This window comes from Acidobacteriaceae bacterium (genome assembly GCA_035944135.1).
Classification (GTDB): domain Bacteria; phylum Acidobacteriota; class Terriglobia; order Terriglobales; family Acidobacteriaceae; genus Granulicella.
On the sequence record DASZBM010000002.1, the window covers coordinates 749,731 to 865,073 of the forward strand.

The window sequence follows — 115,343 nt, forward strand, 5'->3', positions numbered from 1 at the left end:
ACTTGAAATGCTTCACCGCGTTCGTGACGTAGACCTCCGCGGGCTTGATGTGCAGCTCATCCATCGCCCGCCGAAGCACGCCGCCCGCCGGTCCCACGAACGGCTCGCCCTGCTTGTCCTCTTCGTTGCCCGGCTGCTCCCCTACGAGCATCAAGTGCGCGCGGCTCGTGCCCGCGCCCGGCACCACCTGCGTCGCATGCTTGTACAGATCGCATCCCTTGCACGCAGGCATCGCCTCCGCAAGGATTGGCAGCTTGTGCACGGGTGGCACGAACGGTGCGGCGGACATCTTCTCAGCCATCGCTTTGTAAGATGAGCCGCGCTACCCTAGTTGTCGCCTGCCACAAGCGCGAAGCAAGCCAATCCGAGTGCGAACAGAGCCCCGATCACTGCGCCGGTGGCCGGCACGGAAAGGTGCGGAGAAGCTCCATATCCTGACCCATGCGGCCGACGCCGCCCCCGCCGCGTCGGATACGGACGAGGCATCGGCGGCACACCGCCGGGCTGAGGCGCCTCCGCAACCCTCACCGCATCCGACGAGGACTCCAGTGCCACTATTTGCACCGGAACATCGCGAACGCCGTAGGGAACATAAAAGTTCGGTGACCGCGCAGCCGCAATCTCCTGTGCGCTGACGGGAAGAACTACGAGAAGCATGCAGAGTGTAATCGCTAGCGTCTTCATGCCAACGAGTCTCCGCTCAAACTCGCGTGCTCACAGGACAGCTTGTGACACTTTCGCGACTGTCACACCGGGCTTAATGTCCCGCGGGCGTGTCCGGATAGATTCGGATGTCTCCCACGCCGCGATACCGCTCGGCGAAGTCCATGCCATATCCCACCACGAATTTGTTCGGAATCTTGAAGCAGACATAGTCCGCTTCAATCGGCACCAGCCTGCGATCCGGCTTGTCCAGGCACGTCGCAATCTTCAACGACGCGGGCTTGTGCTGCAGCATCAGCTGCCGCAGATAACTCAGCGTCAATCCTGTGTCGAGAATGTCCTCCACCAGGATCACGTGCTTGTCCTCAATCGGATTATCGATGTCCTTGATCAGCTTCACCTGGCCCGACGACACTCGCGCGCGTCCATAGCTCGAAACCGCGACGAAGTCGAACGTGTTGTCGACCGTGATCGATCGCGCCAGGTCCGACAGGAAAATCGCCGCGCCTTTCAGCACGCCGATCAGCACAATCTGCTTCCCAACGTAGTCGGCTGATATCTGCTCGCCCAACGCATGCACGCGTTCGGCGAGCTGCTCGCGCGAAAAAAGAACATCCATCTTCTGGGGAGGAACGTAGGCAGGTAAAGACATCTTAAGCGTAGGGTAGCGGATTGGAGCGATGAGGAAAAGCCGGGCACTTTAGCCTTTCTTGTTGTCATGCCCGCAGGGAATCTACCTTTCACCCGCGCCGATATACTTAAATCTGCATGTATCCGTACATTCACCTTGGCTCGTGGCACATCGGAACCTTTGGTCTGCTGCTCTGGCTGGCGGCAGTTTGTGCCACGGTCGTTCTCCACTTCAACTTCAAACGCAATGGCGTAGACGCAGATGCGCTGAACGTGGTCGCGCTAGCCGTCGTCGCCGGCATCCTCGGTGCCAAAGCCTGGCACGAGCTGCAGGATCCCACCCGGATTCTGCCCGAGATCCACTACGCAATCCGTGACGCCGGCGGCAACGTGTTTTTCGGTTTCCTGCACTGGTTCCAGGCAGGATTCGCGTGGTTTGGCGGCCTCCTCGCCGCAATCCTCGTGCTCATATGGCAGGGCATCGTAGCCAGGCCCAACGGCCTCCGCGGCCACTGGGCCGCCATCCGCATGCTCGACCTCGCCGCACCCGCAGCGGCGTTTGGCTACGGCGTCGGCCGCATCGGCTGCCTGCTCTCTGGCGACGGCGACTATGGCATCAACACGACGCTGCCCTGGGGCGTCCACATGGCAAAGGACGCACTCGTTCCACCGAACCCGCCGAACGCTCTCGTCCAGCCCACACCTATCTATGAATTCCTCTTCTCGGCGGCCCTCGCGTGGTGGCTGTGGAAGCGTGGATCCAAGCCTCGCCCGCTTGGCTTCCTCACCGGCGAATACCTCCTGATCAGCGGCATCGGCCGCTTCCTCGTCGAGTTTGTAAGGATCAACCCGAAGCTGTACTTCGGTCACACCATGTCCAATGCACAGGTCGCAGCGCTTGGCACTGTCGTCGTCGGCGCGCTCATTATGTTCGCGACACGCAACAATCAGGTAGTCGTCCCAGAGCCACTACCGGCGAACAGTGGCGTCCACAAACCCGCCGCCGCCTGATTTACAACCGCTTCAGATACTCCCGTGCCAGCTCCAGTTCCGGAAACAATCTCTCCTCAGCCTGGAACTCGCGCGAATGCACGCATCTTCGTCCCGCGCGCACCCGCACAGGATGCTTCAGGTGCAGCATCTCGTGATAGAGCAAATACTCCACCGCGTACCGCGGTGTATTCGGACGATCAAACACCCGGCTCACCACAATCGTGTTGTGCGCGGCGTCATAATGGCCCAGCATGCGTTTCGCATAGTGCGCGCTCCAGGTTAGCGTCGGCCGCCCCAGCAGGCCATGAAAGAACCTTGCGTTCAACGACTCGAACACCTCATCCAGGTCGTAATGATGTCCCTGCGCCGAGCTGATGCGCTTGCGTCCGCGTTCCTGACGGATCCGTTCCGCATGCCTCAACACGGTCTCTGACTGCGTGTATCGCCGGTAGCGATCCGCAAAGTGCGGATGAATCGGTTTACGGTATAGCTTCGCCAGCAGGATGTGCGCGATTGCCTGATGCACTGTCTCTGGCGCGTGCTCTAGGAGATCCGAAAGCCGCACGATCAGCCTTCCCTCGCGCAGCCGGATCGTCGTGTTCAGGCTCGTAAACCGCCGGAACTTCACCTCGAGCGGCGGCATCGGCGCGCGAGGACGCAGCGCCCGGTACTCCGTCGCAAATACGGAGACGAGATCAGCAGATGCAGTGGGCAGGGCAGAACGGGACACGCTGAGCCCAGATTAACATGCTGATTCGCGTTTGCTTTTCTCGCTCTCATCCCCGCAGGGAATCTGCTTTTGCTTTCACTTGGAGGCGAACTGCAATCCTGAACCCTTCGCGTTTCGGTAATCGCCTGTTGACAAGCCCCGATCCACAGAAAACTGCGTTTCCCACACCTGAATTTCCGGAAAAATCAATGTTCCACGTGGAACACTCCCTAACGCTACTGCGGAACCGGGGAGTGTTCAGGATCCGCGCGCTCTTTTTCGACCTTCGCCGCATCCGGATGCGCCTTGAAATACTCCGCCTGCTCGGTCTGCATCGTCGTCGCCGTATCCCGCATGTCCTTCAGCGAATCGAGCGCCATCTTTCGGACTACGTTATAGGCTTCGTCTTCAGCGGGAGCACGCAAAGTCGTTGACCATCGTTCAATCGCGCTGACGAGCTTCGGCAGGGACTTGCGAATGTCCCGGTGCTTGCTCTGATACTCGTCCAGGTTGTCGTTGAACTCATCAGCGATCGACGAAAACTGTTCGATGAGATCGTGCATGTCCTGATCAAAACCGGGCCGCCGCGGCTTTGACAGAAGCTCCTCGATCTCCTGTTCGCGCGTGTCCAGAATCTTCACGAAGGTCATCACGCGGTCGTTCGGGATGTACGCTGCGTCGCGAAGAGATTCGATCTCCTTCTGGCTCATTGTGCTGTCATCGTCCTGCGCCAGCGATCGCATCGCCGGCGCAAACACGACGAGCAGGCAGGGAAGCAGCGTAAGTCGCAAAGCTAGGGTGTGCAGAGTCATTTCGAGAAGATCATAGCGAGCACTTGCGTGTGCAGCTGATTCACCCGCTGGAGAGCCGTCTGCGTAGCGTTGCGTTGATCCATCGACGCGACGTGCGCCATGTCCGTAAGCCGGCGCGTAATGTGCTCCAGCAACATCTCTGCATTCTTCAGCCGCTTTGCGTTAGCCGCGGACGCCTTCTCCATCTTCGCCGCGACGGAATCAATCTGCGTGAGCGTCGTGTTCGCGTTGCCTTCGTCTCCCGCGGCAATCTGCCGGCCCGCAAGCTCCGTCAGCCCGTGCAGCACTTCGGCAAACATGTAGCACTGGTCACGAGGTTGGGCGGATTCAGCACGCTGCTCCATTTGCAATAGCGCAGCAGCGTCCAGCGGAGCCTCGTCAAGATGAGATGCCCGCGCAGAGGATGGAAATGTAAGCAGAAGAATGGCAGCAGTGAGGATGAGACCTGTTTCTCGACGGACCCAATTCAGTGACCCGGATTGAGTGACCATAGCGCACCCCCTTTCAGGATGCAGCGATGCTCTAGCTCTCGTGCGCTACTTCTCGCCTTCCAGGGCGATCAGTCGGTGGCGTGCCTGAAACTCCTGATCAGGATACTTCCCGCCGGCTAGTGCCAGGAATGCACGATACGCTCGTTCCGCGTCCTTGTTCTGATGCAGCGTGTCATGCGCCGTTGCCTCAAGGAAGAGGGACGCTGGCGAGTTGGGCAGAACTGTAGCACGCTCAGCGAGCGCGTGCAATGTCAGTTGTGGATCGTGGTTGCGGGAAGCCGCAAACGCCAGGTGTCCGGCCGCTTCGCCCCAGTCCGCGTCCGAGGGGAAACTTGATCGCATAGCGACCGCTTTGGCCAGTAGTGTCTGCGCTTCGGCGAACTTCTGCTGCTCAACAAGTGAACTCGCGAGATCGTCGAGCAGCATCGGGTCGTTCGGGCTTTGCTGCACAAGAGATCGCAATAGCGGCTCAGCCTTCGCATTGTCGCCGGTCAGCGTGTACAGGTGAGCCAGCAACCGCGTAATCGCGGGATTCGCAGCCGCATTTGAATCTGAAGCGCGCAGTTGCTCGATCGGCGGAATCGCCTGGTCACTCTTGCCCTCCGCGCCATACACGGCTGCCAATTGCGAGAGGAGTCGCGGGTCGGCGGGGGTGGTTTTGAGGGCGGAGGTAAGGACGGACTCGGCTTCTGCCGTCTTGCCTTGGGCGGCGAGGGAGTGGGCGAGGCCGGCGGTGGCGGCAGGGTCGTTGGGGGTGATGGCGAGCAGGCGGCGGTAGGCTGATTCGGCCTCGGGGAACGCGTTGGCGTGCTCGGCGAGCCGGGCGGCGAGCAGGATATCGGCCGGCGTCTCGGGGGTGAGCTTGAGGGCGGCAAGCAGCTCGTCGCGGGCGGCGTCAGGGTCGGCGTGCTCGTCCAGGACGGCGAGTGAGCGCAGGGCGCGGGCACGCAGGTCGGGGCTGGTGTCGGCCAGGTTGCTGGCGGCCTGGAGTTCGCGGTGGGCGGCATCGAGGCGGTCGTTGCGGGCGTCAAGCAGGCCAAGTGCCAGTTGGGGTTGGGCGAGAGATGGATCGGCGGCGATGGCCTGCTTGTAGGAGGCTGCCGCAGCGGTGTCGTCGCCGGTGTGCTCCTGGGCGAAGCCGAGATCGTAGAGGATGTGGGCGTTCCTGGGCTGGGAGGCGGCGAGCGGCTTGAGGGCGGTGATGGCTGCGGCGTAGTCGCCACTCTCCAGGGCGGATTCGGCGGAGCGAATCTGGGCGTTGGTGGCGTCCTGCGGGGAGGGGGAATCGGCTTCTCGGGTTCCGGCGGGAAGGTTCTGCGCGGATGCGGAGACAGCGAACAGGAGCGCTGCGATCAGGGTGAGAAATTGCATTTGGAGGTTAGACCCCTTCCCCCCGTCAAAAGTGTGCAAAATCTTCCAGAAAAAAGACTTAGGGGTGGACCTAAGAGTGCATTTAAGAACTGAAGCCCGGCGCTTTGAGCACCGGGCAGGAAGCTTCTCTACCTTTCAGGATAACAGTGATGTCAAGCCGCCTGCTCTTCATTGAGCTGCTCTGAGCACCGTTACCAGATCATCCAGACGCCTTGGGTCGACGTCGCTTACTGCGATCATTTCAAGCTCGGAGGTTCGGAAGCCTGAGACATTGAAGCCCGCCCGTTCCGTTTTGGGAATCGCCGCTGAGCCTGGGGCCTGCTCCACGAACACCGAAACTTTGTGCTTGCCGATGCTGAACAGGAGCTGCGCGACAGGCTTGCCTTGCAGATACGTGAGGTTCGCGCCGTCGAGCGTCGTGTCGGGCGGAAGAGACGCCGGCAGATTGAAGCTGAAGGGAAGCTTTCCCTGGAACCACGGCTTGACGGTGTGCCGGTCCGACGAGATGACTTCAGGCGGCCCGGTTCCCGCGAGGGTTGCGATGTGCTGATCGGTGACCTCGCCGACTAACGCAGCCTGGTTCGTCTTCCCGCGCGACGCACTCCAGCCGATGGCAAGGCCGACACAAACGGCGATCACCGCAGCAACAGCCGCCCAGCGCGGCCAGCCGACTTGCCCGGTGCGCGGTTCCGCGGCCACCCGGCGCATTTGCCGCTCAAAATCGCGCGGAAGATCATAGCGGCGGCCAACAGTCGCAACCTCGCGCTTCATGAGACCCATCGACAGACAGCGAGAGCTGCACTTGAGGCACGTCGCGAGGTGGTCATTGGCTCTCGCCAGTTCCTCGCCGCTTAGCTCCGCGTCGACGACTGCGCTTAGCATCCTCTCGGAAAGATGGTCGCTCATATCCTGGCCCCCGCTGCTGTACTCCGATGACCTTCGAGGCCGGCCCGCAGTGCGGCGCGCGCCCGCGCAATCCGCGACATCACGGTGCCGATTGGAATCTCCAGCACAGCCGCAATCTCGCGGTACTTCATCTCCTCCACATCGCACAACAGCAGAACTTCCAACAAGGGTGGCGCCAATTCCTGCATTGCGTCTTCAAGTGCGGCTCGATCTGCGAGCCGCATGAGGTTCAACTCGGGCGTCGCACGATCGATCGCCGCCTCGGGCAGTTGAACCGCGCTGTTGTCATCCCACTCCTCTTCGAGCGCGACCGTGCGCCTCGCCGCAAGACCCTGACGCGAACTCAAATAGGTGTTTCGCAGGATTCGAAAGATCCACGCCTTGAAGTTACTGCCTTGCTGAAACCCGGCAAAACCGCGCAGCCCTTTCAGAAACGTCTCCTGCACGAGGTCCTCCGCATCGCTGGCATTGTGTGTCAACCATCGCGCCACGTTGTAAAGCGAGGCGAGCAACGGCATCGCGAGCTCTTCGAATCTCTGATTGGCAGGGCTCTCGCCATCAGTCGCGCGCTTCCAGGGCAACAGCGTCATCGCTGCAGGCTTTCTCGCCTCCGTTTATGCAAACAGGTGTGTCACCGATTTATTCCGGATTTATTTGGCAGTTATTTGGCAGTTATTTCACGGGGCCCGGAATAAATCAGCGCCCACTCGGTTTCTCTCAGCGGAGGAACCTATGCAGGATAACCGTACACCACCCGAGCTTGATGCAGCCGAGGCGTCTGAGCCAGAACTTTCTAACAACGACAGTGGCGCGAGCCATGATGGAATCGATCGTCGCAACTTTCTGAGTTGCATGGCCTGGGCCGGGACCGGATTGCTCTGGTCGATGGCCGGCGGTGTTCCCATTTCGAAGCTGGTGAGCGCCAATGCCGCCACGCCCGCGCGCGCCGCTGCGGGCTCCGCCTTCAGCTTCGTGCAAATCAGCGACAGCCACATCGGCTTCAAGAAAGCGGCGAACCAGGATGTTGCCGGCACGCTCAAGCTTGCGATCGACAAGATCGATGCCATGCCCGTGACGCCCGACTTCATGCTGCATACCGGCGATATTACGCAGTCCGCCAAGGCATCGGAGTTTGACGACGCGCAGCAGATCATTCGCGGCTCCAGCATCCGTGACGTCCACTACGTGCCGGGCGAGCACGACACTGCAACTGACGATGGCGCGCTCTATCGCGAGCGCTTCGGTAAAGGAACTCTTGGCAGCGGATGGTACAGCTTCGATCACAAGGGGGTTCACTTCGTCGGCCTGAATAACTCGCTGCAGGTGGATGCGATGGGCGGCCTCGGCGCCGACCAGCTCGACTGGATGAAAAAAGACCTGGCGGGACACGCCGCATCCACGCCCGTCGTGGTGTTCGCGCATATTCCACTATGGATGGTTTACCCGGATTGGGGGTGGGGAACCAAGGATGGCGAGCAGGCGCTTTCGTATCTGAAGCGCTTTGGTTCCGTGACCGTGCTCAATGGCCACATTCACCAGGTGGTTCAGAAGGTCGAGGGCAATGTTTCGTTCCACACTGCTGCATCAACGGCATTTCCGCAACCCGCGCCAGGCACGGCTCCAAGCGCAGGACCGATGGTGGTGCCGGCTGGAAAGCTGCGCAGCGTGCTGGGGGTCACTGAGGTCAAGTATGTCGCCAGACGCGGCCCGCTTGCGGTGATTGATTCTTCGCTGGAGCAGGAGGGATGAACAGGCTGCCTCTCATCGGCCTGTCAACAGTCCTGGCCACGGCTCTCTCGTTACTGCTGGCCCGCGTTCACCTCTTCGGTAACGCGGGTCTTTACTCGCATGCGATTGTGGCCGATCCAATTCCTGCGGAGGCGGCGATGCCCGTTCCTGTACGGGCGCTGCTGAATCAGAAGTGTGTCGATTGTCATTCGTCGCAGGCGCGCGCTCCGTTCTACGGTCACTTTGCACCGGTCTCATGGCTGCTCGAGCGTGACATCGTTGCGGCGCGCAGGGAGATGAATCTCTCGAACTGGACTGGCTACACACCGGACCAGCAAGATGTTTTCAAGTCCAAAATTCTGCAGCAGCCGAAGTCGGGCGAGATGCCGCCGTTGCAGTACCGCGTGATCCACTGGAGTTCTCGCATTACGCCCGCAGACATTCAGGTACTGGCTGCATGGGCAGGCGGCGAACAGGCTAACGACGTCCGGGAGGAAGCCGCGCAGGCGGGAGATCCCGTCAGCGGCAAGGCTGTCTTTGAGAGGCGCTGCACGGGTTGCCACGCGCTGACCACGGACCGCGAAGGGCCGCGCCTGCAAGGCGTCGTCGGGCGGCGCAGCGCGTCGGTCCCTGGCTTTCCTTACTCGACCGCGGTGCGACAAGCAAACATCATCTGGAGCGAGGAAACGCTCGACCGGTGGTTGACTGACCCCGATTCTTTGATTCCGAACAGCAACATGGACTTCCGCGTGCCCCAGCCACAGGAGCGAAAGGATCTGATTGCGTATCTGGGCACAATGGCGGCGGGGCGATAGACGCCAAGCTGAAGCGGATCGAGAAGTGCAATTTTCATCTTCGCAGTTGAATACAAACGGCGGGATCGGACATCTAAGCGGAATTATGTACAACGCCAAGGCTTACTCAGTCGCCAGTGCAACATCGCCGTTTGCCCCCACCTCGATCGAGCGGCGCGATCCAACCGGCACGGATGTGCAGATGGACATACTGTTCTGCGGGATCTGTCACTCGGACCTTCACCAGGCGAGGAACGAGTGGAAGGATTTTATGCCGACGGTTTATCCGTGCATACCGGGTCATGAAATTGTGGGTCGCGTGACGAAGGTCGGGGCGGACGTGAAGAAGTTCAAGGAGGGAGACATTGCGTCGGTCGGCTGCATGGTGGATTCGGATGGGACGTGTCCGGAGTGCAAGGCGGGGCAGGAGCAGTTCTGTCCGAATGTGACGCTGACATATAACTTCCCGGACAAGCATACGGGCGGTGTGACCTATGGAGGGTACTCGGACAGCATTGTGGTGGACGAGCGGTTTGTGCTGAAGGTGCCGAAAAACCTGGACCTGGCGGGTGCGGCGCCGCTGCAGTGCGCGGGCATTACGACTTACTCGCCGATGCGGCACTGGGGCGTGACGAAGGGCAAGAAGGTGGGCGTGGTTGGGCTCGGCGGGCTGGGCCACATGGGAGTGAAGTTTGCGCATGCGCTGGGAGCGCACACGGTGGTGTTTACGACGTCGCCGAGCAAGAAGGATGACGCGGTGCGGCTAGGCGCCGATGAGGTGATTCTGTCGAAGGATGCGAACGACATGCAAAAGCATATCGGGAGCTTCGACTTCATTCTCGATGCGGTTGCTGCCGAACACGACATTAATAGCTATCTGCAAATGCTGCGGAGGGATGGCAGCATGGTGCTGGTCGGCGCGCCGGAGAAGCCGATGCCGATCTCGAGCTTCAATCTGATCATTGGCCGGAAGAGTTTGTCGGGGTCGATGATTGGAGGGATTGCGGAGACGCAGGAGATGCTGGACTTCTGCGGCGATCACAACATCACGGCGGACGTTGAGGTGATTCCGATCCAGAAGGTGAATGAGGCTTACGAGCGGCTGCTGAAGGCGGATGTGAAGTACAGGTTCTCGATCGATATGGCTTCGCTGAAGTACGAGTAAGGCGATTCCTAATCCTGCGACAGGATGATGCAGGTGTAGGGACCTATGCCGATGTTGCCGCTGAAGGGCATGCCGTTCAGTGCGGGGCCACTAGCCGTCGTGTCAAAACTGCTCCAGTTGGAGAACGAGGAGTCGTAGGTGTTCGCGTCGCTGTTGAAGCGGACGCGCCACATGCCGCTGCGCGGAAGGCCGATCGCGTAGCTGGCGTAGCCGACGTTCGCGAAGTTGCAGACCACGATGACATCGTCTCCGGGACCGCCCTGATTCCAGCGGTGGTAGACGAGCATGTTGTCGGCGAAGATGGGAAGGATGTGCAGGTTTGCGCCTTGCAGGCCGCGGGTGTTGTTGAACCAGTTGCGGCGGAGGTGGATCATATCGCGGTAGAGGTTGGTGATGCCGGCGAAGGTGGTTGCCATGGTCCAGTCGATCTGGGCGGGCTGGGCTTCGCCGTTGTAGAACGGTTGCCAGGCGAGGAACTCCTGGCCTTCAAAGATCATGGGGATGGCGGGCGCGGTCAGGATGACGGCAGCGGCGAGTGTGGAGCGCTTCTTCGACTCCCAACTGTTGGATTGGCCTGGATGGATGAGGTCGGGCAGACGGCCGCCGAGGTAGCTGCCGGGATCATCTCTGTCGTGGTTTTCGGTGTAGACGACGTACTTGAATGCGTTGGCTCCGCTGAGCGCGTTGAGCGCGTCGACGATGGGCTGCATGGGGCGCGCGGCGTCGTCGGAGGGAATGACGGCGTTGCGCAGCGCAAAGCAGAGTGAGTCACTCCACTGCGCGGAGAAGCCGTAGCCTCCGTTTGTGAGGGGAGCGGTGATCTGACTCCAGTTCTGCAGGTCTTCGGCGATGGTGAGCTTCCAGGGTTGCGCGGCCTGCACCTGCTGATTGATCTCCTTGAGAAGAGCGATTCCGTTGGCGTCGTCGCGCTCAAGCGTGCCCTTGTACTGGATTCCGCGGATGTTGATGGTGGAATCGAAACGGAGGCCGTCGAGGAATCGCATCTGGAGCCAACGGGTTACGTTGTCGCAGAGATAGTCCTTGACCTCTGTCCGGCCGAAGTCGAAGCGCGAGTGCGAGTAGTCGGTGTGACCGAGGGAAGCGTCCTGATAGAAGTAGTCGCCGCCGTTCACGGGGGAATAGCCGCACCACTGGCATTGGATTCCCGGTATCGACCAGCCATCGAACTGCGCCAGGTCGGTGTCTCCGAGGTGGTTGTAGACGACGTCGAGAATTACGGCGATTTGAAGGCCGTGAACCGCATTGACGAAATCACGGAAGGCGTCGGGGCCGCCGTAGGTGTCTTCCACTGCGAAGATGTAGCCGGGGTTGTAGCCGGAAGAGGTGACGGTGAGGAACTGGCCGAGGGGCATGATCTCGATGGCGTTGAAACAGACGCCGGTGGCCTGGCTGCCGATGGAGTTCAATTTGTTGAGTGCTGTTATGAGGGTGCCCTGGCCGCCGGCAGCGGGGGTGGTGAAGGTGCCGATGTGCAGCTCGTAGATGACGATCTCGTTCCAGTTCGGCATGGTGAAGCCGGTGGAGGTGTCGTAGGTCACGGTTTGGCTCGAGACCTTTGCCTTCCAGAGCAACTGGAGGTTCGTTGCGCCGGCGGCGACGTCTTTGAAGACGGAGTAAGCGTAGGGGTCGACGCGCAATCCGGGGCCGGGGATGTAGAACTTGTAGTTGTCACCGACGCTGGCTCCCGGCACGTCCACCGACCAATAGCCACTCGTGCCATCCGGAGCGAGCGGGTTGGCGGTCGTGCTCCAGCTATTGAAGTCGCCGGCGACCGAGACGGAGGATGCAAACTTCGCCCAGACGCGGAAGGTTACGCCTCCGGCATATGGGATCGATCCCATGCCGGATTTCGTAGAAGAGACAGGCGCGGGTACAGCGGTTGCAGTTCCCATAGAAGCGCTCCGTGGTCGTGCGGGATCGAAACGTTCGCTGCCGGGAAATGGGAATAAGAAAACCCCATCCAAGATAGGTCCTGGATGGGGTTTCCGCATAGGTATTCAGGGTTGAACTCTAGGGATTGCTGGGCGTGCCGGGTGTGCCGGCAGGCGCGGCGTTCTGGAGCTGGAGGAAGTTCTTGACGTCGAGCGTGCCGTTGCCCAGGACCGTGCTGTAGGGCTGGCCGGGCGTGACGGTGTAGCCGTTGTTGTTGCCTTGAATGTTGCGGTGGAAGTACTGAAGAGGTGCAGGAGCCTTTGCGCCGCCGGCAACGGTCTGCAGGAGCGACAGGCTGTAGATGAGCGGGTTGGCGTTGCCCATGCGGCCGTTCAGCTCGACATCGAGCGCGAGGACGCCGGCCATCTCGGGCGAGGACGAGCTGGTGCCGATGACGAGGTCCAAACCACCACCGACCCAGATGATGTCTGCGCTGGTCGGTTCGCTGCAGGCGCCTGCGGCGATGTCCGCGTCCGCAGGGCAGCCGCCCATCATGAGTGAGGCATCAGGAACGGCGCGGCCGGGCTGGGAGGTTGGAGTGAGAAGTTGATAGAGAGGCTTGGGGAAGATGACGCTGTAGCCGCCGCCGGAGCCCCAGGTGTTGTTGTTGACGGAGACGATATCGCCGGGAGCGAGCTCAAACTCCGCGGGAAGGAGCGGATCGAACTGGGCGTTCTCCTGCGAGTAGGTGGAGTCGTTGGGGGTGGGAGTGGGGACTGTGACGAGGTTGGTGCCGCCGATGCCGCTGACGGACGGGTCCGAGGCCGGATATTCGACGCCCTTGACGAAGGAGGTGCCGTCGGTGGGGTTGTTGATGAAGGCGGACGAGAGGCAGGGAACGGCACCGCTGTCGCCGGAGCTGGCGAGGAAGGTGATGCCTTGCGCGTTGCCCTGCAGGAAGAGCTGGTGGATTTGTTTGGGGATGCTGGTGAAGTCGGTGCCGCCGTTGTACGCGGCTGTGAAGTAAAGCTCGCACCCGCCGAAGGAGGAGCTGACGACATCGACGGAGTTGTCATCGTCGATGGCGGCATAGGCGTCTGCCTCGGAGGCGTAGGTGAGGTCAGGCATGTCGTAGATGGTCTCCTGAGCGCCGGGTGCGGTGCCGAGAGACATCTGGGTGTCGAGGGAGGCCTCGACGGCGCTGGCGGAGCCGGGATTGAAGGGGCCGCTGCCGCCGTCGACGGGGCGAATGGTGACGGAGGGCACGGGGAGGTTAGAGACGGCAGAGTAGTCCTGGATGTCGACGAAGGGACCGAGGGAGAGCGAGGTGTTGAAGCTGTTGTTGATGTCCGCTGGGTCGATGACGGAGTCGATGACGATGGCGATGTGCGAGCCTACGCCGGCGATCTGCTTCTTCTTAGGCGAGAAGAAGGATCCCGCTTCCGTTTGAAACGAGGGCAGCGAGTAGGCTTCGTTGAGGTCGTCCGGCAGGTAGAAGAGAGCGGCGGTAGAGATGCGCTGGTCCGGCGAGACGCTGTGAGTGGAGGCGAGCTGGCCAAGGGTTGAGGAGGCTGCGGCGAGCTGTGAGGAGTGGACGTGCGCCGCGAGCTCCGGGTAGAAGGCGGGGATGACTGCGCCGGCGGCTGCGAGCTCTGCGGGCAACGTGAGAGGACGCGCGTGGGCAGACAGCCTGATCTTTCCGTTCCGGGTTTTGACCTGGTTAAGGCGAGTGGAGAAGAGGGCTTCGACCGCGGCGACGGGGCCGGTGACCTCGATGCTTTGCGTGTGTTCGGCGGTGATGGTGAAGCCGGCGCCTTCGAGGCGGTTGATGACGCGCTGGACGTCGCCGGGATTGGGACCGAAGCGCGACTTGAACTCGGAGGGCGTGAGCCACTGGTGATAGCTGGGCGAGGAGGAGTTGGTCTGGTCAGCTACAAGCTGCTCGAGAGCGGCAGTGTTGCGGAGAGGAAGGAAGACGCTGAAGTGGGTGGTGGTAGCGGGATCTGCGGCTCCGAGCACCTGAGGTGTGGCGAGTTTCGCCGAATTGCTGGATTGTGAAATGGCAGGAGATGTGAGAGCACAGACAAACGTGGCCGTCGCAACGAGCGCGCGAAGTTTCATGGGTGATCCTCTGATTCCAGGGAAGAAGATGGATTGGGAAGCGGGGTTGACTATAGTGTCTATCTGCGACGTTTGCCTAGGGGAATCCTGAATGCTTTCCACAGAAGAGGCGAAGTGAAAGAGCCTGAGCGAGATAACCCCATCCAGTAGCGCCTGGATGGGGTCCCCGGCGAGCCGGCCGCTCTGGGGATCCACCCCAGCGACCAGAGAACGGTCGCCGGGGGCCCCGGGGATAGGTCGGCTCGCAGGCTTGGCGCGGGTGAGGGTTAGTACAGCAAGTTGAAAATAGAACTCAAGTCAGCAGGTTGAAGGTATTCGTTGCGTCGTCGACGAAGTAGACGCCGGCGGGTGTGGCGAGCAGACCGAAGAGCGCGCCGGAGCCTGGAGGACTGCCGGAGCTGTCGACGAGTTTGGTGGCGACCTGAGTGTGGGTTGATGGGTTGATTTCGACGAGGTTGCCGTCGTCACCATTGGCGGCGATGAGGTCGCCGTTGGGTGCGAGGGTGAGACCTAGAGGATCGTTGAGTGAACCACCCGAGGAGACGGTTGTGCCGGTGCCGGCGCTGAAGAAGCGGGAGAGCGCGTTGGGAATGGCGGCGATGCGGTTGTCGATGCTGTCGGCGACGTAAAGCGTGTCGCTGGCGGGATCAAAGGCGACGCCGGTGGGGCCGATGACGAGCGCCGCAGGATCGGTGGTCTCGGGGAAGCCGGAACCGATGACGGTGCTGTCGAGGACGAAGGGCACTGGGCCATTCGTGGAGAGAAGAAGGCGAACGACGGTTCCGCCGTTTACGGTGTTACCGTCGGCGGCGACGGTGCCGTTGAGGACGTTGGTGACGAAGAGAGTGGCGCGCGAACCGTCGTCAACGGCAGTCATGTCCCAGGGACCGTTGAGGTGGTTGCCGACGATGGTGTCGACGACCTTGCCGTGGTCGTTGAGGACGATGAGACAGCCGGGGCCACTGATGATTCCGTTGTGCATGGTGGGAAGGCTGCCGACGATGACGAAGCCGCTACGCAGAGCGACGAGAGCTGTCGTGAGGCCGACGCCGCCGGGGCAGAAGACGCTGTCCGGGTGGATTTTGGCGAATAGGCTGAAGTCGCCGGAGGGCGAGATTTGAACGATGGTTGTGCCGGTGCCCTGAACGTTGTCGGAATTGTTGAAGTTGCTGATGAGGAAGTTGCCCGCGACGAGCTTGCCCTGAGTGGCGGGAACCTGCGCGACGCCATAGGGGTTGACGTCGCCGTTGGCGGGAACGGTCGAACTGAGGGTAGTGATCGTGTTGAGCGGCCCGATGAAGGAGCTGGCACGCGCGAGGGACGTCCCGGCAAGCGCGAGTAGAGCGAGGAAAGAAAGCCCACGGGCCCGGAGTGTGAGCGAATGTTGCATGTGCATCCTCCTAAGGGGCGTGCGCGGATGGGCGCAGGATCAGGGATACGCCGCAGGAGGAGCCGAGTTGTCATCAGGGTGTCTGGAGTTTGTAAATGCGCGGGGAGTCAGGCGGTGGGGAGCGCTTCCTCCGGCTGGTCAGGGATAAAGATAGCGAAGACGGTGCCGGAGGGGCGACCGCTGCGGCTGCGGACGCGCATGGTGCCGCCGTGCTTTTGGATGATGTCCCTGGCCACCCAGAGACCAAGCCCGGTGCCGGTCGCTTCCTTGGTGGTGAAGAAGGGCTCGTAGAGACGACGCAGGGTTTCGGGCGGCATGCCGATGCCGGTGTCAGCGACAGTCAGGCGAACTCCAGCGTCACCGGTTCCGGGATCTCGCGCCTGGCGGACACGAACGATAAGCTCGCGATGAGGTTGGCCCGCCAGCGCATCGATCGCGTTGCCGATGAGGTTGGCGATGACCTGACGGAGCTCGTTGGCAAAGAGCAGGATTGGGTCATGGTGGCTGTACTGGCGATGGACGTTGATCTGGCCGGTGCGGATGCGGCCTTCGTGCAGGGTGAGAACGGAATCGACGAGGTGGCTGATGTTGGTGGCCGAGGGGCGGGCGGTGCGTCGGTTGAAGCGCAGGGTCTCCGTCGCGATGTGGCTGACGCGCGCAAGCTCAAGCTGTGCCTGGTCGAGATAGGAGCAAATCTCGGGGGAGGCGTCCCGCTGTGCGAGGTAGATGAGATTGACTATGGCCTCGAGAGGATTGTTGATCTCGTGAGCAATGGAACTGGCGAGGCGGCCGACGACAGCGAGCTTTTCGTTTTCACGCAGGCCGCTTTCGGCGCGCTTGCGGGCGGTGATATTGGTGGCGGCGCCGAACCACTCGGTGATTTCGCCGTCGGCATCGAGCAGCGGAATGGCGCGAGAGAATGTCCATCCGACAGAGCCGTCGGTTTGGATGACACGGTGCTCGAGCTCGACGATTTTTTTGCCGGCGATCGCGAGCTTTATGGTCTCAAGAACAAGGTCCTGGTCATCGGGATGGATGTACTGGTTGAGCCAGTCGCGATTCGGCGAGTCGGTATCCGAGAGAAAGCCGCTGCCACGAAGGGCGGACATCTCGGTCCAGTCGGCGTTCATGCGGAAGATGACATCCGAAGTGGCGTTGACGAGAGCGCGGAAATAGCGCTCGCTTTTATTGAGGGCAGCTTGTGCGGCGCGGCGATCGGATATGTCGATGCAGTACTCGGCTATCGTGCCGTCGCCGAGGGCGCGGCCGGCAAAGAGCATCCAGCGGCGGCTTCCGTCTTTGAGGAGGTATTCCTTTTCGTAAGGACCAATGCGTCCGGTCTGGGCGAATTGCTCCATCTGCGCTTCGCTCGCCGCGACGTGCTCGGGCGGTGTCAGCGTGCGCCAATGCAGCTGGGCAGAGGTCACGTCCGTCTGGGTGTAGCCGGTCATGCGGAGGAAGACATCATTGGCGCCGACGACGAAGCCGTCCATGTTGAAGAAGATGACTCCGACGGCGTCGGTCTCGAGGACTCGCCTGAGTCGTTGCTCGGACTGGAGGAGCGCAAGTTCGCTGCGGGATTTTTCACGCTCGGCGAGTACTCGGGAGGTGGTCTCGAGTCCGATGGCGAGGATACCGCCGACGGAGCCATCGAAGTTGTGCACGGGACCATAGGAGAGATCGAACCATGAGTCCTCGGGAGCGTCGGCGCGGGCGTACCGAAAGAGCAGGTTTTCGAGGACAACGACTTCGCCTTGCCAGACACGGTCGACGAGCGGCTGATAGGTTTCGGCGATCTCGGGAAAGGATTCGAGAAGCGGCCTACCGAGAGCGGAGGGGTGCCGGGAACCGATGAGCGAGATGTAGGGGTCGTTATAGAAGAGGATGAGGTCTCGGCCCCATTGCAGTGTTGCCGGGAAGCCGCACCCGAGAAGGATGTCGATGGCGGAACGGAGAGGTGCGGGCCAACTTTGGACAGGCCCGAGTGGCGTGCCGGACCAGTCGAGTTTGCGAATGCGGTCGGCCATTTCGCTCGCGCTTCGCGGCCACACGGCACTCCATTTGGGCTCCTCCAGCTCGGTTGGCATTGCTAGCGCTCAAATAATTGGAATGGACTGACGTACGAGAGTCGATTGTACCGAGAGACGGTCCGGTACGGCATCTCCCAGAAGGTCGTTCTCGGCCGGAAGGGGGCAGGAATACAGTCGCGGAGGGGAAGCCGCGAAGTCGAAAATCTGCGTCAAAACATATTGCGGACCGGCTGAACGGAGCGCTTATGAACGGCTTGATCGAATGTGGAACCTTTGCCCCCCTGACGATGACAGACCACGAAATGCTGCGGCGAGCGGCCATGCGCTACTCGGAGCTTGTGCGAGAGCGTGATTATCTCCTGGGATTGATGTTCCTCGCGGTGAGGACAGGCGACACGAACCTGAAGGCCACGACGAAGAAACGGCTCGCCGACGCGGAGATTGAGTGTAATAAGTGCTACGCGGCGCTGCGGGGCGGCGGGCAGGAGACGCTCAGCGAGGCGGCTTAGTGACGGCACCTATTGTTTGCGCGTTGCCGACCAGCGGCCGTCGGTAAGCCCTTCGATCTTCATACGACCGGCGCCGGAGTTCTGGTCGATCCAGCCGGCAAGGGTTGCGGTGACAGAGCCGGGCAATTCGGGCCATGTGCCACTCACGGTGAGCTCGACGTAGCCGTCGCGCCACGTGCCATTGACGGGCTGGTCAGGGCCGAGGCCGCCGGACCATAGACCGGCGATGGTCGAGCCTTCGCGCACGAGCTTCATCGTTCCGCCGAAGCTGCCGGCGTCACCGAGGCAGGTGACGGTCCAGGTGCCGGCGATCTCGCCATCGTTGGTGATGGGTTCAGGTGTGTCGCTGGTGATTTTGAGGTTCGAAAAGTAGGACTCTTCGCGCGTGTAGCCCCAGAGGCCGATCGCGCCATCGAGGCTGTCGCCCTTGAGGCCGTCGATGGTGAGGCTGGGATCGGTGGAGTTGTTGAGATAGAGACGCGCCTTGCGGCCGTGCACATCGATTTTGACGTGCGTCCACTGCTCGGGCTGGAGGTTGGCCCACGACTCGTAGATGGAGGGCCACTCGCGGCGAAGCTTTTGCCAGGGGAAGGATGGCTCGGAGACGTACTGGACGGAGTGATTGCGCATGGCCTGATCCTGGGCATGCGAGTTGCCGGGGCGCAGATAGAAGAGCTCGAAATGCGAGGCGTCCGGCGCGGCGCGGAAGGCGATGCCGGTGAAGCCGGGCGCACGCTGGCCCGGAGGTGCAGTCACCTTTGTGGCGAGGTCGACCTCGATGGTTCCGTCGTGGAACTGCGAGCCTTTGAGCAGGACCATACCGGCACCGTCTTCGCCGGGACGCGTGAGGCGAACGGCTTTGCGGCCGAGGTATTCGGCCGGCTCGGCGTGGAGACCCTGTTCGATGAGGTCTTTGGTGTCGGTCAGGCCGAAGGTCTGGGTCGGCGGTGTGTCAGGGCTGAGAGGAGCGGCGGCACGGAGCGGCGGCACGGACAGCAGGACAGCGGCGGCGCAGGGGATCAGGCATCGTTGTGTGCGGTTCATGCGCCAGAACGATACGACCGCATGAGGCCGGACGCAATATTGCCGTGACGAAGCGTAGCGAGAACGGGACGAATGCGAGCGACGAGATTGGTGCAGGTTAGCCGACGATGACGTTGGTGACTTTAACCCACCATGCAGGAGCGCCGAGGAATAAGTACACGGCAGTGGCCTGCACGATGATCAAGGCCGGGAGAGCGATGCGATAGATGGTGTGGACGCGTCGGTTGACGAGAAGATCGCGCACGACGCCGAGAAGGATTACTGCGTCGACGCCGAGGTAAAAGATAGTGTGGTTGGCGAGGTAGGGGAAGCGTCCGAAGGCCGCGGCGAGCAGGACGCTGGTTGCAATGAAGATGGAGCGGCGATGCAGCTCGGGCTTGCGGCGCCAATAGATGGCGAGCAGGAAGAAAGTGGTGAAGCTGAGCATGTCAGTCAGCTGAATACCGGGGAAGGTCACCATTTCCGTTGCGTGGAGTTGATGCACGTCAAAGCGCGTCATGACATAGGCCGTGTACAGGCCCAGTGGAATCATGAAGGTGCCGAGCGCGACTCCGAACCAGCCAAGGGTTCTGTGTATACGGACGTTGTGCGTGCGCACAAGCGCGGATTGCAGGACGAAGAAGAGCACCCACGTGGAGAATGTCGCGCCATGAACCCAGAGGATGCCGGGGCGCGGAATGGTGGGGTGAATGAGATTGGCATTGACGGTCTGGCCGAAGCCGAGGACGACGATGACAATCGTGAGCAGAGACATCGCGAAGTAGAAATATTTGTCGATGAGACCGTTGCGGCCGATGACGCGGTAAGAAGGCCGCGCGATGACGGCTTGTGAGGCTGAAGCCATGGATGAACCTCGGCGTCGCTTGCTTCTGGGGTCGAAGAGCAGACGAAGGATTATTTGAAGGCTGGCCGGAAGTGGGAGAAGTCTAGCACGCGGAGTTCATCACGCGTGCGGATAGAAGCTCGGCAGAAATCTGCGCGGGTCCGAGAGGATCGTTAGTTTGAGGTGGTGAGCTTGAGTACGGGAGCGAGCCAGTGGCCGGTGTGACTTTTTGGGTCGGCAGCGATCTCTTCGGGCGTGCCGGTGGCCACGACCTGGCCGCCGCCATTGCCGCCCTCCGGGCCCATGTCGATGACCCAGTCGGCGGATTTGATGACGTCGAGGTTGTGCTCGATGACGAGAAGAGAGCCACCGCCGTCGATGAGCTTGCGGAAGGCGGCGAGAAGCTTGGCGACGTCTTCAAAGTGGAGGCCAGTGGTCGGCTCGTCGAGGATGTAGAGAATGCGCGAGGCTGCACGGCGTGCCTGGCCGTTTGATGATGTGGGCGAGGAAGAGCGCACGGTGGCGAGATGCTGGGCGAGTTTCACGCGCTGGGCTTCGCCGCCGGAGAGCGTGGTGGCGGACTGGCCGAGGCGAACGTAGCCGAGACCAACCTCGTCGAGTACGGCGAGCTTGTCGACGATCTTTGGATGGCCGGCGAAGAAGGTGATGGCCTCGCGCACGGTCATGCAGAGGACATCGTGGATGTTCTTGCCCTTGTATTTGACCTCCAGGACGGAGGCCTTGTAGCGCGTGCCGTTGCACTCTTCGCAGGGAAGCTCGACGTCGGCGAGGAATTGCATCTCGACGGTGACGGTGCCGTCGCCTTCGCAAACATCGCAGCGGCCACCGGGCACGTTGAAGGAGAACGACCCGGCGGTGAGATTTTTGCGGCGTGCGTCGGGCTGCGCCGCGTAGAGCTCGCGGATGGCGTCGAAGGCCTTGATGTAAGTGACGGGGTTGGAGCGCGGCGTTCGCCCGATGGGCGATTGGTCGACGAGCACGACGTCGTTGAGGAAGTGCGTGCCGGAGAGCTCGCGGTAGGTGTTGGAGATGTCGCCGGAGTCGCCCTGGCCAAGAGCTTGCAGGAGAGCGCGGTAGAGGACCTGATGGACGAGCGTGGATTTGCCGGAGCCCGAGACGCCAGTGACGGCGACGAGCAGGCCGAGCGGGATTTCTACGTCTACGCCGCGCAGATTGTGGATGCGTGCGCCTTTGAGGACGAGCTTCTCGCGGCCGGGCTCGCGACGGAGTTTGGGGACGGCGATTTGTGCGCGGCCGGAGAGGTATTTACCGGTGATGGAGTTCGGGTTGTTGCGAACTTCGTCAACCGTACCGGCGGCGAGCAGCTTGCCGCCGAGTTCGCCGGCGCCGGGGCCGAGATCGAGGAGATGATCGGCAGCGCGGATGACGTCGGGGTCGTGCTCGACGACGAGGATGGTGTTGCCGAGATCGCGGAGCTCTTCCATGATGTGGATGAGGCGCGCGGTGTCGCGCGTGTGCAAGCCGATGGAAGGCTCGTCGAGCACGTAGAGCGCGCCGACGAGACGCGAGCCGAGTGAGGTGGCGAGCTGGATGCGCTGCGACTCGCCGCCGGAAAGCGTGGAGGCGAGGCGATCGAGCGTGAGGTACTCGAGGCCGACCTGCTCGAGGAAGCGGATACGCTGGCGGACTTCTTCGAGAACTTTGCCGGCGATCTCCTGCTGGGATGGCGTGAGGATGAGCGCGTCGAAGAAGTCGCGGGCCTCGGTGATCGTGAGAGCGCAGGCTTCGCAGATGTTCTTCGTGGATGGATTGCACGCGCCGGGGTCACTCGTGAGCATGACGGCACGTGCTTCCGGGCGCAGGCGCTGTCCGCGGCAGTCAGGGCAGGTGGCGTAGCCGCGATATTTTGAGAGGAAGACGCGGACGTGTAGCTTGTACTTTTTGCGTTCGAGCGCTTCAAAGAAACCACGGATGCCGGGGTAGGTGCCGCGGCCGTCGTAGATGAAACGCTGCTGCGCGTCGGTGAGGTCGTACCAGGGGACGTCGAGCGGGATGCCCTCAGCTTTCGCGGCGCGCTTCATCTCCGCATGCCAGGGCGAGCGGTACTTAGGCTTGGTCCAGGGGTCGATCGCGCCGGCGTCGAGAGATTTCGCGCGGTCAGGGATGATGAGGTTCGGATCGAAGTCGATGGTGTTGCCGAAGCCCTGGCAGCGCGGGCAAGCGCCATACGGGTTGTTGAAGCTGAAGAGGCGCGGCTCGGGTTCGCGGTAGGCGCGGTGGCAGGAGGAGCACTCGAACGCTGTGGAGAAGCGGAGCGGAGCCGTGGGAGTTTCACCGTCACGCGGTATAGTCCGGAAGACGATTTCGCCTGCTTCGCGGTAGCCGGTTTCGATGGCGTCGACGAGGCGCGAGCGGGTGTCGGGGCTGAGAGCGAGGCGGTCGGCGAGCACGTAGATCGGGCGAGCGGATTCGTCGGTGCGTGCAGCAGCGGCGAAGTCGAGCTCGAGGAGGGATTCAGGCGTGGAGAACTCGACGATCTTGCCGCTGCTGTTTGGGTCAGCAGCGTCGGCTTGCCAGAGTCTGTTGTAGCCGCGGCGGCGCAGTTCGCCAAGGCGTTCCTTGAGGGCGTCGGTGATGTCGAAGGCGGGCGCGGTTTCTTTCCTGGACTTCGTTGATTTTTTCGCTGCGCGCTTCGGTTTTGGTTCCGGCTCGGGCTCTTCAATTGCCATTGCGGGACCCTGCATGGGCTCGAGTTTTACTTCGCGGAGCTGGATGGGGAAGAGTGCGTAGACCCGCGTGCCTTCTGGTTGCGCGAGGACGCGAGTCACGATTTCGTCGACAGAGTCGCGACGGACAGTGCCGCCGCAGTGCAGGCAGGTGACGGTGCCACAGCGAGCGTAGAGCAGGCGGAGGTAGTCGTAGATTTCGGTTGCGGTGGCGACGGTGGAGCGTGGGTTGCGCGTCTGGTTTTTCTGCTTGATGGCGATGGCGGGCGCGAGGCCGTCCATGAACTCGACGTCGGGTTTCTCAATGCGTTCGAGAAACTGCCGCGCGTAGGCCGAGAGCGATTCGACGTAACGGCGTTGGCCTTCGGCGTAGACGGTGTCAAAGGCGAGCGAGGATTTGCCGGAGCCAGAGACGCCGGAGACGACGGTGAGGGCGTTGTGCGGGATGTCGACGTCGATGCCCTTGAGGTTATGGGTGCGCGCGCCGCGAATGATGATCTGGTCGAGTTGTTGCAGCGGCGGCGGCATTTCCAAACTTACCTCAGGAGCTGAAGCCCCTTCTTATCGAGCATCTTTACGGCACGGCTGAAGCCTGCCCGTTCAAAAACAGAATTATTTTTTTGCGCCGTGCTGGGGACGCAACATTTCGATGAGTAGGAGGCAGGCTCCGATGCAGATGGCGGAGTCGGCGATGTTGAAGTCCGGCCAGTGATAGTGGACGATGTGGACCTCGAGGAAGTCGACGACGTGCGAGAACCGGATGCGGTCGTAGAGGTTTCCGAGGGCGCCGCCAAGGATGAGCGCGAGCGAAAAGGTGATTAAGGAGAACTCGCGGGCAAACTTCCAGAGTAGAACGAGCACGACGATGACCGCGAAGACTGAAAAGGCGATGAGCAGATTGCGGACCAGCGCTGGGGAGGTGGAGCCCTCGAAAAGGCTGAAGGCCGCGCCAGTGTTGAGCACGTGCGTGAGGCGGAAGACGTGCGGGATGATAACGCGCGCGTGCCCCGGACGGATGTTGCGCACAATCCAGAGCTTGGACCAGCGGTCGAGCGCGATGACGATGACAGCGATGATGAGCGCGATAGCACGACCGTCGCGTAGCAGACCTCTCGTTTTCGGAGCCGGCACTATGCGGCCTCCTGCGTGTTGTCGCTGGGAGGAAAGCCGATAGCGTCGAGAGCTTCCGAGCAGCGCGCGCAGACGGAGGGCCAGCGGCCGTCTGAGCCGACATCGGGGACGACGCGCCAGCAGCGTTCGCATTTGGCGCCGGCGGCGACTTCGGCGCGAACGATGAGCGCGGCGGACTCCTTCGTCGCAGCAACGGACTGCACGGTTACTTGTGAGACGTTGAGGAACTCGGGGAGCGCGTCTTCGTAGCGGCGAAGGATGAGGCTGTCGTCGGAGCCCTGAGTCGTGATGAGTGTGACGGCGGCGTCCAGACCTTTGCCGATGGCTTTGTTTGTGCGCAGAGCTTCGAGCTCTATGTTGACGAGTTCGCGGATGCGCAGGAGGTGTGCCCAGTCTTCTTCGAGACCGGCGACGCGGCCGGGAACGATGTCGGCGACGTCAGGGAAGAGCGCGAGGTGGACGCTGGATTCGCGGCCTTCGAGTGCGGGCAGGTGCTGCCAGACCTCGTCGGCGGTGAAGCTGAGGATCGGCGCGATGAGGCGCGTGAGGGCTTCGACGATGCGCCAGAGGGCGGTCTGTGCACTGCGACGCGCGGGAGCGTCGGGCGCGAGGGTGTAGAGGCGGTCTTTGATGACGTCGAGGTAGAGAGCGCTGAGGTCAGTGTTAGTGAACTCGTTGAGGGCTTGATAGGCGCGATGAAATTCGAACTCGTCATAAGCCCGGCGAATAGCGGCGTCGAGCTCGGCGGTGCGCGCGAGGATGTATTGGTCTAAGGGTTGCAGTTGAGTGAAATGCAACGCATGCTGCGGCGGCGCGAAGTCGCTGAGATTGGAGAGCAGGAAGCGGAGTGTATTGCGCAGTTTGCGGTAGTTGTCACTGACGCGCTGCATGAGGTTCTCGCTGGCGGCGACGTCCTCGCGGAAGTCAACGCTGGCGACCCAGAGGCGGACGATCTCGGCGCCGAGACGGTTGGCGACGTCGACGGGATCGACGCCGTTGCCGAGCGATTTGGAAAAGGCGCGGCCTTGTTCGTCGAGCGTCCAGCCGGAGGTGATGGTCATGCGGTAGGGTGCGCAGTCGCGGAGGGCGACGGCGTTGAGGAGCGACGACTGGAACCAGCCGCGGTGCTGGTCGCCGCCTTCGGTGTACATGTCGGCAGGGAACTGGAGCTCCGGTTCCTGCTCGAGCACGGCGAGCCAGGAGGCGCCGGACTCGAACCAGACATCGAGGATGTCCATCTCTTTGCGGAAGTCTTTGCCGCCGCAGTTGGCGCATGTGGTTTTCTTCGGCAGCAGCGCGTTGACATCGTGCCGGTACCAGGCGTCTGCGCCTTCGCGCTCGAAGAGCTCAACGATGGAGCGGTTGATATTCGCGTCATTGAGCGGCTCGTGGCAGCTCTCGCATAGGAAGACGGCGATGGGTACGCCCCAGATGCGTTGCCGCGAGATTGTCCAGTCGGGCCGCGTTGCAACCATGTTGGAGATGCGTTCTTCGCCCCAGGTCGGATCCCAGGTGACGCGCTTGATTTCGTCGAGCGCGCGCTGGCGGAAGGTGGTCTGCTTCTTACCTTCTTTCGGCGAGAGCACCGGAGTGTCCATGCCGATGAACCACTGCTCGGTGGCGCGGAAGATGAGCGGTTTATGGCAACGCCAGCAGTGCGGATAGGAGTGCTCAAGGTTGCTGTAGCCCATCAGGGCGCCGCGCTCGCGGAGAAGGTCGACGATGACGGGGTTGGCCTTGAAGACGAAGAGGCCGTCAAAGGGAAGGCCCTCGTAGTTGCGGAGTTTGCCGTGAGGGTCGACGTTGCAGGTGAGCGGGAGCTCGTACTTCTGGCCAGTCGCGAAGTCGTCGGGACCGTGCGCGGGCGCGGTGTGGACGGCGCCGGTGCCTTGCTCGGTCGTGACGTAGTCGGCGAGCACTCCGAGGATCGAGCGGTCGAGGAAGGGATGCTGGAAAGTTGCGCGATCGAGCTTGGAGCCGGGGAAGGTGGCGAGCTCCGTGGCATTCTTCAGATCGCCGATCTCGTTGCATGCGTCGCGTGTCGCTGCGGCAAGCTCGCGAGCGACGATGTAGACGTGCTTGCCATCATCGAGCGCGACGTATTCGAATTCGGGGTTGAAGGCGACGGCCATGGAGGCGGGGAGCGTCCAGGGCGTGGTCGTCCAGATGATGGTGTAGACCTCGCGGCCGGCGAGGCGCGGATCGATGTGCTCGGGACGCGAGGTGAGCTTATAGCGCACGTAGACGGAGGGTGAGGTGTGCTGCTCGTACTCGACCTCGGCTTCGGCAAGCGCGGTGTGGTCGTGCCAACACCAGTAGACCGGCTTGAGGCCTTTGTAGACGAAGCCCTTTTCGTAGAAGCCGAAGAAGGCTTCGGCGATGCGCGCCTCGTAGGGGAAGTTCATCGTGGAGTATGGGTTGTCCCAGCGGCCGAGGACGCCGAGCCGCTTGAATTGCGTCCGCTGCAGGTCGATGTACTTCTCCGCGTACTCGCGGCAGGCCTGGCGGACCTCGATCGGGTTCAGTTCCAGCTTGCGGCCGCCGAGTTGCTCGTCGACTTTGATCTCGATGGGAAGGCCGTGGCAATCCCAGCCCGGGACGTAGGGCGAGTCGAAGCCGGCCATCGTTTTGGTTTTGACAACGAAGTCCTTGATGCACTTGTTGAGCGCGTGGCCGAGGTGAATAGCGCCGTTGGCGTAGGGCGGCCCATCGTGCAGGATGTATTTGGGCGCACCGGCGCGGGCAGTGCGAATCTGCTCATAGAGGCCGGCGGACTCCCAGGCGGCGAGGCGCTCGGGCTCGCGAGTGGGGAGGTTCGCCTTCATGGCGAAGTCGGTCCTGGGCAGATTCAGGGTGTCTTTCAGCCGCTTTTTCTTGTCTTGCTCCGTAACTACGGGCTGCTTGGATGTGGGCTGGCTAGCAGCGGCGGGCGCGTCGGGCATGAACTCTCCATGTGGGGTCCCGGCGAGCGTTCTTTGCTCGCTGGGGTGACGGTGGCAGCGATGCCTCAGGGAGTCTTCGCCGGGCATTACGGCCAAACCCTTATTGTAAAGGGCGTGCGCAGGTTAGCGGTGTCCACAGGCCAAGTAGGCGGTAAGGTGCACGCGACATCTTTGCCCCCGTCTACGTCTATATGGAAAGCAGGAAAGCCGGGACCCGTCTACAATGACAGTGCCGGGGTAGCGGCGCCCACGGACGGTTCATGGTCCAGGCCGCAGAAGGAAAGCAGCATCACCGACGCCGTAAGTTTGTCCTCCCCATGGCAGATCTAACCGTTCTCCCGCCCCAGCAAGATTCCAGCACTCCGGCCCCAGCTCTGCGCCCGGCTATGGAAGAACCTCATATCAGCGGCGAAATTAAAGAGGAAGGTGTCTTTCAGTCGCTGATCTCCAACATTCGCGACGCTTTCTTCGCGCCTAAGCTTCCGCCCCTGGTTCTTGAATCGAAGCCTGTCGCCGTGCCGGACCGCATGGCGGTGAAGCGTAGCCCGACATCGACAGCGGTCGCGGTCGGCATTCACGCAGTCATCATCGCGATCATTGCGATTCTGATTGCGGCGAAGGTGCCGATAGCGGCACCGGTGAAGAACGCGGTGACCGCACTGCTGGAGCCTCCGCCAACACCGCCGGTGGCACCCCAGGCGAAGAAGATTGGCGGCGGTGGCGGTCAGCACGACCTCGGCCCGGTGACCCAGGGTCATCTGCCCAAGCTGGCGCAGACGCAGATTGTTCCGCCCAAGGCGCCGCCGACGATTCCGCCCAAGCTGGCGGTTGAGCCAAGCGTGATCGTGCAGCCGAATTTGAAGCTGGCCGACAACACGATGCCCAACCTGGGCGTGCCCAACTCGAACCTGAAGGGGTTCTCGATGGGCAACGGGAATGGCACGGGCATTGGCTCGGGTGACGGCGCCGGAATCGGGCCGGGATCGGGTGGCAATATCGGCGGAGGCGTGTACCAGGTGGGCGGCTCGGTGCGGCCGCCGATTGCGATCTACACGCCGGATCCGGAGTTCTCGGAGGAAGCTCGCAAGGCCAAGTTCTCGGGCAACGTCGTCGTCTCGCTGATCGTGGGAGCGGACGGCAAGCCCAGGAACGTGCATGTGCTGCGCGGCGTGGGCATGGGACTGGACGAGAAGGCTGTCGAGGCCGTGCAGCAGTACAAGTTCAAGCCCGCGATGCAGAATGGCAAGCCTGTCGCGGTGTACCTGAATGTCGAGGTCAACTTCCAGATCTTCTAGGGAAGTGAGCAGTGAATAAAACAAAGGCATCGGTGCGTTTGTTTTATTCACTGCTGGCTATTCATTCTTGAGAGCTACACGGCCGCGACAGGCGACGGGATCTCATCGAAGGTCAGGTTCTCCGCGGGGCTGTGAGTGCGGCCCTTCCAGTCCAGGAACATCATGCCGTAGCTCTCGATCGTACATTGCTCGGGCTTGACGCCGAGCTGCTCGCGCATCGACTCAATCCACTCCGGCGGTCCTTCGAGCTCCGCGTAGGTGCCTATGGGCGTTTCGTCAAGGAAGACGTGTCCTGCGCCGGCGTCCCATTCCGTGCGGTATTTCTCGTAACGAAAGACGGGCTTGTAGCCGAGCTGCGCGAAAATTTCCGCCAGCGCTGCCGGGTCTTCGATGACGCTCTCGGTTTCAATGCGCACCTTGTAGCGGGCATCGGCGTCGTTGGATGCGACGCGTTTGTGCGTTACCACGGAGCGACCGGCGTAGTCGCGCAGCCGCAGCACTTGGCGGCGCAGGCGGAGATCGCGCTCGGGTGTGTCGTAAAGTGTGTTCGCTTCGAACGTCCGTGGGGTCACGAGCTTAAGGCCGAGGGACTCGACCCTGGCACGGAAGCGGGCCACGTGATCAACGGCAAACTTCAGCTCGATTTCAGGAGCATGCATGCGCACAAGTATACGAGCAGCATGGGAAACGGCGTCTAGATACGATAGAGGCAGATGCCGAACACGATCAGGTTACGCGCCGACGATCCGGCCGACGTCGAGCGCGCCGCACAGTTACTGAGAGCCGGTCGTCTCGTCGCCTTCCCGACGGAGACCGTCTATGGCCTGGGCGCCGATGCGCTTTCCGCAAAGGCGGTCGCCGCCATCTTTGTCGCGAAACAACGGCCCGCGTGGGATCCGCTCATTGTTCACGTGCCGGGTGTGGGCGACATCGACCGTATCGCCCTGATTCCTGACGAACTCCGTAGCTGCGTAGAAAACCTCGCGGCAGCGTTCTGGCCCGGACCCCTGACGATGCTGCTGCCCAGGTCCGCGACGGTGCCCGACGCTGTGACCGCGGGGCGGCCGCTGGTCGGAATCCGAGTGCCGTCGCATCCGGCGGCACAGGCGCTTCTACGCGCCGTGAGCCTGCCCATTGCAGCGCCGAGCGCGAACCGGTTCGGCCACACAAGCCCCACAACTGCGGACCATGTTCTCGCCGATCTGGGCGGCCGCATCGATGCTGTGCTCGACGCGGGACCAACGCACGTCGGCATTGAATCCACGGTCGTTGACGTCACACGCACGCCGATCGTGCAGTATCGCCCGGGAGCCATTACGCCGCGGCAGATCGAAGAGGCGTGCGGCCTGCCGGTCGAGGTTTACCTACCGACTGTTGCCGAGAAGAAACTGCGCGAGCCGGAGGCTCTGCCATCGCCTGGAGTCGGGATTCGACACTACGCTCCGCGGGCTCGTGTGCGGCTGGTCGAGGGTTCAGCGGAGTCCTTGCAGCGGAAGCTCGCGGCAGCAGTTGCGGAAGAGAAGAATGCCGGGGTACTGCTGCCGATTGGCTGGTCCGCGCCGCAGAACGCCATCGTCCAGCCGTGGGCGACGTGGGACCAACCTGAACGGTTGGCTGCGACGCTGTTCGCCGGGCTGCGCGCGCTGGACGCCCGGGGTGTCGAGATTATCCTCGTTCCGCTGCCGCCGCCCGGCGGAATGTACGACGCGATCCGCGACCGGCTGCTCAAGGCTGCTCGCGAGAAGTAGCGGCGGATCAATGACGCCAGTTATTTCATGATGGACGAGCCCGCATGCAGCTCACTGGTTTTGAGGAGGTATTTGATGACCGCCTTGTAGATGAGGACTCGCTGGCGGCCAATGCGCATCTTGATCACGCAGCGGTCATACCATTCGAGCTGGCCGTGCATCTGCTCGCCGTCTTCGAGCACCACGGTCATATCAGTCTGCTGCTGGATCTGCTTCTGAAAGTAGAACGCCTCGGCATGCGAGCTCTCCACATTCGGCAGCGTCTCCTGCATGGCGTGCGAGAGTGGATCCTCGGCATGCGGATCGTGCCGTCGCTCGCGTGCGGGAAGCCGGGGACGGACGAGCTTGCGTGTGCCGTTAAAGCTGTTGGCGTCGTCTTTACGGTTGTTTGGCGGCAGCGGAATGGTGGCGTCGTTCACGCGGGGAGTCCTGTTTGGCATGGGCCTTCGTGATTCCTGAACCCTTGGGACGTGCTGCGTCCCAACGGCCCTTTTCACTCTTAATAACGTTCAGGTGTCACGTATTTGGATGCAGAGACGCGAATGCGCGCCAGAATGTTTCAAGAATGCTGCGGAAGTCACATCCGCGCACTCTCGAGCTGCAGCGCCAACGAGTCCAAAGAGAGCGAGCGTAACAAGTTGCGTCGCATGCCGCTGTGCGCTGCGTCCACGGCACGCATAGCGCCCTCTATCCAGTCGAAGGACACGGTTTGCGCGATCCGTTCCAGGTCTTTGCGACGGTCGACATTGCGTACGCGGTCGGGTGCACCGGACTGAATCACGAGCACATCTTCAAGCAGACTCGCCAGCGCGCGCAGAAGCGCCGCCGTCTTCGCCTGGCCCTCGGCGCCGGAACGATAGGTCTCGGTTGTTTTGAAGAGTGGTGAGTGATCGTTGGTGCGCTCGAGGCCGGCAAGCAGAGAGAACGCATCGGCGCGGGCTGAGGCGTACTCGGGCAGGTTGAAGGCCAGCGCACGGCCGGCGGCGCCCTCGCTGAGCCTGCCGATGAGTTCACGATCGGTGCGCGACCAGTCTGGCCGACGCGATGCGAGCAGGTCCGCGATCTCGTCCGGCGGCAGAGCGCCGAGCCTGGCGAATGCGCAACGGGACCGGATGGTCGGAAGAAGCTCGCCGGGATTTTCGGTCAGAAGAATCAGGTGAACGTATGCGGGCGGCTCTTCGAGCAGCTTCAGGAGCGAGTTCGCCGCCTCCTTCATGAAGCTCGAGGCTGTGATGATGAAGACCTTCGCGGGCGCCTCGGTGGGGAGATACTGCGCGCGCTGAATGACGGTGCGGATCTGGCCGAGCTTGATCAGCAGTTGCGGCGGATCAGGAGGCACGACCAGCACATCGGGGTGGGTCTGGACCAGAACGCGGGTGTCCTTCTTGTCGGTTTCCCGCATGTCCTCACGCGCGGCGATGGCCTCGTCTACACGCGCTTCGAGTTCCGCGGATTCAGCGATGCGGGTGCAGTTGCGACAGCGGCCGCAGAAGGCGGCCAACTCGCGGCCGTGTGCGTCGACCTCGCGCGGTTGTGTCTCGCACTCGAGCGCCATGGTGAGAAGCAGAGCAAGCGTGTACTTTCCACTGCCGCGGGCGCCTGCGATGACGAGCGAGTGCGGCAGCCGACCGGCGGCGATCGCCGCACGCAGGTTGTCGACAACAGCCGTGTTGCCCAGAAATTCAGAGAAGCTGGAAGGGACCGCCACCAGTTAAGCCTATCGCAGAGGCTGCGACCAAGCGCGAGCGTGCAGCCGCATCATCATCGGAAATTTCGGACGGAGCGTGATCTTGGCCTGCGGAACGATGGGAAAGCGCGGGACGAACTCGAGTCGCCAGCGCTGCGCTATTGTGGCCAGCGCGAGGACGCCTTCCATCCATGCAAAGCCTTCGCCGATGCACTGCCTGCGGCCACCACCGAAAGGGAAGTAGACAAAGCGCGGGCGCGTCGCCTTGGCTTCCGGCGTGTGCCGCTCCGGCCGAAACGCCAGCGGCTCGTCCCAATAAACTGGCGAGCGGTGAATGACGTATTGGCTGAAGAAGATATGCGTTCCAGGTGGCAGGCGGTACTCGCCAAGCTGCACGGGTTTGGTGGCCTGTCTTCCCATCGCCCATGCCGGCGGATACAGTCTCATCGATTCGGCGAAGACCATCTCGGTGTAGCGCAGGTTCGGGAGGTCCTCGATGGTTGGCGTCCGTCCGCCGAGCACCTCGTCGACCTCGCACTCCATGCGCTCGCGAGAGGCAGGGTTCTGGCTGAGCAGATACCACGTCCATGCCATCGCGTTCGCGACGGTCTCGTAGCCGGCGAGGAAGATAGTGAGCGCCTCGTCACGGACCTGCTCGTCGGACATTCCCTGGCTCACGGCCGTCGTCGACGTGACGTCCTCGTCCTGCGCGGCAATCAGCATTGAGAGCAGGTCGTGCCGCTGCTCCAGTTGCTCCCGCGTGAGCGCGCGACGGTCGGCGATCATGCGGTGGACAATCGCATCGAGTCTGGCGCGCGACCTGCGAAACTGCATGACGCCGGGGATGGGCCAGTCCAGTACGTCTTCTAACCTGGGGAAGGCGACGAGGAAGTTATAGAGGCCCATGATTGTGTTCACTTCGTCGGCGACCGACAACACAGCGGGCGTCACCTCCTGGTCGAACAAGGTCCGCGCAATGATCTGCAGACTAAGCCGCATCATCGCTGCAGAGATATCCAGCTCATCGCCGTCGCGCCAGCTCTCGCGCAAAGTACCGGCGTTCGCCACCATCTGGGCGGCGTAGCCCGCGATGCGCTGGCGGTGAAATGCGGGTGCGGCGATTCTGCGTTGCCGCATGTGGATGGGATCGTCGGACGTGATGAGGCCTTCGCCCAGCAGAATCTTCATGCGGCGCAGCGTGCGCTCTTTTACGAAGCTCGACGCCTGGTTGATCAGGATCTCGTTGATCCATTCCGGATCGTTCACGAAGACGATCAGGGTGCCCATGAAGCGGTAGCACGCGATTCGTCCGAAGCGCGCGTGCAGGTGCTCAAAGAGAGGGATGGGTTTGCCGAAGTTTACCCAGCGCCTGCGAAAGTAATGATGCAGCGGTCGCTTCAGGCCAGGCGGGAGATGCCACTCACCCTCTTGCGTCGGACCAACGTAGTCGCCGTGATAGAGGCTTGTGCTCACGACGCGCTCGCAGTCTCGACCCCCACTGTGTTGCCCAGCCGCTGGCGGACTACCGCCAGAATCTTATCTGCAATCTGCTCGATGGTTCCAGGCTGATCGAGCAGGGCAACACGTTGCGGCTCGCGCTCAGCAATGACCCGGTACTGATCGTAGACGCGGCTGTAAAACGCGTCACCCTCGCGCTCGAACCTGTTTTCATCGGTCCCATGCTGACGAACATGACGGTCGTTTCGGCGGCGAGCGCGTGCGAGTGAGGCGTTGAGCGGCGGCAACAAAAGCAGCGTGAGATCAGGCTGGACGTTATCGCAGGCGGCGCTGTGCATTGCGAGTACCCGCTCGGCACCGAGCCCGCGGCCAGCCCCCTGGTATGCCTCCGAGGAATCGGTGTAGCGGTCGCAGAGAACAATCTCGCGACGATCAAGGGCCGGGAGGATGATCTCTTTGAGTGATTGTGCCCGGTCGGCAAACATCAGGGCCATCTCCGCGGCAGGGGCGATCTCACCTAGCTCCGTCTCGCTTTTTGAATCCAGCAATACGCCGCGAATGCGGTCACCGAGCCTTGTGCCGCCGGGCTGGCGCAGGGTGACCACGCGGTGTCCTTCGCTTTCAAGCGCGGCTGCCAGGCGGCGGAGCTGGGTGGTCTTGCCCGCACCGTCCAGGCCCTCGAACGTGATGAAAAATCCGCGCCTCACGTCCTTGAGTCTACTGCACTACGGGAGCGAGTCTACTGCGCCGCCCCAACCCGCATCTTACGGAATGAAAAGAGGCTTGCCGTCGGCACAGCCTCACGAAAAGGGCCCGAGCCCGCGGGAGTTCGCAATGCTTACGTTCATTCTTCTCGCCGTTTTCGCTGTCATCGGCATCGCGTGCTTTCTCGTTGCCTACAGCGCCAATCAGCGCAAGCGCGCCGGCCAAAGCGGCATTGATGCCGTAAACAATCAGCAGACCCCGCGCCCGCGCGCCACGCCACCCGAACCCTAGCCTCTGATTCAGGGCGTTAGCTGCGGGCTCCACTGCGCGCCAGCCGGGGTCAGCGTAATCGTCAGGGAACCCTGCTGCCCTTCGTGCAGATCCGGCCCGGCCCCGGTGTGTTGCTTGTGCTGGGCATCCGTCCAGGACACCTTCGTCGCACCGCTGCCCAATATCTTGAACCGGTACGGGTAACTCGCTCCCGCGATCAGCGACTCTCGCCCAAAACTGGCACTTGGGTAGTCGACCTCGACAAGCGTAACTGCTGCGCCTGTGTCGTTGCGGACCGTCGCGCTCACATAAGGCGACTTACAGCCACTGAGTGACAAAACTGCAACGAGTCCTGCAAGCGCCGAAATCCTTCGACCCACAACTATTTCTCCTGCGATCTCAGCTTTCGGATCAACTCCGGGAGCCGGTTCACTGCGGCCACGGTCCGCAGCCATGCCTTGTTGTCCATCGCCGGATAGCCGCTCACCACGGCGCCGGGAGCCACGTCCGATGGGATTCCCGTCTGGGCCGTCGCGACCGCACCGTCGCCGATGGTAAGGTGGCCGGCCACGCCCACCTGGCCAGCGAGGATTACATTCTTTCCCACCGTGGTTGAACCCGCGAGCCCCACCTGCGCGCAGAGAAGTGAGTTCTCGCCCACCGTGGACCCATGGCCAACCTGCACAAGGTTATCGATCTTCGCTCCCCTGGCAATCCGCGTCTCACCGACGCTGGCCCGGTCCACGCACGCGTTCGCCTGTACCTCCACTTGGTCCTCAAGCACAGCCGGCCCGGTCTGGAGAATCTTCGTCCAGCTCCCGTCGGCGCTCTTCGCGAATCCGAAACCGTCCGCGCCGATGACCGCGCCGTTCTGCAGCGTTACGTCGTCGCCGAGAATGCACCGCTCGCGAACCACGGCATGGGCGTGAGCGAAGAACCTCTTACCGATCCGCGCTCCAGGATAGATCACCACGTGCGGCAATAGAACCGCATCGTCACCAATCACGACGTCGTCGCCCACGACGACATAGGCGCCGACATGCGCCCGCGCTCCAATTTTCGCGGAAGGGCTGACGACAGCCGTCGCGTGAACGCCGGGAGGGAAGCGCCGCGTGGGATGAAAGATCTCGAGCGCCCTGGCAAAGGCCAGGTACGGGTTTGCCACTCGCAGGGTCGGCAGCGGAAACTCGGGCGCGTTCGGCTCGACCAACAGGGCCGCCGCTTTGGTCTTTTTGGCGAGCGCACTGTATCGCACATTCGTCAGGAAGCTGACCTCGTGCGGGCCGGCCTTTTCGAGCCCCGCGACTCCGGTGATCTCCAGGCTGCCGACGGAGTCCACACTCGTTCCGGGCGCAGGGGTCAGCGACGCGTCCAGCTTCTCGGCCAACAGTGCCAGCTTCATGGCGCTGATTGTAGCGAACCCGGATGGACGACGGCTGTTCAAAGCCCGCAGGCTTCCCGAGGTGCGAGGGAGGGCTACTCCTCGAACAGCGTGGGCTGCGGCTCTTCTTTCGCAGGCTTCGGGGCCTTCGCGGAGGCTGGCTGGATCAACCCCATAGCCTCGATCGAGTCGATTGCGGAGCGCGGCACGAAAAGCCGCTGCGTATTCCCGCGTGTGTCTGGAGGCGTCACAAAGAGTCCAAGTGAGTCGGCGAGCGTGTCCAGGAGCGTCCGGCTCACTTGCACAAGACCCTCCAGCACGTCGCCGTCTGTCAGCCGCATCCGCACCCACAGGCCCTCCGACCTTGGCCGAGCGGTGAACTTTCTGCGCTCCAGCCGCTCGGGCAGGTGCTGGTCTGCGAGGTTGAAGTCGCGCACGTAGGCGATCCACTTGATCTCGCTTAGCTGTATAGGTGTGACGTGGGCGGAAGGGTCGATCAACTCGACATAACCATGGAGAAGGCTAACCTCCTGAGGCAGATAGCCCCAGTTGAGGTGGTCGTTGAACCTGCGAACGATGACCTTTTTCTGCGCGGAAGCCATTCGAAAATCCGCTCCAACGGGATTGTCGCACGCAGAACGGAGGCCGAAGAGCAACTCCGAATTGGCGGATCCCCGTGCGCGAGCTTTGCCCGATCACTGGAACCATATCCGCAACAGAATCAGTGCAGAAAGTTCACCCGATTGCCCAATTTGTTGTACAATCAGGAGTTGCGACGGCCCGATTGCGTCGTCTAAATCGCTGAGAGATCGGGACTTACCGGTCGAGCAGCCCGCCCGGGAGTTCAATCTAACCGATGGCCGATTACATCTATCTCCTGGAGTCGAGGCTCACACCAGCCCAACGGGAGGCGCTCAAGCGGATCCGCGATGTTGCTCGCACTCATGGAGTTACAGTCTTTCTCGTCGGCGGCGCCGTCCGCGACCTGACTAGCGGTGTCGCAATTCGCGACATCGATGTGGCGGTTCAAGGAAATGCTCTTAAACTAAAGAAAGACTTGGAGAAAGCCGGCGCGCGGGTCGTTGGGTCCAACGATACCTTCCAAAGCCTGCACCTCAGCTTTCCGGGAGGTGTGCGGGCCGAGGTCAGCTCCACGCTGCTGGTTACATACCCTAAGCCCGGAAAGCCTGTTGCCCGTATGGGCGGCATCCTCGACGATCTCCGCAGCCGGGACTTCACTGCCAATGCGATGGCGGTATCCCTGAACGAGGGCTCCTACGGCCTTTTGATGGATCCGCTCAACGGCGTTGCAGACATTGAAAACCGCGAACTCCGCCTGGTGTCGAACTACGGTTTCATCGAAGACCCATCGCGGATGATACGGGCGGCTCGCTTGTCTGCGCGGCTGGGCTGGATTCTGGAGGAGCGGACTCAGCAGCGGTACGAGACCGGCAAGGCTGAAAACTACATCGACGCGCTGGGCTCGTGGGAGCGCAGCTATGAGCTCGAAGAGATCTTCCACGAGGAAGACCCGCTGCGGATCGCTCGCCGCCTGGAGTCCGAGGGCTGGATGAAGGTCCTCTTCCCACAGTGGAGCGCGGCCAAGGCGAACGAGACCGAAGTTGAACGCCTGCGCGACGAGGTAGGACGACTTAACGTGGCCGGCATCTACCCAGACCCATCTGCGGCGTTCTTTCCGCTGCTGACCGCGAAGCTCGGCAGCAAGGAAGTCTCTGCCTTGAAGCAGGCGTTTGCCCGGCCCGGCTTCGTCGAAGAGATTGAATCTCTGGAAGGCCGCACCAAAGCGCTTGCGACCCAGTTCTCCAGCAAGGAGTACGCCTCGCCCTCCGCGGCCTGGAAGCTTCTGTACTCCGCCGATCCGCAAGCCGTGCTTTCGCTGGTCTACGGCACGAAGAGCAACGCAGTAAAGCAGAGGTTCGAACAGTTCTTTAGCGAATGGCCGCAAGCACGCAATCGAATACCGTATGCACTCATGCAGGAGATGCGGATTACTCCCGATCTTCCGGTCTATAACGAGCTGGTAGATAAGCTCTTCTTCGTGATCATGGACGCGAAGCTGGAAACTCCCGAGGCTGCACGAGCGTTCCTCGAGCCGTACTCGCCGCCCGCGCCTCCTCCGCCCCCGAACCTGCGCCGCCGTCCGGCCAAGCGTGAGAGCCGGGCGAGCAAAAAGGCTCCCAAGAAGGTCGCCCCCCCAGCTCCTGAAGAAAGCGCGGAGACAGCAACAGCCGCCGCCAAGGGATCGAAGGTGGTGAGCACCGCCGCAGATATCTCTGCCGGAAAGGGCGTTGGCAAGGCGGCCCCCGCTCCCGCGAAGAAGGCCGCGCCTGTTGCTGCGAAGGCAGCAACCAAGGCTGCGAAGCCAGCCGAGAAGGTGCCGGCAAAGAAGGCTGCGCCTGCCAAGAAGGCTGCAAAACCGGCTGGCCACGCTGGCAAGAAAGCTCCGGCGAAGAAGGTTCCCGTGAAGAATTCTGCCGCGAAATCTGCCAAGCCGAAGTCCAGGCCGGCGGCGAAGAAGGCGCCTTCCAAGGCTCCGGCAAAAAAGGCAGCGCCGCCGAAGAAGGCGTCAAAGCCCGCAAAAAAGGCGCGTCGCTAGGACTTGAGTCGGCAATCTCAGGGCCTTCTACTTCGCCCGGCTACTCACGGTTGCGCTTGCGTATTTCGATATTGAGACGCTTGATCTTCTGGTTCAGCGTCGACAGCGGAATACGGAAGTACTCAGCCGCATCGGTCTGATTCCAGCTACAGCGCTCCAGGCGGTCGGAGATGATTCTGCGCTCGATGTCTTCCATGACATCGAACAGAGATGCATCGGGTCGCTGCTCCAACAGGTTTGTGGAATAGGTATTGCCTCGGAGCTGCGCGGGGAAGAGGTCCGGCCCGATCTGCGCTGCGCCGCCTTGTGCGCCGGTCGATAGCACGACGCACCGTTCGATCACGTTCTCCAGTTCGCGAACGTTTCCTGGCCACTCGTACTCCATGAGGACCCGCAGCGCGTCCGGTGTGAGGTCAGGATGGGGGAAGCCATTCTCATCTGCGTAAAACTTGAGGTAGTGCGCCGCCAGCAGAGGAATGTCTTCCTTGCGATTACGCAGCGGCGGAAGCTCGAGGCAGATGACATTCAGCCGGTAAAAGAGGTCCTCGCGGAACCGCCCTTCTTTCACGGCTTGCTGCAGATTCACATTCGTTGCCGCGACGATCCGAACATCGACTTGAATCTCCTGCGTTCCGCCGAGGCGCATAAAGCGGCGGTCCTGCAGTACGCGCAGGATCTTGGCCTGCATGTCGACGCCCATCGTTCCGATCTCGTCGAGAAAGAGCGTGCCCTGGTCCGCCACTTCAAACAGACCCTTCTTGGCGGCAATGGCTGACGTGAAGGCTCCTCGCTCATGGCCGAAGAGTGTCGATTCGAGCAGGTCGGAAGGAACGGCGCCGGTGTTCACCGGGATGAACGGTTTATCGCGACGCGGCGAATTGGCGTGAATGGCTTTGGCGATGAGCTCCTTGCCGGTTCCGCTTTCGCCCTGGATCAAAACGGTGGAACGGCTCGGCGCGACCTGCGAGATCAGGTCGAACATCTTGAGCATGATGTCGCTCTTACCAACGATGTTTTTGAACGAGTAGCGCTGTTTCAGCGTGCGCTTGAGCTGTACGACTTCGCTCTCGGCTTTTTGCTTGCCGATCGCGGAGCGGATGTCGGCGAGCAGCTTCTCGTTGTCCCACGGCTTCTGGATGAAGTTCGAGGCGCCGGCACGTATCGCGTCGACGACATTGCCCACCGTTCCGTAGGCCGTGATCATGATGACTGGCAGCTCCGGAGCGAGGCTCTTAATCCGCGGCAGGAGTTCGATTCCGCTCTCGCCGGGGAGCGAGAGGTCGAGCAGCAGCAGGTCGTAATTGTGGCCGGTCAGCAGGTCCAGACCTGCGGAGCCCTCTGGCGCGAGATCGACAGAAAATCCTTCGAGCGTGAGCAGGGTTTCGAGCGAGTCGCGGATGCCCGCCTCGTCATCAATGACCAGGATTCGCGCGAAGCTGTTGCCGGACTGGACCAAGGGAGAGTCTGCTGAAGATTGGGACGGTTGCTGTACCCCGACAGCGGAACTAGACATGAATAACCTTCCCTTCGTCGACGGAGGATCCGGTGATTGAGGTACGACCCGGAGACTCTGCGGCGGGGAAGATGACCTCGAACGTTGTGCCCTCACCAACGGTGCTGGTGACATCAATCGTGCCAGCGTGTTCCTGCACTATGCCATAGGTTACCGCAAGCCCGAGCCCGGTGCCTTTGCGCTGGCCCTGTGCTGGATTGTTCTTCGTCGTGAAGAATGGATCGTAGATGCGCCGGAGAACGGCCTCGGACATACCGATGCCGTTGTCCTCCACGCGCAGGCGGACCGCGGAGTCGGTGTGATGCGTGGTGACGCGGATACGTGCGCCTTCGCGTCCTTGCAGGGCGTCGCGGGCGTTGAGCATGAAGTTGACCAGGACCTGCTGGAGCTTGCCGCGATTTCCGGAGATCTCCGGAAGGCTCTCGTCGAGCGAGGTGGTGACCTCGACATTCGCGGAACGGAGCTGGTGCTCGAGCAGCAGAGTTGTGTCACGTACAACGGAGTTGAGTTCGACGCGGCTGAACTCGCTCGAGCCCATGCGGGAGAAGTTGAGCAGGCCGTTTACGATCTCGGAGGCACGGAAGGTCTGCTGCGTAATTTTTTCGAGGACCGGCTGCAGGCGAGCGCGCGTGGGTTCGTCCGTGCCGAGCTGTTTGCCGAGCTGCTTGCTCAGCATCTGGGCATAGCTGGAGATAACAGCGAGCGGAGTGTTGACTTCGTGGGCAACTCCGGCGGCAAGGAGACCTATGGACGAGAGCTTCTCGGACTGCGTAAGCTGCGTCTCCATGTTGATGCGATCGGTGATGTCGTCGACGATGACGATGCGGCCGACGGCCTGGAACTCGCGGTTCAGCAGGGGAGCGATGGTGATGTTCGCGGTGCGTAGCTCCGCGGATGGAGTCGGCAGGCGGAATTTGTAAAGCGTGGAGGCGCCTTGCTCCGCGCGCACCCGATCGAACTCGGCAATGAAGTCAGGCGGAAAGACATCAGAAAGCTGGTGGCCGAGTGCATCGGCGCGCGGTGTGGAGAGCATGACCTCCATCTGTGCGTTCCAGCTCTCGATGTTGTCTTCGAGATCGACGGCGAAGACGCCGACGTTGATGGACTCGACGATGTTCTCGTTGAAGTCATGCAGGCGCTCGTACTCGAGGACCTTGCGCTCGAGGCGGCGATAGAGCTGCGCGTTCTGGATGGCGATGCCAATGTAACCCGCGAGCGACTCCAGCAGCATCATGTCCTCGCTGGAGAGGAAGTCGCCTTCAGTGGTGCGTCCGAGGCCGAGAACCGCAACGGTTGCTGATCCGGTGCCCTCATGGCGCGCGGCGCGGCAGGCGATGTAGTAGTTCAGGTCGAGCGCCGAGGCCGTGTGACGCTGCGATTCGGGCAAGCGAAGATAGGCATTCGGCGACTCGAAGAAGAGGTGATTGCCGGCCTCCGGAGAGTCGAAGTCGAGGAAACCAAGGTCAAGTGAGGTCGATTGCGCATTAAGCCCGTTCGAGGCGATGAGCTGGAATCGCTGTGGTGCGTCGTCCTGCGGAAGAAATACAGCCACGCGCGTGACGAGCAGCATCTGTGGAAGCTTCACGACGATGGCGTCCACGAGCGCGCGGAGGTCGGTCTGCGCGTTCAGATCCCGCCCGAAGCGAATGAGAGTTTCGCGATAGTCGAGGCGCTTGGGGTCGAAGACGCGATCCACCCAGGACTGAATCCAGTTCTTCAGCGGGTCGAACAGAAGGCCGGTGATGATGATCGCCGCGATGAGCCCCCATGTGCCGAGGCCCGAGAATCGCGTGTGAACGACCTCTGCGGAGAGGGCGATAACGACGAAATAGAGGCCCACCAGTGCGGCGGTCACGAGTGTGTAGGTGACGCCGCGCTTGAAGATGAGGTCGACATCCATCAGGCGATAGCGCACGATCGCCCAGCTAAACGTCAGGGGCAGAAGCACGAGCGAGAGCGTCGCGAGTTTGACGAGACTGCCGGGCGTGTTGGCGTCCAGCAGGAATGGGATGACGTAAAAAAACGTGAACGGCAGAACGGTGAGCAGCGTTCCGCGCGAGAGCCATTTAAGCTGCTGACGCGGCAGCGGCTGATGCTCGCGACGATAGCGCACCCAGAAGACCGCCGCCGCGATGATGTAATAGCCCGCCATGTAGGCGAAGCCAATCTTGTCGAGGCGGTGCTGCAGTAGTTGGGTGGGCGCCCAATGTTCAACAGACAGGAAGCGAAGAACGACGAGTACCGCGCCGGGGATGTAGAGCGGAGCGTAGACCAGGCTGTTGCGGTCGCGTCGTGGGCGCTCGCCGAAGCTGAGAGCAAAGTGCAGGAAGAGCGCAGGCTGCAGCGCGGCGGCCTGGATATTCGCCCAGAAGACAGCAAGGTCAAGCCCGTCGAGTACGCCGGTGAATTTGAAGGCATAGAGGACGAAGGACATCAGGCAGAAGACATAAAAATGTGTCGACTTGGGCGCAGTCCAGCGTCGGAAGAGAACGTAGATACCGATCGCCAGATAGATAAGACCGATCAGGCGCTCGACCTGGAAGTCGGTCCGGTCGGTGGGCTCGAGGATGACGCCGATGTCGATGGCGATCGGCTTGGCCCAATCAGACGTTTGGCGGAGCACCGAATACGTGGTGTGGCCCCAGACACCGGTGCGATACATTTCACGGTTTGCCGTGGCGACCATCGGGGTAGGGATGCCGTCGATGGCGGTCAGGACATCGCCCTGGCGGATGCCCGCCTTATCCGCGGCGGAACCCGACGGCACGATATAGGCGCGAAGGCCGCCGTCCGTTTCGATCCAGCGCGCGGCATCCGTGGGCGCGGGATAGGTGCTCTCCTGAACGAGATTGGCGATGGCAAGGCCAATTGCGCCCAGCGTCACGACGGCAAGGAGAATTGCCAGCAGACGGGTTTGGGAGCCGCTTCTCACAGGGACACTCTTTGGTTACTTGCGGAACCGCTTTCTTTTGTAGAGCAACTTAACTGCCAAACAGGATGCGAGGAGTTAACAGCTTGATATGGCAGCCATCAGACCCTTTATTGCACAAATCCATAGAGCCCTATGGGTTTTGGGAACCATGGTTACTCGTGCGCAGCCTGTCCTCTATCGCTCTTCTATCTCTTTATTTTGCCGCATCCAGTCTGATTCCGCACCTTTGGCGGCTTGACCAGTGACCAGATGTCTTGTGAACTGGACGAATCATGGTTGATTTGCGGCAAAATGCCGAGATCCGTTCCGTATTGGAGCGGGACGGGGAGTGTTTACTCCTGGTTTACGGGCGGTACCCAGTCGTCATGGAACGTGGCGAGGGAGTCTATCTGTTTCACAGCTCTGGGAACCGCCGCCTGGACCTGACTCCCGCAGGGCCTTTGGGCGCCAACGTCGAGACTATGCCCGGTGCCCGCGCTTAATGAAGTGGCCGTGAGCCGGCACACGACGGGACCGAAACAGTGGACTCGCCGTGAGCTGCGTGCGCGCGGCGTTCGGCTTTCTTATATCGAGCGTGAGACTGAGGCGGCTTGCGCGGCCGCGCCAGTCTTGATGCTGCACGGACTGGTTGCGGGCGCGGATTGCTTTCGCAGGCTTGGCGATGAGCTTCCGGATGACAGGCGTGTTGTCGCGCTGGACTTGCCCGGCGGCGGCTACTCGGATCGCCCCAATGACATCGACGTGAGCTTCCGGAGCGTCGCGGAGATCGTCGCGGAGGCGATGACCACGCTTGGGATGGACCGGCCGGTGATCGTCGGCCACTCGTATGGTGGGGCGATCACGCTGGAACTGGCGGCATGGCGGCCGGAGTTCCTGGACGCAATGATCCTGATCGCGCCCGCGCACCCGTTCTCCATGCGCGAGGACCCATTGGTGCGGTTCTACCTCAGCCGCGCTGGCCGTTGGTTTGCGCGTTTGCTGCCTCGCGTGCCGCGGCGGCTGATGCTGGAGACCTTTCGGCGTATGCCGGGAGATCGCCGCAATGTGAGCTACGAGCAGATTGAGCCATACCTGCAAGCGCTGCGTCATCCGGGCACGATCGCGTATGTCCTGCGGCTGCTGAAGAGCTGGAAGAGTGACATGGAGAAGCTGGGGAACGCGCTTCGGGAACGCAGCACCGAGGTTCCGGCGTTCGTCCTGTGGGGCGAGTTGGATCCCGTGGTGCCGCCATCAACTGGCGAGGAGCTGATGGAGCACCTTGAGTCGAGCGAACAGGCGATACTCTGTGGCGTCGGACATTTGCCCAATGACGAGAGGCCGGAGGAGTGCGGCGAACTGATTCGAGACTTTCTCCGAGCATGCGATAGCAGAACCTTCTACACCCGCGCTGAGCAATCCTAGGGTCCGGAACCGCTACCGGGACGACCGTTCGATGGGCCAGGACTCCGCGTCTCGCTTCGCTGGATGACGCCCTGGCCCAGATGCGTCAGGCGGGGCTCGCTAACTGAGTGGCGTAAGGCCGAAGTTGGATTGGAGCCACGCGCGCAGGGCACCGGACATGCGATCGAGCTTGGGCTGGGGAGAGCCCGGCACTCCAGCGAAGAAATGGTCGGCGTCTTCGATGAAGAGAATTTCGCGCGGTTGTGACGCCGAAACCAGATATGCCTCCAGCGTGCCGCGCGGGCTGAACTCATCCTGGTCGCCGGAGATAAAGAGCTTCGGCACCGAACCGCAGGCCGGCAGAAAATCGTAGCGGTAGTCACGCCCAGCGGCGCGCACCGGAAGCCCGAGTCCAACCAGGCCGCGAACGCGAGCGTCTCCGCAACAGGCGCGTAGCCCCACATTGGAGCCGAACGAGAAACCAGCAAACAGGATCGGCAGATTGAACCGCTCGGTGAGCCAATCGAGGGCTGCGCGGACGTCATCGACTTCGCCGCGCCCGTCGTCGTGCGCGCCTTCACTCAAGCCGGTGCCGCGGAAGTTGAACCGCAGGGTAGGCAGGCCGAAGTACGAGAACGCCTTGGCAGCGTGGTAGACGACCTTGTTGTGCATCGTGCCGCCGCCGAGCGGATGCGGATGCGCGACAAGCGCTGCGTAGAGCGCATCCGGATGGCCCGTGTTCAGGAGAGCTTCAAGGCGGCCTGCGGGGCCGCGGAGATCTTCGATGGTCTGGACGTGAGAGCGAAAGGACGTCACAGGATGAGTTTACGAGGTCCGGAGGAATTTCTGATTCGTGAGACTCCGCGTTCGGTATAGTCGTCTCACCACGCAGTTACACACTTTTCAGGCAATCATAAATTTGCGATTCAGGAGGCGTCTCATTGGCCACCTTGGTTAAGTCTTTGTGTGCTGTGCTTCTTGGCACGGCGTTGGTAGGTTCGGGGTTTGCTCAGGATCAGCCACAGCGGCCGAGACGGAGCGACGAACCAGCGGCGAATGCCCGCGGAGCGAGCGAGCCTGAGCAGAACAAAGAGAATGCTCTGCCAATCCCCGCGGAGAACAAGACCGAGACCCAGCATGTGTGGAGCGCGGGTGGGCGCACGGTGCACTACACCGCAACCGCGGGAAATCTGCTGATTCGGGACGATGAGAACAAGCCGAACGGAAGCATCTTCTATGTCGCCTACACCGAGGATGGCGCCGACCATCACAACCGGCCAGTGACGTTCCTGTACAACGGCGGTCCCGGGTCAGCGACGATCTGGCTGCACATGGGGTCGGTCGGTCCCGTCCGCGTGGTGACTGCGAGTCCGGATGTGAGTGGGCCGCCGCCTTTCAAGTGGGTCGAGAATCAGTACAGCCTGCTGGACAAGACGGACCTGGTCTTTGTGGATGCGCCGCTCTGCGGCTTCTCTCGCGCGGTGGGCAAGGGAACCGCGAAAGACTTCGCCGGAGTCGATCAGGATGTGAAGGCCTTCGATAAGTTCATCACGCGTTACATCACGGTCAATCAACGGTGGAACTCGCCGAAGTATCTGTTTGGAGAAAGCTATGGCACGCCGCGCTCGGCTGCGTTGGTGGCTGCGCTCAATAACGATGGCATTCAGTTCAACGGCGTCATTCTCCTGTCTTCGATCTTGAACTACTACATGCGCGCGCCGGGATATGACATCGAGGCGCCGACCTATCTTCCGAGCTATGCCGCGATCGCGTGGTACTACAAGAAAGTCCCGCAGAACGGCAGCATGCAGGACTGGGTGCAGAAGGCGCGCGAGTTTGCAGGCGGAGAGTACGCGGCGGCTCTGCACAAAGGTGACATGATCTCGAAGGCGGAGTTCGATGACGTGGCGCAGAAGGTGGCAAGCTTCACCGGTTTGCCTGTCGATTATGTGAAGGACGCCAAGCTCCGCATTTCGCCGACGCGCTTCCGCAAAGAGCTGCTGCGCGGCGATGAAAAGGTCCTGGGCCGATATGACGCGCGCTTCGAGGGCGATGACATCGATGCGGCGGGCGAGAACCCGGGCTATGACCCGAGCGACACGGCCATCAGCGGCGTCTTCGTCGGCGCGTTCCATGACTATATCCAGAGCGAGCTGAAGTACATGAGCTCAGAGCCGTATTACCTGCAGGGGCCCGGGATCAACCAGAACTGGGACTGGAAGCACCGGCCATCGGGAACGCAGAACTTCGGCGGCGGTGGCCGCGGCGAGCAGTCAGAGCCCGACACCGTCATCGACCTCTCGGACGCCATGCGCAAGAACCCGCACCTGCGAGTGTTCTCGGCCAACGGCTGGTTCGATCTCGCGACGCCGTTCTTTGGGACGGAGCACGACCTGGCCCAGATGATGCTGCCGGAATCCAGCCTGAAGAACGTGCAGTTCGGGTACTATCCAGCCGGGCACATGGTCTACTTGAACGTCGATGCGCTGCACCAGATGCACGACGACTTGGAACGCTGGTACGGCGAGACCCGATAAGCGCGAGAGCAACTGAACTGCAGCAACGAGGTGCGAACATCCGATGGTCGCGTAGAGCGGCCGAGCGGAATCGCACCTCGTTCTGCGACGGATGCGCGTTTGCTTGCACAGCGTGGCGAGGTGTACCTTGTGCGCACGTTAGGGCTCTTTGCCGCACCGGCTCTGGATTAGCGCAGCAGCGGGTGCATTCACCGACACCAGGCAGACAGCGGGGCTCCACAAACAAAATACCGAAAGGAGGTCCACATCATGGACCGTATGCTGGTCGTTGTTTTTAACGATGAGGCGAAAGCGTATCAAGGGAAGACTGCGCTTATGCAGCTACAAGACCAGGGCAACGTTAATGTATATGGGTACGCTGTTGTCGCGGAGAATGCGGACCGCAGCGCAACGATAAAGCAGTCGGACAACAGCGGGCCGCTCGGCAGCTTGTTCGGTATGTCTTTTGGAGCACTTGCCGGAGCTCTCTTTGGACCCGTAGGAATGCTGCTGGGAGCAGCCGGGGGACTGGGCGGCGGTGCTGCGGTCGACTTCACGAACCTCGGCGTCGGCCAGGACTTTCTGGACGATATAGCCAAAACGCTGACGCCGGGCAAAGTGGCACTGGTTGCCGAGGTCGATGAGGAGTGGACGGCGCCCGTCGACTCGAGCATGGAGGTGCTCGGCGGCGTCGTGCTGCGGCGTGCCTTGTCGGATGTGCAGAAGCAGGTGCGCGAGGAAAACATCGCCGCCATGAAAGCCGACGTGGCCCAGTACCGGGCGGAGATGGCGCAGGCACACGCGGATCGCAAGGCGAAGCTGCAGGAGAAGATCGGCCAGCTCGAGAGCAGGATCCAGGCGCAGGTGCAGAAGCTGCAGGAACGAAGTGTCATCTCGCAGAAGAAGGCGCAGGCCAAAGCAACAGCGGCCGAAGCGAAGGCAGCAGTCGCCCGGGCCAAAGCGTCGTAGATCAATTTCGTTTGCGGGTTGGGTCAGCGGCCGCTTCGAGTTCAAACGAAGCCCGGATCGGCGGTAATTGCAGGCGTCGTTTCCATGGTCCTCGGGGCTTATCTGGTGACCAACCTGGCCGGAATCAGCGCCTTCTTTATCGGCATGGCCATCGGGATCGATCTGATTTTCGATGGAGGCGCACTGCTGCTGGGATTTGCCATGGCCATTCACAGTCTGCCGAAGGTGCAGACCCGCACGGCGTAGCTTCGCGGGTGCGATGACTTTTTGGCTATAACCGCCACCTGCCGTAAGTGTCTTGAGATCAACAAGACAGGCAGCCGCAAGCCCATTTCGGCCTGAAAACGTGCTAAACTAAAGTGTTTGCGGCGTCTTCTGGCGCTGCGTGGAAAGGAACCAGAAGCAGAAATGGCAAAGCGCCGCGGAAATCCAAATTGGGGAAAACCCGAGCCTATCGGGCCGGTCGTCCCCACGGTGACATCGTTTGAACAGATTGTTAAGGAGTACAAGCTGACTCCTGACCAGTACGTGCGCTCCACGCGTCTGCGGGAATGGGCGCGCCGGAACAAGAACTCGAAGTACATCCCGGAAGCGCTGCTCGAGGCCTGGGGTTTTGAGATCGAGTCGACGCTGTAGCGCGATTCGGGCCCGATGTTGAATCGGTCGGAGAGGCAAAACATCAATTAGCTCAGAAGAATGGCCGCCGCTGCGCGGCCACTTCTTTCGACTGAGAAGCAAGGAGCCAGGCGATGGCAGAGTTGCCGGGTGGATTTGTAGATGTGCCGGAGGCAATCGCAGAGCTGCAGGCCGGCAGGATGATCGTGGTCGTCGACGACGAAGACCGCGAAAACGAGGGCGATCTGACTCTGGCGGCGGAGTTCTGCACGCCGGAAGCCATCAACTTCATGGCTAAATACGGCCGCGGATTGATCTGCCTGACCCTAACTGAAGAGCGAGCGGACGCGCTGCGTCTCTCTCCCATGACGCAGGATAATACCTCGCGTTTTGGCACGGCGTTCACCGAGTCGATTGAGGCGCGCGAGGGCGTGACTACCGGAATCTCAGCGGCCGATCGCGCCCATACCATCCAGGTGGCGATTGCGCCGGGAACCACGCCGAATGATCTCGCAAGGCCAGGCCATGTGTTTCCGCTACGGGCACGCAAAGGTGGAGTACTTGTGCGCGCTGGCCAGACGGAGGCTTCGGTCGACCTCGCCCGGATGGCTGGCCTGATTCCGGCCGGCGTGATCTGCGAAATCATGAACGAGGACGGAACGATGGCGCGCGTTCCGGATCTGCTCGAGTTTTGCAAAGCGCATGGGCTGAAGATGCTGACCGTTGCGGAGCTCATCCGCTACCGTCTGCAGAACGAGCGCTATGTGCACAGGGTTGGCGAGGCGCAGCTGCCGACGCCCCTCGGCGAGTTTCGGATGATTGCCTACGAGAGCGAGGCTGGCCTGGGCGAGACATACGGGAGCAACGGGGAGTCTCACGTCGCGCTGGTCTATGGAGACCTCGAGAGGGCGCAGAGCGCAGGAGAGCCGGTGCTCGTGAGGGTGCACACGCATTGCCTGGCCGGAAATTTGTTCGGGTCGTCGTTGTGTAATTGCCAGGCGACACTCGACGGTTCGATGCGCGCCGTCGCCGAGGCTGGAGCCGGTGCGATTGTTTACTTGCACCACACGCAGCGAGGTCTGGGTGTTGACCGGACACTGCAGCCTCCGCGGCTTGCGTTTCATCGCAGCGAAGGGCGCGCCGGCGGAGAGCGCAGTGAGGACGGACATCAGCGGGTGCTGCGACAGGTGGGGCTCGGAGGACAGATCCTCTCGGACCTCGGAATTCGCAGGATCATGCTACTGAGCAATCATCCGACACACGTACCTGCGCTGCAGGGCTTCGGGATCGAGATCGTAGGGCAGGCGCCGATTCCTGGCGTAACAGACCAGGAGACGAGCAGCCGCTGAGCTACTTTGCGATAAGCGAGCTGGGCATCGGAAGACCAATCACGTTCGCATGCTGAAGCTCACGGAGAAAGGTGTCGTGCCTGCTGTACTGGATGGCATGCAGGCCGACTCTGCGAGCGGCCTCGACGTTCTCTATGCGGTCGTCAATGAATAGCGTGGCCTCCGCCGCGTTGCCGATGCCGGCAACCGCGTGATGGTAGATACGCTCATCCGGCTTGGCGATTCTGAGCCGATGCGAGAAGGTATGGTGCGGAAATCCAGCGAGCCAGGAGCAGCGTTCAAGAATGCCGGTTTCCATGGCGTCCCCGATGTTGGAGAGGATGCCAGTGGCGACTCCAGCGCGCTGCAGAGTGATCGCCCAGTCGATCATCGGCTGATTGGGTTGAGTCCACAGATCGACATCTGTCCGGAGCAGCTCCGTGATTTCGTCGTCGCTCGGCGGATGGCCGAGTTCTTCGCTGACAACGCGCCAGAACTCAACCCCACTCAGCACGCCAAGGTCGTAGTCGTGCCGATGCCGCCAGTAGGGAACCTCGAGTTCAGCATCCGTGGCGTTGAGGATCGCCTGCATGCGGCGATGGGCGAGGGGATCTGGCGGACCGCTGAGCACGAGGCCGAAGTCGAAAAGAACCGCACGAATCTGAGGCATCTGCATCGATTTTAGATGGATATGCCCGCTGAAATTTCGGGCAAGTATGCTCAGTGAAGATGAGATTTTCTGCGAGAACGGCCTGGGAGCTGGGCGAGAATGCGCTTACCGCGAAATTGCGAGAGCGGCGGGCGCGCGGCGAAGAGGTCCTGGACCTGACAGTTTCAAATCCGACCGCGTGCGGATTCACGTATGAACGCGAGGCGCTCCTGGAACCGCTTGCGGCGCCGGCTGCACTCGAATATGAGCCGGAGCCATTCGGTCTGGAATCAGCGCGCGCCGCCGTCGCGGAGTATTACGCCGATCATGGCGCCATGGTGCCGCTCGAACATGTCTGCCTGACGACCAGCACCAGTGAAGCGTACAGCTATCTTTTCCGTCTGCTGTGCGATCCGGGGGATGAGGTGCTCGTCGCACGGCCAAGCTATCCGTTGTTTGATTTCATTGCGCGGTTGGATTCTGTGATGCTGCGTGAGTATCCGCTGCGCTACGATCCGGGCGCTTCAGCCGCATCTGCGCACGCGTGGACCATTGACTTCGACGCGCTGCGAGACGCGATTACGGAGCGCACGCGAGCGATCATCGTGGTGCATCCGAATAACCCGACAGGGAATTATGCATCCGAGAGCGAACGCGAAGAGCTGGAGACACTTTGCGCCGTGCGCGGCATTGCGCTGATCGTGGACGAGGTTTTTCTCGATTACGCCGTGCGGACGGAGGTGAGACCCCGTACATTTGCGGCGGGCGACGGGCCTGCGTTGTGCTTCGTGCTGAGCGGGCTCAGCAAAGTGTGTGCGCTGCCGCAAATGAAGCTGTCGTGGATTGTCGCGCGCGGCCCGAAAGAGATCCTGGAGACAGCGCTTGCGCGACTGGAGATCGTCGCGGACACTTTTCTGTCAGTGAATGCTCCAACTCAGGCAGCACTGCCGAAGTGGTTGCGAGGACGAAATTTCCTTCAAGAGCAGATTCGAGTGCGCGTTCGCTCGAACCTCGCCATGCTTGATGCGCGGCTTCGCGGGACACACGCGGACCGGCTCGCGCTCGAGGGTGGTTGGACGACTGTGCTGCGTGTCGCGCGGCAGGTCGACGGGCAGGACTTTGCACACGCAGCGCTGAATCGCGGTGTGCTTGTGCAGCCGGGCGAGTTTTACGGTTTGCCTGCCGGACGCGCAGTGCTCAGCTTGCTCTGCCCGACGGAAACCTGGCACCACGGCTTGGCGCTGCTGCCGATCGATTGAGGCTCAAGTGAGAAAAGGGTTCGACACGCGCTCTTCACCAATGGTCGTCGTGGGACCGTGGCCGGGGATCACAACGGTACTGTCGGGCAAGGGAAGCAATCGCTCGCGGATGCTCTGGATCAGCTTGTTGTAGTTACCGCCGGGCAGATCAGTGCGACCTATGGATCCCGCAAAGAGCGTGTCTCCGGCGACGAGGAGCTGGTTCGCCGGAAGATAGAGGCACAGGCTTCCTTCCGTGTGGCCAGGAGTGTAGAGGACCTGCGCGTCAATGTCACCGACCTTCATATGTTCGAGATCGGAAGGAGAGTGATCGGGTGGCTTGACCTTCGGTGTCTCTACGCCGATCCACGCGGCCTGCATGTCCATCATTGCTGCTAAGGGCAAGTCGGCAGCGTTGTAGAGAATGGGCGCACCGGTAATCTGCTTGAGTTCGAGCGCGCTGGCGATGTGATCGATGTGCGCGTGAGTGACGACGATCTGACGAACGGTGAGTTGATGCTTCGCGAGCGCGGCCAAGATCCGCGGGATCTCATAGCCTGGGTCGACGACGATCGCTTCACGCGATTGCTCGTCACCCAGGATCGTGCAGTTGCACTGGAGCAAGCCGACTGGGAAGGTCTCACGAATCATAGTGACCTGAAAATGAAAGAGCGCAGGCGAGATGCCTGCGCTCCTGCGTTGAACTCTGCTTACTTGTGCGCCGGCGTGGATTGCGTGGTTCCCGAAAGAACGGACCGGTTCGTCCTCGAGTGCGACATCGCAATCGTCAGCGCAATAGAGGTAAACATGAAGATGACCGCTGCCCATGTGGTCATGCGCGTCAGCAGGTTTGCCGCACCACGAGGACCGAAAGCAGTCTGTGATCCCTGGCCGCCAAAGGCGCTGGCGAGATCGGCAGACTTGCCCTGCTGAAGCAGGATGACTCCGGTGATGAACAAGCAGACGATAACGTGAACAATGACGAGGAGAATAACCATGCTGAATCGAATCCCTGGGTTTATCGCGGGGTGGAATCTTTAGTGCAAACGGGGCCAAACTCCCCTACGTTTCGTCCACACCTCTTATCAATATACACGAGGCGCGTGCAACCACCGCTCACCGTCCAACCTTGAAGCGCGCGGATGCGGTTGCTCTTGAGTCCCCTCCGACCCACACGGTGTACTCCGATGGATCGACTCGCTGGCGGCCGGTGTTGTCGAAGAACGAGAGCTCATCGAACCCGAGCTGGAAGGTAACCGTTTTGGATTCACCGGGGGCGAGGCTAACGCGCTGGAAACCTTTGAGGCTGCGCATCGGCTGCTCAAGGCTCGCGCCCCGGTTGCCGACGTAGCACTGCACCACCGTACTCGACGGCCTCCCCCCTGTATTTCGCACTACGGCCGTCACCGTGACAAGCCCCTTCGCATCATCGTGGATCTCGTTCAAGGGCACAGATGTGCGTGAGAGCTTCACATCTGAGTAGTCAAACGTCGTATAGGAAAGCCCGTATCCGAACGGATACAGCGCGTCGTTCGGAGCATCAATGTAACGCGACAAGAATCGCGTAGTCGAACTCGGCGGCTTGCTCAGGTCTGCGTCGAGCGCGGGGCGACCGGTAGGGAACTGGTTGTAGTAAAGCGGCTCCTGCCCCTCTGTCACAGGGAAGCTCATCGGAAGCCTGCCGCTCGGGCTCACGTCACCATAGAGGACCGCAGCAAGCGCATGCCCGGCTTCCGTGCCGGGAAACCATGCTTCGACAATGCCATCCACATGCTCGTGCGCCCATGTAAGCACGAGTGGGCGTCCCGAGAAAACCACAAGTACGACCGGCTTTCCGGTGGCGACAATGCGCTCAACCAGAGCCTGTTGGTTGCCGGGCAGAGTGAGGTGCGCGCGCGATCCTGCTTCTCCGCTCATCGCGCTCGATTCTCCCATCGCCATTACGACGACGTCGGCGTCGCGAGCCACCTTCTCGGCATCTGCAAAGCCTGCATCAGAGTCGCTGTTGATCTGCGTACCCTGTGCGTACAAAAGGTTCGCTCCCTCCTTCGCAGCACGCTCCTCAAGCGCCGCTCTGAGAGTCACAACATCCGTGCCGCGATGTGCCCCTCCCCACGCGCCCTGCATCTCGTTCGCTGCATCGGCGAGTGGACCAATGAGCGCGATCTTTGCATCGGATTTGAGCGGAAGCACAGGCTGATTGCCTAGCTGCTTGTTCTCGAGAAGCACGAACGACTCTTCTGCCGCCTCGAGAACCAGCGGACGATGCTCCGGAACGGCGGCGGTAATCTCGGGCACACCTGCATAAGGGTGTTCGAAGAGACCCAGCGCGAACTTCACGCGCAACACCCGTCTCACCGCTTCATCGATTACTGACATCGGCACGCGACCGGAACGGATCAGCGCGGGAAGCTGTGTGTCGTAAAGATGGGACATCATGTCGACATCCACGCCTGCGTTGATCGCCTTCTCGGCGGCTGTCGCGGCATCCAGCGCGACGCCGTGGTGAATCAGTTCCGTGATGGCCGTATAGTCGCTTACAACGAGACCGTCGAAGCCCCACTCTTTGCGCAGTATCGTATCGAGCAGGTAAGGATTTGCGGTCGCAGGGACACCATTCAGAGCGTTGAAAGCGCTCATGATCGTAGCAGCACCCGCGTCGACGGCGGCCTTGTACGGCGGCAGATAGACCTGGCGGAGCCTGCTCTCACTCATGTCGGTCGTGTTGTATTCGCGTCCGGCTTCAGCTGCGCCATAAGCTGCGAAGTGTTTCACGCTCGCAGCCACACTGTCCGAAGCGCTGAGAGTGGTGCCCTGGTAGCCGCGCACGTAGGCTCGGGCCATCGCCGCGCCAAGGAATGGATCCTCGCCGGCTCCTTCTGCTGAGCGTCCCCAGCGTGCATCGCGGGAGATGTCAACCATCGGCGAGTAGAACCAGCGAATGCCCGCAGTTGTCGCTTCCTGCGCCGACATGTGCGCAAGATGCTCCACGAGTTCCGGATCGAAACTCGCCGCGAGACCCAGTGGTATGGGATAAATCGTGCGGTATCCGTGAATGACGTCCGCTCCAAACAGCAGCGGAATGTGCAGGCGGCTCTTTTCAACGGCCGCATGCTGATAACTTGCGATCCGCTCGCCGCCCGTGACGTTCAGCATCGATCCAAGCCTGCCCTCTGAGGCAAGCTGCATCGCATCTATTTGATACGTCGCCTCCGGGTTGGCCGCAAGATCCGCAGTTGCAGTGGCTGCTTTCGTCGCAGACGTCCTGCCTGTGCTGCTGTACTGCACCAGCTGTCCCAGCTTCTCCTCGAGAGTCATGCGCGCGAGCAGAGCGTTCACGCGGCGCTCGATCTCCGGAGAAGCGAGTTGCGCGTTCGATGGACGAACCGCGTGAACCGAAGCGTGCCGCTGCTGCTGAGCGCAAACCGTCGCAGCCACACACACACAAACAAGCAGAGTTCGATGTAACTGAAAGACTCGTTTCTTCCTGGCCAATTACTGATCCTTGTCCGGTACCAGGCCGATCTTCTTCTGCATCGCCGGCATCTCAGGGTTACTCATGAAGCTGCGCCAGACGAGTCCAGTGCGCCCGTTTTCAATCATTACAGTCTGTGGCGCCTGGTTCAACGCCAGCTCGCCAGTCGCGTACCAGTCTTCTGTTTCATTGAATGCGTTGCGGAAACCATACACATCCCAGAGTGCCGGCCCGAGATCGCGGTAGAAATGTTTCAGTGCGAGCAGCGATGCCTCCGGTGTGTAGGCGTAGGCGCCCATCGCAGCAGTCGGTGCGAGCGTTCCGTCATCGGTCGATGGGGGATGGAACGCCCGATATCCATGCGGCCCTGTCACCGCAGACATTCCCCAGTCATCTGCGCCGTAGCCCTCAAAATGATGCGGGTTGTCGATCGCATACTTCTGCTGAATGATGCTCATGTTTCGATTGTTCACGAAGTAGTTGGCGTATTTGTCGTGCACGCCGCGCGGGTCATAACCCATGAACGAATAGTGAGTGAAGAACAAGGGCCCAGTCGTCCCATTCGGATCTGCGACCGTCAGCGTGATTCCGTACCAGGAACTATGCTTACCGAAATGCCGTGCCGGATTACCTTCGGAGCACCAGCCGGAATAGTAGAGGCTGGCCGGCAGAGGGTGGGTCGGCGATGCAATGCCGAGAAGATACGGCATCAGCGTTTCGTTCCATCCGCCAAGACGATTCTTCTTGTGAAATCCGAAATCCGGCGACCAGTGCCAGTAGAGCGCGTCATGCGCTGGCGTTGCATTGAACCAATCCCACTCGACGCCGCGCCACAGAGCGGTAATCTCATCGCGCAGTTCGCGCTCCTTCGGTGTGTCGCGCGTGAAGTATCCGCGCGCGGAAAGCAGTCCTTCCATCAAGAATGATGTTTCGACGATATCTGCCCCATCATCATAGAGCCCGAAGGCCGGCAGGATATGTCCTGTGCTGCCGCTAAGGAAATGCGGCCACGCGCCATGGAACCGGTCCGCATGCGCAAGATAGCTCGTGATCCGCAGCATGCGGTCGACGATCGCTTCCCGCGGAGCAAAGCCGCGCTCTGCGCCAACGATCAACGACATGATCCCGAAGCCGCTGCCGCCAACAGCGATCATGTCGGGATCGCCCGGTATGGATTCCCGAGCCAGCCCGCTGTGCGGTTCGGCGCCGTCCCAGTAGTACGAAAAACTTGCTTCCTGCACCATCGTCAACAACTCATCGTCGCTCATGGCGTGCGTTGCAGCTTGTACCGTATTCGATGGCGCTGACTCGCGCAGTCCCGCGGTGCGCGCCGTGACGCGATAGTTTGCGGACACGCCCACTTGGTTTATGAAGTCCACAGCGCGATTGATGGCCGGTCGCTGCGTTTGCACCTGAACAAACGGACCGCCATTCATCGATCGGTAAATGACGTACTCAGCGACATCCGGATCCTCGCTCGCGTCCCATGTGAGCAGAACGTGCCGCTCATACCCCTTTGCTTGCAGGTTTGCCGGCGTCGGCGGCGTCTTCTCATGCCGTTCGAGATTCGCGATACGCACGTTATCGACGAGCACGGTATGCGGATGACCATCCGAATTGCCTTGTAAAAAGACGATCGTATTTGTCCTGGCAGGCTCGAATGGCCTTACTGATCGCGAGTGGAACGAGCTCATCGGGATCAGCACACGCGTCCACTTGGCCGCCGCCACCTGATGCACATAATCGCCAAGCCGCACCTTTTCGCTGAATCCGTTGCCGGCATCGTGCAAACAGATCAGCGGCAGCTCAGGCCCCTGCAGCGTTTCTTTCGAATAGAGCCACAACGACAACGTGTCCCCTGTGAAGTTCACGTATCGATTCGGCCAGTTCTGCAGGCGCAGCTCAACATCCCACTCGCCTTCCGGAGCGCTGGTCCACGAGAGGCGCAGAGAATTCGGAGCGCTGACGAAACTCGAGGTGTCTACGGGAAGTTTGCCGTCAATCAGTTCCAACGCGCTGGGAGCAGAAACATTCCCTTCGCTATAGAAATGCGCATGCACGGACTCGCTGTTTTCGAAAAATTCCTTTTGCTGCCAGCTCTGCTGCGCGTTTGCAGAAGAGAACGCGAGTACACCGACAGCGATTGCGCCAGCGAGCCCGCAGCGCGAAACGATCCTCAAAAAACTCATTAGACCTTCTCTATACCCGCGAGTTGCATTGCTCTCTGGGGCTCAGGGTTCGCCATAAACCACGCCCATAGGTTGCCTGTGCGAATGTTTTCTGCACTCAACAGCATCATCCCGACATCCAGCCCGAGCGTGTCCGTCGACACCCAGTTCGTCAGCGGATTGAATGCATCGGCCAATCCATACTTGCCCCATATCGTGGCGCCGTATTTCTTTTTCATCGCATACAGCGCGGGGATGCAGATGTCGGGATCGAGCATCAGCGATCCTCCGGCAGCGCAGGGAACCACAGTGCCGTCAATCTTCGAGTGCTGCGGCGGCCCTCCCCAGGCTTTGTAGCCTTTGGGGCTCGATGAGCTGGTGATCCCCCAGATGTCCTGCGTGTAGTCCGGGAACTGTTTCGCTAAATCGGTGTAACACCATTCGCGGTGCGCGCGCGTAGCAGTCTGTGAGTTCGCGAACCAATCTACCTTTGCCCCACGCGTCTCGCGTCGGCCGCGGAAATCAAACCACGCGAAGGGGTACTGATACGTCCAGAGCAGGGAAGTGCCGACGTAATGATATTGCCCGTATTGATTCGGGTTGCGTTCCCAGGCATACCAGGCGTCCGGCGGCAGGGGAAGCGTCGGCGATCCAATACCGAGCAGATACATGGCGGCCAACTGGCAATACTTGTCATAGCGCAGCGCAAGATGACCCTCCGGCTTCCATCCGTGCGACAGCAGCTTTCCATCGCCGTTCGTCATCCAGGGAAAGTCATACCGGCTGTACAGCAACGTGGCGAGATCAGCAATCTCATGATCCTCATGGAAGAACTGGCGGCAGGTCAGCGCGCCGGCAAGCAACCAGATCGAATCGCTCGTCGACATCTCGACTTCCTTCCAGCGCTCACCCGTGTGCACATCGAGGAAGTGGTAAAACCAACCATGTTCGCATAGCACTTTCCCGTTGGTGTAGCTGCGCAAAGTACGTCGGACCACGTCCTTCGCCTTTGTACGCTCGATCCATTTGCGCTCCGCTCCAATACACATCGCGGTCAATGCAAACCCCGTCACGCCGGTGCTTCCCCGGGTCTGGTCTCCCTTGCGTGTGTTGTCGTCAGGATTCCCGTGGATCAAATCCATGCAGATGCCGGTCTCCGGATCCATCGCATCTGCAAAGTACAAAAAGCAGCGGCGCGATAACTCATCCAGCAGATCATCGTCGTTGTGATGTTTGCTGTAGCTGAATCCGCGCGCCCATGCAGGCGCCAATGCTCCGGCCGCGACGATGCGCAAGGCATCACGCCGCGAAAAAGTCTTACCCAGTCCTTCATGATCCGGCGTCATGCTATGCCTCGATGTACGCAGCCGAATACGGCGGCATGTTCAGGGTCGCGACGCCATGCCGGAACGCAATGGTCTGCTGTGGCTTCGGCTGAAACTCGCCCGCGGACCCGACAGGCGACGCTCCAAACGTCACGCCCTCCTTGCTGTCGATACGAGGCGCCTGCAGCCAGAAGATCTTTCCCCGATGCGCGGTTTTCACCCCGTCGAGCTTCACGGTAACTGCATCGGCCGCCTTGTTGAAAATAGCCAGCTTTACCCTTCCGTGATCCAGCGCCGAGAATGCCGTCACATTCTGCGCGTCCGTTTGCGCAGATGCGGATAGTGTTGTCCCCGTCATCGTCGCTCCCGCGAAGTTCTCTGCCAGCAACATTCCGTAATAAACCGGCCGCGCCGTGAACCCATTCTGAACAGTGCCCGCAATCGGTGTGTACAGTCCGTTGCCGCCGCCATGCAGATTCAGTCCGATGTATCCAGCCTCAGCCAGTTGCAGCCAGTAATCTCCACTCCACAACGCGGATGCAAAGCTGTCGCTGACCAGCGGCTTGCCACCGTGGAAGCAGCTGTTTCCTTCCGTCATGCGATACGGCCGGCCCAGAATCTTCGTCGCTTCGCGTACCACAGCGAACTCTTGCGTTGCCGGATTTCTGCCGCGATGCAGCAGGAACTCCAGCGTCATCCGCGGATCGGCCGGCGGCCCTTCAGCGTAGTAATGACCTGAGAGAAACACCAGATCAGGCTTCTTCTCAGCCGTCTTGGTCAGCCAGTCATACTCTTTCGCTATGTCCGGTGCAGCAAACCTGGCATTCGGCACGGCGGCTTTTACTGCATCCCGATGCACGGTCCAGCGATCCCAGTAATGATCGAATGTCCAGCGCTCCTTCGATCCTGCATCGTGATTCATGTCCGGCTCATTGCCGATCTGAAACGTAATCAGGCGGTCGCCGAGCGTGCTTGCGACGTACTTCGCCTCCGCAGCCGCATTCTCAGGCGTTCCATGCCGCAGGTTCAGCCCATAGATGATTCGCCACCCAACCGCATCAATAAACTCGCGCAGATTACGAATCGCGAGCGGCGTGAGGATCGAGGCAGTCTTCGCAGCCGTTCCAGCATCAGGACCAATCGCGAGCGGCGTATTGTTCTTCTCCGCGTCCGTATCGTTGCTGCTCCACGTTGTGTACTCACCCGTGTTGCCGCCGATCCGCAGAACGCCTTGCTTGCCGAGCGCGCGAAACAGACCGATGAGCGCCTTATTTTGGGCGGAGAAGAACTCCGGATGTCCAAGCTGCGCCGACTCGTAACTCAGTCCGGTGAAATCCTCCGGAACAGTTGCGAGATGCTTCGATGAGTCAATGGAGACGGTCACAGCCGAACTACCGGTGGTCTGTGCCGCAAGGCGTGAAAGCGGATGTGTCGCTGCAGCGATTGCAGCTGACCCTGCCAGGAAGGATCTGCGTGTACTCAAAACACTCTCTCTCATGGTGAATCGCAACCGGCCAGAGCCCCCTCCAGCCGGTTGCGAACAGTTAGAACGAGAACCGCGACTGCAGTTCGACAGTGCGGGAATCAAGTGCGCCTGTATTCTCGCCGAACGTTGTGGATGTAATGTTGGTGGTCGGAGTGCCCGCAAGCTCCTGGAAGTTGAACAGGTTGAACGCGTCTACGCGGAACTCTAGACTGGCGTGCTCTCCGATGACGCGCGCCGGCGGAATATTGAATCCTTTGGCCAAACTGACGTTGACTCCCTGATACGACGGCCCGGTAAACGAATTGCGTTCCATCGCCGGCCCGGGAATCGCGTAGGGTGTTGTAAATGGTGCGCTGTTAGGCGCGGCTGTGTAGACCGGCGGCGTGAAATAATTCTCGCCCCCGGTGCCAGTCGGGAAGTTGACATTGTGACCATTGGGATTGCTGGTGGATGGCCCGGATTCAAACGCTGCAGTGCTGTGATTTATTCCACGGCCGGTATAAGCTGCTGGCCGAATGCTCGTATAGAGGCTGTTCTCGTAATAGAGATGAGCCGACGCCCCGCCCACCAGGCCGGTCGCCGTCACCGGGTAAGTCGGCGTCCACGGGAAGCCCGCATGGTACTCATACGTGCCACCGAGTGACCAGCCGTCAGCGAAGGCGTGCAGCCAGCCCTCATGGAAGAAAGTCGGCTGGTACAGACCAAAGGCGCGGAAATTATTCTGGAAGTTATAGTCCGAGCGACCGTACGCGTCGTGAATGCTGATCGGCGCGTATGGGTCCTCGTTGTAGGACGTCGATCCCTCATCCATGCTCTTGGACCATGTGTAATCGGTCTCCAGCTGGAAGCTGCGGCTGAAATTATGCTTCAGGGTGGCCAGCATCGCGTTGTAATTCGAGTTGGCGCCATTCACGAAATCATTGATCTTGTTTATGTGGGGGTTCAATGCAAAGCCGCGAACCACCGCATACGCGTTCAGGTCCATCTCGTAAAAAAGGTGGTGTCCGGAACTGCCCTGATAACCCAGCGCCGCCACGAAGTTGGCAGGCAATTGCATCTCGGTATCCAGCGAGTAGTGATAGACCGTCGCCGTCTTTGGATTGTTATCGAAGGCGTAGACCGATACGACGGCAGAGGTGGGAACGTTATTGGAGTCGAACGCGGAAATAGCGTTGGGATTTGCTGGATAGCCGAATGGAGAGTTGATGTTTGGCGCGGTGTTGTAAACAATCTGCGGGCTGAATGCCGTCGTAGGCCCGAAGCTCAGAGCGTTCGGCACGTTCGCGTCCCCGGAGCGGGTGATGGCAATCTGGTTTTCTTCGAAGTTGATACCGAAGCCCCCGCGGAGAACCACCTTGCTGCCGTACACAGCCGGGCTCCACGCGAAACCGAGTTGCGGCCCGAAGTTGCCCTTCTGGGCGAGTGCCAGGGAGCCGGTCTTAACCAGGCTGGCGCCCGTAAGCAATGCGGAACCCGGACCTGGAGTGAAAACGGACAGGTTGTTTTCCTTGTCGCTCATCGTGCCGAAGTAGTTCCAGCGCAGGCCCGCGTTAATCGTCAACGTAGGACTGACCTTGAAGTCATCCTGCACAAAAACACCAGCAATATTCTGTCGATCGTCGTTCCGGATTAGCTCTGGAGTTCCGGTGACCGGGTTGAAGGTACCCGATTCAGTCACCGGCGCGTCATTGAGGAAATCCCAGAAGCTTTCGAACGTAAACGACGGGTGTGCGTTCGAGACCGGTTCATCCAGAAACTCGACGCGACTCAGTTGGAATCCCGCCTTGAGGCTGTGGCGACCCAAGGCCTTGGTAGCAATGTCCTGATAGGTGTAGGTCCATTGGTTGAACACGCCCGGGATACTCTCGCCAAACTGCGCGGGCTCGCTCGATCCCACCCCGGTAAAGGTGTCTGTAGGCAGGCCAAAGCTGCCTTGAGGATTCTGCGCGACCAGGTTATAGCGATATCCGACAGCACTGACGCGTGCCTCATTTAGCAGCGTCGGAGAAAAGGTGTGATTCCACAGCGCCGTGAAAGCATTGTTGATGTCGCTGGCGTATTCGAAGTTGGAGGGCCGCGCCGGACCGTTGTAGCTCGTCGTCGTATTCGGCGCCCAGTAGATGATGAAGCCCAACCGGTCTTTCTTTGTAACGTCGGCGTCCATGCGGCCGTTGTATTGCGATCCGACGAAGGTGCTCGGGTTTACCGTAGCCACCTCTTCGAGATCGGGGATTCCGTCCAGGCCGCTTCCAACACCCGGCTTCTGGTTGCTTGTCCACGTTTTATCGTGAGTGCCGAGCGCCGTCTTCAGCGGCGACCCGATATCCATCATTCCATTTACGGTCTTGCAGTAAGGGCCATCCGGAATCCCAATTGACGAAGAGCAGCTGCTTTGGATAACGCCCGTCGCAGCCGGAGCACCGCCGGGCAGAGTCAGATACTTCGCTGCGATGCTGCCGGCTGGAGCAGAAGCATCGATGGAGGGAGTCTCAAACAATCCGGTACCTGTCGTAACGGAATCGTTGCGGAGCGTCTCATACGCGAAAAAGGCGAACAGCCTGTTGTGGAGAATGGGGCCGCCGACACTGCCGCCAAACTGGTTGAAACGCTGCGGGTCCCTGACGAGGCCGCGATTGGCGGGAGTTTTGCTCGCATTTGCGGGGTCAACTGAGTTGGCGCCGTTCCACCGTTGCCAGGCGTTCAAGCCCGGACGGTCCGCTTTGAAGAACAAGCTTCCGTGATAAGCGTTGGTGCCGGTGTTCGAAGTCACCTGGATGACCGCACCGCTGAAGCGTCCATACTCGGCGTCGTACGCGTTGGCCGTCACCTTCATGTACTGGACCGAGTCTTCCTGCGGAACGATGACTGTCGATCCAGCCCAGCTCGCGCTGGCGGTCGGAATGCCGTCAATCAAATAGAGGCTGGTGTTGTTCTCGCCACCATTGCCCTCCACCTGCGGAGTCAGCTCACCCTTTGTGAAAATACCTTGGCTGGCCTGTTCTCCGCCGTTCTGCTCGGCTGGCAGGTTATTCTCGTTGCCATTCGAAGCCATCGAATTGTCGCCGAACATACCCGGAGCAAGCGACGCGAGCTGAAAGACGTCGCGGTTGAACGATGGCATGTGCTGAATCTGATCACTGGTAATCGTGCCGCTGATGTTCGCCGTCGTCGTATCGAGCGCCGGCACGCTACCGGCGTTGACCGCCACAGACTCGCTCGTCGTTCCGAGCGCCAGTTGAATATTAAGTGTGTTGGCCTGCTCAGGAATGATCGTTACGCCGGTCAACGTCTTGCTCGAAAAGCCCGGAGCGCTCGCAACCAGGTTGAAGGTGTCTGCCGGCAGCGCCTCGAGATAATAAATACCTTCGCCGTTGCTCTTCGCGCTCTGCTTGTGGTTGTTCGTTGTGTCCGTCAGCACGATTTGAGCCCCGGGAATCGCCGCGCCTGACGGGTCGGTAACCGTGCCTTGAATCGACGCGCGGTATTGAGCGGACGCGCTGCGTGCCGGCATCAGCGCCAGCAGGGAAGCGCAGAGCACTGTGAGCATCCATGCATTGCGTGCGCCATGGAAATTCCGCATGAGCTTGCTCTTCGTGGAGAGCGCTTCTAACTTGGGCAATCGTTTGAGCATTTTGGCCGTCCTACGGCGCCGCCGATCCTTCGGCAGCGGGCCGCTTTTTGAATGTCGCGTACCCTGCCATTTAGCCGGTCTATGAACAAATCTGTCAAGAGATAATTTGAGCTTAGAAAAATCTGTGCGAGAATCAGGCTGCATGCGTCGAGTTTTCTAGGATTTCCAATGGTGCCCCAAACTCATTCGACGTTCAGGACGGCCTCCAACAAGATGCCGCGCCGCGTCAATACCAGGCTGATCCTGGACGTTCTGCGCAAACACCAACCAGTCTCTCGAGTAGATCTGGCACGCCTCTCCGGCTTGCAGCCAAGCACCGTGTCGCTCATTGTCGAAGAGCTTGTCCGCGAGCACTGGCTCGAAGAAGGCGAGTTCGTGAAAGGGGCGATGGGTCGCCGCCCACGGCTGCTGTCTGTTTCGCACGACCGTTGCGTCATCGCCATCGACATCCATCCACGACAGACGACCCTTGCCGTCGTCGACATCACAGGAACAATCGTCTGGCAGGGGCAGGTCGAGTCATCGCCTGACCCCGATCAGTCTGTCGAACGTCTGATCGCTGCTGTTCGCGACGTCCGGCACAAGCACGCCGATCGCACCTGCGCCGGCATCGGAATCTGCGTCCCGGGCCGCACCGATCCGGCCGCGGAGCATCTGATCTTCGCCCCCAATCTGCACTGGCCGATCCTTGCCCTGAAATCACGCATGCAGACTGCGACGGGACTGCCGGTTCATATGGATAACGTCGCGAACGCCTGCGCCTTGCTGGAGGTCTGGCAATCGCAAAACGCCGAACCACACGATCTCGTTGTCGTGGAAGTGTCTGAAGGTCTCGGAACCGGGCTCTATATCAACGGCGCCATCGCGCGTGGTCGCGGTGGAATGGCCGGCGAATTCGGCCACATTCCCATCGAAGAGAAGGGAATTCCGTGCAGTTGCGGCAATCGCGGCTGCTGGGAGACGGTTGCCGCTGAACCTGCCGCCATTCGCTACTACTGCGAAATTGTCGGCCGAAAACCCTCTCTGAGCTTTCCGGAACTTATCAACCTCGCTGCAACCGGCGACCGCGACTCCATCGCCGCGCTGCGCACGATGGCCAGGCAACTTGGCAAAGGCATGCAGATGATTGCAGCGGCACTCGCCCCGGCAGAGATCATTGTCGTTGGTGACTGCACAGCCGCATGGGACCGCATGGAACGCGCCATCGAGCAGGAGTTCCGAAAACACCCGCTCGCGCAAAAGGTGGTTCTGCGTCCAGGCATGGACGCCGCAACCGCGCGCCTTCGCAGCGCAGTTCCGCTCGTGCTCACGGAGACTCTTACTGGGCTCTGATCTCGTCTTCTATTACTTGCTTAGCCTGCAGTGCATGATTATCGAGATTCATCCATTTGTACGCGGCGGCTGAGATCAGCCAACTGAGAACGAAGATGGCAATGATGCAGTAGCCGAGAAGCCCGAAGTGTTCATTCAGCCTCGCTACGAAGCCCCAGGTCCCCCCTGAAAAGTGAAACTGATCTTCGATCAAACCAAGCGCTTCGATGCCCCCAACCCCCAGAGCGACGACCACGGACACGAAGGTGATTGTGAGGTTGTAGTAGAGCTTGCGCACTGGTTTCACGAACGCCCATCCATATGCCTTGAGCATCAGAATGTTGTCTGTTGTATCGACAAGCGTCATTCCGGCAGTAAAGAGCACGGGAAACACCAGAATTGACCAAAGCGACAAGCCCTTGGCAGCTTCTGTCGCGGATATGCCTAGCAGCCCGATCTCGGTCGCAGTATCGAAGCCAAGGCCGAACAACAGACCGAGGGGGTACATGTGCCAGCTGCGGCGGATTAGCGCGAACGCGGGTCTGAACAGGCGACCCAGAAATCCACGCTTTCCCAGCAGCAGATCAAAGTCCTCGGCAATGTACGGCTCGCCTTGTCTGACCTGAACGAATGTCCGCCAGATCGAGACCAGAACAACCAAGTTCAGCGCGGCGATCACCAATAGGAAAAAAGCCGAAACTAAGGTCCCGACGACGGCTCCGGCGGATCTGAAGCTCTCGAATCGGTGCTGCAAAGCGACCGCTGTGGCAGCAATCGCGACGGAGCCCGCGACAACGACAGTCGAGTGCCCAAGGGAAAACATCAACCCGACTGCCACCGGGCGCTTGCCCTCCTGCATCAGTTTTCGAGTGACATTGTCGATCGCCGCAATGTGGTCCGCGTCGACTGCATGGCGAAGGCCGAAACTGTAAGCGAGAAACGCGGTACCCACCAGAACAGGATGGTGGCGGAACGCAATCGCAGCCCACACCCAGGCGACAACATTGGCAGCTAAGAGCACACCGTAGATCGCCGCGATCTTCGCTCTTACGCCCTCAGGTTGATCGTCAAGCAGACCTCGCAAAACGGGTTCCAGAAGGCGGTAGAAACTCATTCGCTCAGCCTATATCAGGCAATCGTCACATTATTGCTACACCGCCCGAAATCAAAAGGGCCAACCGGAGAGGCTGACCCTTCAAGAATCGACGTCATTATTGATTGGTGCGGAGGAGGGGACTTGAACCCCTATGCCTTGCGGCGCTAGCACCTCAAGCTAGTGCGTCTGCCAATTTCGCCACCTCCGCATGGGCCTGACACACACGCGGGTGCGGCAGGGGTGACGGGTGTTTCGTGTGTCAGTATAGCATCGTTCGTCACAATCCTCGCAGCCGCCGGCAGCCCTGCATGGCAGAATAGGCTGCATGACGATCCGCCAGTCTTTTCTGCTGCTTGCCCCGGCTCTTCTCTTGTCGTGCTTCACGATCCCGACAGCGGCACAACTTCCCGCCGCATCCGCGAATCCAGATCCGCTGCATGCATGGATCGGAGCAAAATCCCCGGCCGACATCACCGCATGGATCAGCGATCGCCTCGCCGCAGAGCAGAAAGATGTAGCAGCCCTGACCGCCGTCACCGGCCCTCGCACCGTCGAGAACACTTTGCGCCCTTTTGACGATGCCCAGAATGAGCTCGCGATCGCCGGCGATCAGGCATATCTGCTCTACTCACTCGCGGACGCAGCCGACATGCGCGACAAAGCTCAGGCTGAGCTCAATCGCATCTCGTCAGCTGGCACCGATCTCAGCCTGAACCAGGCCGTCTATCGCGCGCTCGCCGCAGTTCCGCTGCCAACTGGATCCACCAAAGACGACCTCGCCACGAAACACTACATCGAGCGCTCGCTGCTCGAGTACAGGCTCTCGGGAGTCGATAAGGATGACGCGACGCGCGCCAGAATTCACGCCTTGCAAGACAAGATCACCTCTCTCTCGCTCGACTTCGGCCACAACGTCGCGAACGACGTGAAGAAGGTGGCCGCCACAAAGCAGGAACTCGATGGACTTCCGGCGGATTACATCAGCCGTCACAAGCCCAACCCCGACGGAAGCTACACCCTGACCACCGATTCGCCGGACATGACTCCGGTCGAGGTCTTTTCCACCAACCCCGAACTTCGCCGCCGCATGTACATCGCGTATCACTCGCGCGCCTATCCCGCGAACGAGCCCGTCCTCCGGGATCTGCTCGAGACCCGTGAACAGCTCGCGCACACGCTTGGCTACCCAACCTGGGCCGATCTCGCCACCGCAGATCAAATGATCGGCTCCGCAGCCAATATGAAGACGTTCCTCGACCAGGTGGACGCGGCAACCAAGGAAACATCCGCCCGCGAGTACAAGCAACTGCTCGCCTTCGCGCAGAAGCGTCAGCCCGGCCTCACTGAAATCTCAGACTCCGACGCAGGTTACTGGACCGAGCAATATCGCAGGGCAACCTACGATTTCGATGCCCAGTCTGTCCGTCCCTACTTCCCATACGCGCAGGTCGAAGCCGGAATTCTCGCGACCGCCTCAAAGCTCTTCCACGTAAGCTTCACCCGCGTCCCCGACGCAATCGTTTGGGACAAATCCGTAACCACCTACGACGTCATGGATAGCGGCAAGCGCATCGGCCGTATCTATCTCGACATGCACCCGAGAGAAGGGAAGGACAAGTGGTTCTCGTCCGGTCCCGTCCTTCCCGGCATTCGCGGCCGCCAAACCCCTGAGGGCATGTTGATCTGCAACTTCTCCGGCGGTGTTGCCGGCGACCCCGGACTAATGGAGTACAGCGAAGTCGTCACCTTCTTCCATGAGTTCGGCCACCTGATGCACCACATTCTCGGCAGCCAGAACGAGTGGTCGCAGCAGGGCGGCTTCAACGTAGAAGGCGATTTCGTCGAAGCTCCATCGCAGATGCTCGAAGAGATGTTCCGCAGTTATGCCGTGCTCGCTCCTTTCGCAAAGAACTACAAGACCGGCGAGACCATCCCCGAGTCCCTCGTCGCAAAGATGAACGCCGCCGGAGCCTACGGTCGCGGCAACTGGGTGCAGTCGCAGCTTTTCTACTCAACCTATTCGCTGCAGATGCATGACCAGCCTGCCGCGCAGTTGAAGTTCGACGACATCTGGCGCGAGGATCACGACCGCTTCCTCCACACCACCTTTGTCCCCGGAAGTCATGACTTCGCCGCATTCACGCATCTGGTCGGCTACACCTCGAACTACTACACCTACGTGCTCGATAAAGTCATTGCAGTAGACTTCTTCTCGCAGTTCGATCGCCGCGATCTCCTGAACGGCCCGACAGCCATGCGCTACCGCAAGACCGTGCTCGAACCCGGCGCCACGAAACCTGCCGCGCAGCTTGTCAAAGACTTCCTCGGCCGGCCGCAAAGCCTTGACGCGCTGAAGACCTGGGCTAACGTAGAGTTCCAACAGCCGCAAAGCAAGGAAGGGAAGTAGCCGATGCAAAGCAGGCGCCTGGTGCAGGTCGCTGTTGCAGGAATCCTGCTCGGAACCGCGTTCGCCTGTCTCGCTCAGTCAAACGAGCGCGCTCCGCTCGTGACACAAGCGCCTCCCGGCAAGTGGGCGATCGTCCTGCACGGCGGAGCCGGCGTCATTCAGCGCAGCTCCATGACGCCCGAGCGCGACAAAGCCTATCGCGCCGGCATGGACGTAGCAGTGCGCGCGGCCGCGAAGGTGCTCGACGCGAATGGCTCCGCGGTCGACACCGTCGAGGCCGCGCTCATCAAGCTCGAGGACAATCCGCTCTTCAATGCAGGCAAAGGCGCCGTCTTCACCGCCGATGGCAAGAATGAGCTCGACGCCGCCATCATGGACGGCAAGACCATGGAGGCCGGCGCCGTCGCCGAAGTTACGCGCACAAAGAACCCCATCTCGCTCGCCAAAGCCGTCATGCTCAAGAGTCCTCACGTGATGCTCGTCGGCGCCGGTGCCGATCAGTTCGCCGCCAGCGTCGGGCTCACCCAGGTCGACCCCAGCTACTTCTTCACCGAACAGCGCTGGCAAGGTCTGGTTCGTCAGCTCAAAAAAGAAGGACGGCCGATTCCTCCTCGTCCCGCAGGCGCGCCGCCCGAACCAACCAAACCCATCGCCCAGCTTGAAACTCCCGACACCCACAAGTGGGGAACAACCGGAATCGTAGTTCGCGATCGCCAGGGCAACATCGCCGCCGGCACAACCACCGGTGGCGTGCAGGGCAAGCGCTGGGGTCGCGTCGGCGACTCACCCATCATCGGCGCAGGAACCTACGCCTCCAATCAATCCTGCGGCGTCTCCGCTACCGGCACCGGCGAATACTTCATCCGCCTCACCGTCGCGCGCACCATCTGCGCCCTCGTTCAGTACAAAGGCATGCGCCTGCAGGATGCCGCCGACGAGGTCATCCAGAAGCAGCTATCACCTCTACAAAACAACCGGCAGGGAGATGCAGAAGGCGGCGTCATCGCCATGACACCCGACGGAGCTACAACTCACCCGGCATGTTCCGCGCACGCCTCGTCGAAGGCGGCGAAATCCAGATGGGCATTTACAAAGACGAACCCTAGAAATATTCCAGCAACTCGCTGAAGCTCTTAAGCTCCAGCAGCTTTTCCGCATCCGCCGGAGCCTCCACCACCTCGTGTTCCAGCACCCACGTAAAGTCATGCGGGATAAACACCGCACCCAACCCTGCAGCCAGCGCCGGATTGATGTCGGAGCGCGGCGAGTTGCCAATCATCCACGTATTCGCCGGATCGCAGTCGTGCCGAACCGCCAGCTCGCTGTACATCGCCGCCGTCTTCTCATGCGGCACTTCAACCGCCGCAAACGAATCCCGCAGCCCGGAGCGGTCCACCTTATCGTGCTGCTCGTCCGGATTCCCCTTCGTCACCAGGATCAGCCGATGCCGCGCGCCTAGTTCGCGCAGCGTCTCCTCGACCCCCGCAAGCAGTTCAATCTCCTGCGACGCGATCGCGTTCGTGAACGAGACAATGCGCTCATGTTTCTCCGCCGTAACCGGCCCATCCGATAGCTGCTCGAAGCACTCGATGAGAGAACGCCGAAAGCTCTTCAGTCCGTATCCATGCTTCGCGATCGTGACTCGCTCACACATATTCAGGCGCTCCCGCACCTCCTCCGGACTATGCACACGGTGGTCCAGGTACGAGATGAACGACGTGATCGCCTGTTCGAAATAGATATTGTTCTCCCAGAGCGTGTCATCCGCATCGATCAGCAGCGTCTGCCGCGCAGCCTTTCGTGCCGGCGCAGAGCGTCTGGACTGCACCAGGGTTGAGTCCCTTCTCGAATCCATCGCCTGATTTTAGCGGGATTCTCGGTCCGCCTGAGAAACGCCCCCTAGGGAATCGCCTAGTTCCAATGGTCACCATCCCTGCGTAGGCTTCGGTGTACTCGAGCTTCCAAAAGAGGCCTTCAGTTCCCATCGCGCAGAGCGAAGGCCTTTTACTCGACGGCTCCCGAGGGGCCCACGGATGTCGTATCTTCCCCAAGCGCGAGATTCTCACCCAGCGATGAATTTCCCTGTCGAGAGCCTCTCGACCGGGCCGGCAACATCCGACAACAGCGCCCGAGAGCAGACCGGCCAAGCCACGCCGTCACGCGACCGCTCCAAAATTCTTTGTATCGGCGACGATCCGTTACTCCTGTTTTCGCGTCGTCTTGTGCTCGAAAGGAACGGATATCTCGTCGTGACTTTGCGAAGTGACGAGCTTCCGGATGAGGAGCAACTCCGCAGCTTCGATCTCATCGTGCTCTGCCACTCAATCCCGGATAAGGTCGCCGGTCACATCCTGGAAGTCCTTTGGCGCGTGACACCCGAGACCCCCGTGCTGCTCGTCTCCCGGTTCGATCTATACGCTCCTGCCGGCCCCCATCACATCGGAGTTCCGCCTCATCCGGAAGCCTTGCTGGGCACTGTCGCGGAACAACTTGCGGCTCACAATAAATCTGGAACTCGCCAGCAGAGCGCGGGATAGCCCCTTAGCCCCGGTCACACGCACCCGCCCCCCAAACCCGCCACACACTGCTGTGTTAGATTCAAAGGGTCGGTCACCGACCGGAGAGATGGCCGAGTGGCTTAAGGCGCACGCTTGGAAAGCGTGTATACCGCAAGGTATCCAGGGTTCGAATCCCTGTCTCTCCGCCACTAACCCTCCGACTTAGCCCACGCCAGAAGCATCTCGATCGCTTGTCCCAGCACCCCAGCCGACCCCCTGAATTGTGCTGACCCGCGCGGCTGGTTGTCCCGCGTCCACCACTCGTGGAAGTCGCCCACGCGCTGCACCCGATCTACCATCGGCCGGACATTGCGGTAAGCCTCTTCTATCAGCCCATACCGAACAAGCTGCTGAATCATCCGCCCGCCGAACCACGTCCAGTCGCCGCCGTTCTGATACGTGTACGGCGCAGTCAGCTGTGGATTCTTGAAAAATCCCAACGGATACGGCGGATAGATCGTTAGCCCGATCGACCCGGCTCCCGCCTTGCGCACATCGTCCTCCATCCGCGCACACGCCGCCGCGACCTCCCGCCGCGACAGCAGATCGGCCTCAATCGCGACCGCCGTTCCGCCGTGGTAATAGATCGCATTCTCATCAAAATCAGCAGGGAAGGGCGACCCCGCGAGATACACATGCGGAATAAACTTCTGCCGCTGTTTGTCCCACAGGTGCTTCCGTATCGCCGCGTGCACATCCTTCCGGACCTTGCCCCAATGCGCCCGCTCGGCCGCATCCTCCAGCATCCCGACGTAGTCCGCAATCGCAATCAGCAGCATCGCATTTGCATAAATCGAACAGGACCGGTGAGAGCTCGCGTCCAGCACAACACCGCGCACGCCCTCCGGCTGCACGTCGCCCCAATCGATCGTCGTTCCGCCCCACACCAGCCCACGCTCCGCATCAAACCGTTCCGTCATCACATACTGGATCGCCTGGCCCATCCGTTCGCGAACCGTCGATCCTCCCACTTGCTCATCCAGAAAACGACGGTCGCCCGTGAACGCGATGTACTTCGATATCGCCTGAATCAGCGACGACTCCTGGTCCGTCTCAACCGAGTTCTTGCTCCCCACGTACCCCGGGGCCAGCGCAGAAGTCCTGTCGTTCACCGCCAGCCTCGACGTATCGCGCTTGATATAGCAATCGATGATGTCGCCCTTGGGCCCCTGAAACTTGAAGAACATCAGCAGCGCTTCGCGGAAAGGTTCCGGCGGCGTAACTTGAATCGCGACGCTGATAAACGTGTTCATGTCGCGTATCCACGTCGTCGGATATCCCTTGCCGGCATTCAGTCCACCCTTCAGCAGCGCCAGGGCCTTCGCATGCACATCCCGCAGCGAGTCATCCTGCAAAATCTGCTGCGCAAGCTGCTTCCGCGCCGGTGTATGCGCATCAGGGAAGGAACCCAACCCGCTCCCAAACATCCGCCGCGCCGCAACCGCTCCTGCCGCGAACGTGCCCATCCGTAAAGCTTCTCGACGATCGAACATGCTGAGCAAACTCTCCCTTGCCATTCCTTTATTTGTGCCGGTGCGTGAACTGCCACGTCCTACGCAGTCTATCGACTACCGTCACAATTGGGAAACCGGTCTCTGAAAAACCCAGCGAAACCTCGCCGCTCATCGGACTTCACACCCTGAGGCGGCAGTAATCGTCAATTCATCGAAAGCAACGCCGCCATGGTTTCTACTCCATCCCACAGGTTCTGCAGGCGCAGGTTCTCGTTTGCCGCATGCTGGTTGTCGTCGTAATTCGCGATCGGAACAGTAATGGTGCGAGTGCGGGCGGCACGCTCAATTGCTCCCAATGGCACACTGCCGCCCATCGTGGGCCACAGGACCGCTTCGCCACGAGCCTCGCGCACAGCTGCGATAACCGTTTGAGCAATGGGCAAATCCATGGGAGTGCGGACAGCGTTGTAGCCGGAACCATCGCGGACGACCATGGCGACGCGCGGATGGCTGGTCAGGATCTCCTGCGTTGGTTCGCGATCGACAACGAAATATCCGCGCGACCGGATGTAATCAATCACTCGTTGCTGCTGTTGGTTCCGGTCGATACCGACAACCAGCCTGAGATCAAGATCGGCGGTAGCAGTGCTGGGAATAACGTTGGCAGCCTGGGCTCCGGTCGCACCTGAAGCAAAGCCATCAATATTGAGGGAGGGTTCGTTGAGAAGCTTGAGGAGATGGCGCGGAGAGTTGTCGCTACGCCCCAGCCAGAACGCCGTCATGAGCATGCTGTCGTTCACGGGTGCGCGAGCAAGAGCCGCTTGCTCAACAGGGCCGAGCGGAACGATTCCATCATAGAAATGCGGAATCAGGACGTGCCCGTTCTCATCCTTCATCCCGGCAAGAAGCTGAGCGAGCATCATCGCAGGATTAGGCGCCCAATTGCCATAGTGGCCGCTGTGAAGGGGATGGTGAGGGCCGTAAACCGTGACCGCCAGATGCGTTTCGCCGCGTGCTCCGAAGACGACCGACTGTCGACCCGATTGGTCCACCGGCCCATCACAGATCAGCCACACGTCACCGTGGATCAGGTCGGAGTTGGCGGTGAGGATCTGTTCAAGGTGCGGGGAACCAGCCTCCTCCTCACCCTCCCAGACGAACCGGATGTTAGCCCGTAGCGGCAGGTGAGCCGAGCGCAGAGCATCAAGCGCAGTAAGCTGGGCGAAGATAGCGGCTTTGTCATCGCCGGCCCCGCGCGCATAAATGCGCTTCTCGCCGTTGACGGTGCGCACCGTCGGGGTGAAGGGTGTTGGAATGTCCCAATCGGCTGGGGTGACCGGTTGGCCATCATAATGGGCGTAAAAGACAATGGTGTGCGCCGCACCTGGTGTGTCGATACGCCCATAGACGACGCCGGGCGTATTGGCGTCGCCAGGCATCGTTAGGAGTTGCGCGTCGATACCGCGAGTGCGGAGTTGCTCGAGAAGGAAATTCGCATTCCGGCGAAGATCCTCGGGGCTGGCCGCGACATCGGGAATACTCAGGAACGCCGAAAACTTTCGAACAAGCTCGTCCGTGTGCACGGTCGTCCAGGATCGTGCAGCCGCAACGGGAGAAGAAGGGAGGTTCGACGTCTGGGCGCCGGCTGCTGCAACGAACAGTCCAGCGATCACACCCGAAACCAGAAAACCAAGTCGAGTTGAGCCGATCCGGGCCATCGGCCAAGACTATAACGAAGGGCATCGCTTCACCCGCTTAACCTTCGCCTCATGACGTTATGTCCGATAACACATATTCTGTATCGCGAGCGAATACCCTAGCGCCCATGGTCTAAAGAACGTGCCGATCGCCCTCCGGACCGGTCCACCGCCTGCTGCACCATCCACCGCGTCAACTGCTGCCCCGCCGCAAAATTCTGTTCCTCCAGCGGGTTCTTCCGCCCATCCGTGTACTCGTTGTAGACCCACGGATCGACGTTCGCGTACACCACGCCGCGGCCCATGTGCGTCAGCGTCATCAGCGTCTCGCCCTCCGCATCCGTACCATGCGCCGTCAGGATCACCTTCGCCGGCGTTGAAGCCGTAATCGTACAAACCTGCTTCATCAACCCCTTAAAGCTTTGGTTGAAGATCCCACCCGTACCCGCCGGCACCGGCACGATCGTATTCACATAGCTGTTGTTCAGCTCGTCCTGCTTCATCACCGGATTGAAGTGCACTCCAAACCGATCGCTCAGCAGATCGAAATGCACCTGGTCCGCCCGCTCGACATCGTTCTCCATCAGCACCAGCACGCCGCCGGCATTCACCCAGTCCACAATCGCGTCCGCGCTCTCCTGGTCCATGAAGTGTGCATTCGGGTTTAGCGCCAAATTATCCGGCGCGGCCATCACATACACTCCGACACCCTTCAGGTCCGCCGCGCGCGGCGCATGTTCCAGCATCTCCGTCCGCATCCCATACTGCCGGAACATCTCCCCCCACGCCGAGTACCCGCTGTTTGCCTGGTCGGTCCACTTGTAGTGCCACAGCTGCTCATTACCCGCCGGCGTCTTCCTCCTCTGCGAGTTGAACCACGCATCCAGCAGCACAATCTTGCCCCGCGCCGCCCCAAAAAGCGATCCCGCACGCTGGTGCTGTACCATCTCGCTCTCCGCCAGCAGATACGCTCCCACACCCTTCGCGTCGTTATCACCCACCGGCTCGCCAATGTAGTACTCGTACGTTCCGCTGCGATACGGTTTCCCGCCCAGCCCGGCGACCTTTACGGTTCCACTCAACGTGCCGTCCTGCTTCACAAACCGGCGCTGAATCCCCGTCCACCCCCGCTCCGCGGCATACTCATCGCTCAGCGGCAGCACTCCCAGCCGCACCGCCTTGGCAATCGAGTACACAAACATGCAGCTCGCCGAGGCCTCCAGATAATTGCCCCTCTGGCCGCCTTTCTCCATCACCTGCCACCACAACCCCGAGACCGGATCCTGGACCTTAATCACCGCCGCCAGCGTCTGCCGCGCGTCCTCCTCCAACTGCGCACGCTTCGGATCATCCGTCGGCATCTGCTCCAGCACATCCACCAGCGCCATCGAGTACCACCCCATCGCGCGGCCCCACACCTCCAGACTTAACCCCGTCTGCCTGTCCACCCAACCCATCTGCTTCGACTCATCCCATCCATGCCGCAGCAACCCTGTTCCAGGCTCACGCATGTGCTCGCTCATTATCAGAAGTTGCTCGGCGGCCGCATCCGCACCACCCTCAACCCCAAACTCCTGCGCATACCCCGCCATAAACGGCTCCGCCATATACGCGCCATCGAGCCACATCTGGTTCGGATAGATCTGCTTGTGCCAGTACCCTCCGCTCGCCGTCCTTGGCTGTTGCGCCATCTGCTCATCCAGAAACGCCGCCGCCTTGTAATACCTCGGCTGCAGCAGCACCTGGTACAGCACCAGCACGCTCCGCCCCATCTCGACGTTATCCAGCGAATGCGCATCCACCGGAAACGCCCCGCCGTTCGCCATGTGGATCGCTCCACCCGCATCCACCGAGCGATCCACCGCCGCCTTCACATAGCTGAACAGCCTTCCATCGCCCGTCACCCGCCACAGCGCCGTCACACCATCCAGCAACACACCTTCTTCGTACGCCCACTCGCCAGGATTCTTCACCGTATCGATGCGCCCATCGGGCCACTGGCTCAGCACCCGATCCAGCACCGGATCACTCACCGGAAGCCCAGTCTTCTCTGCCGTCGCAGCTCCCTGCTGTGCACCCGCCAAACCGCTCACACACCCGGCGATCACCATCGCTGCAACGCAAAGACGCATCATTCTTACCTCTCAGAATGTGAGCATACCCATCCCGAGCATCCCTTGCACATCCTGCGATTCGCTCGCTCTTGCTTCCTCCAATCGCAGGGTTTTGAAGCTATCCATTCTCCCCGTGATCTGTCTGGTTGTAGATTTATGCACAACATTCATTCTTTGTTCGGAGAGGAGCAGCGATGAACGCAGTCAAATGGGTTCTCATCGACTCAACGCAAGGCGCCACCACGCAGGACGGCTCGAAGCTCTCCCCTGCCGTTCTGAATCACATCGCGGAGGCAGTTCAGGACCAGGTCAACCAGGAGTTCGCCGCGGAGTGGGGTGCGAAAACAACGATACGGGTGGGCACCAAGAACGACATTCAGCCCGGCGAATGGGCCTATGACTTCTTAGCGAAACTGCCAGACGCTCCAAAAGATAGTGCGTACCATGACATCAATGGCAACGGTGTTCCCTTTGCCTTATGTGCCGTTACAACCTGCGGGAGTCTCCTCGGCCCCACCGGCGTAAGCGTCGATGCCTCTCACGAGATTCTCGAAACAGCAGGCGACGAGGGAGCAAACCAGTTCGCAAACGACAACAAAGGTTTGCTGCATGCCGTCGAGATGTGCGATGCCGTCGAGATGCAGACCTACCCCAAGAAGTGCAAGGACGGCACCGTCGTTCAAGTCTCAAATTGGCTGCTTCGTTCCTGGTTCGCTCCCGGAGCGGCCGCCCCGTATGACTACATGACCTCTGCAAAGATCAAGGGCGCAGTATCACCTCCCGGCCCACTCCAAACTGCGCCCGGGCACGGTGGTAATTACCAGATCATCAGCAAATGGGGTGGCGACAAGCAAGCCTTCGCTGCCGCAAACCACATCGTGGGCACACGTCGCAAAGGGAACGACCCTAACTGGAGTTCGCGCGCCGGCCGCCGCCTGAAGGAAATCCAGCGCCTGGACCAACTCGCGCGCCTGCGCTATTGATCACAGTGGTGTCGATACCGCTCGGATGCCGGGTGCCCTACATCAAAGCTTGGCAGTGTGTAGCCATCTGCTTTGACGCGTTAACGCGGACTTGCGGAGGGTCAACCTGGACCTGAATGGGCACGGATTCGCGAAGCGCGTTTATTAGAACGATTTACTTCAACGCGAGCGGGTGTTCGGATTCGACTCCGCTGAACTTGCCAACCGGAAATCTGCAGCCGGAGTGACTTTGCAGGTGTTCGATGTGAGCCCGGGCGCCGGTGCTGGATTCTTTCAACGCTTGCACCGGACCGTGACAATATTTGCAGCGCATGAGTTCGTCGCGCTCGGTGAGGGCTTCATACAGAGTGCACGGCAGCCAACGCCCGCGAACCTTGACCTCGCACTCCGTCATCACCGGCGGTTTCTTCTTGGTAGCCATCGATTGGTGAGATGCTCCTGAGCGCTATCAATATGACTGAGAAAATAGGGTTAGGCCGCAATTAGCGCGCATAGCTAAGCGCGCATAGCTAAATTCGAGGCAAAGGACCGCTGCGGAATGCGAAAAGGCTTTACGAGAAGACCGAAAATAGAGGAGCCCGCGGCGAACCACGGCAGAAACTACATCACTCCGGGCGGGCTCGAGCGCCTGAAAGCTGAGCGTCAATATTTGGCCACCAAGGATCGCCCCGCTGTGGTCGAGGTCGTGGCGTGGGCTGCGGGCAATGGCGATCGCAGTGAAAACGCTGACTACCAGTACGGCAAGCGACGACTGCGGCAGATCGACGGACGAATTCGCTTCCTGACCAAGCGAATTGAAGCCGCGGAAGTAGTCGATCCGGAAGCTCCGAGAACGGGCCACCGGGCCACGAGGGCGTTCTTCGGAGCCACCGTTCGCTATGCGAATGCCGCGGGGGCAGAGCGAGTGGTGAGCATCGTCGGCACAGACGAAGTCGATCTCGACCGCAACCATATCAGTTGGGCCTCACCGCTGGGGCGCGCATTAATGAAAGCGGCAGAGGATGACGAAGTTGCTCTTCATACGCCGGCCGGCACCGAAAGCCTGACCGTGCTGGAAGTGCGCTACGAGCGCATTTCTGTAGAACCTTTCCGCGAACCACCTGCGGCCGAAGCCTCGAACAAAGAGACTTGATCACTGATATCAGCGATGCCGATTGGCGCAGTCACCCGTGAGCCGGTCTTTGTTCTTACGATCCTGTCTACCTCAAGGCCGCATCTCATTCGGTCAGGAGGCAACAATGGCAAAACTCACGACGGCGAAGAAAAATGCTGAACCGAAGAGCGATTTTGGACTTCCGGGGGAACGCAAATATCCCATGCCGGACGCCGCTCACGCCCGCAATGCAAAGGCCCGGGCGTCGCAAGCGGAGAATGCAGGCAAGCTAAGTGCGGCCGACAAGAAAAAGGTCGACAGCAAGGCCGACAAGGTTCTCAAAGAGAAGTGAAAGAACTCAGGACTGAAATCGCCTACGTTCTCATCGCGTCCTGAACACTTGCTTCGAGTCACTGGCCGCTGGCACGCAGGGCCGTTGAGAGTCGACTCTCAACGCCGCTCGCCGGGTGTCCCAAATCCGCTTTTGAGATGTGGGTGCGGAACTCGTGCGCCGCTCTAATTTTTCCCTCCGAAGTAGCTGAATAGATTTGAATTGAAAGCAATTCCGAACCCGAAGGAGGGTATCAGAGCAGAAGTCGTCGGGACGGTCGTCCCTGAAAGCATCGTTGCCGTGGAACTACTGCATCCCGTCGTGGTGACGACTTGGACCTGCGTCGTAACACTGGCGCCATTAGAGGACGTCGTGACAGGGCCATAGGGCGTAGTGGTGGAGCTCGATGTTCCAAGCGATGGACAGAGCGAGATGTTCTGCGCCAGCGACGTCCGATTGGTAAGCGTCAAGCCGCCGAACAGGCTTACCCCGGGTGCAATGTCCCACTCGGGAGCTATAACAAAGACGCCCGCAGTGTTGACGGCCGTGCCTACCAACAGGCCCGGAGCCAGGTTTTGCGCAAAGCTGTGACGATCGTAGACATCAGTAGCGGGGCGTCTCTCCCCAAAGATCAGGCTCCGCCGATTGCGCGAGAAGGAATCTCGTCCAAGTGGATACCAGTTCACTCCGAGGATGCCGAACGTCTGAACAGGCTGCCGCTCGCTTTGGAAGGCGAAGGTCGCGGTGCTGTAAGTGGGAACGATCGTCTGAGTGATGGTTGTCACTGTAGAGCCCGTGGTGGTCGATGTGGTGGTCGTCGTTGTCGGACCGGTAGTCGAAGTCGTGGTGGCGGTTGAACCGGTCGTAGATGTAGCACCGGGAGCTATGCTGGTGGTGGTCGTGGTGGTGACAACCGTCTCCGGGGTGCTCTCGATGGAGTATGCATTTGCAGTCGCGCGAGCGGCTAGAAATCCTCCGACAGCGGCAAAATGGACGATCCGATGAAACGGGACGATGAAGGTCGCGGTATACGTTATGTTCTGCTTTTCGTCGATCTTTGTGGTGACTTGGACGGGATTGCCGGTTATGGTGGACGCCGTCTTCTGACTGCCGGGCGAGGCAGCCGCGGTTGGACTCGGGGCCTGTGTAGCCGGACAGCAGCAGCAACAGTTCTTCGGGCACGGTGAGCCGGTTTTCTTTCCAGAAGTGTCGTCCGGTTTCTTGGCGATGATTGGCGTCAGATTATCGGTGACGGTAAGAGTGAAATATTGCAGGCTATTACTGGTGACAGCAGGTACAGGCAGCACGATAAATCTCGGGGAGTTCGTGTAAACCGCATTGAGATACGGCACGACCTTGGTGGCCTGAGCTATATCGTTCGTGATTTTCTTTTCTCTGTTCTCGAGCGATGAGGGAGGTTTCAGGTTGTAGATGCCCGGAAATGCGGGCTGCCTCTCTCTGACCTGAGCATCGGCGGCCTGCACCACTTCCGTCGTGTACCAGGGCGACTCCGCATCCTCTGCAAGACGTATGTATAGCGAGTTTGCATCGGACTGGAGCGAGTCAATTCCGGCTTCGCTGTAGGCCTTTGAAAGCTTTATGGCCGGATCCTGCAATTGGGTGGCGTTCGCCACGGCATCATCGAAGAGCTTAGCGTCTAAAGCGGAATCATCATTAGGTGCTCCGCTGTTATGACTGAGGATTGTTGTGGTATCCGCAGAGATCGCACTTAAGAGAGGCGGCAAATCCCGATCCTTTCTCTCAAGTGGGGCAAGCCTCGCTTCAATTGCGGAATAGGTCTCGTAGTACGCGAGGGTATCCGAGGCCACTTTATTGGCCCACCTCTTGATTTCCTCTGGGCTCTGTCCAACGAATCCCGGACCCTTAGGGGCGGGAAGGGATGCGGCAGGTGCTTCCACATGTGCTGCGCCCGGTGGTCCGGCCACGGCAGGAATCGCCGCTCCTGCAGCGACCTCTACGCTCGCCTCTGGGACAGCAATGGAGAGAGGATTGAGGCTCGCGCTCGTCTTCAGGTGGGAATTGCACACAACGATCAGCAGTTTCTCTTTCGTGTATGCGGCAGGCAGGAAGGCGGCAGATGCCGGCATAAGCACAAGTTGGGTGCCCGGAGTGCGGAGGTTGTCGTACCAGTACAGCCGGCCGGTGCTCTCGTTGAACACGACGGCAAGAAAGTCACGATCCCCGCGACTACTCATATGGATACGTCTGAGGGGGAGAGGAGGCGGAGCGGGAGGAGGAGGGATAGATGGAATTGGGTCCGACAAGAAGAGAGTCTGGAGTCCCTCCTCGGTACAGTTCGTGGCCTGAGGAGGAAGTGCGTCGAAAGTTTGTGCCGCAGCGAAGGCACTAGAGGCGATCATGAAGGCGACCGCAAGGACATTAGATGAGCGAGGGAAGGAAACACAGAGAGGCATATCGTCAGCTCCAATATTGCTCAGGATGAGCGTACGGGCCGAAGAACCACTTCTGGAGAATCGCGATCAAGAGTAACAACGGGGCAGCCGTAGTCAAGGGAAATCATTCCCCCTCTTGCTAAACTCACCGAGAGCCCACCGCCGAACCAATGCAGATCGTCCAAACCGTCTTCGGCGTCTTCCATCACTTTGAACTCGCCCGCGAACTCGATCGCCGCGGCCACCTCCGCCGCGTCTATTCCACCTGGCCGTGGGCGCGCCTCAAGCGCGAAGGCCTCCCGCACAACAAGGTCGAAACCTTCCCCTGGCTTCACGTGCCTGAGTACCTGGCCAGCCGCGCCCCGGTAGACCTCACATGGCTCCGGGACCCGCTCGGCTATGCCAATGCCCTCGCCTTCGACCGCTGGACCGAACGCCGCCTCAAGCCCAGCCTCCGCCGCGAAGGCCCAATCGACGCCCTCATCGGCATCTCCGGCTCCAGCCTCCGCACCGGCGCTCTCGTCCAGCGCTCCGGCGGCGTCTTCATCTGCGACCGCGGTTCCACCCACCAGCGCTATCAGGAACAAATCCTCGCCGACGAGTTCCGCCGCTGGGGCGTCAACACCCCGCCCTCCGATCCCCGCGACACCCGCCGCGAGGAAGCCATCTACCACCAGGCCGACGCCATCACCGTCCCCTCAACCATGGCGGCGCGCTCCTTCGTCGAGATGGGCGTCCCTGCCGAAAAGCTCCACGTGATCCCCTACGGCGTCCGCCTCGAAAGCTTCCACCCCGTCGCCGACCCAGATCCAGCCACCTTCGATGTCCTCTTCGCCGGCGCCGTCGGCCTGCGCAAAGGCGTCCCCTACCTGCTCGACGCCTTCGCGCGCCTGCGTCACCCACACAAACGCCTGCGCATCGTCGGCGCAATTCAGGAAGACATCCGCTCCGTCCTCCCGCGCCTCCCCATGGAGAATGTCGAATTCCTCGGCACAGTTCCGCAGTCCGATCTCGCCCGCCTCATGAGCCAGAGCCACGTCCTCGTTCTGCCCAGCATCGAGGAAGGCCTCGCGCTCGTCCAGGCTCAGGCGATGGCCTGCGGCTGTCCTGTCCTCTGCTCCGCCAACACCGGCGGGGAGGATCTCTTCACCGATGGCGTCGAAGGTTTCATCGTCCCCATTCGCGACCCTGCCGCCCTCGCCGACCGCATGCAGCGCCTCGCCGACGACCCTGACCTTCAGCGCTCCATGCGCGCCGCCGCCCTCCAGCGCGTCCACACCATCGGCGGCTGGCAAGAGTACGGCGACCGCTGGGAGACCCTTCTCGCCACCCTGAAAGCGAGCACACCCCGTGTCCAAACCAGCGTCCTTTAGAATCAAGACTTTGCAAATTAAAGTCCAAGCCTAAAGTATCTCGAATCAAGACTTTGCACAAATTCAGGGGGAGGGGGGGTATTATCACCCTCCCCCAACAAAATGCACAACCTCGATGCGGTCGCTGTCTGCGACGGTCAGCTCGGCCCACTTCGTTCGCGGCGCAATCTCACCATTCAACTCAACGGCAATCCGGTCCGCGCGCAGCTCGAGCCGCTCCAGAACTGACGCTAGCGGCGCCGGTGAATCCATCCCATCCAGTGTGCGAGGCTGACCGTTCACCACCAGCCGAAGAGCCGATTCCATAGCATTCAGCCTAGCAGTTGCGCCGCCCCGCTCGCAGCGGCCACAGCAGGTCCAGCGGTCCGCGCCCATGTCCCAACCCCGGAGCCGACCTCAGCGCCTCCGCCACATAGGCCTTCGCCCGGCTGACCGCGACCGCCGGAGCATCGCCCAGGATCAGCCGCGACAGCAGCGCCGACGAGAAGGCGCACCCGGTCCCGTGAGTCGAGGTCGTCTCCACATGCTCGCCCGGAAATGCCTGCACCGCCCCGCCCGGCACCCTCAGCAGGTCCACCGGTTCCCTTTGATCCCCTCCCGTCGCCACGATATGCAACCGCGGGTGCCGCTTCCCCAGCACGTCGGCCGCCTCTCTGGCCTGCTCGATCGTCCTGACCGGCCTGCCGGCCAGGATGGAAAGCTCGGCCCAGTTGGGCGTAATCCACCCGGCGAGCGGCAGAAGCTCAGTGTGGATCCGCCGCTCCCCCTGCGACTCGAGAAGCTGGTGCCCAGAGCTCGAACGCAAGACCGGGTCGATCACCACAGGCACCTGATACGGGGCCGCCCGCAGGAAGGAGGAAACCACCTGCACGATTGCATCCGAAGCCAGCATCCCGATCTTTACGCCGGCTGCGGGCAGGTCCGCCGAAATGTGCTCCAGCGTTCGGAGAAGCCACTCCGGGTCGACTGCCCGAACCGCCGCTACTCCCATCGTGGACTGCACCGTCATCGCGCTGATCGCCGAGGTGCCGAAAATTCCGTGCGCCGCAAACACCGCCAGGTCAGCCGTCACCCCCGCGCCGCTCGACGGGTCGAAACCGGCAATCGACAGCGCCACGGCGGCAGGCCGATAGTGATTTGCCGGTTCGGAGTTCGCAGAGGGACGCAATCCTGACCTCGAGTCTGGGACTGTTTTTCCTAGCATACAAGCGGGGCGAGCGCAAGGTACGAAGGTAATGGAAAGTGGCTTTAGCTTGTTTGACTTAGGTGGGAGGAACCTAGACAATATATGTATGAACGATACCTCGAGAAGTTCCAGGCGAGGGATTCGGTCGAAGTGGATGCGTCGGCCTTTGCAAGCCGGCCTCCTGGCCGCAACCCTGGGTGTGACGGCAAGCATTATCGCCGCTCCCGCCAAAGACAACGGTCCAGTGCCGACCAACACGGTCAAGCAGCATCACTGGTATCAAATCGGCGAAGCTTCGTGGTACGGCTCTCATTTTCAGGGCCGTAAGACGGCAGACGGTGAAAAGTACGACATGAACGCCTTCACCTGTGCCCACCGCACACTCCCCCTGGGGACGTGGCTGCGCGTGACGAACCTTCGCAATCACAGATCGGCCTTTGTCCGCGTCAACGACCGCGGTCCGGTCCCAACCAGCCGTATTTTGGATCTCTCGTATGCGGCTGCCCACAAGATCGGCCTCTCTGGCCTGGCTCAGGTAAAGATTGAACGGGTCACACCGAACGATCCTGCCCTCGCCGACCAGCTAGTCGCCGAACTGGAAAAACCGGCGAACCCGATTACCGTCAGGTGAGTCGATAAAGGCAAGCTCAGACAGTAGAGTAACTTGGTCTGCTGCACTTAAAGTACTTCTATATCGTCTGAACGAAAAATAGGCCCCGCTCGGTGAAGAGCGGGGCTTCCCTCTTTGGACAAACCTTTAGAAACTCAGGCGGCTCGAACCGTCCGCACCACCCCGTGCGTGACCGGCAGATCGCTCAGGCGAAGTGCCAGCGCGCCCGCGCCACCGCCGCCCTTGATAAACTCGCTGAGTTCCAGTTGAACGACGTCGAAGTTCAGGTCGAAGAGCGTCTTCGCCAGCTCCGGGCTGACTTCGCCAGTAAACACAGTGCGGCCGATGTTCAGCGCGCAGCAGGCCATGCGAGTCGCGTCTGCTTCCGAGACGGCGATCCTGCGGTCCGCCGGATAGACCTTTTCGATTTCGGCGCGTGAAGCTGCGTCGAATGCTCCCGGGTAGTAGAGGAGAAAGCCTCCGTGCAGCGGCGTGAAGCAGGTATCCAGGTGATAGAACCGGGGATCGGTCAGGTGGAGCGAGTGCACCGGGACATGCCAGGCATCGGCGACGTGGGCGTGCGCGGCGCGGCATGTACGGACGCCATGGGCGGCCCAGAGCATCTTGCCTTCGTCGTCGAAGGCGCTGTCGCCCTGGCCCTCATAGGCGGTCTCGCGCGGCGTCTCCCAGAGCAGGAAGCCCTGGTTGATGAGCCATTGCTTCAGGAAGACGGTCTCGGCCCGGCGCTGTGTCGGGCTGAAGCTGGACACGGCGGCAACGCCATGATGAATCAGGGCGCCGTGGCCCAGGAACGTCATGTCCGGGCAGCCAGGCTCGGGATGAAGGAGTCTTACGTCGGCCACGCTGTGGAGGACGTTGTAGAGGCTTTTCCACTGGGCGAAGGCGAGATCGCGCGACGACCGGTTCACGTTTCCGGCCATCCATGGATTCAAAACGTAATCCACCCCGTACCATTCCGGCGGGCACATCAAAAAAGTTGGGCGGGTATAGTGAGGCGTTGAATCGAGGCTTTCCTGCTGTACTACCGTGCTGCTTGTGGCCATATGTACTGATTCCCTACTTTCCGTCAGGGAGTCTGCCTCCGGCCAACAACCTTCGTCAAGTGGCTCTCTGCGGAAGTGGGTGCCTCTTTTGGGGACACCCCTCCCACTTTTGATGCAAACCAATGAAAAGGGCCGCCTTAGCGGCGGACCCTCTTGTGCAAATCGATGAGCGGTTTTCGAACGATTTACAGGTTCTGGTAGAAATTTACAGCTTCTCGTAGAAGTCGCAGGCCGAGCAGGAGATGTAAACTCCGCCTGGAACGCCGCGCTCGCGGTCCTTCACGCGCTTCACAATGCGCGTCGGCTTCGAACACTTCGGACAGTCGGTGCTCTTCTGTGTATCCATGACCTTCTTGCGGTCACCGGTCTTGGCAATCTTCGCCATGTCTCTCTCCTGCAAAACTCAAAATCTGGCGTACCCCGGACGCGTCGTGCGCCTGAGCGCACTCACTCTCTGCGGGCGATTGGGATTGCCGAACAGGAGGGATATGGAAGCAGACGCCGGGTACTGCTCCTCACCCAGAATACACGAGTTTTCCGCGCTCTCCAAAGCTAGCGCGTCGACGCCAACTGCTGTGTCTTAGAGGGATCCTGCGGCGATGCAGGCGCAGGCTGCGCCGGGGTGCTCTGCGGCTGAGCTGATGTTTGTGCAGGCTGCGCTGAAGTCTGTTGGCTCGGCGTCTGTGCTGGTGCCTGATCGACCGGCATCTTGACTTTCCCCATGCCGGGCACATTCTGCGCCGTGTCCAGAACCTCGCCGGGCTTACGCAGAGTCGGCGCTGCAGCGCCGTTTCGGTCTCCGTCCGCAGTGATCTGGGGATCGCCATTGACGATGGTCCGGGCCTGGAGTGTTGGTTCAGGTTCGCCGCCGATCTCGTTCTTATCGTGGACCTCTATCGGTTTGCCGATGGCAGCAATTTCGAGCCGCACCACCTTGCCGTTCTTGAACCGCACAAACTGAGTCGGCCGCGGAGGATCACCGTAGATCCACTCTTCGTAGATCGGGCTGTCTGGATCGTCAGTTGACGTATGCTCGCGCTCCTTGGTCTTCGGCTCGCCCATCGAGGCCAAAACCATGCGGTGGTTCATGCCGACAAGAATCTCGTGCGCCGCCACGGCCTCGCGTACTTTGGGCGGCAGCGTATCGGCGTATGCCTCCGCGCTGGACTTCGCGCGGAAGTCGACCACCGGATCGAGCAGCGCCTTTACCTCCGCCGCCGTCACCTCCGGAACGCCGCCCTCGAAGATCAGGGTGACGCGGCAGCCGGTGGCGAGCGGGCCCTGCTGCGCCAATGGCATATTGTTGAGGGAAATGTGACTGAGGAAGCGGTGCTTCGCGTATGGCCCGCCATTGAAGTCGATGATGATGCGGTCGCCGCGGAACTCCAGGTTGGTGATTTCGACACGGTCGCCGGCCGCCGCCGACTGCCCTTTCTCGTACAGCATGCGCTTGTACTCTTCGTCGCTGGGGCTCATCTTGCCGTTGGCAATGAGCTGCATGCCTGCGCCCAGCGGCAGCTCGCGATGCGCGAAGCCCTGTTCCGCTTCGAGATCGCGAATCAACTCCTGGCGGCCCTTCACGTCGAGCGGTCCGGTCGGCAGTTCAACGCGAGTCGGATGAAATTCGGTAGTGACGTCGGCGGTTGCGGTCTTCATTCCCACCGTGAAGACCTGCGCGAAAAGTGCTGGCGTTGCGCAGAAAGTAACGCCGCACAGGAGTGCCCCGGCGAGCGGCGAAATCTGCGATCTGCGTGCGCATGGGCCCATGCAGTCACCTGCGAACACCATGATTGTGCGCTTACATCTGCCGTCGCGCAAGTGCGGCTTATGGACAGCTCAGATGCGGTCTAGAGGTGATGCGTGGGTTCGGATGACGCGGGTCTTTCAGAGCCGTTGATGCTCGGCGCAGGGGCAATCTGTACCAGCGGAGGAGCGCTGGCCGCGGCAGTCTGCTCCATGGCCGCGTGGGCTGCGGGTGGCGGCACGTCCATCGGATAGCCGGCGGGCACGAGCAGCGGGTGCGTGTAATTCCACGCGTATGTGCGTGTCACCCGATAGACGACGACCATGACCACCACCAGGACGATCGCCGTAAACAGCGCGCCGTCCGGCCCGTAGACGCCGCCGGTGAGCCAGGCCGGGCTGCTGGTGTCTGTCTGGACGATGCTGGTGTAACTTGCCACCCCGCCAACGGGAAGCCCGAAGATAACCGCGATGGCGGCAGCCCAGGCGAAGTGCAATCCCCATCCCAGCCAGAGCGCGTGCGTGCGCAGGTAGGCGAGCGAAAGCAGCACGCCGCCGATGATCATGATGATGAAGCTGAGCCCGGTGGCGTTGGGCGACATGCCGCCGATCAACGCATAAATTCCTGCCAGCAGAAGAGTTGCGGAGGTCGGGCCGACGGCGTCGATCAGCCTGCGGAACAGAAATCCGCGGAACGCGACCTCGCTGGCCAGCGCGGCGATGGCGAGCGTGAGGATCGAAAGCAGCGTTCCGCCCCATGCCGATGCCGTCCAGGAGAACTCCGGATGCAGGGCGCCGGCGATCACCATCGGGATGACGGCGATAACCGCCGCGGCCCAGCCGATGAGCACGCCGCGCGTCCACTCCTCGCCGGTGGTCGCCCGCAGCGGCAGCGCATTCGCCTGCCGGACGCTACCCTGCCGTGTGCCGACCCAGTTAAGGCAGGTGAAGCCCACCAGCAGCAGAAACAACAGCACCAGATTGACTAGAAGATCCTGCGCTCCGGCGCTCCAGGCGAACCGACCGGCAAGCCCCTGGCCGGTGCGGAAAGCGATGGCGTGCGCGGCGAGCAGCCACAGCACACCCGTGACGAACAGCGCCAGATGCATGGATCTGGGGACCGGAGCTGGAATTGCGGTCGAAGACAACGGTGCTCAAACTCCTTCTGCGCTGGGCCCGTCGTCGACCGTCCGTTCGCGCTCAGACTGCCGTGTAAAACTGCGCGATATTGCGGAACTTGGCGTAGCGCGCCTCCAGCATCTGCTCGATTGGGAGTGACCGCAGTTCGCTGAGGTGCTGTTGCAGGCGTTCGTCGAGAAGCTGAGCCGCGCGCTCCGGATCATTCTGCGTCCCACCATCAGGCTCCACGATCACGTCGTCCACGCAGCCTAGCATTTTGACGTCCTCTGCCGTGTATCGGAGAGCGGCGGCTGCCTGCTGCTTCTTGGCCGCGTCCTTCCACATGATGGACGCGCAACCCTCCGGCGAGATGACCGAATAGATCGCGTTCTCCAGCATCAGCACGCGGTCCGCGACAGCCAGCGCCAGCGCTCCGCCAGATCCGCCCTCCCCGGTGATGGTGGCAATGGTCGGCACACGCAACCGCGACATCTCCAGCAGATTGCGGGCGATCGCCTCGCCCTGTCCACGCTCCTCGGCGCCGAGGCCGGGGTTTGCGCCGGCAAGGTCGATGAAAGTAAAGACCGGCCGATTGAACTTTTCCGCGATCTTCATGGCACGCAGCGCCTTGCGATAGCCTTCAGGGTCCGGCGAGCCGAACTTGCGCGCGATCCGCTCCTTCACGCTGCGACCCTTCAGGTTTCCGATAACCAGCACCGGCTCGCCATGGAATCTCGCCATGCCAGCCGCCATCGCACCGTCGTCCGCAAACTGGCGGTCGCCGTGAATTTCGCTGAAATCCGTAAAGATCGTCTGGATGTAATCCATGGGGTACGGACGTTGCGGGTGACGCGCCAGCTCGGTTTTCTGCCAAGCGTCTGGAACGGCTGCTTCGGTCGGGTGCGGCTGTTTGGGCTGCGGGTTCTCGGCCATCGAATGTACCAAAGCGATTGTAAGCGATATCGGGGTCACCGCCGGTGCAACAACCCAGACCAACTCACGTCCAGCCGCTCGCGGCCGAACAACAGTACTGCCAGGACGAGACTGTAGAGCAACTGCTGCCCTGCCACCGTCCAGTCCTGTTTCATCGTGATCCCGAACATGAGCAGCAACATCAGCAGCAGAGCTGTGACCAGCGCAAACCGCACGCCCACGCCGAAAAGCAGCATGAGCCCCACCGCCAGCTCCACCCACGGAACTACATATCCTATTACCAGCACGAGACTGGCCGGCAGCGGCGCTTTCGCCATGTCCCCAACCATCCAGTGCGCAAAGCCGCCAAGGTGTGTGCCTGTGAATATCCGGGCGAACCCATGGCCGAAGAAGTCCATGCCAGCGATGACCCGCAGCAGCAAATACGCAATGCGCTGGTCTATAGGGATCGAAACAGCAGAGATCGGAACAGCCGAAATCGAAACAGTCGAATTCTCCATGCCGGATTCGATGCTGTTCACGGCTCCCCGACGGTTACTGTGCCGGCAAAACGATCCGCAAAACATGGGCCGGCGACGTGCCGAGCGCCTTCACGCCTGCTCCTTTGCCAGCCGGCAGCCACAACGTCGACGACTCCTCCGGAAATGCCTGCCTTCGCCGCCCTTCTTTCAACTCCGATGGTGAAAACGCCACCAGGACCGACGGTGCGCTCTCTTCGGGCAGCGGACACCAACTGCCTAAATCGCACACCACGCGCTCGATCCTCAATGCCGGATCCTCAAACTCCACCTTCGTTCCCTGCACCAGCGGCTCCGGTGCGTTGCCGCGAAACTCCCGCTTCAATGTTCCCAGCGGCACCTTCTTCAGCTCGACGCGCAGATAATCCGACGGTTTATCGCTCAAATTAGCCAGGCTGTGACGCTCTCTTCTTCCCGGGCTTACGCGATACGATCCCGTGTGCGTCGGCGGCCGCGTGAGAATCACATTCTCAGGCTCGTGCACAAACCGCACCGGGCCCGAATCATTCAGATAGACGTAGATTGTCGGATGTTCTGAATGGTCGTGCACCGGAACCTGCTCATGCGGTCCATAGTGCACTCGCAGAACAACAACCTCAGGATTGTCCAGCACCTTGCGATAGTTGTTCGGCAGCGTGACGGTCGGATCCTGTGCCACTGCCTGAGGGCCGCACGATGCAAGCATTGCCACGAGAACGATCAGCAGCAGAACCCTTCTCAACCGATGCCTCCGCTACAGAGAAAGCTTACGCTTGTGGGCCCGCCTGCTCTAGATCACCTGCACTGCTCCACGCCCTACCAGCGCCTCCACGCGCTCGATGAACTGCACATCTGCCGCGACGGAAAATCCCTGCGGCTCCAGCACCGCGCAGAACGCTCCCGGCTCCTCCAGGTTCAGCAGCAGCTTCCCATTGCCCGGCGCATCTTTGAAAACCTTCTCCAGCTTTTCCAGCAGCTCCGCATCCGGACTGTGCAGCGGCACGCGAATGCGCAGCGCATCCGGCAGCTTGATCTTCACATCTTCAAGCGCCGTAATCTGCGAGATCGACAGCTTCGGCGCCGAATCCTCTTCGCCCCTCAGCGATCCACGCACCAGCACCGGCACATCGATCTTCAATTTCTCCGCCAGCTTCTCGTAGTTCTGCGGGAACGCGATCAGCTCGATCTTCCCAACCGTGTCTTCCAGCGACGCCTGCGCGTACATCTCGCCCGAGCGCTTTGACTTCGCGACCTTGAGTCCCGTAATCACTCCCGCAATCTGAATTTCGTTCTGTGGCTCCATCTTCCCGCGCACAAACACCGCCGGTTCCGGCTTCATCTCGCATGCCGTCGCCGTATCGTAGACCTTCAGGTTGCGCAGTTTCTCGCGATATCGATCCATCGGATGCCCGGAGACAAAGAACCCGAGCACGTCTTTCTCGTTCGCCAGCCGTGTATGCTCGTCCCACTCCGGCGCGGGCGGCAATGCGTCTTCCTTCTCTGAAGCGTGTGCATTCGGCTCATCGCTGAACATCCCGAACAGCCCATGCTGTCCTGCTGCCGCATCGCGCTGCGTCTTCTGCGCGCGCTCAATCGCCTTGTCGATCGCCGCCATCACCTGCGACCGCTTGCCAAAGGAATCCAGCGCACCGGCCTTGCACAGGCTCTCGAGCACGCGCTTGTTCATCAGCCGCAGATCGACCTTCTCGCAGAACTCCCACAGCGTGCTGAACCCAGCCTTGCCTTCAGCGCGCAGCGCTTCCCTCGCCTGCACAATCGACTCAATCGCATTTCCGCCGACGTTCTTGATGGCCTCCAGCCCAAACCGAATCGCATCGCCCGCCGGCGTAAACGTCGCGGCTGAGATCTGCACATCCGGCGGCAACACCGTGATGTTGATCTCGCGGCACTCGCCGATGTACTTCACCACGTTTTCCGGCTTCGACGTTTCGCTCGTCAGCAGCGCCGCCATGAACTCCACCGGATAGTGCGTCTTCAGCCACGCCGTGTGATACGCCAGCAACGCATACGCCGCCGAGTGCGACTTGTTGAAGCCGTACCCCGCGAACTGCTCCATCAGATCGAACAGCGCACCGGCCTTGGTCTTGTCGAACTTCTTCGCCGCGGCCCCGGCCATGAAGATGTCGCGCTGCTTGGCCATCTCCGCCGGATCTTTCTTACCCATTGCGCGCCGCAGCAGATCGGCTCCGCCCAGCGAATACCCGCCAATCGCCGAGCTGATCTGCATCACCTGCTCCTGATACACGATCACGCCCAGCGTCTCGCGCAGGATTGGCTCGAGTTCGTCGAACATGTACTCCACCGCGCGCCGTCCCCACTTGCGCTCGATGAAGTCATCGATCATCCCGCCCTGGATCGGCCCCGGCCTGTACAACGCATTCAGCGCGGTCAGATCTTCTACGGTCGTCGGCTTGTAGCGCCGCAACACATCGCGCATCCCGCCGGACTCAAACTGAAACACGCCGCTCGTCAAGGCCTTGTGGAACACCTGCTCATAGGTCCGCTGATCATCCAGCGGCACCGTCGCCATCTCGACATCTTCCCCGCGATTCGCCTTGATCAGTTTCAGGCAATCGTCGATCACCGTCAGCGTCGTCAGCCCGAGGAAGTCCATCTTCAGCAGGCCCATCTTCTCGACGGCCTTCATGTCATAGCTGGTGACGACCGCCTCGTCCTTCGTGCGCGTCACCGGTACCAGCTCCGTCAGCGGCTCAGGCGCAATCACGACTCCGGCCGCGTGCACGCCCGCACCACGCACCAGACCCTCAAGCCGAAGCGCGGTATCAATCAGCTCCTTGATCTTCCCATCCGTGTTGTACGCCTGCGCCAGCGGCGGCGAGTCCTTCAGCGCCTGCTCAATCGTGATGCCGATCGTTGGCGGAATCAGCTTCGCAATGCGGTCGACCTCGCCATACGGCATGTCCATCGCGCGGCCAACGTCCTTGATCGCGGCCTTCGCCGCCATCGTGTTGAACGTGATAATCTGCGCGACCTGATCATTGCCGTATTTCTGCCGAACGTATTCAATCACTTCGCCGCGGCGGTTCATGCAGAAGTCGATATCGATATCCGGCATCGACACACGCTCCGGATTCAGGAAGCGCTCGAAGAGCAGCTCATTCTGCAGCGGATCGATATCCGTGATCTCCATCACGTAGGCGACGAGCGATCCCGCGGCCGATCCACGCCCCGGTCCCACCGGAATGTTGTGCTCCTTTGCATAACGGATAAAGTCCCACACGATCATGAAATAGCCGGGAAACTTCATCTGCTTGATGCAGTCAATCTCGCGCTGCAGACGCGCTTCATATTCCGCAATCGTCTTGCGCAGAATCCCGCGCGACTCCAGGTGCGCGACGGCAGTATCGCGCCGCTTCCTCCACCCCGCGCGGCACACCTGCTCAAAGTAGCTGTCGACCGTCTCGCCTTCCGGCACGTCAAACCGCGGAAACGGATTCTTCACCTTCGAGAGTTCGAGCGAGCACCGCTCCGCAAACTGCATCGTGCGCGTGCAGACCTCAGGTGCGTCTTTAAAGAGGCGCTGCATCTCCTCCGCACTCTTGATGTAAAACTCCTGCGTGTCGAACTTGAACCGCTTCGGATTATTCATCGAGTCCGCGGTCTGCACGCACAGCAGCACCTCGTGCGAGCGCGCGTCCTGGTCCTCGATGTAATGCGAATCGTTCGTCGCAATCAGCGGAATGTTCAGGTCCTTCTCCAGCCGGAACATCGCCTCGACAACCTTCTTGTCCGGCTCCAGCCCGTGATCCTGAACCTCGAGGAAGTAGTTCCCTCGCCCGAACATCTCCTCATAAAATCCCGCGCTCTTCTTCGCCGCCTCATAGTCCCCGGCCATGATGTGCTGCGAGACCTCACCCGCCAGGCACCCCGAGAATCCGATCAGCCCCTCCGCATGCTCCGCGAGAAACCTCTTCGACACACGCGGCTTCCGATAAAACCCATGCAGTGCCGCCTCGCTCGTCAGCCGGACAAGGTTTTTATAGCCCGCCTCGTTCTCCGCGAGCACCAGCATGTGGTTGTATTTCGACTCCGGATCAGGCTTCCCGCGATGATCCTCTTCCTTGCACACATACAGCTCGCACCCGAGAATCGGCTTCAGGTTGCGCTTCTTCATCGCATCGAAGAAGTGCACCGCGCCAAAGATATTCCCGTGGTCCGTAATGGCCGCGGCCTTCTGCCCGATCTTCTCCAGATGCTTCGCCAGCTTGTCGACATCGCAAGCCCCATCCAGCAGCGAGTAATCCGTATGAAGATGAAGATGAGTAAACTCGGCAGCCATAGTCTAAGTTTACTTCTCCGTCACAAGCGCACCCGCAGAGGAAAAGCGGTACGAAACCAGGGAGATTCCGCCTCGAATTGTGCCGTCAACTGCCCGGCAGCCACCGGTTGTGCGGAAACCCCTGGTGCGTCAGCCGCCAGCATCCCTTCATCTCTCCGGCATAATGCTGCGCGATCTGCTCGCTCGTATACTCCCGCGGCCACTGCGCCGCATGCGTCCGCCATGCAAACGCATCTCTGCCTTTGTAGTGCTCAAGAATCAACGCCGTCCGCGGCAGATGCGACGGCGAGCTGACCACTTCCGCGGATCGCCACCCATGGGCATCCATAATCTGCTTGCTGAACCAGATGTTCTGAATCGTGTCCTGCGCCTGATTCTCCTCGATCACAGCATCCGCCGGCACGCCCTCTTCCACAGCAAGATGCTTCATGCAGTCCGCCTCGACAAACTTGTTATGCGCCGCGCCTCCGGTCACAATCATGTGCTTCGCGACACCGGCGCGAAACTCGCGCACACCCTCCAGCACGCGCTCCCGCTGCTCCGGTGAAGACGTTCCCTCCGTCGTGCACGGTGTCCCCAGAACGATCAGCGTATCGAAGTGCGTCAGCTTCGTATTCGCCGTCGGGATCGCATCGTAGTTCGCCAACACCATCCCTACGACAACCGCCGCCTTCAGAATCGCAACTTTCGCCACCATCGTCTCCGCATGCGCTCCTTAGCTGGATTAAAATCCCCACCATGCCGGGCGTCCCTTTCATTAACGCCATCAGTCGCGCACTTCACAAGCGCCATCGCGAGCGCGATCTTGCCGCAGCCGCTTCCTGGCCGATCGTTGAAGCCCACACGCTAAAGCCGGCAATCGTCGCCAAAGACGAGCTCGCCGAAGGCACTGCCGCGCAGGACTCGCAACTCGAAATCCCCTTCTATTTCACGCTGCCCGAGACCACGCCGAACCAACCCTCGGGCTACTTCGGCGGCCATCTCCGCACTGTCGCGCTCTCGCACTCCGAAGCCTCGCGCCTCATCCCGCGCATCCCTGAAGGCACACTCATCCGCGTCCGCTACAACCCGCAGAACCCAGACCAGAGCCACACGCTTGCGCCTGACAACGAAGGCCTCATCCCTGTTGCCGTCTGGCCGAGTTAGAGCGACTCAGTTCGGTGTAGGCCGCTCGATGTGATCCACCACCCAGAACGTAACTGGCCCCTTTGTAGCCTTCAACTCGAGCCCCAGCTGGTCACGCACCGCATTTCTGAGCGGAGGATATCGATCCTCAGAAGGGCCGCCTTCCGGCAACTGCGACGGCCACCACATCAGGTGGAACGCATACATGCCGGTCATCCCCGTACGGTCGAGAACGTCCGTGCCCAGGTTCTGCATCAGTGTGTCGAAGAAGATGTGAAATGGACACCCTTTCGAGTCCACCTCCGCACCCTTGAGCTTGGAGAAATGTGGAACGCAGGTGTTTATAGTCTTCCCCATGTCACCTTGCACCGGCGTCATCAACTTCGCTGTCCGGTCCGTCGTGATCAGCTCGTAAGTGTTACTCGTCCTCGTCTCCGAATGAATTTGCAGATGAAAGCGCTCCGCAAGCAGCGCCTGAACCATGTGGCGCTTTTCGGCCAGCGCATCACTGTCGCTCAGCTTCTCCAAAGTCTCATCCGTCGCCGGGTCGGACTTCGCGTCGATTGTGTACGTGGTGTCAAACGCCCAATGGGGCAGGTTCTCCAGCTGCTCAACGTAGCGCAGGTCATAGGCACTCAGTACGATTCCCCACAGCCCAACCTTTTCGGCATGAAAATAGCTATTGTGCGGCATGTTGTCGTAATAACTCATGTCGCCTTTACGTAGGTCAGTGGCCTCGCGAATCGAAGCCACGTCGAAAACCAAATGAGGGTGATAAGTCGAAGCGCCCGACTCAGGTGTCGCGGGCCCGCCCACGGACGCGCTCTGGCAGAACGATAGCGATACGCCAAAGAGGATTGCGATCAAAGCCGCCAGCTCAGCAAGCCCAGACCTCACAATTCTGAACATGTGCATTTGCTCCCGATAAAATCACGCAAACTCTACCCGTTCCCGCGCGAAAAAACCACATCGCCCTACGCTCACCAAAAATTCACGAATCCACTCGCAGCCGCACTCATCCAAACTCCGTCCAACTCGCAGACAGGAGCACACACAGCATGAACCCCACAGGCAACACCATCCTCATCACCGGCGGCGGCTCGGGCATCGGCCGCGGTCTCGCCGAAGCCTTTCACAAGCAGGGGAACCAGGTCATCATCGCCGGCCGCCGCCAATCCGTACTTGATGCCGCCACCGCCGCCAACCCCGGCATGAAATCCTACATCCTCGACATCGAAGACCCCACCGACATCGAATCCTTCGCCACGCGCGTCTCCGACGACTTCCCCTCCCTCAACGCCCTTATCAACAACGCCGGCGTCATGCGCACCGAAGACTTCACCTCTGACCCCATCGACCTCTCTGCCGCGGAGTCCACCATCACCACCAATCTCCTCGGCCCCATCCGCCTCACCGCCGCTCTCCTGCCCACGCTCAAGCAGCAACAGCGCGCAACAATCGCCACTGTCAGCTCAGGCCTGGCCTTTCTTCCCCTGACCATCACTCCCACCTACTGCGCCACCAAAGCCGCAATCCACTCCTGGACCCAGTCGCTTCGCTACCAACTCCGGGACACCCATATCGAAGTCCTCGAGATTGCTCCGCCCTACGTCCAGACCGAGCTCATGGGCGCGCAGCAAGCCGCCGACCCGCGCGCCATGCCGCTCGCCGACTACATCGCCGAAACCATCTCGCTCCTCGAAAACCCGCCAGCCTCCGGCGAAATCCTCGTCGAGCGCGTCCTCCCGCTCCGCTGGGCCGAGAAGAACGGCAGCTTCGACCAGATATTCCAAAACCTCAACAGCAGCTTTCACGAAGAACTCACGGGAAGCCGTAGCTGACCGCTCCGTACATCGTCCGCATCCTGCTCCCACATCCATCTATGAGAGCATCGAACGCGGAACATGAATTCGCTCGAACTCTCTCTTGTCCTCGGCGTCTGCTCCATGGCCGCCGGTCTTCTTGGCGCGCTCACCGGGCTCGGCGGCGGGGTGGTCATCGTCCCGCTGCTCACGCTTGCCTTTCATGTGGACATTCACTACGCCATCGGCGCCTCGCTGATGTCGGTCATTGCGACGTCCTCAGGCTCCGCCTCCGCCTATGTGCGCGAGGGCTTCTCCAACGTCCGCATCGGTATGTTTCTGGAGGTCGCCACAACCCTCGGCGCGCTTCTTGGCGCATGGCTCGCGACCATCACGCCCACCACGGGCATTGCTATCGTCTTTGGCTGCATCCTCATCTTCTCTGCCTTCATGTCGAACCGTCGCCGTCCCGCGCCAGACCCCAACTCTCCTGTCGATCCCCTCGCAGTGACGCTCCGCCTCAACAGCACCTATCCGGTCGCCGGTGTTAAGCAGCCTTACAACGTGCGGCGCGTGCCGCTCGGCTTCGGCATGATGCTCGGCGCGGGCACACTCTCCGGCCTGCTTGGCATCGGTTCCGGCGCCGTCAAGGTCCTCGCGATGGATGAGGTCATGCAGATGCCCTTCAAGGTGTCCACGACCACCAGCAACTTCATGATCGGCGTCACGGCTGCGGCCAGCGCCGGCATCTATCTCAGCCGCGGCTATATCGATCCATCGCTCGTCATGCCCGTAACGCTTGGCGTGCTCGCCGGCTCACTCATCGGCGCGAAGCTCCTCGTTCGTACCCATCCAACAAGGCTCCGCATCATCTTCGGCTTCGTCATCGCAGCGCTCGGTGCCGAGATGATCTACAGCGGCATCACAGGAAAGCTCTAATGGCCCATCAGCCCTTTGTGCCCTCTGAGGACGACACCGCGCTCGATGCGCACATCGGTAATCTGCTTCGCGCAGGAACTCTCTCCTCCGCGTTCGTCATTCTCCTCGGCGGTGTCCTTTACCTCGCGCGCCACAGCCAGGATCATCCCGACTACCACACCTTCCACGGCGTCTCTCCGCAGCTGCATACGCTCTCCGGCATCTTCATCGGAGCCGCGCACGGCCACAGCCTCGCCATCATTCAGCTCGGCCTGCTCATGCTCATCGCCACACCGATCGCACGGGTCATCCTCTCGGTCTTCGCCTTTCTCACCCAACGCGATTTCCTCTACGTTGTGATCTCAGGCATCGTGCTGCTCGTTCTGCTCTACAGCCTCTTCTGGCACTGAGCCCTCAGCTTCTTCTGGCAATTAGCCCTCAGCGCTGGCGCACCAGCTGCCGCGCGAGCTTCACATAAAGCTCCACAGCCTCCAGCAGCTCACGCTTCGCAATCCGCTCATCCGGCGTATGCGCCACGAGAATGCTTCCCGGCCCGAGTAGAAACGGCTCGCCCCAGTTCGTCAGGCTCGGCACATCCGTCGTGAACTTCGCGACCATCGTCTCGAACCCATCCAGCGCCCTCATCTGCACGAACGGCAGCTCCAGCGAGAAGCTCACCTCGCACCGCCCATCCACCGCATTCACAATTGCGTTGCGGATCCCTTCTGCCGGCCCCACCAGCCGCACCAGGATGTGCGCCTCCGCCTTATCCGCGATCACATTCGGCGCGCGCCCGCCGGAGATCAACCCCACGTTCAGCGTCGTTTCGCCAATCCCTTCCACCACCGGCAGCTTCAACGCTTGAACATCATGCAACGCCGCCAGCAGCTTGTCGATCGCCGAATCCCCCAGCTCCGGATACGCCGAGTGCGCCATCTTCCCCGTCGCGTACAGCTCCACGCGCAGACATCCCTTGCTCGCCAGTGCCAGCCGGTTCTCCGTCGGCTCCCCGTTGATCAAAAATCTTGATCCGCGCGCATTCTCGTTCGCCACCTTCGCGCCCGCCGAGTCCCGCTCCTCGCCCACGACGAAGAGCATCCCCACGCGCACGCCTTCATCGCGCAGTCTTTCCGCCGCCGTCACCTGCGCCGCCAGAATCCCCTTCGCATCGCACACGCCGCGGCCGTACAAGTAAGTTTCATCCTCTCTGCACGGCCCCAGAAACGGCGGCACGGTATCGAAGTGCGTCGAGAACACCACATCCGGCGTCACACCAGGCATCGCCGCATACAAATTGAACCGAGGCCCATCGCCTCCGCCCGGTGTCCGGGCAGGCTCCGGCTGCTCCACCGGCTGCCGCTCTACATCCCATCCGCCCGCCCGCAGGTACTCCGCCAGAAACTCCCCACAAGCACCCTCGTGATACGTCGTCGACTCAATATCGACCAGCTGCTTGGTCAGCGCGATTGGATTCGATGCCATGAACCTCCAGCATACCTGTTGTACCTTTCTCATCGGCTTTCTAGCATCCAAGCTCACGTGCAGGTATACCTTCACGCCGAGGCGCCCGTGACTCTATGCACTGAACTCGAACCACCGGAACAAAATCCTCCGCAACCGCAAGACCTCGAACTCACCCGTCGCCAGTTCCTCGCCGCGTCGAGCGTCGTCTCGGCCGGCCTCGCGATCGGCGTCTCTCCCGCTGCCGCACAGCACGCGGGCAATCCCGCATCCGCACAGGCCAACATGGTTCCCATCACCCTCACCATCAACAAGCAGCAGCGCACCCTCACCATCGACACGCGCACCTCCCTGCTCGACCTCCTCCGCGAGCACCTCGACCTCACCGGCAGCAAGAAAGGCTGCGACCACGGCCAGTGCGGCGCCTGCACCGTCCTCATGGACGGCCGCCGTGTCAACTCCTGCCTCACCCTCGCCGTCGCGGCGCAGGGCGCCGAGATCACCACCATCGAAGGCCTCGGCACACCCGACAACCTCAGCCCCGCGCAATCCGCCTTCCTCTCGCACGACGGCTTCCAGTGCGGCTACTGCACTCCGGGCCAGATATGCTCCGCGACCGCGCTGACCGAAGAATCCCACCGCGGCGACCTCTCGCTCGTCAGCTTCGAAACCGGCCACACCGAACACCCTGAGCTCACCGACGACGAGATCCGCGAGCGCATGTCCGGCAACATCTGCCGCTGCGGTGCCTACCCCAACATCGTCGCCGCCGTCCGCCAGCTCGCTCGCACCGTATCTCAATCAGGAGGTGTCGCGTGAATCCCTTCACTTACACTCGCGCCGACGCCCCCGAAACCGCCATCCACGCCCTCACCTCCGCCGGGACAAAATGCCTTGGCGGCGGCACCAATCTCGTCGACCTCATGAAGGACGGCGTCGAGCACCCCACGCACCTCATCGACGTAAACCACATCGGTCTCGACAAAATCGATGCCTCCGCCTCCGGCGCACGCATCGGAGCCTCCGCCCGCAACTCTGACCTCGCCAACCACCGCGGCATCGTCGCCAACTATCCACTGCTCTCCTTTGCGCTTCTCTCCGGAGCCAGTCCGCAGCTTCGCAACATGGCCACCACCGCCGGCAACCTCATGCAGCGCACCCGCTGCTACTACTTCATGGACACCTCCTTCCCCGCCTGCAACAAGCGCGCGCCCGGCAGCGGCTGCGGCGCGCTCACCGGTATCAATCGCTACCACGCCATACTCGGCCAGACCGACGACGGCCCGCACTCGCCGCACTCCTGCATTGCCACGCATCCCTCCGACATGTGCGTCGCGCTCTACGCGCTCGACGCGCAGGTCGAAGTCCTCGGCCCTCACGGCAAGCGCACAATCCCGGTGTCAGACTTTCATCGCCTTCCCGGCAACGACCCCGCGCTCGACACCGAGCTCAAGCCCGACGAACTCATCACCGCCGTCACTTTGCCCGCCGCAAAATTCGCCAAGAACTCCTGGTACCTCAAAGCGCGCGACCGCCAGAGCTACGCCTTCGCGCTGGTCTCCGTCGCCGCCGGCCTTGAGCTCGACGGCAACAACATCCGCTCCGCGGGCCTCGCACTCGGCGGCGTCGCGCACAAGCCTTGGCGCTCGCATGAAGCCGAAGCCGCTCTCACAAACCAACCCGCCACTCCCGAAACCTTTCGCCACGCGGCCGAGATCGCCCTCCGCGGTGCGCACGGCTACAAGTACAACGCCTTCAAAATCGAGCTCGCGAAGCAGTGCATCGTGCGCGCCCTTAGTAACGCCGCCAAAGGAGTTCAGCAGGCATGAGCCCCGATCCCCAGCAGCAACAGGAACAGCAGCCCAAGCCCCTTCCGCAGCCTCCGCACCGTTACGACGGCATCGCCAAGGTCACCGGCACCGCCAAGTACGCCGCCGAATTCCGAGAGCCGTTCCCGCGCAAAGATCTTGCCTACGCCTTCATCGTGCAGGCCACCATCCCCAGCGGCAGCGTGAAAGCGATCGACACTCACGCCGCCGAACGCGCCTCCGGCGTCATCGCCGTGCTCACACCGTTCAACGCGCCCAAGCTCCCCGTCGGCCCACCCAAACCTCCCGGCAAACGCAACCTCACTGTCCTCCAGGACAACGTCATCCACTACAACGGCCAGCCCATCGCTGTTGTCGTCGCACGCACCCATGTTGATGCCATGGCCGCCGCACGTCTGCTCAAAATTTCTTACGACGAGCAGCCCGCCAAGCTCGACTTCCTCGGTCGCCTCAACGAAGCCCGTCCTCCAAAATCCACCGGCCGCGACCCCAACAAAAAAGTCCGCGGCGATCTCAACGCCGCCGCCTCCGCAGGCACCGTAACCGTCGAGAACACCTACATCACGCCCATTCAGAACCACAACCCCATGGAGCCGCACGCCACACTCGCCTGGTGGGACGGTGAAAAGCTCTCCGTCTACGACGCCACGCAGTACATCTCCGGCGACCGCACGACTCTCGCCAACATCTTCTCGCTCCCGCTCGAAAACGTGCACGTCATGGACCCCTACGTCGGCGGCGGCTTCGGCTGCAAAGGGTCTACCTGGTCGCACGTAATCCTCTGCGCCATGGCCGCCAAGATCGTCCAGAAGCCCGTCCAGCTCGCGCTCGAACGCCCCCAGATGTTCGGCCCTGTAGGCTACCGCCCCGCCACCGTCAACAGGATCAAGCTCGCCGCCACCCCAGACGGCAAGCTCACGCTCATCCAGCACGACGCCACGCTCACCGCTTCCACCATGGAGGACTTCGTCGAGCCGATCGTCCTTCCCGCGCGCATGCTCTATAACTCGGACGCCAACGAGACCTCAACCTCCATGGTCGACATGAACCTCGGCGTCGCCACCTTCATGCGCGCGCCCGGCGAATCCTGCGGCACCGCCGTCTTCGAAATCGCCATGGACGAGCTCGCCGAAAAACTCTCCATCGACCCCGTCCAGCTCCGCATCATCAATCATGCCGACCAGAACCCAGACGAGCACAAGCCCTGGAGTTCCAAACACCTTCGCGAGTGCTACACGCAGGCCGCCGAACGCTTCAACTGGACTGAAGCCCGCCAGCGCGCCGCAAAACCCGGTCAGATCATCGAAGGCAACAACCTCATCGGCTACGGCATGGCCACCGCCACCTACCCCGCCAATCGCTCCGCCGCCATGGCCATCGTGCGCCTCCTTCCCAATGGCCGCGTCTTCGTCGGCTCCGGCACGCAGGACCTCGGCACCGGCATGTACACCATCATGGCCCAGACCGCCGCGCAGGAGCTCGGCCTCGATGTCGCACTCTTCGACGTCAAACTCGGCGACTCCACCCTCCCCAAAGCTCCCGTGTCTGGTGGGTCACAGTCGGCTGCCTCCGTCTGCCCCGCCGTGCAGGACGCCTGCAAGCAGGCCAAACTCGCCGCCGGTGCTCTCGCCGTCGGCGACGCCCAATCCCCCGTCCACGGCGTCCTGGCCGCCGAGGTCGACGTCCACGCCGGCCGCGTCTTCCTGAAGAAAGATCCCTCCAAGTCAGAAGAGATCACCACCCTCATCGCCCGCAACGGCTCGAAGCCCGTTGAAGCCCAGGGCTCCGCCGAGCCCGGGGAGGACAAGACCGCCACCACCGCCCAATCCTTCGGCGCAGTCTTCGCCGAAGTCGCCGTCGATCGCGACACCCGTATGGTCCAGGTCCGCCGCATCGTCGCGACTTACGACATCGGCACACTCATGAATAAGCAGACCGGCATCAACCAGCTCGAGGGCGGCATCGTCTGGGGCGTCAGCTTCGCCCTGCACGAAGAAGCCCACATCGACCCCGTCACCGGCCGCACCGTGAACGAAAACCTAGCCGACTACCACGTCCCCGTCAACCGCGACATCGGCACCCTTGACGTCACCGTTCTCAACATTCCCGACACCAAGTTCAACCCGCTCGGCGCGCGCGGCATCGGCGAGATCGGCATCACCGGCACCGCCGCGGCCATCGCCAACGCCATCTACAACGCCACTGGCATCCGCGTCCGCGACTACCCCATCACCCCCGACAAACTCCTCCGCACCTAAGTTCGCTCCTCCGCACGTAAGCTTCTCTTCCGCCGTCATCCTGAGGCGTAGCCGAAGGATCTCCGTATTTCTGCGCGGACCACCACGGAATCCAACCCCGCTTGACAAACCCTCACCCCAGAGACCCACCCCATTCGAACCAACAAATTCCCAAAACGGGAAGGTCCACCCCTAAAGTATTTCGTTCGAAGACTTTGCGCAAAAACAGGGAGGAGGGGGGGTACCCCGCATCCACCCCGATTCCCCCAGTTTTGCACCGCCGCCAACATGCGACCATAGCCCCAGCGCATGCCCTCAGGCCCTGAAAATCTCCCCGAACTCCTGCACCGCATCTTCGGCCACCGCGAATTCCGCGCCCACCAGCGCGAGGTCTGCGAAGCCGCCGCGTGCGGCCGCGATGTCCTGCTTGTCATGCCCACAGGAGCCGGCAAGAGCCTCTGCTACCAGCTCCCCGCACTCGCCCGCCGCGCCTCTGGACAGCAAGCCACAGCCCTCGTCATCTCACCCCTGATCGCCCTCATGGACGACCAGGCGAGCAAGCTCGCAGCCCTCAACCTCCGCGTCGCCCGCATCCACTCCGGCCTGGATCGCGAAGCCTCCCGCCAAGCCTGCCGCGACTACCTGACAGGCGAACTCGACTTCCTCTTCATCGGTCCTGAGCGCCTCCGCGTCCCCGGCTTCCCCGAGATGCTCGCGCGCCGCAAACCTGCGCTGATCGCGGTCGACGAAGCCCACTGCATCTCCCAATGGGGCCACGACTTCCGCCCGGACTACCGCACACTGGGTCAGCACCTCGCCCAACTTCGCCCCAGCCCCATCATCGCCGTCACCGCTACCGCCACCCCCGCCGTGCAGCGCGACATCGTCCGCCAACTCGCCCTACCGGACCCCGCCATCTTCATCACCGGCTTCCGCCGCTCCAACCTCGCCGTCGAGGTCCTCGAGCTCTCGAAACCCCAGCGCCCCGAGTTCACCGAAAAGCTCTTGAGCGAACCGACAGCGCGCCCGGCGATTGTCTATGCTACCTCGCGCAAAGCCGCCGAAGAGCTCGCCACGCGCCTCAACGCGAAGTTCCGCTCCGCTGCGTACCACGCAGGCCTCGAATCTGCCACACGCGACCGCGTCCAGCGCGACTTCCTCGCCGGCAAGCTCGACGTCATCGTGGCGACCGTCGCCTTTGGTATGGGCATCGACAAGGCCGACATCCGAACCGTCGTGCACATCGCTCTGCCCGGCTCTGTCGAGGCCTTCTACCAGGAGATCGGCCGCGCCGGACGTGACGGCAACGCCTCGCGATCGGTCCTGCTCTACAGCTTCGCCGACCGCAAGATGCAGGAGTTCCTCCTCGAGCGCAACTACCCTCCCGCAACCGACCTGCAACGGGTGTTACGGGCGCTATCTGCCGAGTTCGTCTCGCCTGATTACCTGCAGCGCAAGCTCAAGCTCGATCAGGAGACGCTCGAACGCTCGCTCGAAAAGCTCATCACGCACGGCGCTGCGACGGCCGACTTCAATGGCAACGTCCGCATCGCCGACGAACCTGCGAACAACAACCAACCCGATTGGCAGGACGGCTATGACGCCCAGGTCACCGCGCGCCGCCGCCAGATCGACGCCATGATGGCCTTCGCCGAAGGAGCCACCTGCCGCATGACCGCGCTCGTGGACCACTTCGGCGACCGCAGCGATCCGGTCCGGTCCTGCGGCCAATGCGACATCTGCCACCCCGCCAGCGCTACCGGCTCCAACATGCGCGAGCCCACTGCCAGCGAGCGCGAAGATCTCCGCGCCATCCTCTCCGCGGTCGCTGCGCGCGGCACCTCTACCGGCAAGCTCTTCACCGATCTTGCCCTCACTAGAGACCGTAAGCACTTTGACGCGTTGCTCGACGGCCTTGCGCGCGCCGCTCTCGTCACCCTGACCAACGACACCTTCCGCACGCCTGAAGGCCGCGACGTCACGTACCGGAAGATCGCCATCACGCACGAAGGCCGCACGCCTGACGACGAAACTCTCTCCACCGTCTGGCTCCGCGATACGGGCGCAACCAAGGAGAAGCGTTCGTCAAAGCGCGATGAAAAACGCAGCTCAAGGCGCCGCAGTGCATCGACTCACTTAGAGCCACGACGCACGCGCGCGTCTCAACCCAACCTCCCACGGCGCGAACCCGCCGCGCCAAAGCCACTGCAGACACCCCAACCCAAGGCACCTGCAGCAGTCGAATTCAACGCCACGCAATCCGCTCTCGACGCACGCATTCGTGACTGGCGCAAGGAACAAGCCCACAGCATCGGCCTCCCCTCTTTCTTCATCTTCAGCGACACCGTGCTGCGCGACATCGTCCTCGCCTCACCGACATCGCTCAACGAGCTCCGCGGCATCCGCGGCCTCGGCCCGGACAAGCTCGACCGGTTCGGTCCCGCGGTCCTCGAGCTCTGCCGCACCGCAATGTAATACCTGTTCCCTAATCCCTGCTCTCTCCGTGAGAGGATTAATCCCGTATGAATACAAGCAACTTCGGCGTTGTCATCATGGCCGCCGGCAAAGGTACTCGTCTCAAGTCTCGCCGTCCCAAGGTTCTTCACGAGATCGGCGGACGTGCTCTTCTCGCTCACGTCATTGACGCTGCGAAGACCGTTGTCTCGGCGGATCACATCTACTGCGTCATTGGTCACGAGGCTGAGCGCGTCCGCTCTGCGGTCGAGCACACCGGCGTCGGCTTCGTCCTCCAAGCCGAACAGCGCGGCACCGGCCACGCCCTCCAGATGGTCAAAGCCGAGTTCGAGCTCAGCGGCATTACACCGCCCGCAAATCTGCTCGTGCTCTCCGGAGACGTTCCACTCATCAAGTCCGAAACCATCCGCGCCCTGATGGAGTTCCACCACAGCGAGCGCGCCGCGATGACCATCCTCACCGCGATTCCCTCTGACCCCACCGGTTACGGTCGCGTCCTCCGCAAAGATGCTCAAGCAACCGAGGTTCGCGCAATCGTAGAGCAGAAGGACCTCAAGCCGAGTGATGACTCCGACGAGATCAACTCCGGAATCTACTGCTTCGAAACGGCCGCGCTCTTCTCGAATCTCGAACGTCTCAACGACCAGAACGCCAGCGGCGAGTTCTACCTCACCGATGTCGCCGCTCTGCTCGTTTCGGAAGGCAAGCGCGTGGTCGCTAACGTCGCGCCCCACATCGACGAGGTCCTCGGAGCCAACACCATCGCCGAGATGATGCACCTTGATGCAGCGATGCGCTCCGCCGCAGCACGCCGTCTCATGGCATCCGGCGTGACGATCTTCCGGCCCGAAACCTGCGTCATCGACGCTACAGTCGAGATCGCGCCCGACACCGTCATCGAGCCCTTCGTGCAGATCCTCGGCAACACACGCATCGGTTCCGACTGCCGCATTCGGTCGTATTCGGTCATCCAGAACTCCAACATTGGCGACGGGGTCCTGGTCCGCAACGGCTGCATCCTCGACGATGTCACGGTTGGCGACGGAGCGCTCCTCGGCCCCTACGCGCACATGCGCGCCGGCAGCGACATCGGAGCTGGCGCCCATATCGGCAACTTCGTCGAGACCAAGAAGGTGCGCCTTGGCCGCGGGTCCAAGGCCAACCACCTCACCTATCTCGGCGACGCCATCATCGGCGCAGGCACCAACATCGGAGCCGGCACCATCACCTGTAACTACGACGGGGTGCACAAGCACACGACGACGATCGGAGACAACGTGTTCATCGGCTCCGATTCCACCCTCGTCGCACCGATTACTGTCGGCGACGCCGCCTATGTCGCCGCGGGCTCCTGCATCACAGAAGATGTACCGCCCGACGCCCTCGCCCTCGGCCGCAGCCGCCAGGTCACGAAGGAAGGGTGGGTCGCCGCGCGTAAGGCGCGCAAAGCATCCTCCTGAACGCCTTCAAAAAGGAGACCTCATGCAGAAGCTGTCCGATCAACAAGTGCAGCAAGCGCTGACAACGCTGCCCAGCTGGACCCTCCAAAACGGTGAAATTGTCCAGCAACGTACGTTCAAGGACTTCGTCACGGCGATGGCCTTTGTGAACGACGTCGCCCAGCTTGCCGAGGCCGCCGGGCACCATCCCGACATCGATATTCGGTACAACCGGGTCCGCCTGGCCCTCGTCACACATGATGCCGGGGGAATCACCCAGAACGACACCCAGCTTGCACGGAAAATCAACAACTTGGCGCATTGATGTAAATTCTTCGATCCCGCCAGAAATGATTGCTTGAGTCTCCACCCGAGCCTGTGCTACGCTGAAGCCCTGCTAAGGGGAAATCCCTACGGCAAACGTTTTCCTGAGCGCTCTACGGCTCAGAGCAAGTTGCGTCACTGGCCTCCCGGCACGAATCAGAACACCGTTTCGTGCCGCCTTTTTTTTCTAAAATGGGCCGGCAGCGTGAATTGAGCCCGACCGGGCGAATTCGAGGACGCACCTGAGCCTCCCCGGTGGCTCGCGCATCTATAATCAAGACAGTTCTTTGCAGCGCCACAATGCAATGTTGCGGTCAGCTCCAAATGGGGGCGTCACGGCTTCGACGGGATTGCTTGCGGCAGAGAGGCATGCCGGGGTGTGTGCACCCGTAATCGCTCACAAAACCATAAGTGCCAACAATAATCTGGCTCTTGCTGCTTAATTAACTAAGTAGCCGATCGCTCCCGCTTTGCCTATGGGCGGGTACCGATCGTCGCACAGTAGGCTGGTCCGCGGGGTTCCGCCTGTACGCCAAGGACGAGATCAATCAGGCTGGTGGCCGGCGCATCTTCGCCCGTTCTAAGCGCCGGCTACGAGACAAAGCAGAACTGGGAAAAGCATGAAGGCTCTCTGTTGTCAGCTTTTTCGGACGCGGGTTCGACTCCCGCCGCCTCCACCATACTTATCACCTTGAAAAATTCAATTCAGGATCTCTGATCGTAGTTTCCTTGCATGCGGTGGTGCCTGGCGCGCTGACTTGATCAGTTGGCGCTTCCCACTACGCCTTCCGAAGCCCGCATCCATTGTCCGAATGCTCGAAACATCTTCTTTGCGCCCATGATCGCCTTGTCTGAATCACAGTCATCGATCTCAGTCCGCAGTACCTCTAAGAACTCCCTCCACCGCTCGCCGGTCATCGCGCCGGATCCGCTGAAGAAAGAGCAGCCGCGAGGGATATCCAGGCGAAGCGTCTTACCGACATGTCTAGCGATCAGTTGCCCACCCAGACGCGACCCTTACATCACGTACATGGCTCCAAGGAGTTCGGCGTTGCCATCGAAGATCGGGAGCTGTGGCTGAGCACTTTGATCCGGAGCGGCACCGAAAAACTGAAGATCATCTCTGAGAAGAGGCAGTCTCCGGCGTCTTTGCGCCACCTCTCGTAATGAGTCGGCGAAACGTTTCTCTGCCAAGGTTTCCCACGCGGCGACGAGCCCGTACAGGCGTTTCAGCACAGCGACGTACTCGTCGCGTTTTAGGTCAGACCGCATGAGCGGCAGGCAATCTTCGACAGCCCGATGTTCTTCCAACGTTGACGCCTTCAGCCGCGAGACATCCATCCGCTCGCCTCCAAATGTTCGTGAGCTTTGGAGCTTCCGCTGGCGGGAAGAATCACTGTCACCTTTGTGCCGACAAGAGGTTCGGAATGTATATGCAGTTCGCCATCGTGCCGATCAATGATGCCTTTGGACACATACAAACCGAGCCCGTTTCCGAGATTCCCCTTCGTAGTCTGAAATGGGCGGAAGAGGCTCTCCATCTGTGCCGGATCAATTCCCTTGCCGTTGTCTTCGATAGTGAGGCGAACGTCAGATGAATCTTCCTCTTGCTCGAGAAGCACAGAAATCACGCCGTCCATCTGAACAGCATCGATCGCATTGCTCACTACATTAGCGAGTACCTGGCAAATTTCTCCCGGCACAACTCGCACCGTTATCGATGAATCCAGCCGCTTGCTCATGCGAATATTCTTGTTCCGAATTTTGCCCGTGAACAGCTTCAGCGTCTCATCCACCAAGTCGCTCAGCGACGTTTCCAGCAGATTCCCTTCTTGCCGAGACCACGCCAAGGTTTGCTTGGTGATTGCGGAGATGCGGACAAGCTCATGTTGCGCGTCATTCAGGTAGGCGGCTGCCTCTTCTGGAGACGTCGCATCCGATCGCACGAGATAGAGAATATTTGTCAGCGCCTCCAGGGGATTATTGATTTCATGGGCGATGACAGATGCCAGGCGGCCTGTAAGCGCAAGACGTTCTGCAGTCTTTAATTCCTCGTCGCGAATGCGTTGCTGTTCAATATCGGTGCAGGTACCGACCCATTCGATGGGGCCATCCTCCCCTGCCAGCGGAAGTGCCCGCACGATGTGCCAATGAAAGCGGCCATGGGGCAGCATCTTGAATCGACAATCGAGTTCAAATGGATTGCCGGTACTTTGCGCTTCCTGCCACGCACTCTGACACATGATCACGTCCGAGGGATGAAGAATGCGTGCATCAAACCATGTCTCCGTGTCAGCGACACGGCGTTTCCACTGGGAGTTCGCGAAGGTGAGCCGGCCATGGCTGTCAGAGGTCCACACCATAGCAGGCAAACTGTTGGTCAATCTCTCGAAACGCTCTTCGATTTTGCGAAGATTTTGTTCAGCTTTCTCTCGTGATTGATAGTCGGCATGCTCAGAAAGCGCGCGCTTCACCGCCGGAACCAATCGATCAAGCTTCTGTTTGAGGACGTAATCTGTCGCTCCCCGCAGAAGCGTTTCGACAGCAACATCCTCACCCAGGACGCCGGAAACAAAGATATACGGCAGCCGTCGGTCCTTCGATCGAACGATATCCAGGCCAGTAAGACCGTCAAAGTCAGGCAAAGAATAGTCTGCCAAAATTAGGTCGAACTGATGTTTCGCAAATTCTGATTCGAAGCCTGCACGAGTATCGACAACGGTCGCATCGAAAACGAACCCGGCGGACCGCAGCCGCTGTTGCGCCAGTTCTGCGTCCAGCGGGTTGTCTTCAATCATCAGGATTGAGTAATGGTCAACGTGCGAACTCATCTATCTCTTTCCAGGTGGTGGCTCGTTTAAGACAGCCCAGAATATGCCTAGATCTTGAATCGCTTTGAAGAACTCATTGAATGCAACAGGTTTCACGACATATGCATTGCTCCCGAGTTCATAGCCAGCGGCAACATCTTTTTCTTCTCGCGATGACGTAAGAATGACGACAGGGAGCTTCGCCGTTTCGGCGGTGTTGCGGATCATGCCAAGCAACTCCAGTCCATCGATCTTGGGAAGTTTCAGATCGAGAAGAACCACCGTAGGCAAGCCTGGCGCTCGATCCGCATATTCTCCCTTGCGAAACAGGTAATCTCGAGCCTCGGCGCCGTCGCGCGTCACCACCACTTCATTGGCGAAGCCAGTATTTGAGAGCGCTGTGAGGGTGAGTTCGAGATCGTTTGGATTATCTTCAACCAAAAGAATTGGCTTCAGTGTAGGCATAGGCGAATTGTTTACGAGCCTCCATTACAGGTTTTGGGATACCGGCAGTTGAGCTGGCTTTGTGATTGTTTTCGATGGAAGACTGAAAAAGAACGTGGCGCCTATGTCCGGCTGTCCTTCAGCCCACGTTCGGCCGCCCATTCTTGTGATGATCCGACGTACATTTGCGAGCCCAATTCCGGTGCCTTCAAAGTCCTCCATCCGATGGAGCCGCTGAAAAACTCCGAAGAGCTTATGTGCGTACTGATTTTCGAAGCCGACTCCATTGTCTGCGACCGAAAAAACGACTTCGGCCGGCGTGAAGCTTGCCTTAACAAAGACGGAAGGGTTCTCTCGTTTGCGGGTATATTTCGCTGCATTAGAGAGTAGATTTCGCCACACCTGGCGCATCAAGTTGATATCAGTTGTAACGGTCGGCAACTCGTCGATGTTGAATGAAACCACTCTGCCCTTCAGCTCTTGCTTCACGACGTCGTTCCACACATCTTCGGCGAGCATGGTCATCGGCAACGGACGCAGATCGAGAGGCGTTCGTGAGAGCCGGGAGAAGTTGAGAAGGCTGTCGACCAGCAAACCGGCGAACTGTGCAGATTCCGCAATGGTAGTGAGGTACTTGCGACCCCTCTCACTTAATCCTGCGGCTTCTTCTTCGATAAGCAGTTCAGCGAACCCGGAGATGTGTCGGAATGGAGCCCTCAGATCATGAGACACGGAATAAGAGAACGCTTCGAGTTCACGATTTGTGACCTCGAGCTCCAGCGCTATATCAGCCAGCTCTTCCGCCTTTCTTAGGACAATCTCCAACACCGCCTTGCGAAACTCTCGCGCCGACTCAATTTCCACCGCGCTCCATGCGTCCGACTTGTCGCGCACAATCTCTTTCCAGGAAGAAAACGAGTGCCGCGGATGAATCTGGAGTACACCTTCAATTACTTTGTGGCCCTTTTCAGGTTCGCCTGCCCAGTTGACTGTCTGAACGACCTCAGGTCGGAACCACACAATCTGCATTCGATGAACCTGCGACATGGAGATGGCAAGGACGCCGCTTGCTCTAGGTGATAGAGGCCTGAATTCCTCGCTTTCGGCACTCAGTTCACTGGTTGCGTAAACATCATCCTTCAGCCGTTCTGACAGGTATACCGAGAGGCGTAAGACGTCTGCCTCGGACGGCGCTTCTCCGAGGCAAATGCACCGGTCGTCCACAACAATCGCGGCCCCCTGTGATCCTGTCAAAGCGCAAAGTTCAACCGGGTGTCGCGCAAGCCCATCGATGTAGCTCTCCCCTGCAGCCATATAGGTAAGCAGTTGGGTATGTATCGACTTCAGGCGGATCGCATGCGCCATCTCTGAAGCCTGCTGCAACGCCAGCAGCTGAGCACTCATAATTCGAGTTAATACATCGCAGGCCGATCGAGTAAGGTAAGGAACGCTCTTCGGTTCGTGATGATGGGCAGAAATAAGACCCCAAAGTTTGCCCTGAGATACGATCGAGATCGACATCGACGAGATCGTGCCCATGTTGCGCATATAGTCGCGGTGAATGGGCGATACGCTGCGTAGAACAGAGAGTGAAAGGTCGAGCGATGTAGGCTCGATTCGACCCTCTGCAGCTATAAGCGGCGATGGAAGATACTCAACATCGGGGATGATGCGAACTCGATTAAGTAAGTAAAGCTCGCGCGCCTGCCGTGGAATATCGCTCGCGGGGAAACGAAGCCCGAGGTAGGAAGGCAGGCGGTCGTTGCGATCCTCGGCGAGTACAGTGCCGTGTCCTTCTTCATCGAATTGATAGAGCATGACTCGATCGAAGCCGGTAAGTTGACGTATTTGCACCGTGATGGATTCGCAAAGATCAGAGGCGGATTGAGGTTGTTCAAGTGTCGATGCGAAACGCGCAATGACGGTGTTCAGTTCAGCCTGGCTGATCGATCCATTGGCCCGCTCAAACTCAAGCACCTGCATCCCGCTTGCCCCATAGCCGACGACTTCAAATTCATCCTCGGAATTCGCATCACCGGGTAGACAAACGGTGCCTAAGAATTGAGCTGAACCGGGATTAGCCGCCTGGCGCAGTGTCCGACCGTCGAACAATGAACTACTTTTTGACGGGAGGAGTTCCTCAAGCCGCGCACCCAAGATTTGAGAAATGGGTCGATGCAAGAAGGCAGAAGCGTTCTCACTGGCAACAATGACTTGCGGAGGATGATCGTCGACGAGCGTCAAGCCAAGCAGGAAGCCGTGGGCCTGGATGCTTCCGGGAACCCTGATTGGCTCGCGATCACAGTTTGTGAGATCAACCAGCGGGGACGAGTATCCCTCGCCTCGTTGATTCAGATTGCCTCGCATCCCCGACAAAACAACCACCCGTATACTTCCCGCGACACCTCGGATGCGGGGTATTTTTTATCTAAACACACGATTACCTACGTCTGAGACGTGGATTTTGCTGGTTTAGGTTGCCTCCGATCTCTAGTGGCTGTGCAGAGCTGCCAGTGGCCGATCCTCCAGGATGTGACGCATGGAATGTACAGGAATTCGGGTCCGCGGTTAATTGCTGTCATTCCGCGCGTTGAGCGCAGCGAAACATAGGCAGTTCCGGTTCTGCCTAATGCAAAATTTTGTAAGCCGCATCGTTCCAGGTGAGTTCACGGCGGAACTGTGGGATGCGAGTGTCTGCGTCGATGGTGACGAACTCTATGCCGGCAATTTCGCTGAAGTCACGAAGGTGTTCAGTGGTGAGGGCCTGCGAAAAGCTGGTGTGATGAGCGCCGCCGGCGTAGATCCAGGCTCCAGCCGCAACCTTTAGATTGGGTTTCGGCAACCAAACGGTGCGAGCTACAGGCAGTTTGGGGAAGTCCTGCTCTGGGACAATGACATCGATTTCGTTCACAATCATGCGGAAGCGATTCCCCATATCGACGATCGACGCGACGACCGCAGAACCCGCAGGCGAGGTGAAGACAAGACGGACAGGATCGCCCTTGCCGCCGATACCAAGCGGATGCACTTCGAGACTCGGCTTACTGGCCGCAATGCTCGGGCAAATTTCGAGCATATGCGAACCCAGAATCTTGCTGTCGGATAGGCCAGCGAGATCGTACGTATAGTCCTCCATAAAGCTCGTGCCACCTGGCAGGCCCTGGGCCATCACCTTCATGATGCGGACCAGGGCTGCGGTTTTCCAATCGCCTTCACCGCCGAAGCCGAACCCCGACGCCATGAGTCGCTGGGTCGCGATCCCTGGCAACTGACCCATTCCGTGGAGATCCTCAAAGGTGTCGGTGAAGGCGCCGAAGCCGCCCTCGGTGAGAAAGGCGCGAAGGCCAAGCTCGATTCGAGCTGCAACCCTGAAGGCATCCGGTTTTTCGTGCTGCTGCGCGATGGTGTACTGCTCGCGGTATTCCTGGATGAGCTTGTCGACCTCGGCATCGGAGAACTGCGCCATTCGGTCGGTGAGATCGCCAATGCCGTAACCATTCACCTGAAAACCAAAGACGCGCTGGGCCTCGACCTTATCGCCTTCTGTGACGGCGACATTGCGCATGTTGTCACCGAAGCGAGCAACCTTTAGGTTCTGCGACTCGTGCCAACCCAGAGCAGCGCGGATCCATGCAGCAACCTCGGCGACTGTATCGGGGTCTTTCCAATAGCCGACCACTACTTTGCGGGCAAGTCGAAGGCGCGCGGTGATGAAGCCGAACTCCCGGTCGCCGTGCGCGGCCTGGTTCAGATTCATGAAATCCATGTCGATGGTTGCGTACGGGAGCGTGTCGTTGGCTTGGGTGTGGAGATGGAGGAAAGGTTTGCGCAACGCGGTAAGGCCCGCGATCCACATTTTGGCCGGCGAGAAGGTGTGCATCCAGAGGACGAGACCGATGCAGGCCTGCATATTGTTGGCCTCGCGGGTCAGCGCTGAAATCTCATCGGCCGTCTTAACCACGGGCTTCCAGACAACTCGGACTGGAATGCTCTGTTCAGCGTTGAACGATGCGGCAATCTCACGCGAGTTAGTGGCGACCTGCTGGAGGGTTTCGGGACCGTACAGATGCTGGCTGCCAGTGACGAACCAGATCTCATGGGTAGCCTGGATGCTCATGCGAACTTATTTCTCCACGCCGAACGTAAGCACCGTCTCCGAGTGCCAAGTCTGGCCCGGCTTTAGCTCCGTCGAAGGAAATTTCGGCTCATTCGGCGAATCCGGAAAGTGCTGTGTCTCCAGCGCGAAGCCAGCATGCTTCACATACTTGACACCGGAGATACCGGTCAGCGTGCCATCCAGAAAGTTTCCCGAATAAAACTGCACGCCCGGCTCTGTCGTGGTGATCGTCAGCGTGCGTCCGCTCTTTGGGTCGACTACCTTTGCCGCGAGATGCATCGTCCCCGGCGTACCGTTCAGTACAAAGTTCTGGTCATATCCGCCGGCAAGCTTCAACTGCTGATTGTTCTGATTGATCCGCGCCCCAATCGCAGTCGGCTTGCGAAAGTCATAGGGCGTTCCGCTGACCGAAGGCAGGTCGCCGGTTGGGATCAGCACCGCATCGATGGGCGTATATCTGTCGCCATTGATCATCAATTGTTGATCCAAGATGGTTCCGCTTCCCTCACCCGATAAATTGAAGTAGCTGTGATTCGTCAGGTTCACCACGGTTGGCTTGGTGGTGGTTGCGCTGTAATCGATTCGTAGTGATTTGCCGATCAGCGTGTACCGCACATGCGCGGTCAATTGGCCTGGAAATCCCATGTCTCCATCCGGACTCACCAGCGTCATCTCCACGCCGTTCGGAATCTCGCGCGCGGTCCACGCCTTCTGGTCGAACCCGACCGGGCCGCCATGCAAGGCCTGGCCGTTGTTGTTCACCGGAACGTGATATGTCTGTCCATCCAACGCAAACGTGCCCTTGGCGATGCGGTTCCC

Annotated in this window: 98 protein-coding genes, 2 tRNA genes and 1 other RNA gene (2 of these 101 only partly in view); 37 read left to right on the forward strand and 64 right to left on the reverse strand. The window is 60.8% G+C overall.

The features are described from left to right. The 3 genes from VGU25_05830 to hpt all read right to left on the reverse strand — a co-directional run. On the reverse strand, window positions 1–301 hold the beginning of the coding sequence (locus VGU25_05830) for a UdgX family uracil-DNA binding protein (GenBank protein HEV2576711.1). 371 nt of this gene lie to the left of the window's left edge; only the first 301 of its 672 coding nucleotides appear in the window; the start codon lies at window positions 299–301; its stop codon lies beyond the left edge, outside the window. Between the two features lie 26 nt (window positions 302–327). Next, window positions 328–684, reverse strand: coding sequence for a hypothetical protein (locus VGU25_05835; GenBank protein HEV2576712.1), 357 nt, complete (start codon window positions 682–684; stop codon window positions 328–330). Window positions 685–757: 73 nt separating this feature from the next. Beyond that, entirely contained in the window at window positions 758–1,282 is a 525-nt protein-coding gene (gene hpt / locus VGU25_05840) for a hypoxanthine phosphoribosyltransferase (protein HEV2576713.1), read from the reverse strand. 149 nt (window positions 1,283–1,431) lie between these two features. Here hpt and VGU25_05845 point away from each other — a divergent pair, with 149 nt between their 5' ends. After that, complete coding sequence (locus VGU25_05845) at window positions 1,432–2,304, forward strand: prolipoprotein diacylglyceryl transferase family protein (protein HEV2576714.1); 873 nt, start codon at window positions 1,432–1,434, stop codon at window positions 2,302–2,304. 1 nt (window position 2,305) lies between these two features. On the opposite strand, the gene VGU25_05850 is transcribed toward VGU25_05845, so the two are convergent. The 6 genes from VGU25_05850 to VGU25_05875 form a co-directional block, all read right to left on the reverse strand. Further along, a complete protein-coding gene (locus VGU25_05850) occupies window positions 2,306–3,016 on the reverse strand; it encodes a M48 family peptidase (GenBank protein ID HEV2576715.1) in 711 nt (236 codons plus the stop codon). Window positions 3,017–3,231: 215 nt separating this feature from the next. Continuing rightward, window positions 3,232–3,807, reverse strand: a complete 576-nt coding sequence (locus tag VGU25_05855; GenBank protein ID HEV2576716.1) for a hypothetical protein — start codon at window positions 3,805–3,807, stop codon at window positions 3,232–3,234. Next, entirely contained in the window at window positions 3,804–4,106 is a 303-nt protein-coding gene (locus VGU25_05860; protein ID HEV2576717.1) for a hypothetical protein, read from the reverse strand. Before VGU25_05860 ends, VGU25_05855 begins: the two co-directional genes overlap by 4 nt. Window positions 4,107–4,343: 237 nt before the next feature. Then, window positions 4,344–5,669: a tetratricopeptide repeat protein gene (locus VGU25_05865; protein HEV2576718.1), complete on the reverse strand. Its 1,326-nt coding sequence runs from the start codon at window positions 5,667–5,669 to the stop codon at window positions 4,344–4,346. Between the two features lie 168 nt (window positions 5,670–5,837). Beyond that, entirely contained in the window at window positions 5,838–6,575 is a 738-nt protein-coding gene (locus VGU25_05870) for a zf-HC2 domain-containing protein (GenBank protein HEV2576719.1), read from the reverse strand. Then, entirely contained in the window at window positions 6,572–7,165 is a 594-nt protein-coding gene (locus VGU25_05875; GenBank protein ID HEV2576720.1) for a sigma-70 family RNA polymerase sigma factor, read from the reverse strand. The genes VGU25_05870 and VGU25_05875 overlap by 4 nt, the downstream gene beginning before the upstream one ends. A 142-nt stretch (window positions 7,166–7,307) precedes the next feature. Here VGU25_05875 and VGU25_05880 point away from each other — a divergent pair, with 142 nt between their 5' ends. The 3 genes from VGU25_05880 to VGU25_05890 all read left to right on the forward strand — a co-directional run bounded on the left by VGU25_05880 (window position 7,308) and on the right by VGU25_05890 (window position 10,262). After that, the gene (locus VGU25_05880) at window positions 7,308–8,324 is read left to right on the forward strand and encodes a metallophosphoesterase (protein HEV2576721.1); all 1,017 of its coding nucleotides are present in this window, start codon (window positions 7,308–7,310) and stop codon (window positions 8,322–8,324) included. Continuing rightward, window positions 8,321–9,118 carry a heme-binding domain-containing protein gene (locus VGU25_05885; protein ID HEV2576722.1) on the forward strand — a complete coding sequence of 266 codons (798 nt, stop codon included), beginning with the start codon at window positions 8,321–8,323 and terminating at the stop codon, window positions 9,116–9,118. The genes VGU25_05880 and VGU25_05885 overlap by 4 nt, the downstream gene beginning before the upstream one ends. 85 nt (window positions 9,119–9,203) lie before the next feature. Continuing rightward, complete coding sequence (locus tag VGU25_05890) at window positions 9,204–10,262, forward strand: NAD(P)-dependent alcohol dehydrogenase (protein HEV2576723.1); 1,059 nt, start codon at window positions 9,204–9,206, stop codon at window positions 10,260–10,262. Between the two features lie 8 nt (window positions 10,263–10,270). Here VGU25_05890 and VGU25_05895 read toward each other — a convergent pair whose 3' ends face one another. The 4 genes from VGU25_05895 to VGU25_05910 all read right to left on the reverse strand — a co-directional run bounded on the left by VGU25_05895 (window position 10,271) and on the right by VGU25_05910 (window position 17,753). Next, a complete protein-coding gene (locus VGU25_05895) occupies window positions 10,271–12,175 on the reverse strand; it encodes an alpha-amylase family glycosyl hydrolase (GenBank protein HEV2576724.1) in 1,905 nt (634 codons plus the stop codon). Window positions 12,176–12,293: 118 nt separating this feature from the next. Then, window positions 12,294–14,276: a S53 family serine peptidase gene (locus VGU25_05900; GenBank protein ID HEV2576725.1), complete on the reverse strand. Its 1,983-nt coding sequence runs from the start codon at window positions 14,274–14,276 to the stop codon at window positions 12,294–12,296. A gap of 292 nt (window positions 14,277–14,568) precedes the next feature. Then, window positions 14,569–15,666, reverse strand: coding sequence for a hypothetical protein (locus tag VGU25_05905; protein HEV2576726.1), 1,098 nt, complete (start codon window positions 15,664–15,666; stop codon window positions 14,569–14,571). A 107-nt stretch (window positions 15,667–15,773) separates the two neighbouring features. Further along, window positions 15,774–17,753, reverse strand: coding sequence for a PAS domain-containing protein (locus VGU25_05910; protein HEV2576727.1), 1,980 nt, complete (start codon window positions 17,751–17,753; stop codon window positions 15,774–15,776). A gap of 188 nt (window positions 17,754–17,941) precedes the next feature. Here VGU25_05910 and VGU25_05915 point away from each other — a divergent pair, with 188 nt between their 5' ends. Next, entirely contained in the window at window positions 17,942–18,205 is a 264-nt protein-coding gene (locus tag VGU25_05915) for a hypothetical protein (GenBank protein HEV2576728.1), read from the forward strand. A 9-nt stretch (window positions 18,206–18,214) separates the two neighbouring features. Here the strand turns inward: VGU25_05915 and VGU25_05920 are convergent, their stop codons facing one another. The 5 genes from VGU25_05920 to ileS all read right to left on the reverse strand — a co-directional run bounded on the left by VGU25_05920 (window position 18,215) and on the right by ileS (window position 26,853). Next, complete coding sequence (locus VGU25_05920; protein HEV2576729.1) at window positions 18,215–19,249, reverse strand: hypothetical protein; 1,035 nt, start codon at window positions 19,247–19,249, stop codon at window positions 18,215–18,217. 97 nt (window positions 19,250–19,346) lie between these two features. Further along, window positions 19,347–20,093: a hypothetical protein gene (locus tag VGU25_05925; protein ID HEV2576730.1), complete on the reverse strand. Its 747-nt coding sequence runs from the start codon at window positions 20,091–20,093 to the stop codon at window positions 19,347–19,349. Window positions 20,094–20,245: 152 nt separating this feature from the next. Continuing rightward, window positions 20,246–23,308 (reverse strand): excinuclease ABC subunit UvrA, encoded by a 3,063-nt coding sequence (uvrA, locus tag VGU25_05930; GenBank protein HEV2576731.1) that lies wholly within the window; start codon window positions 23,306–23,308, stop codon window positions 20,246–20,248. A gap of 84 nt (window positions 23,309–23,392) precedes the next feature. Continuing rightward, a complete protein-coding gene (gene lspA, locus VGU25_05935; GenBank protein ID HEV2576732.1) occupies window positions 23,393–23,911 on the reverse strand; it encodes a signal peptidase II in 519 nt (172 codons plus the stop codon). Beyond that, window positions 23,911–26,853 (reverse strand): isoleucine--tRNA ligase, encoded by a 2,943-nt coding sequence (gene ileS, locus VGU25_05940; GenBank protein ID HEV2576733.1) that lies wholly within the window; start codon window positions 26,851–26,853, stop codon window positions 23,911–23,913. Before ileS ends, lspA begins: the two co-directional genes overlap by 1 nt. Before the next feature lie 386 nt (window positions 26,854–27,239). On the opposite strand from ileS, the gene VGU25_05945 reads away from it, so the two are divergent. After that, window positions 27,240–28,148 carry an energy transducer TonB gene (locus VGU25_05945; GenBank protein ID HEV2576734.1) on the forward strand — a complete coding sequence of 303 codons (909 nt, stop codon included), beginning with the start codon at window positions 27,240–27,242 and terminating at the stop codon, window positions 28,146–28,148. A gap of 74 nt (window positions 28,149–28,222) precedes the next feature. Here VGU25_05945 and VGU25_05950 read toward each other — a convergent pair whose 3' ends face one another. Then, window positions 28,223–28,807 carry a class IV adenylate cyclase gene (locus VGU25_05950; protein ID HEV2576735.1) on the reverse strand — a complete coding sequence of 195 codons (585 nt, stop codon included), beginning with the start codon at window positions 28,805–28,807 and terminating at the stop codon, window positions 28,223–28,225. A gap of 54 nt (window positions 28,808–28,861) precedes the next feature. Here VGU25_05950 and VGU25_05955 point away from each other — a divergent pair, with 54 nt between their 5' ends. Further along, a complete protein-coding gene (locus tag VGU25_05955; protein HEV2576736.1) occupies window positions 28,862–29,896 on the forward strand; it encodes an L-threonylcarbamoyladenylate synthase in 1,035 nt (344 codons plus the stop codon). Between the two features lie 20 nt (window positions 29,897–29,916). Here VGU25_05955 and VGU25_05960 read toward each other — a convergent pair whose 3' ends face one another. The 4 genes from VGU25_05960 to tmk form a co-directional block, all read right to left on the reverse strand. Then, the gene (locus VGU25_05960; protein HEV2576737.1) at window positions 29,917–30,336 is read right to left on the reverse strand and encodes an RNA chaperone Hfq; all 420 of its coding nucleotides are present in this window, start codon (window positions 30,334–30,336) and stop codon (window positions 29,917–29,919) included. A 137-nt stretch (window positions 30,337–30,473) separates the two neighbouring features. Next, window positions 30,474–31,604 carry a DNA polymerase III subunit delta' gene (locus VGU25_05965; protein ID HEV2576738.1) on the reverse strand — a complete coding sequence of 377 codons (1,131 nt, stop codon included), beginning with the start codon at window positions 31,602–31,604 and terminating at the stop codon, window positions 30,474–30,476. Between the two features lie 9 nt (window positions 31,605–31,613). After that, entirely contained in the window at window positions 31,614–33,056 is a 1,443-nt protein-coding gene (locus VGU25_05970; protein ID HEV2576739.1) for a cytochrome P450, read from the reverse strand. Then, window positions 33,053–33,748, reverse strand: a complete 696-nt coding sequence (gene tmk / locus VGU25_05975; protein ID HEV2576740.1) for a dTMP kinase — start codon at window positions 33,746–33,748, stop codon at window positions 33,053–33,055. Before tmk ends, VGU25_05970 begins: the two co-directional genes overlap by 4 nt. A gap of 127 nt (window positions 33,749–33,875) precedes the next feature. Here tmk and VGU25_05980 point away from each other — a divergent pair, with 127 nt between their 5' ends. Then, entirely contained in the window at window positions 33,876–34,037 is a 162-nt protein-coding gene (locus VGU25_05980) for a hypothetical protein (GenBank protein HEV2576741.1), read from the forward strand. A gap of 8 nt (window positions 34,038–34,045) precedes the next feature. Here VGU25_05980 and VGU25_05985 read toward each other — a convergent pair whose 3' ends face one another. From VGU25_05985 to VGU25_05995, 3 genes are all read right to left on the reverse strand, one after another. Next, a complete protein-coding gene (locus VGU25_05985; protein ID HEV2576742.1) occupies window positions 34,046–34,396 on the reverse strand; it encodes a hypothetical protein in 351 nt (116 codons plus the stop codon). 2 nt (window positions 34,397–34,398) lie between these two features. Beyond that, window positions 34,399–35,418: a UDP-3-O-(3-hydroxymyristoyl)glucosamine N-acyltransferase gene (gene lpxD / locus VGU25_05990; GenBank protein ID HEV2576743.1), complete on the reverse strand. Its 1,020-nt coding sequence runs from the start codon at window positions 35,416–35,418 to the stop codon at window positions 34,399–34,401. Window positions 35,419–35,492: 74 nt separating this feature from the next. Then, complete coding sequence (locus VGU25_05995) at window positions 35,493–35,999, reverse strand: hypothetical protein (GenBank protein HEV2576744.1); 507 nt, start codon at window positions 35,997–35,999, stop codon at window positions 35,493–35,495. Between the two features lie 254 nt (window positions 36,000–36,253). On the opposite strand from VGU25_05995, the gene VGU25_06000 reads away from it, so the two are divergent. Beyond that, window positions 36,254–38,014, forward strand: coding sequence for a CCA tRNA nucleotidyltransferase (locus VGU25_06000; GenBank protein HEV2576745.1), 1,761 nt, complete (start codon window positions 36,254–36,256; stop codon window positions 38,012–38,014). A gap of 40 nt (window positions 38,015–38,054) precedes the next feature. Here the strand turns inward: VGU25_06000 and VGU25_06005 are convergent, their stop codons facing one another. Next, on the reverse strand, window positions 38,055–39,527 hold the full coding sequence (locus tag VGU25_06005; protein ID HEV2576746.1) for a sigma-54 dependent transcriptional regulator: 1,473 nt from the start codon (window positions 39,525–39,527) through the stop codon (window positions 38,055–38,057). Next, window positions 39,520–42,459 (reverse strand): ATP-binding protein, encoded by a 2,940-nt coding sequence (locus tag VGU25_06010; GenBank protein ID HEV2576747.1) that lies wholly within the window; start codon window positions 42,457–42,459, stop codon window positions 39,520–39,522. Before VGU25_06010 ends, VGU25_06005 begins: the two co-directional genes overlap by 8 nt. Before the next feature lie 468 nt (window positions 42,460–42,927). Between VGU25_06010 and VGU25_06015 the strand changes: the two genes are divergently transcribed. Further along, window positions 42,928–43,860 (forward strand): alpha/beta hydrolase, encoded by a 933-nt coding sequence (locus VGU25_06015; GenBank protein HEV2576748.1) that lies wholly within the window; start codon window positions 42,928–42,930, stop codon window positions 43,858–43,860. A gap of 99 nt (window positions 43,861–43,959) precedes the next feature. Here VGU25_06015 and VGU25_06020 read toward each other — a convergent pair whose 3' ends face one another. Continuing rightward, window positions 43,960–44,655, reverse strand: a complete 696-nt coding sequence (locus VGU25_06020; protein ID HEV2576749.1) for an alpha/beta family hydrolase — start codon at window positions 44,653–44,655, stop codon at window positions 43,960–43,962. A 125-nt stretch (window positions 44,656–44,780) separates the two neighbouring features. On the opposite strand from VGU25_06020, the gene VGU25_06025 reads away from it, so the two are divergent. The 5 genes from VGU25_06025 (at window position 44,781) to ribB (ending at window position 49,288) form a co-directional block, all read left to right on the forward strand. Beyond that, a complete protein-coding gene (locus VGU25_06025; GenBank protein HEV2576750.1) occupies window positions 44,781–46,376 on the forward strand; it encodes a peptidase S10 in 1,596 nt (531 codons plus the stop codon). 249 nt (window positions 46,377–46,625) lie between these two features. Continuing rightward, entirely contained in the window at window positions 46,626–47,324 is a 699-nt protein-coding gene (locus tag VGU25_06030) for a DUF1269 domain-containing protein (protein HEV2576751.1), read from the forward strand. An 84-nt stretch (window positions 47,325–47,408) separates the two neighbouring features. After that, a complete protein-coding gene (locus VGU25_06035) occupies window positions 47,409–47,570 on the forward strand; it encodes a hypothetical protein (GenBank protein ID HEV2576752.1) in 162 nt (53 codons plus the stop codon). Window positions 47,571–47,732: 162 nt separating this feature from the next. Further along, a complete protein-coding gene (locus VGU25_06040) occupies window positions 47,733–47,960 on the forward strand; it encodes a hypothetical protein (protein ID HEV2576753.1) in 228 nt (75 codons plus the stop codon). Window positions 47,961–48,073: 113 nt separating this feature from the next. Then, entirely contained in the window at window positions 48,074–49,288 is a 1,215-nt protein-coding gene (gene ribB / locus VGU25_06045; GenBank protein ID HEV2576754.1) for a 3,4-dihydroxy-2-butanone-4-phosphate synthase, read from the forward strand. Window position 49,289: 1 nt separating this feature from the next. On the opposite strand, the gene VGU25_06050 is transcribed toward ribB, so the two are convergent. After that, entirely contained in the window at window positions 49,290–49,937 is a 648-nt protein-coding gene (locus tag VGU25_06050) for an HAD family phosphatase (GenBank protein ID HEV2576755.1), read from the reverse strand. Window positions 49,938–49,996: 59 nt separating this feature from the next. Here VGU25_06050 and VGU25_06055 point away from each other — a divergent pair, with 59 nt between their 5' ends. Then, the gene (locus VGU25_06055; GenBank protein HEV2576756.1) at window positions 49,997–51,175 is read left to right on the forward strand and encodes a pyridoxal phosphate-dependent aminotransferase; all 1,179 of its coding nucleotides are present in this window, start codon (window positions 49,997–49,999) and stop codon (window positions 51,173–51,175) included. 3 nt (window positions 51,176–51,178) lie between these two features. On the opposite strand, the gene VGU25_06060 is transcribed toward VGU25_06055, so the two are convergent. The 7 genes from VGU25_06060 to VGU25_06090 all read right to left on the reverse strand — a co-directional run bounded on the left by VGU25_06060 (window position 51,179) and on the right by VGU25_06090 (window position 63,188). Continuing rightward, window positions 51,179–51,805: an MBL fold metallo-hydrolase gene (locus tag VGU25_06060; protein ID HEV2576757.1), complete on the reverse strand. Its 627-nt coding sequence runs from the start codon at window positions 51,803–51,805 to the stop codon at window positions 51,179–51,181. Window positions 51,806–51,864: 59 nt separating this feature from the next. Then, the gene (gene secG / locus VGU25_06065; protein HEV2576758.1) at window positions 51,865–52,152 is read right to left on the reverse strand and encodes a preprotein translocase subunit SecG; all 288 of its coding nucleotides are present in this window, start codon (window positions 52,150–52,152) and stop codon (window positions 51,865–51,867) included. A gap of 118 nt (window positions 52,153–52,270) precedes the next feature. Further along, entirely contained in the window at window positions 52,271–54,592 is a 2,322-nt protein-coding gene (gene bglX / locus VGU25_06070; GenBank protein HEV2576759.1) for a beta-glucosidase BglX, read from the reverse strand. A 57-nt stretch (window positions 54,593–54,649) separates the two neighbouring features. Next, window positions 54,650–56,818, reverse strand: a complete 2,169-nt coding sequence (locus VGU25_06075) for a glucoamylase family protein (protein HEV2576760.1) — start codon at window positions 56,816–56,818, stop codon at window positions 54,650–54,652. After that, window positions 56,818–58,143, reverse strand: a complete 1,326-nt coding sequence (locus VGU25_06080; GenBank protein ID HEV2576761.1) for a glucoamylase family protein — start codon at window positions 58,141–58,143, stop codon at window positions 56,818–56,820. The genes VGU25_06075 and VGU25_06080 overlap by 1 nt, the downstream gene beginning before the upstream one ends. 1 nt (window position 58,144) lies before the next feature. Further along, entirely contained in the window at window positions 58,145–59,605 is a 1,461-nt protein-coding gene (locus VGU25_06085) for a hypothetical protein (protein ID HEV2576762.1), read from the reverse strand. A 61-nt stretch (window positions 59,606–59,666) separates the two neighbouring features. Then, a complete protein-coding gene (locus tag VGU25_06090) occupies window positions 59,667–63,188 on the reverse strand; it encodes a TonB-dependent receptor (protein HEV2576763.1) in 3,522 nt (1,173 codons plus the stop codon). 219 nt (window positions 63,189–63,407) lie between these two features. Between VGU25_06090 and VGU25_06095 the strand changes: the two genes are divergently transcribed. Then, window positions 63,408–64,571: an ROK family transcriptional regulator gene (locus VGU25_06095; protein HEV2576764.1), complete on the forward strand. Its 1,164-nt coding sequence runs from the start codon at window positions 63,408–63,410 to the stop codon at window positions 64,569–64,571. On the opposite strand, the gene VGU25_06100 is transcribed toward VGU25_06095, so the two are convergent. Together VGU25_06100 and VGU25_06105 are read right to left on the reverse strand one after the other, a co-directional pair. Continuing rightward, window positions 64,558–65,664 carry a HoxN/HupN/NixA family nickel/cobalt transporter gene (locus VGU25_06100; protein HEV2576765.1) on the reverse strand — a complete coding sequence of 369 codons (1,107 nt, stop codon included), beginning with the start codon at window positions 65,662–65,664 and terminating at the stop codon, window positions 64,558–64,560. The two genes, VGU25_06095 and VGU25_06100, sit on opposite strands and share 14 nt — an antisense overlap. Window positions 65,665–65,769: 105 nt before the next feature. Next, a tRNA-Leu gene (locus VGU25_06105) sits at window positions 65,770–65,854 on the reverse strand. A gap of 117 nt (window positions 65,855–65,971) precedes the next feature. Between VGU25_06105 and VGU25_06110 the strand changes: the two genes are divergently transcribed. After that, the gene (locus tag VGU25_06110; GenBank protein ID HEV2576766.1) at window positions 65,972–68,053 is read left to right on the forward strand and encodes a M3 family metallopeptidase; all 2,082 of its coding nucleotides are present in this window, start codon (window positions 65,972–65,974) and stop codon (window positions 68,051–68,053) included. A gap of 3 nt (window positions 68,054–68,056) precedes the next feature. Beyond that, window positions 68,057–69,181, forward strand: a complete 1,125-nt coding sequence (locus VGU25_06115; protein HEV2576767.1) for an isoaspartyl peptidase/L-asparaginase — start codon at window positions 68,057–68,059, stop codon at window positions 69,179–69,181. On the opposite strand, the gene VGU25_06120 is transcribed toward VGU25_06115, so the two are convergent. Continuing rightward, entirely contained in the window at window positions 69,156–69,881 is a 726-nt protein-coding gene (locus tag VGU25_06120) for an HAD hydrolase-like protein (protein ID HEV2576768.1), read from the reverse strand. The two genes, VGU25_06115 and VGU25_06120, sit on opposite strands and share 26 nt — an antisense overlap. A gap of 244 nt (window positions 69,882–70,125) precedes the next feature. On the opposite strand from VGU25_06120, the gene VGU25_06125 reads away from it, so the two are divergent. Together VGU25_06125 and VGU25_06130 are read left to right on the forward strand one after the other, a co-directional pair. Continuing rightward, window positions 70,126–70,590, forward strand: coding sequence for a response regulator (locus tag VGU25_06125; GenBank protein HEV2576769.1), 465 nt, complete (start codon window positions 70,126–70,128; stop codon window positions 70,588–70,590). A gap of 82 nt (window positions 70,591–70,672) precedes the next feature. Next, window positions 70,673–70,760 (forward strand) — tRNA-Ser (locus VGU25_06130). On the opposite strand, the gene VGU25_06135 is transcribed toward VGU25_06130, so the two are convergent. From VGU25_06135 to VGU25_06145, 3 genes are all read right to left on the reverse strand, one after another. Next, on the reverse strand, window positions 70,761–72,104 hold the full coding sequence (locus VGU25_06135) for an amylo-alpha-1,6-glucosidase (GenBank protein ID HEV2576770.1): 1,344 nt from the start codon (window positions 72,102–72,104) through the stop codon (window positions 70,761–70,763). 164 nt (window positions 72,105–72,268) lie between these two features. Then, window positions 72,269–73,738, reverse strand: coding sequence for a M20/M25/M40 family metallo-hydrolase (locus tag VGU25_06140; GenBank protein HEV2576771.1), 1,470 nt, complete (start codon window positions 73,736–73,738; stop codon window positions 72,269–72,271). Between the two features lie 143 nt (window positions 73,739–73,881). Beyond that, the gene (locus VGU25_06145) at window positions 73,882–75,897 is read right to left on the reverse strand and encodes a glycoside hydrolase family 88 protein (GenBank protein HEV2576772.1); all 2,016 of its coding nucleotides are present in this window, start codon (window positions 75,895–75,897) and stop codon (window positions 73,882–73,884) included. 173 nt (window positions 75,898–76,070) lie between these two features. Here VGU25_06145 and VGU25_06150 point away from each other — a divergent pair, with 173 nt between their 5' ends. Next, on the forward strand, window positions 76,071–76,859 hold the full coding sequence (locus VGU25_06150; GenBank protein ID HEV2576773.1) for a hypothetical protein: 789 nt from the start codon (window positions 76,071–76,073) through the stop codon (window positions 76,857–76,859). Between the two features lie 154 nt (window positions 76,860–77,013). Here the strand turns inward: VGU25_06150 and VGU25_06155 are convergent, their stop codons facing one another. Further along, window positions 77,014–77,280, reverse strand: coding sequence for a hypothetical protein (locus VGU25_06155; GenBank protein ID HEV2576774.1), 267 nt, complete (start codon window positions 77,278–77,280; stop codon window positions 77,014–77,016). Window positions 77,281–77,397: 117 nt separating this feature from the next. On the opposite strand from VGU25_06155, the gene greB reads away from it, so the two are divergent. Together greB and VGU25_06165 are read left to right on the forward strand one after the other, a co-directional pair. After that, complete coding sequence (greB, locus tag VGU25_06160) at window positions 77,398–77,991, forward strand: transcription elongation factor GreB (GenBank protein ID HEV2576775.1); 594 nt, start codon at window positions 77,398–77,400, stop codon at window positions 77,989–77,991. Window positions 77,992–78,097: 106 nt separating this feature from the next. Beyond that, window positions 78,098–78,304: a DUF6582 domain-containing protein gene (locus VGU25_06165; protein ID HEV2576776.1), complete on the forward strand. Its 207-nt coding sequence runs from the start codon at window positions 78,098–78,100 to the stop codon at window positions 78,302–78,304. A gap of 164 nt (window positions 78,305–78,468) precedes the next feature. Here VGU25_06165 and VGU25_06170 read toward each other — a convergent pair whose 3' ends face one another. Continuing rightward, window positions 78,469–80,499, reverse strand: a complete 2,031-nt coding sequence (locus VGU25_06170) for a hypothetical protein (GenBank protein ID HEV2576777.1) — start codon at window positions 80,497–80,499, stop codon at window positions 78,469–78,471. A 368-nt stretch (window positions 80,500–80,867) separates the two neighbouring features. On the opposite strand from VGU25_06170, the gene VGU25_06175 reads away from it, so the two are divergent. Next, window positions 80,868–82,070: a glycosyltransferase gene (locus VGU25_06175; protein ID HEV2576778.1), complete on the forward strand. Its 1,203-nt coding sequence runs from the start codon at window positions 80,868–80,870 to the stop codon at window positions 82,068–82,070. An 84-nt stretch (window positions 82,071–82,154) separates the two neighbouring features. Here the strand turns inward: VGU25_06175 and thiS are convergent, their stop codons facing one another. Next, window positions 82,155–82,376, reverse strand: a complete 222-nt coding sequence (thiS, locus tag VGU25_06180; GenBank protein ID HEV2576779.1) for a sulfur carrier protein ThiS — start codon at window positions 82,374–82,376, stop codon at window positions 82,155–82,157. 10 nt (window positions 82,377–82,386) lie between these two features. Continuing rightward, a complete protein-coding gene (gene thiD / locus VGU25_06185) occupies window positions 82,387–83,238 on the reverse strand; it encodes a bifunctional hydroxymethylpyrimidine kinase/phosphomethylpyrimidine kinase (GenBank protein HEV2576780.1) in 852 nt (283 codons plus the stop codon). 184 nt (window positions 83,239–83,422) lie between these two features. Here thiD and VGU25_06190 point away from each other — a divergent pair, with 184 nt between their 5' ends. Then, window positions 83,423–83,887 (forward strand): septal ring lytic transglycosylase RlpA family protein, encoded by a 465-nt coding sequence (locus tag VGU25_06190; GenBank protein HEV2576781.1) that lies wholly within the window; start codon window positions 83,423–83,425, stop codon window positions 83,885–83,887. Window positions 83,888–84,021: 134 nt separating this feature from the next. On the opposite strand, the gene VGU25_06195 is transcribed toward VGU25_06190, so the two are convergent. The 9 genes from VGU25_06195 to VGU25_06235 all read right to left on the reverse strand — a co-directional run bounded on the left by VGU25_06195 (window position 84,022) and on the right by VGU25_06235 (window position 94,240). After that, window positions 84,022–84,930 carry an arginine deiminase-related protein gene (locus VGU25_06195; GenBank protein HEV2576782.1) on the reverse strand — a complete coding sequence of 303 codons (909 nt, stop codon included), beginning with the start codon at window positions 84,928–84,930 and terminating at the stop codon, window positions 84,022–84,024. Window positions 84,931–85,135: 205 nt separating this feature from the next. Beyond that, window positions 85,136–85,315: a hypothetical protein gene (locus VGU25_06200; GenBank protein ID HEV2576783.1), complete on the reverse strand. Its 180-nt coding sequence runs from the start codon at window positions 85,313–85,315 to the stop codon at window positions 85,136–85,138. 167 nt (window positions 85,316–85,482) lie between these two features. Next, window positions 85,483–86,697 carry a hypothetical protein gene (locus VGU25_06205; GenBank protein ID HEV2576784.1) on the reverse strand — a complete coding sequence of 405 codons (1,215 nt, stop codon included), beginning with the start codon at window positions 86,695–86,697 and terminating at the stop codon, window positions 85,483–85,485. 80 nt (window positions 86,698–86,777) lie between these two features. Beyond that, a complete protein-coding gene (locus VGU25_06210; GenBank protein HEV2576785.1) occupies window positions 86,778–87,821 on the reverse strand; it encodes a CPBP family intramembrane glutamic endopeptidase in 1,044 nt (347 codons plus the stop codon). A gap of 52 nt (window positions 87,822–87,873) precedes the next feature. After that, complete coding sequence (locus VGU25_06215) at window positions 87,874–88,737, reverse strand: acetyl-CoA carboxylase carboxyltransferase subunit alpha (protein ID HEV2576786.1); 864 nt, start codon at window positions 88,735–88,737, stop codon at window positions 87,874–87,876. Between the two features lie 23 nt (window positions 88,738–88,760). Next, window positions 88,761–89,246 carry a DoxX family membrane protein gene (locus VGU25_06220; protein HEV2576787.1) on the reverse strand — a complete coding sequence of 162 codons (486 nt, stop codon included), beginning with the start codon at window positions 89,244–89,246 and terminating at the stop codon, window positions 88,761–88,763. Between the two features lie 13 nt (window positions 89,247–89,259). Further along, on the reverse strand, window positions 89,260–89,964 hold the full coding sequence (locus tag VGU25_06225; protein ID HEV2576788.1) for a hypothetical protein: 705 nt from the start codon (window positions 89,962–89,964) through the stop codon (window positions 89,260–89,262). Window positions 89,965–90,012: 48 nt separating this feature from the next. After that, the gene (gene dnaE, locus VGU25_06230; protein HEV2576789.1) at window positions 90,013–93,543 is read right to left on the reverse strand and encodes a DNA polymerase III subunit alpha; all 3,531 of its coding nucleotides are present in this window, start codon (window positions 93,541–93,543) and stop codon (window positions 90,013–90,015) included. An 85-nt stretch (window positions 93,544–93,628) separates the two neighbouring features. Then, window positions 93,629–94,240, reverse strand: a complete 612-nt coding sequence (locus tag VGU25_06235) for a YdcF family protein (GenBank protein ID HEV2576790.1) — start codon at window positions 94,238–94,240, stop codon at window positions 93,629–93,631. Window positions 94,241–94,281: 41 nt separating this feature from the next. Between VGU25_06235 and VGU25_06240 the strand changes: the two genes are divergently transcribed. After that, a complete protein-coding gene (locus VGU25_06240) occupies window positions 94,282–94,689 on the forward strand; it encodes a hypothetical protein (GenBank protein HEV2576791.1) in 408 nt (135 codons plus the stop codon). A gap of 6 nt (window positions 94,690–94,695) precedes the next feature. Here the strand turns inward: VGU25_06240 and VGU25_06245 are convergent, their stop codons facing one another. Continuing rightward, a complete protein-coding gene (locus VGU25_06245; GenBank protein ID HEV2576792.1) occupies window positions 94,696–95,583 on the reverse strand; it encodes a TIGR03435 family protein in 888 nt (295 codons plus the stop codon). A gap of 143 nt (window positions 95,584–95,726) precedes the next feature. Here VGU25_06245 and VGU25_06250 point away from each other — a divergent pair, with 143 nt between their 5' ends. From VGU25_06250 to VGU25_06260, 3 genes are all read left to right on the forward strand, one after another. Further along, a complete protein-coding gene (locus tag VGU25_06250) occupies window positions 95,727–96,509 on the forward strand; it encodes an SDR family oxidoreductase (GenBank protein ID HEV2576793.1) in 783 nt (260 codons plus the stop codon). A gap of 63 nt (window positions 96,510–96,572) precedes the next feature. Further along, window positions 96,573–97,409 carry a sulfite exporter TauE/SafE family protein gene (locus VGU25_06255; GenBank protein ID HEV2576794.1) on the forward strand — a complete coding sequence of 279 codons (837 nt, stop codon included), beginning with the start codon at window positions 96,573–96,575 and terminating at the stop codon, window positions 97,407–97,409. Beyond that, the gene (locus tag VGU25_06260; protein ID HEV2576795.1) at window positions 97,409–97,798 is read left to right on the forward strand and encodes a DUF1634 domain-containing protein; all 390 of its coding nucleotides are present in this window, start codon (window positions 97,409–97,411) and stop codon (window positions 97,796–97,798) included. The genes VGU25_06255 and VGU25_06260 overlap by 1 nt, the downstream gene beginning before the upstream one ends. A 28-nt stretch (window positions 97,799–97,826) precedes the next feature. Here the strand turns inward: VGU25_06260 and VGU25_06265 are convergent, their stop codons facing one another. Continuing rightward, on the reverse strand, window positions 97,827–98,870 hold the full coding sequence (locus VGU25_06265; protein HEV2576796.1) for a M20/M25/M40 family metallo-hydrolase: 1,044 nt from the start codon (window positions 98,868–98,870) through the stop codon (window positions 97,827–97,829). Window positions 98,871–98,957: 87 nt separating this feature from the next. Between VGU25_06265 and VGU25_06270 the strand changes: the two genes are divergently transcribed. The 7 genes from VGU25_06270 to ssrA all read left to right on the forward strand — a co-directional run bounded on the left by VGU25_06270 (window position 98,958) and on the right by ssrA (window position 107,833). Then, window positions 98,958–99,668, forward strand: coding sequence for a 2Fe-2S iron-sulfur cluster-binding protein (locus VGU25_06270; protein HEV2576797.1), 711 nt, complete (start codon window positions 98,958–98,960; stop codon window positions 99,666–99,668). Next, window positions 99,665–100,678 carry a xanthine dehydrogenase family protein subunit M gene (locus VGU25_06275; protein HEV2576798.1) on the forward strand — a complete coding sequence of 338 codons (1,014 nt, stop codon included), beginning with the start codon at window positions 99,665–99,667 and terminating at the stop codon, window positions 100,676–100,678. Before VGU25_06270 ends, VGU25_06275 begins: the two co-directional genes overlap by 4 nt. Further along, window positions 100,675–102,936: a xanthine dehydrogenase family protein molybdopterin-binding subunit gene (locus VGU25_06280; GenBank protein HEV2576799.1), complete on the forward strand. Its 2,262-nt coding sequence runs from the start codon at window positions 100,675–100,677 to the stop codon at window positions 102,934–102,936. The genes VGU25_06275 and VGU25_06280 overlap by 4 nt, the downstream gene beginning before the upstream one ends. A gap of 288 nt (window positions 102,937–103,224) precedes the next feature. Beyond that, on the forward strand, window positions 103,225–105,390 hold the full coding sequence (locus VGU25_06285) for a RecQ family ATP-dependent DNA helicase (protein ID HEV2576800.1): 2,166 nt from the start codon (window positions 103,225–103,227) through the stop codon (window positions 105,388–105,390). A gap of 47 nt (window positions 105,391–105,437) precedes the next feature. Next, window positions 105,438–106,850 carry a bifunctional UDP-N-acetylglucosamine diphosphorylase/glucosamine-1-phosphate N-acetyltransferase GlmU gene (glmU, locus tag VGU25_06290; GenBank protein HEV2576801.1) on the forward strand — a complete coding sequence of 471 codons (1,413 nt, stop codon included), beginning with the start codon at window positions 105,438–105,440 and terminating at the stop codon, window positions 106,848–106,850. 22 nt (window positions 106,851–106,872) lie between these two features. After that, window positions 106,873–107,154: a 4a-hydroxytetrahydrobiopterin dehydratase gene (locus VGU25_06295; GenBank protein ID HEV2576802.1), complete on the forward strand. Its 282-nt coding sequence runs from the start codon at window positions 106,873–106,875 to the stop codon at window positions 107,152–107,154. Window positions 107,155–107,479: 325 nt separating this feature from the next. Continuing rightward, window positions 107,480–107,833, forward strand: a transfer-messenger RNA (tmRNA) gene (gene ssrA, locus VGU25_06300). Between the two features lie 337 nt (window positions 107,834–108,170). On the opposite strand, the gene VGU25_06305 is transcribed toward ssrA, so the two are convergent. The 6 genes from VGU25_06305 to VGU25_06330 form a co-directional block, all read right to left on the reverse strand. Then, window positions 108,171–108,494 (reverse strand): hypothetical protein, encoded by a 324-nt coding sequence (locus VGU25_06305; GenBank protein ID HEV2576803.1) that lies wholly within the window; start codon window positions 108,492–108,494, stop codon window positions 108,171–108,173. Beyond that, complete coding sequence (locus VGU25_06310; GenBank protein ID HEV2576804.1) at window positions 108,476–109,984, reverse strand: ATP-binding protein; 1,509 nt, start codon at window positions 109,982–109,984, stop codon at window positions 108,476–108,478. The genes VGU25_06305 and VGU25_06310 overlap by 19 nt, the downstream gene beginning before the upstream one ends. Further along, entirely contained in the window at window positions 109,985–110,428 is a 444-nt protein-coding gene (locus tag VGU25_06315; protein HEV2576805.1) for a response regulator, read from the reverse strand. Window positions 110,429–110,452: 24 nt separating this feature from the next. Beyond that, complete coding sequence (locus VGU25_06320; GenBank protein HEV2576806.1) at window positions 110,453–112,792, reverse strand: ATP-binding protein; 2,340 nt, start codon at window positions 112,790–112,792, stop codon at window positions 110,453–110,455. A 241-nt stretch (window positions 112,793–113,033) separates the two neighbouring features. After that, complete coding sequence (gene araA / locus VGU25_06325) at window positions 113,034–114,524, reverse strand: L-arabinose isomerase (GenBank protein ID HEV2576807.1); 1,491 nt, start codon at window positions 114,522–114,524, stop codon at window positions 113,034–113,036. 6 nt (window positions 114,525–114,530) lie between these two features. After that, window positions 114,531–115,343: the 3' portion of an aldose epimerase family protein gene (locus tag VGU25_06330; protein ID HEV2576808.1), read on the reverse strand. It continues 276 nt past the right edge of the window; the window shows 813 of its 1,089 coding nt (coding positions 277–1,089); its start codon lies beyond the right edge, outside the window; its stop codon occupies window positions 114,531–114,533.

Excerpts from the sequence above, each read along its gene's own strand:
- ileS (HEV2576733.1), bottom strand. The coding sequence starts at position 26,853 with ATGCCCGACGCGCCCGCCGCTGCTAGCCAGCCCACATCCAAGCAGCCC.
- VGU25_05915 (HEV2576728.1), top strand. The coding sequence starts at position 17,942 with ATGAACGGCTTGATCGAATGTGGAACCTTTGCCCCCCTGACGATGACA.
- VGU25_06100 (HEV2576765.1), bottom strand. The coding sequence starts at position 65,664 with ATGAGTTTCTACCGCCTTCTGGAACCCGTTTTGCGAGGTCTGCTTGAC.
- VGU25_06245 (HEV2576792.1), bottom strand. The coding sequence starts at position 95,583 with ATGCACATGTTCAGAATTGTGAGGTCTGGGCTTGCTGAGCTGGCGGCT.
- VGU25_06295 (HEV2576802.1), top strand. The coding sequence starts at position 106,873 with ATGCAGAAGCTGTCCGATCAACAAGTGCAGCAAGCGCTGACAACGCTG.
- VGU25_06135 (HEV2576770.1), bottom strand. The coding sequence starts at position 72,104 with ATGTTCGATCGTCGAGAAGCTTTACGGATGGGCACGTTCGCGGCAGGA.
- VGU25_05995 (HEV2576744.1), bottom strand. The coding sequence starts at position 35,999 with ATGGCTTCCGCGCAGAAAAAGGTCATCGTTCGCAGGTTCAACGACCAC.
- VGU25_05950 (HEV2576735.1), bottom strand. The coding sequence starts at position 28,807 with ATGCATGCTCCTGAAATCGAGCTGAAGTTTGCCGTTGATCACGTGGCC.
- VGU25_06005 (HEV2576746.1), bottom strand. The coding sequence starts at position 39,527 with ATGTCTAGTTCCGCTGTCGGGGTACAGCAACCGTCCCAATCTTCAGCA.
- VGU25_05875 (HEV2576720.1), bottom strand. The coding sequence starts at position 7,165 with ATGACGCTGTTGCCCTGGAAGCGCGCGACTGATGGCGAGAGCCCTGCC.
- VGU25_06095 (HEV2576764.1), top strand. The coding sequence starts at position 63,408 with ATGGTGCCCCAAACTCATTCGACGTTCAGGACGGCCTCCAACAAGATG.
- VGU25_06265 (HEV2576796.1), bottom strand. The coding sequence starts at position 98,870 with ATGGCATCGAATCCAATCGCGCTGACCAAGCAGCTGGTCGATATTGAG.
- greB (HEV2576775.1), top strand. The coding sequence starts at position 77,398 with ATGCGAAAAGGCTTTACGAGAAGACCGAAAATAGAGGAGCCCGCGGCG.
- ribB (HEV2576754.1), top strand. The coding sequence starts at position 48,074 with ATGGCAGAGTTGCCGGGTGGATTTGTAGATGTGCCGGAGGCAATCGCA.
- VGU25_05845 (HEV2576714.1), top strand. The coding sequence starts at position 1,432 with ATGTATCCGTACATTCACCTTGGCTCGTGGCACATCGGAACCTTTGGT.
- VGU25_06305 (HEV2576803.1), bottom strand. The coding sequence starts at position 108,494 with ATGGATGTCTCGCGGCTGAAGGCGTCAACGTTGGAAGAACATCGGGCT.
- VGU25_06280 (HEV2576799.1), top strand. The coding sequence starts at position 100,675 with ATGAGCCCCGATCCCCAGCAGCAACAGGAACAGCAGCCCAAGCCCCTT.
- uvrA (HEV2576731.1), bottom strand. The coding sequence starts at position 23,308 with ATGCCGCCGCCGCTGCAACAACTCGACCAGATCATCATTCGCGGCGCG.
- VGU25_05865 (HEV2576718.1), bottom strand. The coding sequence starts at position 5,669 with ATGCAATTTCTCACCCTGATCGCAGCGCTCCTGTTCGCTGTCTCCGCA.
- VGU25_06035 (HEV2576752.1), top strand. The coding sequence starts at position 47,409 with ATGGTCCTCGGGGCTTATCTGGTGACCAACCTGGCCGGAATCAGCGCC.
- VGU25_06310 (HEV2576804.1), bottom strand. The coding sequence starts at position 109,984 with ATGAGTTCGCACGTTGACCATTACTCAATCCTGATGATTGAAGACAAC.
- VGU25_06155 (HEV2576774.1), bottom strand. The coding sequence starts at position 77,280 with ATGGCTACCAAGAAGAAACCGCCGGTGATGACGGAGTGCGAGGTCAAG.
- VGU25_05870 (HEV2576719.1), bottom strand. The coding sequence starts at position 6,575 with ATGAGCGACCATCTTTCCGAGAGGATGCTAAGCGCAGTCGTCGACGCG.
- VGU25_05960 (HEV2576737.1), bottom strand. The coding sequence starts at position 30,336 with ATGCCAAACAGGACTCCCCGCGTGAACGACGCCACCATTCCGCTGCCG.
- VGU25_06250 (HEV2576793.1), top strand. The coding sequence starts at position 95,727 with ATGAACCCCACAGGCAACACCATCCTCATCACCGGCGGCGGCTCGGGC.
- VGU25_06150 (HEV2576773.1), top strand. The coding sequence starts at position 76,071 with ATGAACGCAGTCAAATGGGTTCTCATCGACTCAACGCAAGGCGCCACC.
- VGU25_06285 (HEV2576800.1), top strand. The coding sequence starts at position 103,225 with ATGCCCTCAGGCCCTGAAAATCTCCCCGAACTCCTGCACCGCATCTTC.
- araA (HEV2576807.1), bottom strand. The coding sequence starts at position 114,524 with ATGAGCATCCAGGCTACCCATGAGATCTGGTTCGTCACTGGCAGCCAG.
- VGU25_06050 (HEV2576755.1), bottom strand. The coding sequence starts at position 49,937 with ATGCCTCAGATTCGTGCGGTTCTTTTCGACTTCGGCCTCGTGCTCAGC.
- lpxD (HEV2576743.1), bottom strand. The coding sequence starts at position 35,418 with ATGAAGCTGGCACTGTTGGCCGAGAAGCTGGACGCGTCGCTGACCCCT.
- VGU25_05895 (HEV2576724.1), bottom strand. The coding sequence starts at position 12,175 with ATGGGAACTGCAACCGCTGTACCCGCGCCTGTCTCTTCTACGAAATCC.
- VGU25_05890 (HEV2576723.1), top strand. The coding sequence starts at position 9,204 with ATGTACAACGCCAAGGCTTACTCAGTCGCCAGTGCAACATCGCCGTTT.
- VGU25_06315 (HEV2576805.1), bottom strand. The coding sequence starts at position 110,428 with ATGCCTACACTGAAGCCAATTCTTTTGGTTGAAGATAATCCAAACGAT.
- VGU25_06255 (HEV2576794.1), top strand. The coding sequence starts at position 96,573 with ATGAATTCGCTCGAACTCTCTCTTGTCCTCGGCGTCTGCTCCATGGCC.
- VGU25_06000 (HEV2576745.1), top strand. The coding sequence starts at position 36,254 with ATGGCCGATTACATCTATCTCCTGGAGTCGAGGCTCACACCAGCCCAA.
- VGU25_06175 (HEV2576778.1), top strand. The coding sequence starts at position 80,868 with ATGCAGATCGTCCAAACCGTCTTCGGCGTCTTCCATCACTTTGAACTC.
- VGU25_06200 (HEV2576783.1), bottom strand. The coding sequence starts at position 85,315 with ATGGCGAAGATTGCCAAGACCGGTGACCGCAAGAAGGTCATGGATACA.
- VGU25_05880 (HEV2576721.1), top strand. The coding sequence starts at position 7,308 with ATGCAGGATAACCGTACACCACCCGAGCTTGATGCAGCCGAGGCGTCT.
- VGU25_06090 (HEV2576763.1), bottom strand. The coding sequence starts at position 63,188 with ATGCGGAATTTCCATGGCGCACGCAATGCATGGATGCTCACAGTGCTC.
- VGU25_05945 (HEV2576734.1), top strand. The coding sequence starts at position 27,240 with ATGGAAGAACCTCATATCAGCGGCGAAATTAAAGAGGAAGGTGTCTTT.
- VGU25_06075 (HEV2576760.1), bottom strand. The coding sequence starts at position 56,818 with ATGAGTTTTTTGAGGATCGTTTCGCGCTGCGGGCTCGCTGGCGCAATC.
- VGU25_06240 (HEV2576791.1), top strand. The coding sequence starts at position 94,282 with ATGCCGGGCGTCCCTTTCATTAACGCCATCAGTCGCGCACTTCACAAG.
- VGU25_05835 (HEV2576712.1), bottom strand. The coding sequence starts at position 684 with ATGAAGACGCTAGCGATTACACTCTGCATGCTTCTCGTAGTTCTTCCC.
- dnaE (HEV2576789.1), bottom strand. The coding sequence starts at position 93,543 with ATGGCTGCCGAGTTTACTCATCTTCATCTTCATACGGATTACTCGCTG.
- VGU25_06260 (HEV2576795.1), top strand. The coding sequence starts at position 97,409 with ATGGCCCATCAGCCCTTTGTGCCCTCTGAGGACGACACCGCGCTCGAT.
- VGU25_06205 (HEV2576784.1), bottom strand. The coding sequence starts at position 86,697 with ATGGGCCCATGCGCACGCAGATCGCAGATTTCGCCGCTCGCCGGGGCA.
- VGU25_05925 (HEV2576730.1), bottom strand. The coding sequence starts at position 20,093 with ATGGCTTCAGCCTCACAAGCCGTCATCGCGCGGCCTTCTTACCGCGTC.
- VGU25_05885 (HEV2576722.1), top strand. The coding sequence starts at position 8,321 with ATGAACAGGCTGCCTCTCATCGGCCTGTCAACAGTCCTGGCCACGGCT.
- VGU25_05860 (HEV2576717.1), bottom strand. The coding sequence starts at position 4,106 with ATGTTTGCCGAAGTGCTGCACGGGCTGACGGAGCTTGCGGGCCGGCAG.
- VGU25_05980 (HEV2576741.1), top strand. The coding sequence starts at position 33,876 with ATGCTTACGTTCATTCTTCTCGCCGTTTTCGCTGTCATCGGCATCGCG.
- VGU25_06235 (HEV2576790.1), bottom strand. The coding sequence starts at position 94,240 with ATGGTGGCGAAAGTTGCGATTCTGAAGGCGGCGGTTGTCGTAGGGATG.
- VGU25_05855 (HEV2576716.1), bottom strand. The coding sequence starts at position 3,807 with ATGACTCTGCACACCCTAGCTTTGCGACTTACGCTGCTTCCCTGCCTG.
- hpt (HEV2576713.1), bottom strand. The coding sequence starts at position 1,282 with ATGGATGTTCTTTTTTCGCGCGAGCAGCTCGCCGAACGCGTGCATGCG.
- VGU25_05955 (HEV2576736.1), top strand. The coding sequence starts at position 28,862 with ATGCCGAACACGATCAGGTTACGCGCCGACGATCCGGCCGACGTCGAG.
- thiS (HEV2576779.1), bottom strand. The coding sequence starts at position 82,376 with ATGGAATCGGCTCTTCGGCTGGTGGTGAACGGTCAGCCTCGCACACTG.
- secG (HEV2576758.1), bottom strand. The coding sequence starts at position 52,152 with ATGGTTATTCTCCTCGTCATTGTTCACGTTATCGTCTGCTTGTTCATC.
- VGU25_06110 (HEV2576766.1), top strand. The coding sequence starts at position 65,972 with ATGACGATCCGCCAGTCTTTTCTGCTGCTTGCCCCGGCTCTTCTCTTG.
- glmU (HEV2576801.1), top strand. The coding sequence starts at position 105,438 with ATGAATACAAGCAACTTCGGCGTTGTCATCATGGCCGCCGGCAAAGGT.
- VGU25_06195 (HEV2576782.1), bottom strand. The coding sequence starts at position 84,930 with ATGGCCACAAGCAGCACGGTAGTACAGCAGGAAAGCCTCGATTCAACG.
- VGU25_06080 (HEV2576761.1), bottom strand. The coding sequence starts at position 58,143 with ATGACGCCGGATCATGAAGGACTGGGTAAGACTTTTTCGCGGCGTGAT.
- VGU25_06055 (HEV2576756.1), top strand. The coding sequence starts at position 49,997 with ATGAGATTTTCTGCGAGAACGGCCTGGGAGCTGGGCGAGAATGCGCTT.
- VGU25_05900 (HEV2576725.1), bottom strand. The coding sequence starts at position 14,276 with ATGAAACTTCGCGCGCTCGTTGCGACGGCCACGTTTGTCTGTGCTCTC.
- VGU25_06060 (HEV2576757.1), bottom strand. The coding sequence starts at position 51,805 with ATGATTCGTGAGACCTTCCCAGTCGGCTTGCTCCAGTGCAACTGCACG.
- VGU25_05905 (HEV2576726.1), bottom strand. The coding sequence starts at position 15,666 with ATGCAACATTCGCTCACACTCCGGGCCCGTGGGCTTTCTTTCCTCGCT.
- VGU25_06115 (HEV2576767.1), top strand. The coding sequence starts at position 68,057 with ATGCAAAGCAGGCGCCTGGTGCAGGTCGCTGTTGCAGGAATCCTGCTC.
- VGU25_05910 (HEV2576727.1), bottom strand. The coding sequence starts at position 17,753 with ATGCCAACCGAGCTGGAGGAGCCCAAATGGAGTGCCGTGTGGCCGCGA.
- VGU25_06145 (HEV2576772.1), bottom strand. The coding sequence starts at position 75,897 with ATGATGCGTCTTTGCGTTGCAGCGATGGTGATCGCCGGGTGTGTGAGC.
- VGU25_06170 (HEV2576777.1), bottom strand. The coding sequence starts at position 80,499 with ATGAGTAGTCGCGGGGATCGTGACTTTCTTGCCGTCGTGTTCAACGAG.
- VGU25_06040 (HEV2576753.1), top strand. The coding sequence starts at position 47,733 with ATGGCAAAGCGCCGCGGAAATCCAAATTGGGGAAAACCCGAGCCTATC.
- VGU25_06165 (HEV2576776.1), top strand. The coding sequence starts at position 78,098 with ATGGCAAAACTCACGACGGCGAAGAAAAATGCTGAACCGAAGAGCGAT.
- VGU25_06125 (HEV2576769.1), top strand. The coding sequence starts at position 70,126 with ATGAATTTCCCTGTCGAGAGCCTCTCGACCGGGCCGGCAACATCCGAC.
- VGU25_05920 (HEV2576729.1), bottom strand. The coding sequence starts at position 19,249 with ATGAACCGCACACAACGATGCCTGATCCCCTGCGCCGCCGCTGTCCTG.
- VGU25_06030 (HEV2576751.1), top strand. The coding sequence starts at position 46,626 with ATGGACCGTATGCTGGTCGTTGTTTTTAACGATGAGGCGAAAGCGTAT.